The sequence below is a fragment of the Dyella sp. SG562 genome (assembly GCF_011759495.1).
Taxonomy (GTDB): domain Bacteria; phylum Pseudomonadota; class Gammaproteobacteria; order Xanthomonadales; family Rhodanobacteraceae; genus Dyella_D; species Dyella_D marensis.
Genome location: NZ_JAAOYS010000016.1, coordinates 1 through 81,665 on the forward strand (window position 1 = coordinate 1; position 81,665 = coordinate 81,665).

Consider the following 81,665-nt stretch of genomic DNA (forward strand, 5'->3'; position numbering starts at 1 on the left):
GGGGCGAAACCCTCGCCAACGGCGAGACACCCAACCGTCAACGCAACAACCGAGCGACAAAGTCCCTGGATTCCAGCTTTCGCTGGAATGACGAGATATCGATACATATACACATATCGAAATAGTGAATATTGTTATTTTTGCAATATCGCTACGCCCATTACGATCCTGCCCGTCAAGCCATCCGGCCCGCGCCGCCGCGCGCCGCCGCCCGCTCAACCGCCAAGGATTCCCACGCCACCCATGGGCTCTCCCAAGAAACCGCTCAGGCGCAGCCAGGAATGGTTCGGGCGCGAAGGCAAGCAGGGTTTCTATTACCGCAGCTGGCTCAAGGGGCTGGGCCTGCCCAACGACATGTTCGACGGGCGGCCGGTTATCGGCATCTGCAATACCTGGTCGGAACTGACGCCTTGCAACAGCTCGTTCCGCGAACTGGCCGAGCACGTCAAGCGCGGCGTCTACGAGGCCGGCGGCTTTCCGCTGGAATTCCCGGTGATGTCGCTGGGCGAAACCCAGATGCGCCCCACCGCGATGCTGTTCCGCAACCTGGCCAGCATGGATGTGGAAGAGTCGATCCGCGCCAATCCCATCGACGGCGTGGTACTGCTGATGGGCTGCGACAAGACCACGCCCGCGCTGATGATGGGCGCGGCCAGCGTGAACCTGCCGACCATCGGCGTATCGGGCGGCCCCTCGCTGTCGGGCCACTGGCGCGGCCAGCCGATCGGCTCGGGCACCGGCGTGATCCGCATGTCGGAAATGGTGCGCGCCGGCGAGCTGGCGCAGGAAGAATTCGTCGAGGCCGAAGCCTGCATGCAGCGCTCCAAGGGCAGCTGCATGACCATGGGCACCGCCTCGACCATGGCCAGCATGGTCGAAGCCTTAGGGTTATCGCTGCCGGAAAACGCGGCCATTCCCGCCGTGGATTCGCGCCGCTACCGCCTGGCGCATCTGTCGGGCCGGCGCATCGTGGAGATGGTGCACGAGGATCTGCGCATGTCGAAGATCCTCACCCGCACCGCTTTCGAAAACGCCATCCGCGCCAATGCCGCGATCGGCGGCTCGACCAATGCGGTGATTCATTTGCTGGCCCTGGCCGGCCGCCTCGGCGTCGAGCTGAGCCTGGACGACTGGGACCGGCTCGGCTCCCACCTGCCCTGCCTGGTCAACCTCAAGCCGTCGGGCGAATACCTGATGGAAGATTTCTATTACGCCGGCGGCCTGCCCGCGGTGCTGCGCGAGATCGCCCCGCATCTGGATCTGAGCGCGCCGACCGCGAACGGCCGCACGCTGGGCGAGAACATCGCCAGCGCACCGTGCTGGAACCGCGACGTGATCCGCCCGATCGAGGAGCCGCTCAAGCCCGAGGCCGGCATCGCCGTGCTGCGCGGCAACCTGGCGCCGCACGGTGCGGTGATCAAGCCCTCCGCGGCCTCGCCACAGCTGTTGCGGCATCGCGGCCGCGCGGTGGTGTTCGAGGACATCGACGACTTCAAGGCGCGCATCGACGACGAGGCGCTGGACATCGACGAGACCTGCGTGATGGTGCTGAAGAACTGCGGCCCGCGCGGCTATCCCGGCATGGCCGAGGTGGGCAACATGCCCTTGCCGCCCAAGCTGCTGCGCCGCGGCGTCACCGACATCGTGCGCATTTCCGATGCGCGCATGAGCGGCACCGCCTATGGCACCGTGGTGCTGCACGTGTCGCCCGAGGCCGCCGCGGGCGGCAACCTGGCGCTGGTGCGCGATGGCGACTTCATCGAACTGGACGTGCCCGGCCGGCGCCTGCATCTGGATCTGAGCGACGACGAACTGGCGCAGCGGCGTGCCGCGTGGAAAGCGCCGCCGGCGCCTGAGCGCGGCTGGGCGAAGCTCTACGTCGACCATGTGCAGCAGGCTCATCTCGGCGCCGACCTGGACATCCTGGTCGGCGGCAGCGGCTCGGATGTGGCCGGCGATTCACATTGAATGCACATGCAAGGCATGCACGCGCAAGCGCTACGCGCTGATGGCCGCGGGCATGCGGCAACTGCAAACGAATAAACATCAAGCACCGCCGCCGATTTCGTAATTGCGCGCCGCGGACGGCCTTCTCAGCATGCATGCCGGCAGGCACGGCCATCGCCGTGCGCCGGACGGAACCGTTCCGTTCCCCACTACTAAGAGGGTTTCCCAATATGCACAGACGCAATTGGTTCGTTGCCCGCAATCGAGTCCTTCCAGCTGTCCGCCGCCTGCCGGCCGCAAGCCGGCCCAGGCCACGGATGCTGCCCGCGCTGCTGCTGGCCGCCGGATTATCGCTGCTCCCGCTCAGCGGACAGGCACAGCTGGCCAATCCCACCTATGGCTGGAACCTCGGCAACACGCTGGAGGCCACCTGGTCGGGCGCGGTGATGCCCACGCAGACGCTGATCAACAACGTCGCGGCTGCCGGTTTCAACACGATCCGCATCCCATGCGCGTGGGATCACAATGCCGATCCGAATACGCACGTGATCAATGCCTCCTACATGGCCACGGTGACGCAAGTGGTGCAATGGGCGCAGGCGGCCAATCTCACCGTGATCATCAACGATCATTGGGACGGCGGCTGGTTCGAGAATTCGAACTTCAACAGCTTCGACTCCAACATCAATGCGAAGCTGGTTTCCTACTGGACGCAGATCGCCAACAACTTCCGGGGCTACAACTCGAAGCTGCTGTTCGCCGTGGCCAACGAGCCGCAGGTGTCCTCGCAGGCGCAGACCGCCGTGCTGATGCAGTACTACCAGAACTTCGTCAACGCGGTGCGTTCCACCGGAGGCAACAACAGCACGCGCTGGCTGGTGCTGCAGGGGCCGGGCGGCGGGAACATCGACAACACCCATGACTGGGTCACCACGCTGCCCTCCGACCCGGCCAAGCACCTGGTGTTCGAAGTGCATTACTACGCGCCTTATCAATATGCGCTGATGACCGCCGACGCCACCTGGGGATCGATGTGGTACTTCTGGGGCAGCAACTATCATTCCTCGACGCTGACGACGCGCAACTCGACCTCCGCCAACGAGGAGTCCTACGTGAACGCGGAGCTGCAGAAGATGAACTCGCAATTCACCAGCAAGGGCATCCCGGTGCTGCTGGGCGAGTTCGGCGCCATCCGCCGCACCGGCACGGCGGGCTTGTCGGGCAGCAACCTCAATCTGCATCTCGCATCGCGCACGTATTTCGACAAGTACGTGGTCAGCCAGGCCAACAGCCTGGGCATCCGTCCGGTGTATTGGGACGATAGCGATAATGGCTCCGGCAATAATGCGTTCGGGATTTTCAATCGCTCCACCGGGACGCTGACCCGGCCCGATGATGCCCGTGCCTTGACCGGTGGCGCGGCGCTGCCGCCTCCGGGAGGCTGATGCCGCGAACGCGCTGGAATCAGCCGGCTACGTCGATTCAAATCTCCTGACCGCCATCGACATCGCCCGTCATCGGGCGATGTCGATTCGCGCGGCCTTCGTTCGTCGCATACACGGGAGCGCGTACCCTTGCCCCGCATCGACCCGGACCAGGAGATTTCCAATGAACAGCAAGAACACCATTTGCCTCTGGTATGACGGCACCGCCCTTGAGGCCGCCAGCTTCTACGCGAAAACCTTCCCGGACAGCGCCGTGGGCGCAGTCCACCATGCGCCGGGCGATTATCCCGACGGCAAGCAGGGCCATGTGCTGACGGTGGAATTCACGGTCATGGGCATCCCCTGCCTGGGCTTGAATGGCGGCCCGATGTTCAAGCACAACGAGGCGTTCTCGTTCCAGGTCGCTACCGACGACCAGGCCGAAACCGACCGCCTGTGGAACGCGATCATCGATAACGGCGGCAGCCCCAGCGCCTGCGGCTGGTGCAAGGACAAGTGGGGCCTTTCCTGGCAGATCACCCCGCGCGCGCTGATCGCCGCCATTACCGACCCCGATGCCGCGGCAGCCAAGCGGGCGTTCGACGCGATGATGGAAATGGGCAAGATCGATATCGCCGCCATCGAGGCCGCGCGGCGCGGCTGAGGCCGGCCGCTGCAGAACCGATCCCTGTATCCAAGGAAATACGCATGCCCTGCCCGCGCCGCCTGGCCCCAGCCCTGTTGTCCATCGCCGGGACTTTTTTCGCCGCATCGATATCCGCCGCTGAAACACCTCCTTTCGATACGGCGGAACTGGACCGCTCGGCCGCGCCCTGCGTGGATTTCGATCGCTTCGTCAATGCGCGCTGGCTGGCGGCCCACCCGATTCCGCCGGACCAGGTGCGCTGGGGCGTGTTCGACCAGCTCACGCAGGAGAGCCTGCGCGTGCAGCGCGACATCGCCGAGCACGCGGCCGGCGCGCCGGCATCGGCGGGTGGCGACGTGGCCGCGCATCAGATCGGCCTGCTCTACCGCTCCGGCATGGATGCAGCGGCGATCGAGCGCGCCGGCCTGGCGCCGCTGCAGTCCTCGCTCGACGCCATCGCCAGGTTGAAAACACCTGAGGACACGGCGGCCTTCCTGGCGCGTGCGGCGGCGGACGGCCAGCCGTTCGTGTTCGCCTTCGATGTGCAGGGCGATTTTCGCGATGCGCGGCGGCAGATCGGCGCCGCCGCGCCCGCGGCACTGGGCCTGCCCAGCCGCGACTATTACGCCGACGCACGCTATGCGCGGGAGCGTCGGGCCTATCGCGACTACATGATCCGCCTGTTCCAGCTGGCGGGCGATGACGCGCCCGACCGGGCCGCCGACGATGCACTTGCACTGGAAACTTCGCTCGCCGAAGTGACGCTCTCGCCGGAAGCAGCCCGCCAGCCGGCGAATCAGTTCCACGCCGTGCGTGCGGCCGAAGCGGATCGCCTCACCCCGCATTTCCGCTGGGCGCCGTTCCTCACCGCGCAAGGCCTGCCGGCGACGGCCGAGTTCTCGCTCGCGCCGCCAGCGTTCTTTACCGGCTTCGACCGCCTGCTGGCCACCGCGCCGCCGGCGCAATGGCGGGCCTATCTGCGTTTCCATCTGCTGGACGATGCGGCGCCCTATCTCGCGCAGGCATTCCAGGATGCGTCTTTCGACTTCCACGGCCGCGCGCTTGCCGGCCAGCAGCGGGACAAGCCGCGCTGGCAACGCGTGCTCGGCACCGTCAATGCGCAGATGGGCGAGGCGATGGGCCAGCTCTATGTCGCGCGCACGTTTTCTCCCGAAGCCAGGCAGCGTGCGCAGGTACTGGTGACGCGCCTGCTGGCGGCGCTCAAGGCCCGCATCGAGGCGCTGGACTGGATGAGCGGCGCCACCAAGGCGCGCGCGCTGGCCAAATGGCAAGCCTTCGTGCCCAAGGTCGGCTATCCCGACCACTGGCGCGACTGGTCCGGCCTTGAGCTGTCCGCGGGCGGCTACTACGCCAATGTGCGTGCGCTGGCGCGCTTCAACCATCGCGATGCGATGGCGCGGGTCGGCCAGCCGACCGACCGCACCCGCTGGAGCGTCCTGCCGCAGACGGTGGATGCGTTCTACCGCGCGGAGGACAACAGCATCACCTTCCCGGCGGCGATTCTGCAGCCGCCGTTCTTTTATGCGAATGGCGATGACGCCATCAACTACGGCGGCATCGGCGCCGCCATCGGCCACGAAGCCACGCATGGCTTCGACGACGCCGGCCGCCAGTTCGACGGACAAGGCAACCAGGCCGACTGGTGGACCGCCGAGGACAACGCGCGTTTCAACAGCCGGGCCGACGCGCTGGTGCGCCAGTTCAACGCCTATGCGCCCTTGCCGGACCATCCCGACGTGCACGTCAATGGACGCCTCACCCTGGGCGAGAACATCGCGGACCTCGGCGGCGTACATATCGCTTACGACGCACTGCAGGCTGCGCTCAAGGCGGCCCCCGCGGAGGCGAACCGCCGCATCGACGGCTATACCCAGGACCAGCGCTTTTTCCTGGCTTTCGCGCGGATATGGCGCGCCCGCATGCGCGAACAGCAGACCCTGGTCTACCTGGCGAGCAATCCGCATGCGCCGCCGCACGAACGCATCGTCGGCACGCTGGGCAATGTGCCGGCGTTTGCGCAAGCGTTTCAGTGCAGGACGGGCGATGCCATGCTGCGGCCGGTGAAGGACCAGGTGCGGATCTGGTAACGAAGAAGGCCGCGCTGCGATGGCGCGGCCTTCATGGGGAATGGCGCAGGCATCCCGGCCGCGCGGCGCCTACCGCGCGACGGGCGCCACCAGCCGCTTCAATGCGCCAGCCACGATGTCGCTGAAGACTTTCGCATCGCCATAGGCTCGCGCCGCCAGCATGGCGCCATACACCATGGCCATGAACGCCTCCGCCTCCTGGCGCGCCGATCCCTGCAGCTGGAAGCGGCCCAGTTGCGCGCCGCGGGTCATCACCCGTTCCAGCCAGCCGGACAGGTCGTGGAAGTGAGCCCGCACTTCCTGCGCGAGGTCCGCCGGCAGCGTCGGCAATTCGCTGGCCAGCATGCCGGCCACGCAGAACGGCGCGGATGCATCGGCGATGCACTTCTCCCAATAGCCGGTGTACATGCGCAGCTGCGCATCGGGATCGAAGGCGCCGTCATCCAGGAGCCGTGTCTGCTCCACGATGACGGCGCGGGATTGCTCCACCACGGCTTTCGCCAGGTCGGATTTGGCGGGGAAATGGTGATGGATGCTGGCCTTGCGCATCTGCACCTCGTCGGCGACGTCGGCATAGCTGAAGCCGTTGTAGCCCCGGGTCTGGATCAGGTGGCGGGCCGAATCGATCAATTTCTGCTGGGTATTCATGGATGCCATCCTATCACTAGGTAGGCATTTATGCATCACTTGACGTTTTTAAATACTTATTGACATCGATATCTACCTACTAGTAGGTTAAGCACTCCATCCACCCGCAGACACCCCTCTCATGAACTCCTTGCGCAACTTCTATCTCCTCCGCGCCATCGCCGCCTTCGCCTGGGTGGCGCTGGCTTTCCTTTCGGCCGCGGCTCCGGCACTCGTCGTCGGCGCCCTGCTGGTGATCTATCCCGCCTGGGACGCGCTCGCCAATGTGATCGACGCCCGGCGCAGCGGAGGACTCCAGGTCAATCCCGGGCAGAAATTCAATGCGGTTACCAGCATCGTCACCGCCGCGTGCATGGCCGTGGCCTTCGCCCTGCATGGCAATGCGGGCGGCGTGCTGGTGTTCGGCATCTGGGCGCTGCTCGCCGGCCTGTTCCAGCTGGCGGTCGGTATCCGGCGGCGCAAGCTGGGCGGCCAGGTCTTCATGATGATCAGCGGAACGCAGTCCGCACTGGCGGGCGTGATCTTTACCGTCAAGTCATTCGGAACGGCGCCTACGATTGCGGAGCTGGCTCCCTATGCCGCGTTCGGCGGCCTGTATTTCCTGCTGTCGGCGCTCTGGCTGACGTTCAAGCGCCAGCGCACGGAAGTCGCCATGGATCTATCCGGCCGCTGACGTCCGCATCGTGACGAACTACACGCGCGGCCTGCCGGCCGCGCGGATAGCATGGCCGGCTTGCGTGCGGCCGGTAATCCGGCGTGCGGATGACTGCCGGCCACTGTTTACCTATGAATTTTCAGAACAAGAATCAGGCCCTGGAAGGGCTGCGCGGTATCGCCGCGTTGGTCGTGGTGTTCTCGCATTGCGCATGGGCGTTCTTTCCCTATCTGCAATCCGGATTGCCCGCCCACCTGCTTGCCGGCTGGGAGCCGTTTGTCCAGAACAGTCCGTTGACGGTGCTCTATAACGGCACGGCCTCGGTCGCCATTTTCTTCGTCATGAGCGGGTATGTGCTGACGCGCCGGTATTTCGAACAGCCGGAGTCGGCCCGCCTGGACGAAGCGGCCATCAAGCGGTTTCCGCGCCTTGGCGTGCCGGTATTCGCTTCGGTGCTGCTCGGTTATGCGGTGATCAAGCTCGGGCTGATTTCGGACGTCGTGCCCAATGGCCGCCATTTTCTTGGCGATTGGTATCACATCCATGCGCGCATTTTCCTGGCCGTCAAAGACGCGCTGTTCGGCTCGCTGCTGCTCGGCCATAACGGCTACAACTACGTGCTGTGGACGATCAATGTCGAATTGATCGGTTCGATCGGCCTGTTCGCCTTCATGGCGCTGTTCGGCCGATCGCGTTGCGCCGGCATCTGCGCGCCGCTGTGCGCGGGCGCCCTGGTCTGGGAAGGCGAGCCGCCTTATCTGCTCGGCGCGCTGTTCTTCGGCGGTGCCTATCTGCATGCCTGGCCCAAGCCGCCCTCCTCCGCGGTTATCCGCTACCTGCTGCTGGCGCTTGCGCTGGTGCTTGGCGGCTTCCATGCCCAGAGCACGTTCTACGCGCCGCTGCAGGCGCTGGCGGCGTGGCTGGCCGCGCACCATATCCGGGCGGATCCCGCGTTTCTGTTTCCGTCACTGGGCGGCCTGCTGCTGGTCTGGCTGGTGCTCCATTCGAAGACGATGTCCGCCGCGCTTTCCAGCAAGCCGCTGGCCTGGCTGGGCGGTATTTCTTTTTCGCTTTACCTGATTCACAGCATCCTGCTGTCCAGCATCGGACTGGCTTCGTTCGGCGTGCTGCTGGCGCCGCTGGGTTATCAGGCGGCTGCCTTGCTTGCCTCGCTTATCACCGTGGCTGCGTCGCTGCTGTTGTCAGTGCCGTTCAGAAGCCTGGTCGATCTGCCGGCGATCCGGCTGGCCAGCCGCTTTGGCAAGTGGTCCTTTGCCCGCGAGGCGACGGTCACGCCGCTGCCCACGCGCGAACAAGCCACGCGGCCCGCGGACGTCGATCCGGCGAGGCTGGCGAAGAAAGCCTGATCGCAGCAGCGGCGATTATCCATTCGCCGCAATGGTGATTAATGCGTTGCTGAAATTATCTTCCGCATTAATGGAATGATTTTCTCCATGGCGCAAGTTGTAGCGGAAATATTTTTCTCGCGCATAAAAGTCCGCTATTTGCATGGACGATAAAAGGTGATCGCCATCGCAGGATTAAAATGCGAGCGCGCCATTAGCGCATAAATGCCGCGCGCCATAACAGAATAACCACGCGCCGGGCGATAGAACGCCAGCGCCCCACCAGCAACAAAGCATGCTTTCCGCGCAACCGCCCGCCTCGACCGGGCGGATGGGGAGCTTCTGTCCGCGCCCTTCCCTCATCAACACACGTGCAAATCACCATGGGAGAAATGGTCATGAATAAGCGCGTATTTCAGAGAGGCGTTCGCATCATCGACCTGCTTGGAAAAATCCTTGCCTGCGCCATGCTGGTCATGCTCTTGTCGGCCGCCTGCGTGCAACCGCCATGGTTCGCGACCTGGTATGCGGCGCCGCAGGATTACAACATCCTGTTTCCAGGCACCACCGTCCCGCCCCTGACGATTTCGAACCAGTCCATTCGCCAGATCGTCCACACTTCGCACGGCGGAAACCTGATCCGCATCAAGCTGACCAATTACTTCGGAACCACGCCCGTCACCTTCGGCGAAGCGCGGGTTGCCCGCAGCACCGGCAATGGCGGCATCGACCTTGCCACCGACCAGGCGCTCCGCTTCGACGGCAGGCGCAGCCTGACCCTCGCACCGGGCGAAGAACGCTGGAGCGATCCGGTGAGCCTGCCGTTTCCCACGCACGCGGATCTCGCGATCAGCCTGTTCGTGCCGCTGAACACGCCCGTCGTCACCACCCACACCATCGGCATGCAGACCAACTACCTTGCCCCCGGCGATCAGGCGTCCGCCGCGGCCATGGGCAGTGCCACGGCCACGGGCAAGTACTACTGGCTCAGCGAAGTGGACGCATCGACGGCCGGCAACTCCGGCGCCACCGACCTGGCGGCGCATCCGTACAAGGTGGTCGTGGCCTTTGGTGATTCGATCACCGACGGCTACGGCTCCACCGCCGACACCAACCGCCGCTGGCCCAACGATCTCGACAATCGCGTGCAGGCCGCGGCGCATAGCCTGGGCCGCGCGAGCGTGGTCAATGCCGCCATCGCGGGCAACCGCTGGATCTACGACGGCGTCGGCCCCGCGGCGGTGACCCGCTTCGCCCACGACGTGGCCGGCGTTTCCGGCGCTACGCACGTAATGATCCTGCTGGGCATCAACGACATCGGCATCGGCGAACTCTATCCGCCGCAGAACGTATCCGCCGGCCAGATCATCGCCGCCATGCAGGCCACCATCGCCCAGGCGAAGGCCAGCCACATCAAGATCTACCTGGCGACGATTACGCCGTACAACGGCGCCTCGTACTACGACGCCGCGGGAGAAATGAAACGCGAAGCCGTCAACGCCTTCGTGCGCTCCGCGAACGGCGCCGACGGCGTGCTCGATTTCGACAGCATCGTGCGCGATCCGGCCAACCCCACGACGCTGCTGCCCGCTTTCGACAGCGGCGACCATCTGCATCCCAATGACGTGGGCTACCAGGCCATGGCGGACTCCATCGATCTTGGCCTACTGGAAGACTGAGTTGCGAATTTCATAACCGCAACTGCGGTTTTGCGTAATGCAGCGCGAGCCCGTGTGGCGTTTCATGGGGAGATGCCGAATGGACGGCGGGAGCACCCCTCATGCATCACACCATGCGAGCCGCGCTGCTGATTTTCTCGCTTGCGCTATCGGGCACCCTGGCGGCACAGGAGGTCAGCCCCGCCCCGCCCATGGGCTGGAACAGCTGGGACTCTTACGGCCTGACCATCGACGAAGCGGATTTCAAAGCCAATGCGAGCGTGCTCGCCGGGCTGCGCGCCTACGGCTGGACCTATGCGGTGATCGACCAGGGCTGGTACATGCGCCGCCCCTTCGGCAACACCCTGCAGAACCGCGACTACGCGCTGGATGCCCATGGCCTGCTGGTTCCCGCGCTCAATCGTTTCCCTTCCGCCGCCGATGGACAGGGCTTCAAGCCGCTGGCGGACTGGGTGCATGCGCAAGGCCTGAAGTTCGGCATCCACATCGTGCGCGGCATGCCGAAACAGGCGGTGGCGGACCAGCTGCCCATCGCCGGCTCCGCTTTCCACGCCGGCGACGCCGCCGACACCGCGGATACCTGCCCCTGGGACGACAGCAATTACGGCGTGCGGGACAACGCCGCCGGACAGGCCTACTACGATTCCATGCTGGCCTTGTATGCGGACTGGGGCGTGGATTTCCTCAAGGTCGACTGCATTGCCGACCACCCGTACAAGATCAGCGAGATCCGCCAGATCGCATCGGCCATCCGCAAAGCCGGCCGGCCGATCGTACTCAGCCTGTCGCCCGGCCCCACCCAGCTGTCGCACGCGGCGGAAATCCGCCAGTACGGACAGATGTGGCGCATTTCCAACGACGTCTGGGATGGCTGGTCGTTCACCCACAAGCGCCCGCAGGACGATTTTCCCATGGGCGTGCGCGACGTCTTCGAGCGCCTGCCGGCCTGGGCCGGCCACGCCGGCGACGGCCGCTGGCCCGATGCCGACATGCTGCCGTTCGGCATGCTCGCCCCGCATCCGGGCTGGGGCGAGGCGCGCCGCTCGCGCCTGAGCCTGGACGAACAGCGCACGCTGCTGGGCCTGCTCGCCATGGCGCGTTCGCCGCTCATCCTGGGCGCCAACCTCACCAGGCTGGACGAGGCGACGCGGGCGTTGCTCACCAACAAGGACGTGATTGCGATCGATCAGGACAGCCACGGCAATCGTCCGGTCGAACCTCTGCCCGCGCGCCTGCAATCGCTGCGCGCATGGGTGGCCGAAGGCCGCGATGGCGAGCGCTATCTGGCCGTGTTCAACCTGGGCGAGCGGCCTTTTGCGCTGCATGCGGACTGGCACGAACTGGGGCTGGAGTCGGGGCGGTATGAGGGGCGCGAGCTATGGAGCGGCCGGCGCGCCGACGCCGCGGGCAAGCTGGATATCGAACTGCCCGCGCATGGCAGCGCCTTGTTTGCCCTGCGCAAGCTCGACGGCAACTGAAGCGGACCTGCGAGACTGAATTGTCATGCATTCCTGCACATCGGGGCCTTGATGGAAAGCAAACCGGTGCTACGGGCTGAGCTGGCCTTGACCGCCATGGCAGCCCTGCTGTTCGCATGGTCCGCGGCGGTTGCATTTCCTGCTCCGCCTGCAGCCATTCGCAAGATCGAATTCGCCGGGGCCGGCCAGGCGACGCCGCAAAGCCATGCGGCGACCATCGTGGAGACACCCGCCGGACTGATCGCCGCATGGTTCGGCGGCAAGCAGGAGCGCGACCCGGGCGTAGGCATCTGGATGGCGCGGCAGCGAGCCGGGCGATGGTCGGCACCGGCTGAAGTCGCCGATGGCGTGCAAGCGGATGGAACGCGCCTTCCAAGCTGGAATCCGGTGCTGTTCCGCAGCAGCACCGGCACGCTGATGCTGTTCTACAAGGTGGGTCCCGACCCGCAGCACTGGTGGGGCATGCTCAAGACTTCCCGTGACGACGGCATGCACTGGTCGGCGCCACGCCGGCTTCCCGAAGGCATGCTGGGGCCGATCAAGAACAAGCCGGTGCAACTGGCCGACGGCACCATCGTCAGCCCGTCCAGTACGGAGGGCGATCATTGGACTGTGCATTTCGAGCGCTCCACCGACGACGGCGCCACCTGGCGCATCGTCACGCCCCCGATGGGCACGCAACCCATCGAAGCGATCCAGCCGGCGCTGCTGGTGCATCGCGGCGGCGAGCTGCAGGCCATCGGGCGCAGCAAGCAGGACAGGATCTTCAGCACCCGGTCCCGCGACGGCGGCCGCAGCTGGTCGCCGATGCGCCTGCTGGACTTGCCCAATCCCAACTCGGGCATCGACGCGGTGGTTCTCGCCGACGGGCGCTCGCTGATTGTCTACAACCCTACCTTGCACGGCGCGCAGTGGTGGGATGGCCGCGGCCAGCTGTCGGTGGCGGTTTCCGATGACGGCGAGCATTGGCGCAAGCTGCTCGACCTGGAAAACACGCCGGGCGCCGAGTTCTCCTATCCGGCGGTCATTCAAACCGCCGATGGGCTGGTTCATATCGTCTACACCTGGAAGCGGCAACGGATCAGGCATGTCGTGATCGATCCGCGGAAACTCGATTGAGGCGGATTCATTCCGGCCCCGCCGGATAATCGAAGATGCGCCAGGCACGCGCGGCGAGGACCTGCGCCATAGCGCCTGCCCTCGCCCATGGTCATGCGGTCCGCGATCAGCGATCAGCGCGGGCACATGCGGCTCACCGCGGCATCCGATAAACCGGCGCCGATCAGCGGAGCCACCACGATGCGGTCGAGATCCGGACCGTAGCCGGTGGGATTGCCCAGCTGGATGGTGTTGGTTCCGGCCTTCAACGCCACCCGAAGCAGCGTCGGCCGCGGGTCGTCGAACGTGCTTCCATCCACGGTCAATGAAACCGGCGCGGCGTTATTGACCGTAACCGTCAGCCCGCGCGGCCCGTTGGTCGCATAATCGATTTCCAGCTGGTAATTCCCTGCCGCGGGAACGGTGACATTCGAGAACGTCACCGTATTGGCCGGCCCATGGCCGACATTGCCGGCCTTGGACAAGCCCGACGCATAATTGCTGAAACCCGCGGTGACCGTTCCGCCCAGGCTGGCCTGCTCGGCTTCGTACGTGCTTGCCTGCGGCAGCACGGCGTCGCCGGATCCGCTGATGACGATACGGTCCAGGTCGGGCGCATAGCTGGTGGGGTTGCCGAACTGGATGCTGTTGTATCCCGCCTTCAGGCAAACCGGCAGCGTGGTGCTGGAGGGAATGGAAAAACTGCCGCCGCCAGAGTTGAGCGTCTGATAGGCGCCGCCATTGACCGTATACAGATAGGAACGCAGGGCGAAGGTCATCGAATCGACCTGCATCAGGTAAACGCCTGCCTTGCGCGCATAGACATTCTGGAACGTCACCGTGTTGTTCGTGCCCAGGCCCAGGCCACCGACTTTTTTGCCGCCGGAACAGCCGGAGCAGTCGGCAATGGATGCACTGCCCGCCAGCGTGGCGGCCGTGGCTGCATAACTGGTGGAGGGCGTGGGCGGCGCATGGCCGACCCGCGCCGAGACTTTCAGCAGCCGCACACCGTGCCCGTCCAGCACGGTGGAAAATGCGCCCGCGGGTGCGCCAAGCTCGGCCCTGGCCCACAGGTCGCGCACCTGCCGCACGCCATCGAGCCCGATTTGCCGCCACGGCAAGGTGACCACCGCCGGCGTCGCATTCATATTGAACAAGGCGACGTAATAGTTGCCATCGCCGAGATCGGAAATCCATACGGGCAGGTCGCCGCCGAGCACCTGCGTGGCCGGCTTGCCGGACTGGTCGACGGCGAGCACTTCATCCGCCGTGGCCAGCTGCTTGCCGAACGCATCGATCCGGGTCAGGTCGCCGCCGAGATAGATCGGCGCATTGGCCATGGCCCACAAGGTCATGGCAGAGCGCTTTTCGGCATGCGACAGGCCATCGAGTTCGCCATCGCCGATATCGAGCGAGTCCAGGTCGTTCCAGCCCAGCGCGGGGCCGCCCGCATGCTGCCAGCCGGGCAGATCGCGGAAGCGCTTGTAGATGCGCGACCAGTCCGTCAGCGTGGCGCAGCGGCTTTCGCACTCCACGTCGTCGTCGATGCGGCGTGCGTTGGAAAACTGCTGCCATACGCCGAGGTAATCCTGGTCGATTTCCCAGGAAACCGTCAGCCACATGGGGCGGCCGCTGTTCGCAATCGCCTTGGACCAGGCGGCGACATCGGCGCGGTTGTCGATATGCAGATCGTCGCTGTACGAGCCTGGCGTCACCGCATCGAGCTTGATGAAATCGACGCCCCACGAAGCGAACAGCGCAACCACGGAATCGATATAGGCCTGCGCGCCGGGCTTGGTGAAATCGATCTTGTAATGGTAAGGCGAGGTGCCGGGGCCGCCGAAGGCATTGCCGGCGGTGTATGGCACCGTGAGGATGTCCTGGATGTGATAAGGCGTGCCGAGAATGGGAGCGTTGGCCGTGACCGCGGGCTCCTCGACACCGGGGATCCAGTAAATGCCGGCTTTCTGCCCGTTCTGGTGGATATGGTCGATCAGCGCCTTGATGTCGGGAAACAAGACGGGATCGGGAGTGGGCCTGCCGTTCGCATCGAAGCCGCCATGCCAGCCCGAATCCATATTGATGTAGTTGTAGCCGTGCGCCTGCAGCCCTGAGCTGAGCAATGCGTCGGATTGGATGACGACATTGGCCTGGGTAAGAAAATTGGGGTCGAGCGTCTGCTGGCTGAAACTGCTCCAGCCGAGATAGGGGCGCTGCGCCACGCCGTTGACTTGCGCGCCGACGCCGGCCGCCATGGCAAACATGCCCAATGCAATCGCACTGCGCGACCACAGCGACAGCAGGCCGCGTCCCTGCTGGCGATCTGCCGTTGTTGCCTGGCCGGATCGCGAATGCTTCGTGCCGTTGGAGACAAAGGTATTCATGAACTGGCGACGCTCCCTTCATGGGTTAGAGGACAGCCGCGCCTGACGGGCAGGCGCAAGCCATGCCCGGGCGGACAGTTAGATGTACTCATGGATAGAAGGCGCGCCGGCAGCTCGCCTTCCAGGCATGCCCTGCACTCTCTGGAGCCGATCAACAGCCAAGCACCACCGATGAGGGCTGACGGATGGCGGCGCCGTCATCGGTGCAAACGCTGAAACAAGCCGCAAAGCCCTGGATCCGGGCAATTGTCATATAATATAACCTATGCCCGCTTCGCCGCTGGCGTCAAGGGCGGATGAGTGAAATACGGGCCGTCATCGCAAACCCGATGACGCGGGGACGGATGACCAGAGACATGGGACGCGATCACTCATGACCATCGAGCTCGACATCGATCCGCAGCATCCGGCCCCAGAGCAGGCGGCTCGCCGGCGTTTCCTGAAGATGACCGGCACGATGGCCACGCTGCTGTCCCTGTTGAGCGCGCCGGGCATGGCCACCGCGGTGAGTTCGGCGGGCAAGCCACGGCGCATGCGCACGCCTTCGCTTCATGGCCCCACGCTGTGGTACGGCGCTCCCGCGTCCGAACAGAACGTCATTCAGGAGGGAACTCCGATCGGCAATGGACGCATGGGCGCGCTCGTCGGCGGCGCCCCGGCACGGGACTTCCTGTACCTCACCGACAGCTCCATGTGGCTGGGCGGATCGAACGGCACGCTCGATGCGGAGGGGCAATTCCCCTACGAGGCGGAGAATTTCGGCAGCTTCACCATGCTGTCCAAGCTCGTTATCGAAGTGCGCGATCACGGACTGTCAGGCATCGGCGACTACCGGCGCGAACTGGATCTCGCCAATGGCTATCTGCGGATTTCGTACCGCAAGGACGGCATCCGCTATCTGCGCGAGATATTTGCCAGCCATCCGGACGACGTCATCGCCGTGCGCCTCTCGCAAAGCGGTGGCGGCACCTGGTCGGGCGCCATCCATCTGCAGGGCACGCATGGTGAAGCCACGCAGTTGTCGCCGGAGACGGCAAGCAGCCATTTCAGCGGCACGCTCCGCAACGGCCTGGCTTATGCCGCCAGCGTCAAAGCTATCGCCTCGTCCGGTTCGGTATCGGCTGAAAACGGCGCCCTGCATTTTGCCGGCTGCGATGCGTTGACCATCCTGTATTGCGGAGGCACCAATTACACGCCGGATGCCGCGAAAGGCTATCTCGACAGCTCGATCGACTGCCTGGCGTGGGTGAGGCAGAACATCGAGGCGGCAGGTTCGCAGACGGCGGATGCTCTTCTGCACAGGCACATTGCCGACTATGCCGCCCTGTACGGCACCATGCAGGTCGACCTCGGCGCATCGACGCCAGCTCAACGCGCATCGGACACCTGGACGCGGCTGCAGGCACGCGCGAAACCTGGCGCCGCTCCGGACCCCGAACTGGAAGCGGCGTACCTGCAATTCGGCCGCTATCTGACCATCGCAGGCTCGCGCGACCGCTTGCCCACCAGCCTGCAGGGGCTATGGCTGAGCGACAACGCGCCCGAATGGATGAGCGACTATCACAACGACATCAATATCCAGATGAACTACTGGCTGCCCGATCGCGCCGGCCTGCCCGGCTGCTTCGATGCGCTGGCGAACTATTGCCTGTCGCAGTACGAATCGTGGAGTGCGATAACCCGGCAGCACTTCAACGATCCGCGCAACGGCTTCCGCAATAGCTCCGGCAAGCTGGCCGGATGGACGGTGGCCATATCCACCAATATTTTCGGCGGCAACGGCTGGTGGTGGCATCCGGCCGGCAGCGCCTGGCTGTGCAACAGCCTGTGGCAGCACTATCAATACACGCTGCAGCGGGATTATCTGGTCCGCATCTATCCCTTGCTCAAAGGCGCATGTGAGTTCTGGGAGGCACGCCTGCTCACCGTGCGCATCCCCGATCCCGCCACCGGGAAAGAGCGCGAGGTATTGATCGACGACTGCGACTGGTCGCCGGAGCATGGGCCAAAGGATGCGAAAGGCATCAGCTATGCCCAGGAACTGGTCTGGGATCTGTTCGCCAGCTATCGGGAAGCCGCAGCCATTCTCGACAGGGATGCGCGGTACAGCGCAGCGATCGGCGGCTTGCAGGCAAAGCTCTATCTGCCCGAGGTCAGCAGCGAGAATGGCTGGCTGGAAGAATGGATGTCGCCGCATAGTCTCGGCGAACCCGGGCATCGCCACCTTTCGCCGCTGGTCGGTTTCTTTCCTGGCGATCGCATCACCGTGGACGAGAGTCCGCCTGCCTTGATCGAGGGAGTGACCCGCCTGCTCGATGCGCGCGGCATGACCAGCTACGGCTGGGCCTGCGCCTGGCGCGCCATCTGCTGGGCGCGCCTGAAAGATGCCGAACGCGCTTATCAGCTGGCGATCGACAATCTGGCGCCGTGGCAGATCCGCGGGAACGGCACGGCGATGAACCTGTTCGACATCTACCAGCTGGCGCCGCACAAGAACATTTTTCAGATCGACGCGAATTTCGGCACGCCAACGGCGATGCTCGAAATGCTGCTGTATTCCCGCCCCGGCAAGATCGAGTTGCTGCCTGCCCTGCCCCGTGCATGGTCGGCAGCGGGCGAAGTCACCGGCATCGGTGCACGCCATGGATTCGTCGTGGACATGCGCTGGAAAGATGGCGCCGTCACTCACGCCACGGTGCGCAGCGTCGGGGGCACACGGACGCAGCTGAAAATCGGCACGCGCGTCCGCGAGATTTCGCTGCACGCCGGCGAGTCGATCAGCGTGACGCCGGATTCGCCCTGAACTCATCGCGCAAGCAATGCTGCATCGCAGCTTGATCTCGCGGCGCGTCTGCCGGAGAGTCGCCATAAATCTTATTGTAAGATAATAAGATTCTGGGGCCGGATTTTTACGCACGAAACCGATCGATCGATAACCGGTGTGCACGTCGCTGCCCCCGTTTTGAGCAATGCCGCGGTCATGGCGGCGCGCCCTGCATCACGCGCAATCAGGCTCGGCAAACCACTCGCTCCAGCAACTCATCTACTTATTGGGGATAGGGAATGCAGCGACACATCCTGACCAGCTCGATCCATCAAGCCTTGTTCGCCCTTTCCGGCATCGCCTGCCTGGCCACCGCATTCGCGGTTCATGCGCAAGACGCCGCACCTCCTGCCGGCACCGCTGCGCCCGCACCGGCGCAGGCCCAGCAGGGCACGGATACCGCCCCCGCGGACGGCAAGAAGAGCGTCACCCAGCTCGGCACGGTCAGCGTCACCGGCCAGCTCGCCGCGATCCGCCGCGCCCAGGCTATCAAGCAGGATGCGGTCAATGTCGTCGACTCCATCTCGGCGGAGGAAACCGGCAAGTTCCCCGATCCCAACGTGGCCGACGCGCTGCAGCGCGTGCCCGGCGTATCGGTCAATCGCAGCGGCGGCGAATCCAGCCAGATCGCCGTGCGCGGCTTCGGCCCCGAGTTCGTGGCCGTGACGATCAACAACCGCCCGATGGCCACCGCCTCCGGTTCGCGCGCCTTCAATTTCGACGTGCTGCCTTCGGAAATCATCAGCGTCGCCCAGGTCAACAAGACCTCGTCGGCGGATATTCCGGAGCTGGACATCGGCGGCGTGGTCAATATCCAGACCGCACGCCCGCTGGATTTCCACGGTTTCCATGGCGCCTGGAGCGCCGCTGGCGTCAACAGCAACCTGACCGGCGACTGGGAGGGCAAGACCACGCCCAAGGCGTCGGGCGTGTTCGGCTGGACCAATGCCGACCACACCTTCGGCTGGGTCGCCTCGGCCACGTACTACAAGCGCAAGGACACCCAGCTCAATACCCAGGCCAGCTCCTGGTACGTCAATCAGGACATCTCCACGTCGACCGGGGCCAACGACACCCACGTCGCGGTGCCGGAAACGCTGGCCAGCAACGTCATCGACGAAACGCGCACACGCAAGGGCCTCAGCGGCGCCATCGACTGGAAGCCGATCGACCAGCTGACGGTGCAGTTCGACACGCTGTATTCCAGCTACAAGGTCGACCCGCTGGAGCACGAGTTCGGCGAATACGGCAATACCGGCGACATCAAGTCGATCACCACCGACGGCAACGGCACCGCGCTCAATTTCGTGCGCAACAGCTCCGGCCCGAACGTCATGGCGAACGACTACGTCATGTCGTACAACCCGAGCTACGAAAAGAGCACGCAGAACGGCCTGAATCTCGGTTTCGATTTTGACGAGTCGACCAAGCTCAGTCTCGATATCTCCAATTCCAAGGCCTGGAACAAGCAAAGCCCGAATGGCTACTTCCTGGTGATCGGCACCAAGAATTTCGGCACCAATCCGACCTGGACCAACAACGGCGACAGCCAGCCGCCGACGTATTCGAACATTCTTTCCACCACCAACATGGGCACCTTGAGCGCCCACTGCTGCAATGCGGGCGCGGGAAACAACGTCACCAACCAGGTCAATAACTACGAGCTCAAGCTGAGCAAGAGCTTCAAGGACGGCGTGCTCTCCCAGCTGGAGTTCGGCGGCCAGGTCACCAACAATTCGGTGAAGTCGATCAGCTGGGGCACGCCGAACGGCATCCTGTGCAACGCCTATTGCGGTTATGTCGTCAACGTTCCGGCCGATGCGGTGGGCGCTTATATCTATACGGCGCCCGACAAGATCCATGGCGTTTCCTCGCCGGGCATGCCGGCGCAGTGGATCCAGTACGACCCGCGCGCCTATCTGGCCTGGCTCGCCACGCCGGCGGCCTACAACCAGATCACCGACCCCGCCAAGCGCGCCGCGCTGCTGGCCGGCCTGGCCGCCAATGGCGGCACCTTCAATGCCGCTCCCAATCCGGGCAGCTACAACAAGGTGACCGAGAACGCGAAGTCGTTCTTCGCCAAGGCGGTGTTCGAGGGCTCGATGTGGGAGAAGCCGTGGGCGCTGGATGTCGGCGTGCGCTACCTCGACATCAATTCCACTTCGACGGCAGTCAACCAGCCGCCGATCAGCTATTACGTGGACCCGAACGACACCAGCAACGGCCAGGTCACCTACGGGCCGCTGGCGCCGCAGTCGGCCAAGGGCGGCTATCACAAGTGGCTGCCGTCGCTGAACTTCAAGCTCAGCCTGCTCGACAACCTGGTCTACCGCTTCTCCGCCTCCAAGACGCTGACCCCGCCCGAGCTCAGCAATCTTTACTACAACAAGAGCTTCGGCACGCGGCCGAACTCGCTGACCATCTCGCAAGGTAACCCGCAGCTCCAGCCCTACACCTCGCGCAACTTCGACATGGGCCTGGAGTGGTATATCGATGACGCCAGCTATATCGCGCTGGAAGGCTTCTACAAGAAGGTCAGCAACTTCAGCACGCTGGTGAGCACGCCGGTGCCGTACCTGACCAACCAGAATACGGGACAGCCCTTTATCTGGTCGCTCACCCAGCCGATCAACCTGAATTCGTCGAACATCTACGGCGAAGAGCTCACCGTCAATTACCAGTTCACCCACGTATTGCCGGATCCGTTCGACGGCCTGGGCGTGGCTTTCAACTACACCCACGTTTCCAGCAGCACATCGCTGAGTCCGGGTGTGATCGCGACCTCGGGCAGGTTCGCCGTGCCCGGCATCGGCAATTCGGCCAACTTCAGTACGTATTATGAAAAGGGCCCCGTGCAGGTGCGCCTGGCCTACAACTGGCGCGGCTCGTATCTGGAGAGCATCTCCTATGGTTCGGGCGCGCAGCCGGCGACCCGCACCTCGTATGGCCAGCTGGACCTGAGCGCGAGCTATGAACTCAACAAGCATCTGTCGGTGTTCCTGTCGGGCACCAACTTGACTCATCAGCACCTTTACGACTACTCGGTCTATTCGAACCGGTTCCTCTATGCCGAAGCGGATGGCACGGTGTACACGGTGGGTGTGCGCGGCACGTTCTGACCTGCCGCTCCGAGTATCCGCACGACGAAAACGCCAGCGCGATGCTGGCGTTTTCTTTTATGGGTCTTGCCAGTGACTTATCGAGCGCGCTTCGCAGCGGCGCCAGGGTGCTTGCCGCGCGCCTTCTTCTGCGCGTCGACCTCGTGCGCAATCAGCGAGCCGGCCTCCGCGATGATGGCTTTCATCGCCGCGCTGGCGCGCGCTTCGTCGCGGTCCTTGATGGCGTCGAATACACGCCGGTGCGCCGGAATACTGGCCGTGTGCCCCTTGATGCGATTGGTGACGCGGATGGATATTTTCAGCGCCGTGGTAATCAACTCGTCCAGCTGCGCATAGAACGGATTGTCCGTCGCGTACAGCACGGCCACATGGAAGGCGACGTCGGCCTCCAGGTGGTCGTCCTTGCCCTGCCCCGCATCCACCATGCGCTGCAATCCCTGCTCGATGGCTTTCAAGGCAGCCGGCGTGGCATGCCTGGCCGCCAGCGCGGCAGCCTCCGGCTCCAGGCCCAGGCGCATCTCGGTGAAATGGCGCAGCAGATCGTGCGAAAACTTTTTCTCGAGCATCCAGCGCAGGACGTCCGGATCGAGCAGGCTCCAGCGCTCCGGCGGCTGCGCGGTAATGCCGCTGCGCGGCCTGGCCTGCAGCATGCCCTTGGCGGTGAGCATTTTCACCGCTTCGCGCGTAACGCTGCGGCTGGTCTGGAACAGCTGCGAGATCTCGGCTTCCGTGGGGAAGCTGCCGGCGTCGAATTTCCCGGCCACGATCGCCTGCCCCAATTGCTCCAGCACCTGCTCCGTCAGGGTAAGGCGGCGGCCGCGGCGCGAGCGAGCGAACTTCGTGCTGATCTCCATGCCGGCGAGGCTAGCAACGCGAATAGCGCTTTACAATGAGGGCGATATGAAAACCCGGCCGCCGGGATCATCGGCCGCGCGGCTTCTGCATCAGCCGCGGGCCGAACTGGCCTTCTGCATATTGGTGCGCGATTCCTCGACCATGGCCAGCATCGCGCGGCGGGCCGCATCGGGCTCGCTGCGGCGGATCGCATCCAGCACTTCGCCGTGCAGCGGCAGTGCGTCCTTGAAGTTCCTGGCGGTGCGCGCGGACAGCGCGAAGAACGTGGCGAGCGCGCTCTCGATCACCGAGAACAGCGACACCATCAGCTCGTTATTGGTGGCGCTCAGCACCGCCTCATGGAAGGCCAGGTCGGCATCCGTCCACTCGTCCAGGTCGACGGCCGCTTCCATCGCCGCATAGGCTTGCTCGATGGACTGCAACTGCTCGTACGTGCGGTATTTCGCGGCGGCGGCAGCGGCCGACGGTTCGATCACCTCGCGCATATCGGCTAGCTTGCGCACGAAGTCCTCGGTCGGCATCAATTCGCAGCGCCAGGCCAGGATGTCGGCATCGAGCTGATGCCAGGCGCGTGCATCGCGCACGCGGGTGCCGACCTTGGGCCGCGATTCCACCAGCCCTTTCGCGGACAGAACTTTCATTCCCTCGCGCAGCGCGGTGCGGCTTACCCGCAGCTCTTCCGCCAGCAGTTCCTCGCGCGGCAGCAGCTCACCCGGTTTGATGCCGCCTTCGATAATGCGCCGGCCGAGTTCGTGGACTACATGGCCATACAGGCTGCGCGAGGAAGTAATGGAGGCCGAGGGGCGGCGCAGCGGGATCCGCGGGGACGGAGCGGAACGTTTGGTCATGGGGCGTGCGCCTCTGCGCGGCTGTCGAGCTAATTGTCACACAAGAAACTTTATCGCAAAGCCTCCAATGCGTGGAACTTGATTTAATAATCATACAAAATAACCAACGCACTGGCGACTCACACGCCAGCCGCCGCATAGAGACACGACATGATCGAATTGAACGGCACGGCGCTGGCGGCAGGTATCTGCCCATCGTTCGGCGGCGGCATGGCTTATCTGGACGCATGCATGGCCGGCAGCAGGATTCCGCTGCTGCGCCCGCTGCGGCCGCCCACCATGCCGGCGACGCCGTTCGAGCCGAACCGCCTGGCCTGCTATCCACTGGTGCCGTGGAGCAACCGCATCGATCACGGCGGTTTCGAGATGGAAGGCGTGCGCATCGCGCTGCCGCGTAACCGCGATGACGACGCCTGGCCGATCCATGGCACCGGCTGGCAGCGCGCGTGGCGGATCGAACGGCAGACGCCGGAAGACATGCTGCTTGCACTGGAAGACGCGACACCAGGCGCCTATGCCTACGAAGCGCAGCAGCGCTATACGCTGCGCGGCGACACTCTCCGCGTGGCGCTGGCCGTGCGCAACACCGGCGGGGCGGCATTGCCGTTCGGACTGGGTCTGCATCCGTTCTTCCTGCATCACGGCGACGCGCGCCTGCGCGCCGCGGCGACTCAGGTCTGGCTCAACGATGGCCATTCGCCCATCCCGACCGAACGCGCGGCGGTGCCGCCCGCCTGGGATTTCCGCGACAGCCGCGAGTTGCCGCCGGCGGAACTCAACCACTGCTTCGTCGGCTGGGATGGCGATGGGACGATCGAATGGCCAGGGCTGAGCCTGGCGCTGGACATCGCTGCCGACGTGGATGCCTTCATTCTCTACACGCCGGCAGCTGCCGGCTTCTTTTGTTTCGAGCCGGTAGACCATGCCATCGACGCCGTGCATCGCCCGGGTGGCGCATTCGCCAACGGCATGACACGGTTGGCGCCAGGCGAACGGCTGGCTCGGCATTTCGCCTTCCGCGTGCGCCCACTGGCCGCCGCTGCCACGCCGTTCCCCCTGATGCCATGAGGCCGCCATCCATGAACGCCACCGCCCATGATTTCACCGCGACCGGCGTGCCGCGCCTGCACGGCAAGCGTGCCCTGATCACCGGCGCGGGCAGCGGCATCGGCAGCGCCATTGCCGAGCTGTTCGCGCGCGAAGGCGCGGATCTCGCCCTGCTGGACCTCACCGCCGCCCCCGCCCGGGCGGTTGGCGAGCAGTTGGCGCAGGCCACCGGGCGCCACGTGATCGCGGTGGGCGCGGACGTCGCTTCATCAGAACAAGTGGACGCCGCGTTCGCCCGGGCGCTCGACGCCTTGGGCGGACTGGACATCCTGATCAACTGCGCCGGCGTGAATGTCTTCGGCGATCCTTTGCACACCACCGAACAGGACTGGCGCCGCTGCCTCGATACCAACCTCGCGGGTGCGTGGCACTGCATTCGCGCGGCACTGCCGTCGATGCTCGCAGCAGGCTATGGACATATCGTCAATATCGCTTCCGTTCACGGACACAAGATCATCCCTGGCGCCTTCCCCTACCCCGTCGCCAAGCACGGCTTGATCGGGCTGACCCGTTCACTGGGCATCGAGTACGCCGCGCGCGGCATCCGCGTGAACTCGATTTCGCCGGGCCTGATCGTGACGCCCGCGGCCGAGCGCTATTTCCAGTCCTGCGCCGATCCGGAAGCGGAGCGCCGCCGCCAGGCCGAGCTGCTGCCGTGCAAGCGCATCGGCCGGCCGGAGGAGGTCGCGTACGCGGCGCTGTTCCTTGCCGGCGACGAAGCCCGCTTCATCAACGCCACCGACCTGCTGATCGATGGCGGACGCAGCCAGATCTATCACGACTGAGCGTCCACCCGCTCAGTCGCCGCGCCCCGTCAATCGCGCCTCCATCGCCTCCAGCGCCACGCCGGAGGTTTCCGGCACGCGCCGCAGAATAAATACGAAGCCGGCCGCGCAGATCAGCCCATAGGTCCAGAAACTGCCCGCGGCCCCAAGGCGCGCATTGAGCCAGGGAAAGGTGTAGGTCAGCACGAAACAGGCCGTCCACAGCGAGAACACGCCCAGCGAGACGGCTTGTGCGCGAATGCGGTCCGGGAAGATCTCAGCCAGCAGGACCCAGGTCACCGGCGCCAGCGTGGTCGCATACACCGCGATCGCCGCGAGCACGAGCAGCAGCACCGGCAAGCCCATCACATGCGCGGCGTAGGTGCCGCCGATCAGCGCGTAGATCACCGCCAGCGCGCCCGCGCCAACCAGCATCAGCCGGCGGCGTCCCCAACTGTCGACCAGCTGCAAGGCAAGCACGGTGAACACCAGGTTCACCGCGCCGGTAGCGACGATGGATTTCAGCGCATCGTTCACGTCGAAGCCGGCCGACGCGAAAATATCCTGCGCATAGTTGAAGATCACATTGATGCCGCACCATTGCTGGAACACCGCCAGCACCACGCCGATCACCAGGATCGGCCGCAGTTCCGGCGCCCACAGCGAGGCACGGCCGCCACCCACCTTGCGATGATCGTGTGCCGCGCGAATCGCAGCCAGCACGTCGCGTGCGTAATCCGCACCACCGATGCGCTCCAGCACCGATGCGGCCTGCGCGTCGCGGCCGCGGCGGCTCAGCCAGCGCGGCGATTCGGGGATGGTCAGCGCGAGCAGCAGGAACAGCACCGCGGGCACGCCGCCGGACAGGAACATCCAGCGCCAGCCGTGCTGCACGTTCCACGACTGCAGCAGCGCCGCGGCATCCATCTGCGGCGGTACCGGGCGCGCGATCCACAGATTCACCATCTGCGCGAGCAGCACGCCGATCACGATGGTCAGCTGATTGACCGCCACCAGGCGGCCGCGGCTCGCCGCCGGACTCACTTCGGCGATGTACATCGGCGACAGCCCCGAGGCCAGGCCGATGCCCATGCCGCCGACGATGCGGAACGCTGCGAACGCGAATGCACTGTTCGCCATGGCGGCGCCGATCGCGCTGGCCACGAACAGGATCGAGGCCACGATCAAGGCAGGACGCCGGCCATGGCGGTCGGCCAGCATGCCCGCGCACATCGCGCCGGCAATGCAGCCGACCAGGGCCGAACTCATCAGCCATCCCGACATCGCCGGATCGTGCACGCCGAAGTAAGCCTCGTAGAACGGCTTGGCGCCACCGATCACCACCCAGTCGTAGCCGAACAGCAGGCCGCCGAGCGCCGCCACCAGGCAGATCAGCCACAGATAGCGGGTGGGTGCGGCGATGGCGTGCTCGGGCAGTGCTCCCGGCGTCGAGAAATCACTATGCATGAGGCATCGGTTCCGCGGATGAGGCGCGCGGTAAATTGTCATACAAGTAGACAGGATGCAAATGTACTCCAGGGCTTGCGTGCTGCGGAGTGTCTTGAGAATTATCATACAATATGCTTGCATCCGGCTTCGACTCGAATCGGGGAACGGCGAGTGATGCGACATTCCATGGGCAAGGTGTACAGCGTGGCGCTGGTGCTGGGTTTGCTGTTGGGCGCAGCCGCACCCGCTGCGGCAAAGGCGGCAAGCACCGCGCCGACGATCCGTTACGACGCCGCACATAAGCTGTTCCGCATTGACGCGGCACAAGTCACCTACGCCTTCGGCGTCGACCCCGACGGCATGCTGCAGACGGTCTACTGGGGCTCGCGGCTCGCGGCCAACGATCCACTGGGTCCGGCCCGCGTTTCTCCTGGCCATGCTTCGTTCGATTCACCCGGCAGCACCTCGCCGCAGGAATACGCCGGCTGGGGCGGACGCATCACCATCCAGCCGGATCTCAAGGCGCATTTCGCCGATGGCAACCGCGACCTGGTGCTGCACTACGCCGGCCATCGCATCGATGGCGACGCACTGGAAGTAGAGTTGCGCGATATCCGCCTCGACGTGTCGGTGACGCTGCGCTACACCGCCGATCCAGCCACGGGCATCATCGGCCGCTCCGCACGCATCGAGAACCATACCGCGCAAGCCATGACCGTCGACGAGGCATCGGCAGCGAGCTGGAACCTGCCCGCCGGCGACAACTATTCGCTGCGCTACCTCACCGGCGCCTGGGCGCGCGAGTGGCGCCTGCAGACCCGCGCGATCGTGCCGGGCGCCATCGAGATCGGCAGCCGCCGCGGCAGCACCGGCGACCAGAACAACCCGTGGTTCGCCATCGAGCGCGGCGGGCAGTGGAACGAAGAGCATGGCGAGGTATGGTTCGGCGCCCTCGGCTGGAGCGGCTCCTGGCGCATGCGCATCGACCAGGACGTGCTGCACCAGGTGCGTATCACCGGCGGCTTCAATCCGTTCGACTTCGCTTATCGGCTGGCGCCCGGGCAATCACTGCAGACGCCGGTGTTCTACGCCGGCTATACGGCTGACGGTATCGGCGAAGCGTCGCGGCTCATGCACCGCTTCGAGATCGATTCGGTACTGCCCGCACGCGCCGACACCAAGCTGCGGCCGGTGCTTTACAACTCCTGGGAAGCCACCGAGTTCAAGGTCGACGAAGCCGGCCAGGAAAAACTGGCCGAGGCTGCGGCCAAACTCGGCGTGGAACGCTTCGTGATCGACGACGGCTGGTTCGGCGCGCGCAACAGCGACCATGCCGGCCTGGGCGACTGGACCGTCAACCGCGACAAGTTTCCGCATGGCCTCACGCCGCTGATCGGCAAGGTGCACGGCCTGGGCATGAGCTTCGGCCTGTGGGTGGAGCCGGAGATGGTCAACCCCGACAGCGATCTGTATCGCGCGCATCCGGACTGGGCCCTGCATTTCGACGGCCGCCCGCGCAGCGAAGGCCGCAACCAGCTCGTGCTCAACCTGGCGCGCAAGGATGTGGCCGACTACGTCTACGGCGTGCTCGATCGCCTGCTGTCGGAAAACGATATCCAGTTCCTCAAATGGGATTACAACCGCAACTGGACCGAGCCGGGCTGGCCGGAAGTGGCGCCCGAGGAACAGCAGAAGGTCTATGTCGCCTTCGTCGACAACCTGTACGACATCATCCGCCGCCTGCGCGCGCGGCACCCCGGCGTGGAAATCGAATCCTGCTCCGGCGGCGGTGCGCGTGTGGACCTGGGCATCATGGGCCTGACCGACGAGGTGTGGCCGTCGGACAACACCGATCCATCCGACCGCCTGTCGATCCAGGACGGGTTTACCTACGCCTACGCACCCGGCGTGATGATGGCCTGGGTCACCGGCTCGCCGAATTGGGTGAACCAGCGCAGCAGCTCGCTGGACTTCCGCTTCCTGTCATCGATGCAGGGCGGATTGGGCATCGGCGCGAATATCCTCGAATGGACGCCGGAAGAAAACGCCACCGCGCAGCGCTACGTGGCCGAATACAAGCGTATCCGCGCCACCGTGCAGCGCGGCCTGCTGTACCGCCTGCTGTCGCCGCGCGATGACTCGCCGCGCTCGGCCACGGCGTCGGTGGCGGCCGACGGCCGCCAAGCCGTGCTGTTCGCATTCCAACGGCAAGGCCATGAAGCGGAGACCTACCCTGCCCTGCGCCTGCGCGGGCTGGATCCGAAGGCGCGCTATCGCTATCGCCTGATCCACGGCGAAGCCGTGGAAGGCACGCCGGCCGAAGCCAGCGGCGCGTATTGGATGAACCAGGGTATCGAGCTGAAAATCCGCGGCGATCTGCAGGCGGCGGGGGTGGTGTTCGAACGCGTGGGAGCTTGATGGCCGGAAGCAGGCTGGCTCTGCACTCAGCGCGCCGGCCCGCATCGCACGGGCCGGCGCTTATTCAGCGGATCAATGCTCGATCAGGCTGAGGCTGGTGCGGTAGTACGAGTCGCTGGTGTAAGGCGACTTGCGCCCGATCCCCAGCGACACCGACACATTCTGTCCCGCCGTCAGATTGCTTAGCGGGAAATAATGCGTGGCGATAATCCCGCCCGGGCACCAGTTGCGCGGATTGCTGCTGGTGTTGTTCTGGAAGATGCCCGGATTGCCATCGGGGCTGTACTGCGCCAGATCCGAGCAGTTCACCGCGGTATTGAGGCTGCCGACCTGGGTGCCGTTGACGGAAACGGTGACCGTGGTATTCGAGTATTCCTCGCCGCCGTTGGACGAACCATAAGCACCGATCACCAGGGCCACGTCGCCGCTCTTGTGCGCGACGCTCTGCGTGGTGGTGCTGGCATTGACCTGGTTCGTGGTCTGGTTGGAGCCGGACAGCATGGTGTCGATATGGCGGTCCAGCACTGTCTGCACTTGCGACGACACCAGGTCCAGCGAATAGGTGAAACCCACCGCCTTGAAATCCGTGCTCAGCCCGCTATGCGAATCGCAGGGGTCGCCGCCATACGGATTGGAGCCGCTGCCGATGCCCACCCAGATATCGCGGTTCGGATCCGACATGGCATCGGCATACGAAGACAGGTCGCCATCGTTATAGACATAGGTGGCCTTGGTGCCGCGCCAGTAATCGCTGAAGGGCGTGATGAAATCCTGCAGGGTGATCCGCGGCGTGGTGGCGACCGGCGCCTGGCCCTTGGGCATGCTGATATAGAACACGGTGCCGATGCGGTCGTAGTTGTCGCACTGCGCGTGATAGGTCACCCGCGCGCGCAGGTCGTCGCCGATCAGTGCCTTCTCCGTATCGCTCAGCTTGCGCGCGAATTCGGTGCCGCGGTTCCACATCAATACGCCGGATGGCGGCGTATAGCCGGCCGGGTCGGTGCTGGTGTAGATGCCGTACATCGGAATGCGATCGAACACCGCGATCGATCCGCCCGGTTGCGTGCCATTGCCGTTGACCTGGAATTCGTAGATGCGCGCGGCCGTATCGGTGGTCTGCGTCGGCGTGGTGATATTGAGCCTGGCGTAGCGCGCGGTGGACGGCGTGATCGTATGCGTGCTGGTATTGGCGGTGTTGTTGCTCACCGTGACCACCGTGAACCAGTTCTGGCCATCCTGCGACAGCTGGATATTGAAGGCCTTGGTGTTGTAAGTACTCGATTCGCCGCCGGCACCCGCATGGGCGATGGTGAAGCTGTCGACGGTAACCAGCGCGCCCAGGTCCACCTGCAGCCAGCGGCTGGAGGCCTGCGTGCAGAACTTGTCGTAGTTGCCGAGGTTGGTGCTGCCGTTCACCGCGCGCTGCGGACCTTCGGTACTGCCGCACGGAGTCGAGCCCGTGGCCAGATGATTGAGCGCGAGATTGACGTCGGCGGCTGAGGCCGAGGATGCGGACGATACCCAGAGCATGGCGGCGGCTACCGCCAGCAGGCTATAGCGATATGGCGGGCGCCGGTGCGTGGCGCTTTGCTTGGAGCGACGGACTTCAGGCATGCGATTGACGACCATCTCGATTTCCCTCGATGCGGGTGCCGACAGCGCGGCACGATCATTCCCCTGAGCTGCGCCCGCTCCGCGGGCGACCTGACGACATGCAATCAAGAGCTGCGCCGATCACGCCCGCGTGGGCGTGACCGGTCATGCGTACCGCTACTTTTCCCTGCCGGGCCGCGATGGGCGAAGCCGCCGGCGCCGTGGATGTTCACTCGCGAACGGATAGTTCATATTTACTTGGATCGAGGCAAGTTGCGGTGCGATAGGAGAATTTCCTATTTGTCGGACGATGTGAGGCACGTGCCGCCGCGGCCACAAAATTTGTTTGGCCATCCGCGAAAAAGATTCGACTTACCCGCGCGCCGTGGCGAATGCAGACTGCCCCGCCTTGCCACGGAGCCTCTTTATGCAGTCCCTTGTCTCGCTTTTTATCTGGGCGGCCGTCGCCAGCTCTTCCGCCGCTGCGGTTTCGAATCCATCCGCTGATGAAGCCGCGATCCGCGGCGCCGTCGACGATTATTTCCGCGCCAATGACCAGAGACGTCCGGATCTGCTTTATCAGGCGTTCCAACCCAGCCTGGTGATGTACAGCGTGAAGCCGGACGGCTCGTTGACCGGGCTGGATCTGGCGCGATGGGCGGCGAGGCTTGCCGAGGCTTCATCGGTGAAGCCCGCGCAGAAGCGCAGCATCGAATGGCTTGAAGTACACGGCGACGCCGCGAGCGCGGAGACGCTGAGCGTTTTTGAAGACCATCAGTTCCGCGACTTTCTATCCCTGCTCAAAGTGCAGGGCCGCTGGCGCATCGTGGGAAAGGTTTATGCGAGCGAGCCCGCCGGCACCGCCGCGACGGAAAATCCACCTGACGTCCAGGCCGTGCGTGCGCTGATCGAAGCCCAGTTCCAGGCCATGGATCGCCAGGACGGCCAGCGCCTCGCGCCGCTGTACGACCCTCGCGCACTGAGCTACTCCGTCACCCGCGGCGAGCTGGTCGCGGTAGCCATCGGCGAATGGGTGGGCCGCTTCGACGAAGCGGCGGCGCGCAAGGAGTTTCCGCAAGGCGCAGTGCGGACCATCGACCGTGTGGTCGTGCGCGGCCATGTGGCGTGGGCGCGATTCAGCCATCGCATGGGCAAGCGCGTGGTGGTGGACAACGCGCTCTTCGCCAAGGTGCATGGAAAATGGCAGGCGGTGAACCTGACCTACGTCGTAACCACGCAGTAATCCGGCGCTGAAGGCGCGCCATGCACAGGCATGGCGCGCCAACCATCAGGCTTACTTCTGATCGGCCCCGAACTTCGCGCTCACGCCGCCGTTGAACGGCGTCGGATCGCTGGTGACCAGGCAGTTGTAATCCTTGCCCTGATTGAGCACCAGGATCGAGGACTTCGCGCCCTTGAAGTCCGTGCCCATGGAGTACAGCACATAGGTATCGGGCAGCGCCGTAGGACGGAACGCGCCGAACGCGTACTGCCCTTCGATGCCCAGCGGCGCCAGCTTGATGGTGAGCATCACCGGCTTGGTGGCCACCGGCGACGGCAGCATCGACGAGGCGCTCATGATCAGCGACTGCGGGTCGACCGAGTAGCGCGTGGTGACGGTAATGCCCAGATAGCGGGAGTTGGGCGACGAGACCTGCTTGCGGCAGGCGGCGATATCTTCCGGCTTCGTATCGGTCTGTCCGTTCTGCAGGGTCGCGAAGACGTGCGTCAGCTTGACCTTGGCCGTGCCGGTGACCGGCGCCGCGAAAGCAGCACCCGCGGCGGCCAGCGACAGCGCGCCGCAAGCCAGAAGATAAGCGAGGCGATTATGTTTAATGCGCATATGGGCTATTTCCTTGTTGTTGAAATGCTGTTGTCGGCTCTATTTCGATGATATTCGAGCGAACGCAGGCCCAGTGCACCGACCGTCTCATTTGCCCGCCTGCCGGGTTTTGCGGAAAGCAGGCAGTCGCAGCCGATCGGACTTTCTCCGATCGCCGCAAAAGCACGATGAAAACACGCCAGCGTAGAGCCAGAGTCAGGCCAGCCAATGGAAATACCAGATGGGCGCCGGACGATCCGGCGGCCATGATGCAATGCAGAAAATGGCCGATCCTGGCCGATGAAAATAAGTTCCTGGATTCCCCGAAAAGCGGCGGCGACGCTATCACGCAAGTATGTGCAAATAGCGTGAATAATCGAGCGGGAGATAAAACCCCATCCCGAAATAATCGAATCGCGAAAAGCCTCTTATATGGTCGACCCGATAACCAGGGTGGCGTGCCGGTCAAAATCGCAAAACTTCTCGATACACCGGCGTGGCGAATCGCGCCCGGCTAGCTCCGGCGATACCGCCCCATCTTGAATTCCGTGCCGCAGGTTTCCATCGCGCACCAGCGCCTGCGCTGGTTCTTGCTGGTATCGAAGAACAGCCAGCCGCAGGTGGCCGTGTTATCGCAACGACGCAGCTGTGCCACCGACGGCCCGTTGAGCAGATCCAAGGCATCCAGCGCGATCCGCTGCAGCGGCAGCAGCACGTCGCGGGCATCGCTGCGCCAATGCATCCTGCCGTCGGTGCCGAGCACCTGATTGGCCCAGGCGCGATGCAGCCACCGGTCGACGCCCTGCACCGCCTCGTCCGCCGGCACCACGCCATCGATCCGCGCCGCCAGCAGCGCATGCAGGTGATCGCGCAGCGGCCGCAGCTTGCGCATCAAGGCAGCGCGCGGCCCGGCGCCCGCAGGCGCGGCGATGTTCTCTCCGGGGCGAATGGCGCCGGCACGCCGGCACCATTCGATAAAGCGCTCGGGATCGGCGATGTAATCCTCGGCCGGTACGGCGTAGCGGTCGTGGATGGTATTGACGAAGTCCAGGCACAGACGCCCTCCGTCCAGCCGGACGGTGGCGACCGGACGTGGTTGCGGAATGCTGTTTTCGATCGGCATGGAGCGCTGCTGTCTCTGGCGGCAAGAACTTGACGTTACCGTCAAAGTTAGTTTAGACAGTAGCCCGCCGTGGAATCAATCCGGAGAGTGCAGATGGGCAGCGCAACCGCGTCCAACGAGTCCGCCACCGCTCGTGGAGCGTCCGGTACGCTGCGCCGCAAGCTGGCGATCTGGATCGTCATGGCCAGCCTGCTCGCACTGATCGGCACCACGGCGGTCATCGCCATCGGCGGCCGGGCCGACCCTGCCGAGGTGCGCGCCGCCTCGCCATTGCTCGGCGGCCCATGGCGATTCCATCTGGGCGACGATCCCCGCTGGGCCGGTGCCGGCGTCGACGACAGCGCCTGGGAAACCATGGATCTCAGCGCGCCGGCAAGCAGCATCGATGGCGACGTCGGCCTGCCCAACTATGTGCGCGGCTGGATGGCGCACGGCCACCCCGGCTATCAAGGCTATGCCTGGTATCGGCGCACGGTGGCGGTGCCGGCGGGCGATCGCGCCTGGGATATCGTCGGCCCCACTCTCGTCGAGGATGGCTACGAGCTGTACTGGAACGGCAAGCTGCTGGGCGGATCGGGACGAATCGGCGCATCGCCCAGGGTGGTCGGCACACGGCCGCTGATCTTCGCGCTACCCGCCGACGCCGCCGGCACCCGGGGCGTGCTCGCCATCCGCACCTTCATGCAACCGGGCAACGACGCCAGCGCCGAAAGCGGCGGCATCCACGTCGCGCCGACGCTGGCGCCGCGTCCCGAGAGCTACGCGCTGTACCGTGCGGAATGGTGGCGCAGCATTGCCGGCTACATCGTCGAAGCAGTCGAACCGCTGGCGATGTTCGCGCTGATCGGCCTGGCGCTGGCGATCCGCAAGCGCAGCAGCCATCCGGCTTTCATCGTATTCGCCTGCATCGCGCTCGCGCTTTCCGGAGTGAAGCGCCTCGACAACGCGATCGTCTCGTGGACCGACCTGATGAGCCTGCCCACTTACGCATGGCTGTCCAAGGTGCTGTGGATGCCACTCAGCCTCGCCGCCTGGGCGCTGGCCTGGAACCGCTGGAACGCGCGCGCGTCGCGCGCCATCGATGGCGCGATCCTGCTGCTCACCCTCCTGGGCATCGCGGGCGCACTGATGAAACTCGCTCCGATGACGCAGATCTTCCGGCTCGGCGTACTCGCTCTTTTCGCGGTGATCGCCGTGCGCATGATCCGCCATGGTCCCATGCGCAGCCTGGCCATCGCCACGCTCGCCGCCATCCTCGTCTCGCAATACGCCGGCGAACTGGGCTCGCTCGGCGTGCCCGCCATCTGGTTCCCGTTCGGCATCGGTGTGACGCTGACGCAATACGTCTATGCCATCGCCATACCGCTGCTGGCCGTACTGATCGTGTGGACCACGCCATCGACCAAGGCACGATGAGCCAGGCCATGCGGCTACGCCATCGCCACCATTTCTTGCGAATGGCGCTTCCCATCGCTTGAAGGCGCTTCACCCGCCGATCACGCCCCAACGCACGTCCGCACGCTTTGCCGCGTACTGAAAAGGTTTACTTCGCGCGCTGTCACGCCGCTGTTGCTGGAAAGTCACCGGGTGCCGCCAACCTGCGCTGCTTTTCATCCAACAACCAGGAGTAGATCCATGCGTGGACGACGTGTTCTGGCGAAATTACCTGCGGCGACGGCGCTATTCGCACTGGCGGCCAACCCCGCGTTCGCCGCCACCAGCGGCAACCTGATCGTGGGCGGTGACGGCGAGGCGGGCACCTGCACCACCGATTGGTCGGCGGTCACCACGGTGCCGGGTTGGACGGTGACCCAGGGCAATCCGTCCGTGGCCTGCTACAGCATCGGCAGCTTCAGCACGCCGGCTGGCGCAACGCCGGGGCGTGCCTTTATCGCGGATGGCCCGTATGGCGATTCGGCGTTGCGCCAGGTGGTGGACGTGTCGTCGGCGGCTGCGGCGATCGATGGCGGCGGCGTGAGTTTCAATCTGTCGGGTTGGCTTGGCGGCTACGGCGCCTATAACGGCCAGGCCGTGCTGACGGCCAGTTTTCTCGATGCCGCGGGCAAGCCGCTGGGCAATCCGGCGCAGTTGTCCGGCGTGAACGCCTCGGCACGCGGCAGCCAGAGCGGATTTCTTGCGCGAGCCGCCACCGGCGCCGTGCCGGCCGGCACGCGTTCGATCGCGGTGCTGCTGCAGTTCACCGACACCTCGGCCTCCTACAACATCGGCTATGCGGACAATCTCTCGCTGACCTTGTCCACACCGGTCAATGCACCTTCGCTGCGACCGCCTTCGTCCAACGTGCCGGCCTTCGACCATGTCTTCGTGATCATGATGGAGAACACCGACTACGCGCAGGTGATCGGCGACACCACGAACGCGCCCTACATCAACAGCCTCGCCAACCAGGGCGTACTGCTGGTCAACCACAGCGGCGTCTATCACCCCAGCGACGAGAACTACCTGGCCATCGCCGGCGGCGATACCTTCGTCAAGGGCGCCATCTACTACCCGAACATCCACGTGACGGCGCCCAGCATCGCCGACGAAATCGAGGCCAAGGGCAAGACCTGGAAAGCCTACGAGCAAGGCATGGGCACGCCCTGCAACACCAGCAACAACAACGACAGCTACTACGAGCCGGACGACGCGCCGTTCATCAACTTCAGCAATATCGCCTCCGATCCCACGCGCTGCGCCGCCCATCTGGTGGACACGAACCAGCTGAGCGCCGACCTGCAGTCCGCCGCCACCACGCCCAACTTTGCCTGGATCGCCGCGGACGATTACTACGACGGTGAAGCGTCGGGCAACGGTTCCGCCACCAGCCTGAAGACACAGGACGGCTGGCTGAAGCAGACCCTGCAGCCGATCTTCAACTCGCCGGCGTGGACGACGCAGCGTTCGCTGGTGGTGCTGACCTGGGACGAGTCGGCATCGAGCAGCGGCAACCATATCGCCACCGTGCTGCTCGGTTCGCAGGGTCTGGTACGCGCGGGCAAGACCAGCAATGCCAGCTATAACCACTACAGCATCGGGCGCACGATCGAAGCGGCCTTGGGCCTCGGTGCGCTGACGGCCAACGACCAGTATGGGCAGCCGATCAACGACGCTTTCGTCGCGACTTCCGGCACGGGCGCTGCGTCGTTGTCGACGACCATGCCATCGATAAGCAAGGGCCAGTTCATCGCCTTCGCCTTCGACACGCCGTTCGCCCAGGTCAGCGCGAAGAACTGGATCGGCATCTATCCGCAGGGCGTCAGTCCGGGGCATGGTTCGTCCACCAGTTGGCAGTACACGCCGGCAGCGAGCGGCACGGCTACGTTCGATACCTCGGGACTGGCGCCGGCCAATTACACGGCGTGGTATTGCAATAACGATGGCTATACGGTGATCGCTGGGCCGGTGTCCTTTACCGTGCACTGAGTGAACGGAAAGCTTTTCCGTTTCACCCGTAGAAACCGGGAAGAACTTTGCGAAGTGGAAGCGCAACTTCGCAGGGTTCTTCCCGCTTGTTTTCGCCGCAGCTTTCTTTACCCCGACGCGTATTGCATCGAGCCCGCGAATCCGCCTATAACGCGCTTCGCGCAGTGTGGTGTGGCACAAGTGCTGCAACGTTCCGGACGACGCTGAGCCCCTCTCCCAATGGGAGAGGGGTTGGGGTGAGGGTACGGGCGGAGCGCAAGAGTGATGTGTATCGCTCCGCCCGAACCCTCATCCGGCTGCCGCCACCTTCTCCCGGTGGGAGAAGGGCTGAGCCTTGGATGTTGTCTGCATGCACGCACATTCGATAGCGATCCATCTTTCAACACTGCCGCGCGCCACCAGGGAGACAGGGTATGGAACGATCGATTCAAGCTGGCAGCGGCGCTTTTGCCTCCGACGTATCCAGCACAATGCCCATGCGTCCGGCACACATAGCGTTCGCCATCGTGATGGCGGCACTCGGCATCCTCGGCCTGGTCTACGGCGACGTCGCCCTGGTATGGCAACGCATCCCCATCGAGAACATGCCCGGACAGCATCTGCTTGCCTACGCGTTTGCACTGATCGAACTGCTCGCCGGCATCGGCCTGCTGATCCGCCCTTTCGCCAAGCCCGCAGCCGCCGTGTTGTTCGTCTACATGGCGCTTTGGGCCGTACTGCTGAAACTGCCTGCCGTCATCGCGGTGCCGCAGATGGAGGCGACGTGGCTGGGCTTCGGCGAGATTGCCGTGATTCTTGCCGGGGCCTGGGTGATCTACGCCCGGCTGGCGAACAACAAGGCCTTCCTTGCCGGCCCCAAGGGCCTCCGCGACGCGCGCCTGCTGTTCGCCCTCTCGCTCCCGATGATCGGCCTCTCCCACTTCTTCTATAGCCAGCAGACCGTGGAATTCGTCCCCGCCTGGCTGCCTTCGCCGCTGAGCTGGGCATACATCACCGGCGCTGGAAGTATCGCGGCCTGCCTCGGCGTCTTGTTCGGCATCTTTCCGCGGCTGGCGGCCACGCTCGAAGCGGCCATGCTTGCCGTGATCACGCTGCTGGTGTGGGGGCCGAAGCTGTTCGCGATGCCGCTTGATCGCACAGCGCTCACTGCCTTCGTGATTTCCGCAGCCATCGCCTGCGGCGCGTGGCTCATCGCCGAGTCGTACAAAGGCCAGCCGTGGCTGGCCCCCGGCGCTCCCGCATGGAAGACACCGTCCGCCGCATCGGCCTGACGGTGTCTCGATGGACTAAGTCCCTTTCTTCTTGGCCGTCGCCGCCTTCTTCGCCGCCGGCGCGGCGACCGCCATCGGCTTGAGATCGACGGCCTTGGTGTCCCGCCGATCCGACTTGTCCATGATCAGCGAACACAGCGAATCGAAGCGGCAGCAGCATTCGTTGTAAGCGCCCTGCACGCCAAGGCAGCCCAGCACCGCCTGGTGATGCATGCCGCTGGAACGGACCAGCGCGGCCGTGCCATCCGGCGCCTGCGGCCAGTCCAAGGTGCCGTTGCCGGCGACGCGGGCGGGGATCACCCAGTAATCGCCGTTGGCATAGAGGCCGCCGGCCTGGAAGCTGATCTGCACGCCGTCTTCCAGCTCGATGGTCTGGCCTTCCAGCAGCGGCACGCAGCCTTGGCCGTCGAGGTCCCCGCTCTGGTCCCAACGTCGTAGCAAGGGATGCCTTGCCGGGTCGTTGCTGACGGCATACGGCGTGACGTTCTTGGGCACGGTCAGCGTCACGATGCCCTGGGCCACGTCGATCGCCATGACCTGCAGCAGCGGCGCGGCCATCTGCGCCAGCGTGTACTCGTCGTCGACCAGTTCCACCCAGTCGTTCACCGCCAGTCCCAGCCGCTGGTCGCGGCCCAGCGTGGCCAGCGACACCGCCAGCTGCGCGCTGCCATCGTTCTGCGGCGTGCTGATGGCGCCGATGATCGGGAAGATCACCGAACCGTTCTCGCGCGACCATTTGAAATTGGTGCCCGAAGGCGAACCCGCCGTACCCGCGGCGCCGCCCTGGTGGATCTCCACGCGGTACAGCTGGTTCTCGCAGCCGCGGTAGCGCGCGTCGGCGGCGATCACGCAGGGATCGCTGTCGGAAGGGATCGGGCCGAGCTGGGCGCGCAGCTGCGGCCACGCATAGGCGGCGCGCGCCCCGAGCAGCTGGCGCAGCGAGGGGCATGGGTCGCCGTTATTGGTGGCGCCGCCGCCGGCCGCGATGCTGTTGCGCAGCTGGGCGACGTCGTTGATCTGCTGCTTGATCGCCGCCTGGTCGCTGCTGCTGACCGCCGCTTCCAGGCGCACTTTCAATGCCGCCGTCACCGCATCCAGCCGGGCGGTAAGTGTCGTCGGGTCGAGGTTGAGCAGGCGCACCTGCCATACCGTCTGCGCACGCGAGGCAGTGTCCACGCCATGGAGCGCCAGGTCGGCGATTTCCGGCGCCTCGATCGCGCTCAGGTGCCGTTCCCACACGTCCAGCCACAGCGCGAAATTATTCGGCGGCTTGTTCCAGTCGTCGCCGGCATCGGCCGGCGCGGGCGCATAGGGCTGGCTGTCCAGCGTGCACATCGCCTCGTTCTGGCACAGGATGCCGTCCACGTAGAAGTGGCCCGGCGCCAGTTGCCAATCCGCCAGATGCTGCTGGGTGGTGATCGCAAAGCCGCTGCCCGGCGCCCAGCAGGGGCCGACCAGGTCCGCGATCATCGTGCGCAGCAGGAACAGCTGGATGCCGGCCTGCTCGTTCCAGTCCGCCTCCAGCGTCACCCGGCCCTGCTGCTGCATGACCTGGCTGTAGTGTCGTGCCGGGTCGAACGTGACCCGCGCAAAGTCGCCTTTCATGGTCGATCTCCTAACTTGCGAAAAGAATTCCGGCATCGGTATCGGCGGGTGTGTATTCCTGCAGCCGCCAGGCCAGGTTGGCCTCGCGCTGCGGCTCGTACAGGTCGTGGTACACGCCCATCGCCGACTGGTCGGATGCGCCCGCGCGGATTTCCCCGCAGGTGCCGTCGTCCAGCCGCGCGTAGTCGGGCGTGCCGTAGCGCAGGCTGCGGAACTGCGGCACCACGCGCAGCGTTTCCTGCGGCTGCTGCGCCTTCGGCACGGCGTCCAGCGCCAGGTCCGGCTGGCAATGGAAGCGCTGCGGCGTGCGCGAACCCGGCGGCACGTAGCAGAAGCGCACGCAGCCGGACTGGCGGCGCAGCACGCGCACGTTGCTGGCGAAGATGCAGTCCTCGGCCAGCGGCATGGTGTGCGCCTGCACCTCGCCGATCACCGTGCAGCGCTGGAAGCTCGCCTGCACGTAGGCCACCGCCTCGTCCGGCGCACCCAGCGCAACGCGCTCGATGCCGGTGGCATCCACCACGCTGTCGCAGATCTGCAGCGCCGGCGGCTCGCCACGGCGCACCGGACTGACCACCGAGATCGCACCGACGATGCTCTGCTCGATGCGCAGCGAAGCACGCGTACCGTCCAGGGTGACGCTGGGCTCACCCGGGCGCTTCGGATCGCAATCGCATTGCAGCGCCCAGCCGGGCACCAGGGTGCAATGGCGGATCACCAGCTCGCACAGGTCCGGCTGCGGCTCGCTGCTTTCGGTGTCCTCCGGCCCGTGCACTTCCACGCCGCGGCCGACGATCAGCAAGCCGTCCAGCAGCACGCGGCTGCCGTTGGCGCCGCCGATATTCAGCGCATCCGGCTGGCTGGCCCGCACGTCGAGCAGGCGCAGGATCGGCCGCGTGCGTTCGGCCGCACGCAGCTGGATCGCCTCGCCGGCTTCGAGCTGCAGATCGATCGCGCCTTCGTAGATGCCGCTTTCGGCCAGCTCGATGATCAAGGCGCGCAGCGACGGATCCGCCGCCTTGGCCTGCGTCCATGCGTCCAGCGCATCGGCAATGCTGTTGAAATGCCCAGGCGGCAGCGGCGCCGGGCCGGCCACCGGCAGCACGGCGTGCACGATGTAGCGCGTGGCGTTCTCCAGCTCCGGCACCGGCCGCGCATACTCGCCGCCGCCAAGATCCGCGGCGAAGCCGTAGCTGTAGGAAACCCACACGCCACGCTTCGGCCGCTGGTTCGCCGGGAACAGCAGGCGCCCGGTTTCCGGATCGACCGCCACGCGTCCGCGCGGCACCTGGTAGCGCCAGGCGGAGAGGTCGGCCGGGATCAGCGCCTCGATCGGCACCGGCATGCCCTGCCCCTTCGCCGGCCAGTCGGGCGCGTAGACCAGCACACTCTTGCCGGGGCCGTACAAGGCCGGCGACACATTGGCGTAATCCGCCAGCGGGCCGCGCCGCGCAAAACGGTAGCGGCGCAAAGGCACCGGCAGGTTGTGCTCGCGGGCGATATGCGTGGCTTGCGTTTCGGCCTCGGGCCGCTGGAACAGCGGCGTGTCGTTGCCGAGCACGCTGAAGCTGAAGCACTGCGGCCCGCGCTCTTCCAGGCAATACGCCGGCGTGGTGGTGACCGCATAGCTGCGCAGGCGGAACACGAACAGGCCGACGTCGGGAATGGCGTAGCGGCCGCGCTGGTGGGCGCTGCCGAAGCGGCGCACGTCCACGCTGTGCGCGAGCGGATCGAAAGCGCCGCCCGCCCAGCTGATGCGCTGCATCACGCCAGGGTCGCGCAGATCGGCCGTGCCGCCGCGGTGCGGATGCTGGTGATCCAGATGCTGCGTCCAGCCCAGCAGGCGGTAGAACTCCACTGCGCGCGCCGGCCAGCCGGCGGCGTCGCGCGCCAGGTCTTCCAGCAGCGACAGCGTGCCCTTGCGGCGGCGCGCATCGATGGTGTTGGCCACGTCGGCGCGCGGCGCGAGCACGCGTCCCAGCCGGGCGCCGTGCACGCTGCCGTCGGCCAGCGTCGCCGCCTCCGGCAGCAGCGAGTAGCCCAGCAGGTCGCCGATATACGGCACCACCCAGTCGTCGCAGGTCTCGATAAACCAGTTGTCGTACAGCCGCGCGATGTCCCGCTCCAGCACATTGGCCTGGGTCGACAGCACGCGCAGCAGGTCGCGCAGCGGATAGCCCTGGTCCGCATCGCGCATGCGGTACACCACCGGCATCAGTTCGTACAGGCGGTCGGGATTGGCGCTCATGGCGTGGCCTCCTGCAGCAGCAGCGTGTCGGGCACGGTGGGCAGGAAACAGGCGATCTGCGCCGGCAGCGGCAGCCCGTCATCGTCGTAGCGCGCCGGCAGCGCCTGCACGCGCTGGTTGACCAGGGACTGGCCGCAGGAGCCATGGGCCGAACCGCTGGTATGGAGGAACGACAGCTTGCCGATGCCTTCGCCCTTGTCGCCGTTCTTGTCGCCGCCGACGCCGAAGCCGGCCAGCACCGCCGCCTCGTCTAGATACCCGAAGGCATCCGCATCCACCCAGGCCACGCCGCGTACCGCCTGGATGCAGGCGACGATCTCGCTGAGATAAACGTTCTGCGCCAGGCCGCGCCGCTCGAAGCCGAAGCGCTCCAGCAAGGCCACGCGCACCTGCGGCTCCACCGCTTCCCAGTGGTAGTCGGGCGCCAGGCCGATCTTCGCGCTCAGCGTCAGCGCCAGCAGCTCGCGCACGTCCAGGCTCACCGGCAAGGACGGATCGCCGTACTGCCGCAGCGCCTGCAGCAGGTTGCGGTACAGGTCGGAGGTGACATCCACGGCGACATCCGCGGCACCGGCAATGGTCACCCGCACCTGGGTGCCCAGCTTCGCCGCCGCGGCCTTGCCGACGCCGCCGAAGGTGCGGGCGAAGTCGGCGTAGTCGGTGACCGACACCAGCCGGTCCAGCGCAAGCACCGCCAGCGGCACGTTGGCGCGGGCCTGGTCGCGCGTTTCCGGATCGGCGCCGCCGGACGCGCGCAGCGGGTTGATCACGTTCTTCACGCCCAGCGGCTTGGTGGTGAGCAGGCTGATCTGCCCGGCCTGCACATTGCCGGCGGCGCCGATGCCGTTGCGGTACACCGCGGTGATGTTCTCCACCCCGGTGGGCAGGCGCGCGCCATGCGCACCGTCGCCGAAGCTCACGCTGGTCTTGCCGCTGTCGTCGGTGGCGGTGACGAAACGGCGCGCATTGCCGTCGACAAAGGCCAGGTTGCGCACCTCGTGCCATTCCACCTGGTTGACCCGCACGGAGAGCGTGCTCAGCACGCCGTCCACCGTCGCGGCCGACACATACGTGAGCGGCGGCTGCTTGAGCGCGAACACCTGCATCGGCACGCTGCCGTCGCCGCTGCCCAGCACCTCGTTGCGCGTCTCGCCGTTGGTGGCGCGCACCACGTTGGCGAAGATCGACACGGTGCCGCGCTTGTAGGTATAGGCCAGGCCCTGATTGGCGAACACCAGGGTGCTGTGCACGGTGTCGCCCGGCAGGTCCGGCGGCACGTCCTGCTCCACCGCCAGCAACATCACCAGTTCGGAGGCGATGACCGCATCGGTGCCGGGCACGTCGGTGCGCTGGCCCTGCACGATCACCCAGCGGCCGGGCTTCAGCCCATCCACCGGCGCTTCCAGCGTGACCCGCGTGGGGCCGTCGTTCGGAATGCCGGCGCTGGTGGCGGCGACGTTGCCCATGTCGTCGGCTATCGAAAGCACGGCCAGCGGCAGCAGCTCGCTCTGCGCATGTACCAGGCTGCCGCGCAGCGTCGCTTCATTGGGTGCCGGCCAGGTCGCGCCGGTGGCGTTGGAGGAGCCGGCCAGCACGATCTGCGTGCTCTTGCCGCTCATGCCGTAGTCGCTGTGCGGCAGCGTGTGCGCCGCCTGGACCCGGCCGATCACGGGCAGATCCTTGCCTGTGGTGTGGATCATCACGTAGCCGCCGGCGCTGACGCCGTCGTAGGCATTGTCCAGCCACAGCACGTTGTCCTTCTCGTCCATGGTCAGCGCGCCGGGCTGCGGTGTGGAAGTCCATTGGGTGTGGGCGCTGTCGTAGGTCTGCACGATGCTCACCGGCGCCGGCGCGTTGTAGCCGAACAGCGGCGCCGCCACCCGCATGGCGTACACGCCCTTGAGCGCGGGCGAAGGCTCGCCGTGCTGCACCTGGGTCCAGGCGTTGTAGAAGCTGTCCATCAGCGGCCTGGCGAAGTTCAGCAGCAGCTGCGGCCGCGCATCGCTGGTCAGGCCCAGCGCGGTGGCCAGGTTGCGCTGCAGGCGCAGGCTGTTGGCCGGCTGCACGGTCACCGGCTGGATCAGCGCCTCGAACAGCGCACCGAAATCCGCATAGTCCGAACCGCCGTTGCCGCTGTTGCCGAAGGCCTGCTGCACGGTCTGCATGAAATCGATCACCGGCTGCGGCGCGGTCTGGTAGCCCTCCAGTTCGCTGAAATCGTGCGCGAAACTGGTGAAGCTTCCGGTGTTGCCCACTTCGAGCAGCAGCTTCTGGCGCACCGATTCGATGCTGTCCAGCCAGCCGGTGTTGGTATAGGCCAGCAGGCCGATCGCCTTGTTCGCCGCCGTCAGTATCTGCACGGTCACCGCATCCACCGGCTGCAGCACCACGCGGCTGCGCTGCTGCTCCGGCGGCAGCACGGCGCCGGTGGCCGGGTCGCGCTGCTGCACCTCCACCGACTGCACCCGCCGTATGGCGCTGACGCCGGTGCCCAGCTCGCCGAACAGGAACAGCAGCGGGTCGTTCAATTTCAGCTGCGTGTTGGCGCTGGCCACCCACAGCTCGCCGAGGCCGCCGATGGTGGCCAGCGAGATGTTCTGCGGCTGGGTCAGGCGCGGCCGCAAGGTGTTCCACTCGCGGCGCGCATCCAGCGCCTCGGCCGTCTCGAAGGTCTGCATCTGCTCGCCCGGCGCCGGCACCGACTGCGCCTTGGCGCCCGGCGGGATGGTCACCGCGGTCGAGTTGTCGTCGATGGTGTAGGCCAGGTAGACGCTGGCCGCCACGCCGGGACGCAGGCGGTAATCCACCAGCCGGCCCAGCTGCAGCACGGAGCAGCGCTCCGTGGCGGTGCGCAGATAGCCTTCGTTGGCGATGCGCTCCTGGTAGAAGCTCAGCACGTCGGCGCCGATCGCCCAGGCATCGAGCAGGGCCATCGAGGGATCGTCCAGCTCGCGCGTGCGCAGGCCCTGCAAGGCAGGCAGCGCCGCATCGCTGAGATCCAGCTGCATGGTGGCGCGGAAGTCCGCATAGGTGCCGACGCGGTAGACCAGGCTGTCCAGCCCGGGCCGGTTGTAGAGGGATCGCGGCGTGCGCGCGCCGGCGCCGCATCCGCAGGCGCAGGCGTGCTGGCCGCAGGCGCTGCAGCAACTCATCGGCCACCTCCCATGATGAACGCGATGCTGCCGTGGTCGGGATGGTCCGGATCGTTGTCGACCTGGGCCAGTTCGGTGCCTGCCAGATGCAGCAGGCCGTCGTCCGGCGCGCCGCTGGCGGCGTCATCGTCCATGCGCAGCAAGGTGCGCACTTCGACGTGCGCCACGCCGACCACCGCCTGTGCCTCGGCCATCAGCGCGCTGACGCTGACGGCGGCGCCCAGGCGCAGCCGGTCCGGATGGAAAAAGCCCGGCGTGCCGTCGCTGCGCAGGCCGGCGCTGAAGCGCTCGATCAGCGCCGCCTCGACGTGCGCCGTGAGGAAATCCGGCAGCACGCAGACGAACAGTTCGATACGCAGCGGCACGTAGCGCGCGGGCAGCACCGCCACGTCGTGGCCGATGCGGCGGTACGGCTGCAGGTCGGCCAGCACGCGCGCGGCGAGGCTGGGCGGCAGCGTGTCGCGGCCCAGCGGATCGATCACCACGTCGGCTTCGTACCAGCTGCCGTTCCACGCCATGGCGCAGGCGGCGCCCTGCACGGCCGGCTCGCGCGCCGCGAACTGCGCGTAGTCGTCGGCGACGATCGCGCGCAGCGGATGGGCGCGAAACGCGCCCGGCGCATACAGCTTCACCTCGGCCAGCGTTTCCGGCGCCTGCCCGCCGCCGGCCGCCAGCGGATTGCGCGGCACCAGCCCGTCCGGCACCACGCCGTTGCGCAGCGCTATCCACACGATGCTTTCGCGGCCGACATTGCCAGCGGTGCCGTTGCCGATGCGCGTGCGCGCGCGGAAGAAATCGCCGGCCTGCGGCTGGCGGCCGAGCACGCCGTCGCCGAAGCGCAGATGCGCCGCGCCGTCGTCGTCCATTTCGACCACGAAGTGGCGGTCGTCCGCGCCGCTTTCCAGCAGGTCCTGGCGCGAATCCCAGCGCCACTGCGCATCCGGCGCGCCGGCCACCAGAATGTCGCCGAGCGCACCGCCGTAGACGTCGAGCTGCGGCAGCGCCGCGCGCGGATCGCGCGCCAACAGCTGGCAGACCGGCGCATTCGGCGTGGCCGGCAAAGGCTCGGCCCAGGTCAGCGGCGTACCCGGCACGACATGGCCGGTCTCCGCAGGCGGGCGCCGCACGTCCAGCACCGCGCCATCGCAGCGGCAGCAGCCATACCCGGTGCTGCCGGGCACCAGCCAGCAATCCTCGGCCAAGGCATCGCAGCGCTGGCAGGCATCGGGCATGGCGGCGCGCGCGGTGGCCAGCCCCGGATAGTCGTCGTCGCCCTGCCCGGGCGGCGTGCACAGCGCCGAGCAATCGCACTTGCCGGGCACGTGGTCGCCATGATCGACCAGCAGCACATTGCCGCGCGCCAGGCTGACATCGTGCAGCCACGCGCAATCGGGCGATGGCTTGCGCACCGACAGGCACAGGTCGAACGGCAGCGCATCGCAGGGATCCCAACCCACCTGCAGCAGCAAGGTGCCGTCGAGCGGATCGGCGATGGGCTGCACGGACGTGAGCCGCACGGCGTGGCGATGCTCCGGGTTGGCATCCGCCGGATTGCCGGTGACCGGGCCGAGCACTTCCTCGAAGATCAGCAGATCGCCGACCTGCAGCGTCAAGGCACGCTGCGGCGCGGCCACCGCAGCGCGTGCCACCTCCACCGCCGGCGTATTGCCGCCATCGCCGGTTCCTGGCGTGGTCGCCGGACCCGGCGGCGCCGCCGGCGGATCCACCAGCACCGCCTGCGTGCTTCCGCGCGGCAGGCAGCACAGCTCGTCGCCCCAGGTGTAGAAGCGGATCGCGCAATGGGCGGCGCTCACCGTGATCGTGGTGGCGCCGTCCAGCGCCATCGGCTCGAACACCAGCGCCCCTTGCGCCCGCGCCTTCTCCAGCTGGTCGGCATTCAAGCCGCCCGGCGTGGCATCGGCTTGCGCCGGCGGCGGCACCAGCAGCAGCAGATTGTCGAGATCGAGCGTCGCCTCGCCCGCCGGCAGCTGCAAGGCCACCAGCGCGCGCGCATTGCAGCCTTCGTGCATGCGGTAGTCGACCAGCCGCGCATGCCGCCGCACCGAAATGCGCCGGCGCGCGGTGGCCAGATACGCCTCGGTCGCGACGGCGTCCTGGTAATAGCTCAGGTAATCGGCGGTATAGGCCAGCGTCTCGACCAGGGCGATGCCGATATCCGGCACGTGGCGTTCCTGCCACGCCGGCGCATCCAGCGCCATGCGGTCGAGGAACAGCTGGCGGAAGCTCGCATAGTCCTTCGCCAGATAGTTGATCTCCGGCGGCGGCTCGGGCGTTTCCACGCAAGGCGCGACGGCGGCGCAGTCCAGCTCCTTGGCGCAGCCCAGGCGGAAGCGCAGGCCCACGCAGGCATAGCGCGGATCGAAGCCGGGGTAAGCCATCCACCCGGCAGGATCGTTGCCGGACGCGGCGTCGACCAGGCACAGGCAATACGGCGAGTGGTCGCCTTCGCGGTCCAGCACCACGCGCAGGCAGGCGTCGTCGTGCATCTCCGGCTCGTTCTCCTCGCTTACCGCGAGCACGCGCAGGCCGGTGATGCGGTCGCCACCGCTGATCCGCACGTTGGCTACGCCAATGCCTTCCGGTATCGGCCCGAACAGATGCACGCACAGCGTGACGCCGTCATCGCCGACTTCCACGAAGTCGATGCCATTGAGCTGCCCGCCCAGGCGCAGGCGCTCGCGCCGCGCCTCCAGCGAACAGGACGGCGGCAGGCCGCAGCCGATGGGAACGGGAAGCAGCGTCGCGTCGGTGCTCATGTCGCGCTCCCGCGGATGCTGGCGGTGCGCACGTCGCCGGTGGCCAGCACGGTGTAGCTGAGATCCACCTGCAAGGTGGCGTCGTCGCTGGTCACCTCCAGCGAGCCCACATTGATCACGTCGCCCAGATAGCGCTGCAGCGCCGCCTGCAAGGTGAACTGCAGGGCTGCGGCGATCTCCGGGCTGTTCGGCGCGAACACCATCTGCAGCAGGCCGCTGCCGAAGTCCGGCCGGTTCACCCGTTCGCCCGGACGGGTGAACAGCAACTGCTCGATCATGTCGCGCACGTGGTCGTCGTCATCGGTGAGCGCGGTGCGGCCGCGGCGGTCGAAGGCGAATGGAAAGTCGATGTTGATGGCAGGATCCATGACGTCCTCACATGGCGGTGACGCGCATCTGGCTGGCGACGATCAGCAGCGGCGTCGCCGTCGGCGCGCACAGCGCCTGGCTGTCGAAGCACAGCAGCGGCTGTCCGTTGGAAGTGACCCGGGTCGCGCTGGTCATGAACTGCGCGCTGACGCAGGGGCCGTTGGCCGCGGGCGGCGGCGGGAAGGTGCAGCCGGCCACCACCCACGGCCCGGGCATGGCGACCGTGGGCTGGCCGCTCACCGTCACGCGCGGATTCGGCACCGTGGCCTGCGCCTGTCCGCCGTGCGAACAGAGCACGCTGGCGCCGACATGGATAAGGAAGCCCGGCATCGTCATCCTCCTCAGGTCACGACCAGCGCGCCGTTGTTGATGGTGACGGTGGGCCCCGCCAGCACGATGGTGGCGCCCTGCCCGTTGGAGATGGTGATGCCGATCTCGTTGACCATGATCATGGCGCCCGTCACGGCCTTGAGCAGGATGCCGCCGGTGGGACCCGGCAGGTCGCTGATCGAGATCGTGTTCTGCAGGCCCGACTGCAGCACCACGCTGGGGCTGGCGGGATTGCCCGCCAGTGCCAGGGCCGGCACCTCTGCGGCGATGCCCCAGAAACCGCCGGTCCAGATGGGGTAATCCGGATCGCCCTGCTCGAATTCGATCCACACGCCCGCGCCGATCTGCGGCACCACGTACACGCCGTTCTGCTTGCCGGCGAACGGCACGCACGGCATGGCCCAGCTCGAGGGCAGCAGGCCGGACACGTCCGGCACCGTCGCCTGGATGCGCCCGAGCTGTTCGGGGTCGATGTTCTGCAGCACGGTGCCGCGGTATTTGCCGTAGTACTTGGTCATGACGGCACCCGCGGCACGGTGGAGATCAGGCCCTTGCGCGACAGGCTGAAGCTCTGCTTGTACTCGCCGCGCTTGATGGTGTGGCGCACCTCGCTCACGTAATGCAGGCCGTCGAAGGCCGGCCCCACGCCGCGCACGCCGACCAGCTGGCGCGCCTTCAGCACGCGGCCGTAGCGCGACACGTCCAGGTTGCCGCGGCCGGTGACGGTGTCGGCGGACTTGGCCGCCTCCGCCATGCCCAGCAGCAGCGCGCGCACCGGCGAATACTTGGCCGTTTCGGTCAACGGGTTGAAGCGCTGCGGCGGCGGGTCGAGCAGGCCCAGCGGCGGATTCAGCGGACCGACGTCGGGGATCGGAATCGGGATCGGAATCTTGGTCTGCGGATTCTGGATATAGACGATCGGCAGGCTGCGCGCATTGCCGTTGTAGCTGAAGCTGAGGCTTTCCACGTTGCTGGCCGCATCCATGTCGGCATTCAGCGCCGGCTGCGGCACGCCTACTTTAATCTTCGGCCCCCAGTACGCGGTGCTCATGCCCGGCGCGGGGCCCGGTTCGATATAGAACACGTAGCCCACGCGGCTGGCCAGCATGCGGATGTATTCCAGGTCCGTGCCCTGCTGGGTGGGAATGCGGTCGGTGGGAATCGGCACGTCGATGGCGATGCTGGGAATCACCAGCGGCACCACGCCTAAAAATGCGTACTTGGCCAGCAGCAGCGCCACGATGCCTTCGGCCGGCATGGCCGGATACGGCAGCCCCGGCAGGCCGGAGAACTCCAGCTTCTGCATCACCGTGGTGAGATCGTCGCCGCTCACCTGCAAGCTGGTGTGGCGCTGGTCGGCGCCGGGCATCACTTCGGTCTTGGTCACCACGCCGTCGATCAGCACCTCCGGCGTGCCGTTCACCGTGACGATCACGATCACCCGCAGCAGCGGCACCACGTCGCCGCCGCTCAGCAGGAACAGGGTATGCAGCGGCGACTGCACGCTCAGGGTGAACTGCAAGGTGAAAGCGCCGGCCTGCTCGTCGGGCTGCACCACCTCGATCTGGGTCAGCGCATCCAGCACCACCTGCGGCACCGGCACCGGCACCACGGGCCCGACCAGCAATGTCAGGTGCACGCCCTTAAGCACGCGGCACCCCCGGAATACCCTCGGGCAAGGTGATGGCGAGCTTGCGGCCGATGGTTTCGGTCAGCTCGTCCGGGCGCAGCGCGCGATTGGCATCGCACAGCCGCCAGAACTGCTCGGGATCGCCCAGGTAGTGCGCGGCGATATTGTCCAGCCGCTCGCCCTGCACCACGCGATGCCACTGCAGCAGTGCGAACTTCTCCGGCGCCGGTACGAAGCGGCGCTTGAGATAGGCGATCGGCGTGCCGTCGGCGCGCACGAAGGTGCCGGTGGGGGTCAGCGCATAGCGGCTGGTCGGAGGAAAGGCGATGGCCATCAGGGCACTCCCGTTATGCCGAGCGCGGACAAGGGCATGGCCGGCGCCATGCCGGACAGCCGTTCCTTGTTTTGCAGATAGCTCATGAACAGGCTGGCCGCCTTGTGTCCCGGCGGCACGTCGTTCACCGACAGCACGCGCAGGCCCAGGCTGACCTTGGCGCGGATCGGATTGAGCGCGGTGTCGAAGGCCTCCTCGGTGATGCTCAGCTCCGTGACGCGCACCGGCAGGATGCGCGTCTGGCTCCACACGAACAGGGCCAGCGGCGTTTCCATCGGAATGATTTCCAGCGTGCCGGCCTGGGACATCGCATCGTTGGCGTTCAACTGCGCGCTGGTCGGATAGATCATGGTTTCCAGCGCGGCCAGCTGGGCGAACACGCCGGTCTGCGTGGCGACGCGGTTGCGGTCGGGAAATTCCAGCTGGTCGGTGGCGTCGATCTCCGCCTCCAGCTTGATGGTTTCCACCGGCGGCCCTTTCAGGCGCAGCACCTCGGAGCGGTCGCCGCCGTCGGCGCTGATCGCCTGCACCTGCAGCGAGCGGGTGATCGAGTCGGGGTTGTACTGCAGGGCGATCACGCGCAGCACGGCGGAGGTGTCCGGGTCGATCAGCACCAGGCCACCCTTGAGGATGCGCGGCGAGCCGGGAAATCCGCTCATGGCACGTGTCCGTAGCCGAGCAGCTTGTCCATGCGGCTGAGCACATAGGAGAAGCCCTGCACGTTGGGGCTGCGGTTGCCCTCGATGGTGTAGAGCATGCCGTCCTGCACCGAGTGCACCAGGCCGGTGTGGCCCAGCCAGCCGGCCAGGCTCACCCGCCACCACACCACGATGTCGCCCGGCTGCGGCATGTAGCCATCGCCCGGCGTCGAGGCCCAGCCCTTGTCCTTGAATTCCGCCAGCAGGCTGCGTGCGCTGGCCACGTATGGGAACGGCATCTTCGCCCGGTCGCCGCCCGCGCCCTGCAGGAAGCAATAGCTCACGAAGGAAGCGCACCACGGATTGCCTTCCGGCAATCCTGCCGGCGCCAGGTACTTGCGCACGAACGGACCGCGGTTGTCGCCGCCCTGTTCGCCGGCGCCGGCCTTCAGCTCCGCGATGGCCGAGGCTAGCGCCGCCCTGCCCCGCGCGCTGCCGCCGGTGGCGGGCAGCACGGTGTAATCCACCGCGCTCGGCGTAACGATGGCCGGCTTGGGATTCTGCAGGCTCCACCAGGTCAGCGGCCCGGCCACGCCATCCACCACCAGCGGCTGGCCGTGCTGGTCGAGGTTCTGGATCTGGAACGCGCGCAGGGCCTGCCAGGTGCGCGTATCGAACACGCCCGTGCCCGGCGCCGCATAGCCGCGCCGGGTCAGCAGCTGCTGCAGCTGGCTGACCTGTGGCCCCTGGTCGCCTTTACGCAAGGTGTCCATGCTCAATGCTCCATCCCGATGGCGCGTGCGAGCGCGCACGATTGATCGTGTTTCAAGCGGTATCTCCGTTGACCGGATCCCAATGCGTCGCCGCCGGCGCGCTCAGGTCCATCGCCCCGCCCGGCAGCGCCGCATTGCGGCAGGCGGTATCGCAGTCGTCGCCATTGCTGCCGAAGCCGCGGCCCAGCCGCTGGTTGTTGATGTCCTGCGCGTAGCTGTCGTGCGGGCGGCTGTCGATGTACTCGCGGTAGAACTCGCGCGAACTGCCGGCCAGCCTGGCGGTGAAGGCGCCGCAGCGCTTGGTCGAGGCGCAGGCGATCCAGCAGTGGCCGAAGGCGTCCCACACATTGCTCGAAATCGGCGCGTGGGTCTGGTTGTAGTACCAGAGCCGGAAGCCGCCGGTGCGGTTCACCGGATCGCCGAAAGTGGCGTCGTACATCGGACGCTCCAGCGGCGTCAGGCAGTGATAGGCCCATGCCGCGTAGAGCGCGGCGCCGACGCCGACCACGCCGGCCGCCACCAGCGGCCAGCCGCGGCGCAAGGTGGCGGACGGATCGGTGCCGACCATCGGCGCCACCGACGAGACCGGCCGCGTCAGCACGTCCATCGCCGTGCGGTCGGCCTCGTGCTCGAAGGCATCGTTGCGGTTGCCGATCGCCTGCGGGCGGACGTCCTGCTGGCGCTGCTGCATTACGTGCGAGAGTTCGTGCGCGAGCAGGAAGCTGCCCATCAGCGATTCCGGCGCGTACTTGCCGTCGGCGAACACGATATGCCGCCCGGCGGTATAGGCCTGCGCATCCACGTCCCTGGCCGAGCGCGCGGCGCTGCCGTCGGTATGGATGCGCACGCCGCCGAGGTTCCGGCCGAAGCGCGGCTCGAAGAAGCGGCGGGCGCGATCGTCCAGCGGACGGCCGCCGCTGGCCAGCGCATCGTGGACGGAAGCCGGCACCGGTTCGGCGGCCGCGTGTTCCGCATGCGGCCCAGCCTCGCGCTCGCTGCAGGCGCGGCATTGGCCGCCGCCCGGGGTATGCGTGCCGCAGGCGCATTTGCGCTGCAGCAGGTGGCCCGCCGCCGCACCGTTCGCCGCCGTGCTCTTCACGGCCTGCGCGGCCTGGCTCTTGGCGGCGCGCTCGCTCATGGCCGGCCCTCCTCGTGCAGCAGCTGGTCGAGCAGCCGCACGGTGGCGGCGTCGGCCTGGCCGGACTGCTTCCACTGGAGCAGCAGCGCCTGGTCGCGCGGCTTCGGCACATAGGCATACGCATACAGCGCGTACAGGCTCAGCGGCAGCTTGCCGAGGCGGATGAAATGCTCCAGCGATGCGCGCACTTCGGCGGCGATGGGACGCTGCAGCAGCAACAGCGGAAACGGCTGGCCGGTGCTGGTCATGCCCACCAGCTCCCGCGCCAGCGCGGCCTGATCCACCGGCAGCAGCCACAGGCCGGCGTCGCAGGCTTCGGTCAGTTCCTTGTCCGCGCGTTCCAGCACGGCCAGAAGGCGCCGGTACAACGCGTCGGTGAGGCAGCGCGAAAGCAGGATCACCGCGACGCGCGCGAGCGCGGGCTCGGGCTGGTGCTCCAGGTAATCGAGCAGTTGCTCGCCGGCCGTGCCGTCGGCGAGCAGCTCGCGCACGCGGGGCAGCGCGAAGAAGGCATCCAGGCCCGTGCGCAGGGCGAACGGATCCGGCAGGTCCTGTCGCAGGACTTCCAGGCGGGCTTGCATGGACGACGGTGCGTTCATGGCTGCGCCTCAGGGCCGCTCGCGCGCGTCGCCGCCGTAGTCGTCGGGGCGGCGCGGCAGGGCCGGCGAGTGCTCGGCGGCGATGTCGCGTTCGACGTCGACGGCGTGCTGTTCCGACGGCGGCGTGCCGCCCGGCGGCGTCGGGCCGCGCGCCGCATGCGTGCCCTGCATCTTCGGCAGTGCGTGCCCGCAGACTTCGTGGGCGAAGATCAGATGGAACGGAATATCCACCCAGCGTCCGTTGATCTTGTACTGGCCCTGGAAGCGCGGATCGACATTGACGGTCGGACTGGTGCGGCGCCCCGCCTCACCCTGCACGCGCCCTTGCTGATCGACCGTGCGGCTGGTGCCCGGCGGCCCGGCCTGAAAGGCAATCGTGGTGGTTTCGGTGTTGTTGATGACGTCGCACAGACAACGGCAACCCACCGGCGTGCTGGAATTGGCCGGCGATTTCGCCGGAGCGGCCGGCGCAGGCGTGGCGCAGAAATTGGCCGCGCCCGCGCTGGCCACGCCGGTCGCCGGATCCACCACGAACTGGCCGTCGGGGCAGACTTCGTGCATCAGGTTCTGCACCGCATTGGTCAAGGGTTGCTCCGGCCCCGCCGCGCCCGCCGGCATCGGAATCGAATCGCCGGGATTGACCACCAGCCGCCGGCGCAGGATCGGCGCACGCGCCAGGCTCAGCGGCGCCGCGGCAAACCCGGCGCCCGCATTGGCACCGCTCATCACCCGGTGCGCCGCCGCATCCGCCTCGCCTTCCAGCGGATCGTCCGCGCTGCCGATGCGCAGGCCGTTGCCGCCAGCCATCGACGGCGTGTCGCCCACCTGCCCGCCGGAGCGCTGCAGGCTCTGCGCACCGCCCTGCTGCACCACGTGCGCCAGTTCATGCGCAAGCAGCTGGCGGCCCGTATGCGTCGACGGCGCATAGCCGCCCTGACCGAACACGATATGCGGCCCCACGGTGTACGCGGAGGCGCCGACGTCGGCCGCCGTTTCCGCGGCCTGCGGCGAGGCATGCACGCGCACGTGGCTGAAGTCGTGGCCGAAGCGCGGCTCCATGAAGCTACGCGTGGCGCGATCCAGCGGCTGTCCGCCGCGGGCCAGTTCCGCATGCACGCTGGCCGGGGCGACGCCGCCGGCCACGTCGCGCTGCGCGCGCCGCTGCAGGCTGGCCTTCTTCTGCGCGCACTCGCTGCACTGGCCGCCGCCCGGCGTGGATTTGCCGCAGCCGCATTTGCGGTGCAGACCGACCGGCGCGCGGGTGAGCGCAGGCGTAAAGCTCTGCCTGGCGATCGCTGATTTGTCGGCGCTTGGCATCGTGGCGGCCCTCTCAAGGCTTGGTGGTTTCGACCACGGTGGACGGCGCGATGCCGAAGGCCTTGCGCGCCGCATTGATCACTTTCTCGTCGCACGCGACCGGGTCGCGCGTGACTTCCTCGGGTTTTGCCGGCTTGAACTCCTGGGTCACCTTGCTGCCGACCAGGGTGATGTCGGCGCGCCGCATGAAATCGAAGGCCTGGTCGCGCTGCGCCTTGAACGGCTGCGCCTTGAACGCATCGCGCTCGGGGCCGGCCTTGGGCGCCGTCGGATCGGCCGTGCTGCCGGGCTTCTCGCCCAGGTACTCCTTCACCGCGTCTTCTTCCATCGGGCGGCCCACCGGCTCGGGCTTCTGCTTGCCCTGCAGCGGCGGCAGCTCGCTCTGGCCGTCCGCCTTGACGCCCGAGGTATCGCAATGCGGGCATACCTTCGGATCCTGCAGCCAGCGGAGCGCCGCTTCCGCGCGCTTCACCGACAGGCGGTCGTTGCCGATAAAGGACGGCTCGTGCTCGCGCCCGCGCGGGCCTTCCGGCGAGGTGAAGCCCTGCACCGCGGTGACGCGGTAGCCCTTGGCGGCCAGCGTCTCGATGTCGTCGGGCAGGTGGAAATCCTGGCGGATGGTGTCCTTGGCATAGTCGAAGTACACGCGCCGCACTTGAGTATCCGGACCCTTGAGCTCGGGCTGTCCGGGGTCGGCCGGCTTGCGCGTGACCTTGGCGCAGGCCAGGGTCACGTAGTGGCGCACGGTGTGGCAGTCGACGTTCTTCGGCTTGTCGCCAGGCGTGTAGCTGAAGCTGATGCCGCCCTGCTTCTGCTCCGCGTCGTACTGGCCCTGCGCGCCGAAGCCGCCGTACGGCGTCTTGACCTGCACGCCGCCGCCATAGGTCGGCTTGCCGGATACGCCGGCGGTGATGGTGGGGCCGATGGTGACGGTGACCTTGTCGCTGACCGCGACCTCGATGCCGAGCCCCGCGGTGAGCCGGCCGCTCTTGACCGGATCCTTGCCCGACAGCACGTTGCCGATCGCCTGCGCCACGGTAGCGGGCAGGCTGGCGGAGGGCGAGATGGTGACGCTGGTCTTGCCGCGGCAGTAAGTGATGTCGACGAAGACGTTCTGCGAGTCGTAGCCGGGCACCGCGGAAATCGTGGTCTTGGGCTCGGGCTTGTCGGTGGAATCGACCATGGTCACTTCGGTTTCCGACATGTCCGGGCAGCGCACCACTTTCTGCATGTCGTCCTTGCCGGCGCTGGCATAGCACTCGGCGATCTGCCGGCGGATCACGCCGCCGGCTGCCGGCGCCACGTAGGCGCGCCGGCCCTGCGCCACCGCATCCGCGGCGCGGTCGGCGGCGCGCTCGCTGGCGTCGTCGGCCGCACCCAGCTGCAGCTTCGGATGCAGCCCGCCGCCGCCCGCATCCTGGATGGTGTGGGCCAGCTCGTGCGCAAGCAGATGCCGGCCGTCCGGCGTATGCGGCGCGTACTGCCGGTGGTCGAACACCAGGTGCTGGCCCACGGCATACGCCCGTGCGCCGACCGAACGCGCGGACGCCGCCGCCTGCCCATCCGTATGCACGCGCACGCCGCTGAAATCGTGGCCGAAGCGCGGCTCCATCCAGGCGCGCGCCGCGGCATCCAGCGGCCGCCCGGGCGTGCCCAGCACGTCGTGCACGATCCCCGGCACCGCCGCCTGCTGCGCGGATGCCCCGGCGCGCTCCTTGCGATGCACACGCTGCTTGCAGCTCTCGCATTCGCCGCCGGCCGCATGGCTGCCGCAGGCGCATTTGCGCCGCAGCACGGGGCTGGCGACAGCGGCGGATGGAGCCGGCGCGAGCTTTGCGTTGGCAAGAGGCCGGTTCATGTCCGCTCCACCGCCGGCAAGGCGGCGGCGAGGCTTTGCCCCACTGCCGCGGCGAGGCGGGAACCAAGCCGCTCCTGACCTCGAACCGGCACGGGCAGCGCCGCGGAAGGCAGCGCGCTGACGGCGCCGACATGGCGCAGCGCATCCATCGCTCCCGGCTGCGCGAGTTGCCGCGCCAGTTCCCGTTCAAGCAGCAGCCGCACGTCGGCGGCGCGTTCGCCGCCCAGCACGGCCTCGTCGATCACCAGCCGCTCGATATGCAGGGCGATGCTCACGGCTGTCCTCCCGCACTGCCCAGCCAGCGGAAGTCCGCTTCGTTGACCGGCTTCTCCAGCTTGCGGAACTCGTTGCGCGCGGCGTCCAGCAGCAGCGGCATGGTCACCTGCACGCCGTGCCTGGCGGCCAGGAACGCTGCGTTCAAGGCGATGCCCTGGATGCTGCCGCCGGTCAGCGCCAGCTTGGCCAGGCGCTCGATGTCCAGCGCGGCGGTGGCCACCTTGGCGGGAAAGGCCGAGGCCCACATCGCCTTGCGCTCGGCCACGCCGGGGAACGGGAAGTTCACCACGAAACGGATGCGGCGCAGAAAAGCCGTGTCCAGCGCGCTCTTCATGTTGGTGGCCAGGATGGCCAGGCCGCGGAAGCTCTCCAGCCGCTGCAGCAGGTAGTTCACTTCGATATTGGCGTAGCGGTCGTGGCTGTCCTTCACTTCGCTGCGGCGTCCGAACAGCGCGTCGGCCTCGTCGAAGAACAGGATCGCGCCGCCCTCTTCCGCCGCGTCGAACAGCTTGCGCAGGTTCTTCTCGGTGTCGCCGATGTACTTGCTGACCACGGCCGAGAGATCGATGCGGTACAGCGGCAGGCCCAGTTCGTTGGCGATCACTTCGGCCGCCATGGTCTTGCCGGTGCCGCTCTCGCCGGCGAACAGCGCGCTGATGGAAAGCCCGCGGTTCATGCGTTCGCGGAAGCCCCAGTCGTCGTAGACCACGCTGCGCTGCGCGACCTGGTCGGCGATTTCGCGCAGCAGGTTCTTCTCGCTGTCCGGCAGCTTGAGGTCGTCCCAGCCCGCCTTGGGCTCGATGCGCTGCGCCAGCTGGTCCAGCGCCGGCCGCGTGCGCGCCAGCGCGCCCTGCCACAGCGCTTCGCCCAGGCCTTCGGCCTTCTGTCCGGTCGCGGCCAGCGCGGTATGCGCGATCTGCCCGATCTTGCCGAGATTGAAATCGAAATGGCTGGCCAGCTGGCGCGAATGCTGCTCCGCGCCTTCGCCCAGCAGGTGCTGCCACACGCTGCGCTGTTCCAGCGAGGTGGGTCGGGTCACGTCGGCACTCAATGCATGTGTGCCGTTGTCGTTCCACGGCTCGCGCGTATCGATGAACAGCAGGCCGCCGGCGCGCGCCAGGAAACGGCGGATCGGGCCGGAAGCCGCATCCGCGCCGTCGATGGCGGAAGCGTCGATATACAGCGCCACCGGCATCAGCAGGCTCTCGCGCCGCCACAGGCGCACCAGGGCCTCCTGTTCGGCGATGCCCTGCGGCAGCAGCTGCGCCGACAGACGAAACGCCTGCGCACCGAAGCCGGCCGCCACCGTCTGTGCGATCGCCTGCTTGCTGGTGCTGTCCACGCCGACCAGCTGCACCGTGGGCAAGGGTTCGCCGAACGGCACGTGGCGCAGGTTGTCGAGCAGGCGGTCGGCCACGGCTTGCTGCGAAGGCGGCAGGCTGTCCGTGTTCAACGGCGTCAGCAGCGGCATCAGGCGGTCGTCGACGTAGTTCAGGCCCTTGGCGAAATTGACGATGCGCTCGTCCGCGCTCAGCGCGGCGCCGATCAGCGGCTGCGGCCCCGGCTGGTGGATCTCCAGCAGGCGCCAGTAGCGCAGCGGGCGTTCGGGCGAGAGCGCGTCCCAGCTCGGCTGGTCCAGCACGGCGAAGGCGAGCGCGAAGGTCGGCCAGGGCTTGGCGGGATCGTGCTGGGCCTGCGCGCACAGCGCGGGCATGCGCGTGTCCAGTTCCATGCCGATGCACAGCAGCAGCAGGTCGCGCTCGAAGTCGGACAGGCCCAGGCGCTGGGCCAGCAGTTGCAGCGCGGGGGCGAAGGCCGGCGCCTGCGCCGGATCGGCCGCGGTGTCGACGGCGATCGCCGGGGGCGGCGGTTCGGCCGCCTGCAGCTCCGGTGGCGCCGTGTCCGTCGTTGCCAATGGCGCAGCCTGCGCAGCCGGGTGCTCGCCGAACACGCGGGACAACCATGACGTATGCCGAGCTGCAGTGGCTTCGGGCGCCGGCGCCACCGTCGCGGGAATCGCCGGCACGTTGCGCGCGCCATTCGACGGCGCTGCCTCCTGCCCCGCGGCGCGCTGCAGCCGCGCGCGCAGGTCGGCCAGCGCATCGGCCAGGTATTTATCGTTCTCGGCGAGCCATTGCGCGTAATCGCTCATGACACCACCACTTGCTGAAGGCTGTCGAAGGCCGGCAACGGGCCGCTGAAATCGACCGGAATGCTGTCGGCGCCGTCGACGCGCAGGCGCACCGTATAGGTGCCGGCAGCCACGCCTGGCACGTCGAAAACCAGCGCGGTGGGCTGGGCCGGATCGGCCGGGTTGGTGATGCTGGTCGGCGTCACCAGCTGGTCGCCGAACAGCAGGAACACGCGCTGCCCGTCGCGGATGCGCGGCAGGCAGGTCAGATTCAGATGCTGCGTGCCGGGCGAACCGGTGCGCGGCGTCAGCGTGATCGCGGGCGCCAGCGCCAGCGGCAGTTCGTTGCTGAGCAGCGCGGGCAGGCCCGGCGACTGCACCAGCAGCGACAGCGTGTAGATGCCCGGCGCCCAGCGCGACGGCGCCTGCGCATCCTCGGCGCTGTCGGCCAGATGCACCTGCAAGGTGCCCGCTGTTGCGCCCGCGGCCGGCACCACGTCCACCGGCGCATCGAGCCGCAGGCTGTTGAAGCGCGCCACCGCGTTGGCGGTGCTGAGCTGGCTGCCGCTGAGCACCAGATCGTCGCCGAGCCTGGCCGCCGCCTGCGCATTCGGCAGCGCCACGCTGCTGAGTGCCGGCGCCGTGGATGCCGTGCTGGTCACGCCGCGATCCTGCGGCCCGCGGCGCAGCACCGGCAGGCTGGCGCGCGATGGCGCCTGGCTGTCGATCAGCAGCACGGTAGCCTCGTAGGCGGCGGAGACGCGGTAGTTGGTCTGGAACGCGGTCCACAGCTTGGAGAGCTCTTCCACACTCTGCGGCAGCGGCGTCAGGCGCACGCGTTCGATCTGGTCGGCCAGGTCGTTGCCGAGCAAGGCGTTGCGGATGTCGTCGGCGTCGAGCAGCGGGCGGTCGTGCAGCGTGCTCATCGCCGCCGCCAGCACGCGGTGGCTGACCGCGTCGTTGTCGCTGTCGCCGCGGCCCCAGGCGGTGATCAGGTAATGCAGATTCAGCGCCAGCGCCGGCTGCGCCGTTTCGCCGGGGCGCACGCGGCCGGGCATGTCCATATTGCGCCAGCCGGCGTTGTAGATGACCTGGTACAGGAACAGATTGAGCTGGGCCTTGGTGATGCCTTTGCGCGCGACGTCCAGCGGCTGCAGGGTCACTTCCAGGTCGCCCAGGTCGGTATCCAGCAGCGGCATGCGGGCCAGCAGCACATTGCGCAAGGTGCGGGTGGCGGCGGCGATGGCGAGGACATTGCTCATGGCGTGCTTCCGCCGCGCTGGCGCAGGTAGTCGTCGAGCGCGCTGGGACGTGACGGCGCCGCAGCGCGCGGCGCCGTGGCGTTCGTGGGTGCGGCGCGCACTTCCAGCCGGCCGATGCTGACGTGCACGGCCGGTTCGCTGGACGGCGGCGCCGTGCTGGCCGGTGCTTTCGCCGGTGCGGGCGACGATGCGTTCGTGCGCCGCGCGTCGGCTTCGGGCCAGGTGGCGAAGACGGGCTGGCCCGGCGGCAACAGTTCGCCGGGCGCTTCCTCGTGCGAGGTCTCGATGGTGGTGCGTTCGCGCAGGATGCGGGTTTCTTTCAGCGGCTGAAGCTCGCCGGTGGAGGCAGGCTCCTGGCGCGACACCGTCCGCGGCGATGCCGGCTCGATGGCCGCTTCGCGCATGGACGGCTTGCTCGCAGAAAACAAGCGCACTTCTTCCGTGACGATGCTGTGCTCGTGCCTGTCGGCCTGCGCCGTAGAAGCGTGCGCAGATGAGCGCGCCGGCGCCAGTTCCGGTGCCTCCGCGAGCACTTTGCTCTCGATCCGGCGCACGTTCGGCACGGCCTGCTCCTGCGTTCGCTCGACCGCCGGCGCCGCCTGGATCTGCACCGGCTCCTCCGTCACCGCCGCTCCACCCCGACCCGCCGGCTCGAACAGCGACGGCAGCCGCGGCGACAGCATCGATTCGCTGCCGAGCGCACGCGTAGCGACACGGTCGAGGAAATCGCTCACGGCGCGCATTGCTCCAGGTAGGCCTGGCGGCGGCGCGGCGTCATCGCGAGGATGTCCGCTTCGCTCCAGTGGTAGTGGCGTGCCAGCGTGTCCACGTCGCGCAGCAGGCGCAGCGCCCAGGCGTGCAGTTCCTGCCACAGGAAGCGGGCGATATCGAAGGCCGGTTCCCAGTCGTGCGCGCATTCGGGGCAATGGAAGGCCAGCTGCAGGTCGGCCTGCGGATCGGCGGCGGCCATGGCCTGGGCCAGTTCCGCCTGCAGCGATTCCGGCAGGCTCGCCGGGGCAGCGCTCGACAGCTTCGTCGTTTCGATCACGCAGCGTTGCAGCAGCAGGCCGCGGGCATCGATCACGTCGGCGCAATCCTGCAGTGCCAGCAGGTCGGCGCAGTTCACCGGGCGAAAACGCACGCGCAGGTCGTGCGCCGCCGATTGCAGTTCGAATACACCGGCGGAGGTGTCGTCGCCGGCATCCGGCCCGGTCAGCAGCGCATGCGCATCGAAGCTGACCTCGACCACCGCCTTGCACGCCGGGCAGCGCGCCACGCCATCCAGCCGCCGCCCGAACAGCCTCGCGTGCAGGCGCAGCAGCAAGGCATCGCGCCGCCCCAATGGCAACTGCAGCAGCGCGTCCTCGTCCGTGGCCTGGTCGCCCGCGCCGAGCAGATAGAGGCTGCGCGCCGCGGCGGAGGCATCCCCGCCGCGTTCCCAGGCGCGCAACCAGTCGGCGGCGGTCGGCATGCGCACGGCCTCAGCCCGCCGGCACCGTGAAGCTGGGTTCGGTCGGTTCCTGCACGCTGACGTCGCGGTCCCAGCCTTCGTTTTCCAGTTTCAGATGCTGGATGGCCACGGCATTGGCATTGGCGTCCAGGTCCGGCAGCGCCTGGTATTCCGACACCCAGCAGCGATACAGGTGATAGGACAGCACCAGCTGGCCGGCCTCGTTGTAGACCTCCAGGATCAGGTCCTTGCGGAAGTCCTTGAGCGACACTTCGGCGCCCAGGCCGGCGCCGAAGTGCCAGACCTTGTTCGCCCACTTCTCGAATTCGAGATCGTGGGTGACGCCGCGTTCGATGGTGATCGCCTCGTACTCGGTACGCCCCGGCGACTTGCGGCTGCTGCTGGGGTCGCCGCCTTCGCGGTGCTTCACCACTTCGGTGGTGCGCTTCAGGCCCGAGACCTTGCTGATGCCGGCCACGTAGCGGCCGTCCCACTTCAGCCTGAACTTGAAGTTCTTGTACGGATCGAAGCGCTGGGCATTGACGCTGAACTGAGCCATGGTGTTGTCCTCAGGTCTGGATCTGGCCGGCCATCTGCTGCAGCTGGATGACCACGAACTCGGCGGGCTTGAGCGGCGCGAAGCCGACCACGATGTTGACGATGCCCAGGTTGATGTCGTTCTGCGTGGTGGTTTCGCCATCGCATTTGACGAAGTACGCGTCGGTCGGCGACTTGCCCTGGAACGCGCCCTGGCGGAACAGGTTCTGCATGAAGGCGCCGACGTTGAGGCGGATCTGCGCCCACAGCGGTTCGTCGTTGGGTTCGAACACCACCCACTGCGTGCCGCGGAACAGGCTTTCCTCGATGTACAGCGCCAGGCGCCGCACCGGGATGTACTTGTAGTCGTCGGCCAGCAGGTCGGCGCCGCGCAAGGTGCGCGAACCCCACACCACCGGCCCCGCGTTCGGGAAGTTGCGCAGGCAGTTGACGCCCAGCGGATTGAGCATGCCGTTCTCGGCATCGGTCATCACCGTGGACAGGCCCTGCACGCCGTTCAAGGATGCATCCAGGCCCGCCGGCGCCTTCCACACGCCGCGCTGCGTGTCGGTGCGCGCCATGATGCCGGCCACGATGCCGCAGGGCACGAAGGTGTCGAGCTGGCCCTGCCGCGCCGGGTCGGACTGGATCACCCGCGGGAAGAACAGCGCCGCGTTGCGCGCGGCGGTGCCGGTCAGGCCCAGGCCGGACACGGTGCCGGCATTGATCGAGCTGGGCGTGGTCCATGCACCGGGCGCATCCACGATCAGCAGCGCGCGGCGGTCGACGCACAAGGCCATTGCCGCCTGGTACACACCATTGCTGGTATCGCCGCCGCGCACGTCGGCGGGGATGCACAGCAGGTTGAACAGATCCACCTTCTTCAGCGCATAGATGCCGGTCTTGGCGTCCTGGTTGCCGAGGTAATCGGCATCGGCGGAGAGCTTCTCGCTGTCCTGCGCCACGGTGGTCACGGCTACCGAGGTGGCGGCGGCGGGCGTGCTGCCGTTGTCGTCCCAGATGGTCTTGCCGGCGTCGGTGGTGTCCGACATCGCCGACGGCGGCTTCGCGCCCAGGGTGGCGCCGGCCTGCAGGCGGATCAGCGCGGAGCTGGCCTTCAGCACGCGGTCGACGCGGCGCGGGCTCTCCACCACGGTGACGTTGAGGAAGCTTTCCTGCGCGCCGCTGGCCGTGTCGCGCACGGTGAGGTTGAACAGGTCGGCCGGGGTGAGGCCGTACAAGGCGGCCACGTCGGCCGACACGTGGTTGTCCACCCGCACGCGCAGCTTGTTGGCCCAGGCGCCCGGCGAGGCAGCTTCCAGCAGCAGCGCGACGGCGGGCGGGGTCAGGCCGGGCGCGGTGATCTGCGCCTTGGCGCCGGCCGCGCCGGCCTTGTACAGGCGCACGATCACCGCCTGCGCACCGCCGTTGAGGAAGAAGTCGCGCACCGCATAGCCCATGGGATACGCCGGATCGAGCGCGCCGAAGATGCGCTCATAGTCGCCGTAGCTGTTGATGGTGACCGGGCCGTCGGCGTCGGCATCGACCGGCCCTTTCGCGGCGCGGCCGACGAAGGCGGCGATCGAGGTGGCCACGCCGGTGATGGTGCGGACACCGCTGGGAATCTCCTCGATATAGACGCCTGGATAACTCAGGGTGGCAGGCATGGCTGTTTCCTCAAGGGTTGGCGGGATGCGTCGGTCAATGCAGCGGCGCCGGGTCCGCGCGGTTCAGCGCGTACAGCACGGCGCCGCCGGGAAGGCGGTCGCGCCGCAGCTGGCCGCGCTCGACCAGGTGGCTCAGCGCTTGCTCGATGCGTCGGCGTTCGGTGACGTAGCGCTGCTGCGGCAGCCACCAGCTCACGATGCCGTCGAGCGTGTCGGCGGCATCGGGATGCTGCGTGAGATAAGCCAGCACCGCGCCTTCCACTTCGCGCCAGCCGTTCTCCGGGTTCTGCCGAGGATTCATGCGTCACCTCCACGTCGAGGAGGACTGAGGCAAGCGCCGTGCCAGCGTTCACCCTGCTCGAAAATGGCTTGAAACAAGGGGTTTGCGCGTGGACCCGGATGCCAGCCGGGTGAGCTTTGCCCCGGTCCGCGGGCGCGGGTGGGTCAAAGCGCACCCGAGTTCCGCGGCATGCCGCGGGCTAGCGGAAGCCGCCGGTCTCGATGCCGTGCTTCTTCAGCAGCTTGCCGAGCTGCCTGCGCTCCGTGCCGGAAAGACGCGCCGCGGCGCTGATATTGCCGGCGGTGCGCTTCATCAGCCCGAGCAGATAACTGCGCTCGAACGCGCACATGGCGTTCTTCTTCGCGGACAGGTAATGCAGGTCGCCGTCTTCGAGGAAGATGTCCGCCGACTCCTCGGATGAAACATAGGCCGCGGGCGCGATCAGCCCGTCGAGAATGGAGGCGCCGATCATCGCGCCCTCGGTACCGAGATAAGCGCGCAGCACCACGTTCTCCAGCTCGCGCACATTGCCCGGCCAGCCGTGCGCGTCGAGCACGCGCAGGGCTTCGTCCGTCCAGCGCTTGGCCGGACGATCCAGCCGCTGCGCCAGCTGGGCGAGGAAATGCTGCGCCAGCATCGGAATGTCGCCGGCGCGCTCGCGCAGCGGCGGCAGGCATACATGCAGCGCATTGAGCCGGTATTGCAGATCGCGCCGGAACAGGCCGGCCGCGACGCGCGCGTCGAGGCAGGCATTGGTGGCCGCCACCACGCGCGCGCTCGACACGCGCGCCGCGCCGCCGCCGACGGGACGGTATTCGTTGTTTTCCAGAAAGCGCAGCAGCGTCACCTGCGCCTTGCTCGACAGCGAGTCCACTTCGTCCAGGAACAGGGTGCCGCCGCGCGCATGGTCGATCAGCCCGGGCTGCGCGCTCTTGGCGTCGGTATAGGCGCCGCGCTCGTGCCCGAACAGTTCGTTCTCGATCAGATTGTCCGGCAGCGCGCCGCAGTTGACCGGCACGAACGGCCGCTCGCTGCGCGCGCTGGCGTAATGGATTTCCCGCGCGGCGAGCTCCTTCCCGGTACCCGTCTCGCCTTCGATCAGCACCTGCACATCGCAGCCGGCGTAGCGATGCAGCTGCGCACGCATCAGCTCGAACGCCTTGGATTGCCCCAGCATGGCCGGCATCGTCCCTTCTCCCTAGGATCCCATCGCCGTCGACACGTCGCGCCGCCCGATGAGTTTTACTCCCCGGAGATCAAGGGCTTGGGCGGCCACCTCGGCGAGTATGCATGGCAGCGCGCAGCGTTTCCCATCGGTAGAAAGTTATAGGAGTGTGCGCTGGTGTGCATTTACTCCCTGGCCTTGTTTGCTAGTGCTTTGTGGCGATGTAACGCGGTTCCGTGCACGCCGGGTCAAGACGGCAGTGCAGCGATATGGCGTTTGCGCGGCGGGAGCGATACCGGCGCTTTCGCGCCGCTTACTTGGGCGCACCCTTGGGCGCCGGCACCAGCACGTCGTCGTCCTTGCTCCACGCCGGCGTGGTGATGGCGTAGAACTTCAGCACTTCGCCCTTGCTGGCGCGGATGGAACGCACGACGGCGGGTGGGATCAGGATGTAGTCGCCGGGGCCTACCGCGTGCGCCACGCTGCCGGTCCACACTTCGCCATGTCCTTCGAGGATGAAGAACGATTCCTCGCCGGCCTTGTTGTGGCTCCATGCGCTGGCATGGCCCGGATCGAGTTCGAACAGCGCGACGCTGCCCAGCGTGGAGCGTGCACCGGCCGGGGCGGCGCGTCCGGTGAGTTCCTTCAGCCGGACGCCTGCGGAGACCTTGATGAAAGGCAGCTCGGAGGGCGCGATGACTTTCGCGCTGTCGTCCGCCTTGGCGGCGACGGGAGCAAGCGTAGCCAGGGAAGCGGAAAGTGCCAGCAGCAGTGCGGCCTTGGGCTGCATAGGTGGGGACCTTTGAGTTCTTGGCGGCGAAGAGTAGCGCACAAATCGCCTTGCGCACGTTGCATGAAGCCCAAGGCCGCCATCGGCGGCCGTCATCCCGGCGCAGGCCGGGATGACGGCCAAGCCCCAGGCTTCAGGGACTGGCGCCCGCACGTATCGTTTCTTCGTTGATCGCGCGCACCTTGGCCTCGTCCACCTTCTCGACCTTGCGGTCGTAGGTGTACAGCCCGTTGTGCTCGCCCTCCACGTCGGTGATCTGCGTATACACGCTGCCGGACATGCCCTTGGGCACACCCTTGTCGCGCAGCACCGCGGTGTTGGCGACGTAGCCGGCGTTCAGCGCAGCGCGGTCCTTTACCGCGCCGTACGGATTGATGGCGGTATTGGGCCACACGTGACCGGGCACGCCCAGGGTGAGGCCGCCATGCTCGCCGTCGATGGCGGCGCGTTCCGCATCGGGGCTGGGCAGGCCGGGGCCTTGGTAGTCGTGCACGTCGTAGACGTCGCCCGCATGCGGGTCGCCCTTCATGTCGCAGCAGTTGGCGCCGCTGCGCGCGTCGACCAGGCGCGAGGGATCGAGCTGCTTGATCTGCGCGGACAGCTCGGCGGCGGCGGGGATGCTCCACTGGCCCCAGCCTTCGTTGAACGGAATCCAGCCGATGATGGAGGTGACGCCGCGCAGCTGTTCGACGATGGCGGAAACGTCGGCGCGGAAGCTGGCCTTGTCGGCTTCGCTGAGCTTGTCGTTGCGGTCGGTGGGCAGCGCCGGCATGTCCTGCCACACCATCAGGCCGATGCGGTCGGTCCAGTAGTACCAGCGCGCCGGCTCGACCTTGATGTGCTTGCGGATGGTGTTGAAGCCGAGGTCCTTGGTCTTCTGGATATCGAACTTCAGCGCCGCGTCGGTGGGCGCGGTGTGGATGCCGTCGGGCCAATAGCCCTGGTCCAGCGTGGCCAGCAGGAAGGTCGGCTTGCCGTTCAGCACGATGCGGTTGCGGCCACCGACCTTTTCGACCGCGACGGTGCGCAGGCCGGCGTAGCTGGTGACTTCGTCATGCTGGTCGCCCAGGGTGAGCGTGGCCTTGAAGGTGTAGAGGAAGGGATCCTGCGGGCTCCACAGGTGCGGATGCGCGATGGCCAGCTTCAGCGGCTGGCCGGCCGCGCCGCTCGCCTCGCCCACGGTCTTGCCGTCCGCGTAGGCGGTGACGCGCAGCGTGGCGTCTTTCGCGTCGCCTTGCAGCTTCGCGCTGACGGTGAACGCATCGAGGCTGCGCGCGGGCGTGAATTCGAGCTGCGCCAGGCTGGTGGCAGGCACCGGCTCCAGCCATACCGATTGCCAGATGCCCGAGGCCGCGGTGTAGAAGATGCCTTCGGGCCTCAGCCGCTGCTTGCCGACCATGATGTTGGCGGCATCCACCGGCGCATGCACGGCGACCACGATCTCCTGCGGCCCTTTCGCGCGCAGCGCCGAGGTGATGTCCGCGCCGAAGGACGTATAGCCGCCCGTATGCTTGGCCACCTGCGTGCCGTTGACGTAAACGGTCGCCTCGTGGCTCACCGCGCCGAAGTTCAGCCGCACGTGCTGGCCGTTGGCCGTATAGGCGGCCGGAATATCCACCGTGCGGCGATAGAACATGTAGTCGGCATGCTGCTGCACGCCCGAGAGCACCGACTCGACCGGATACGGCACCAGCACCTGCGCCTTCAACGCCTGGCCGAACGGCGGCTTGCCCTGCCCGTCATCCGCCGCGTATTGCCACAGGCCGTTCAGGCTCATCCATTGCGGATGCTCCAGCGATGGGCGGGCGAGCTGCGGACGCGGGTATTCGGGCAGCGCGTTCTTCGGCGAAACCGCGGCCGTCCACGGCGTGGCCAGCGGCGCCGGCTTGCCGTTCCACACTTTCGTCGGCTGCTCCGCTGCCATCGCCGCGGAAGCGAGGCTCATGGCCGCGATCGTGCCGACCCAGGCGCCCGCGCGCCGTACCAGGAGGTTGTTCGTCATCCGCCCTTCCCTCATCGGTTGCGTTGGAGAACGGGAGAATGACTAATTGTCGGACAAATGTCCAAGCGCGCCGCCGCACGGTGTGAAACCGCCCGCCGTTTGATCGAGCGCCACCATATGGCTGAGCACACCGGCGAGGCTGCGCAGGTCTTGTGCGTTGTGCTTCAGCACGCGATAGAGATCGGTGGGATCGCCCGCGCGCAGGAAGCGCAGCCACGCGGCCGGCGCCTGCGATCCCGGCAGGTCGTCTTCGCGGACGACGCCGAGCAGCTGGCGCTCGGTGGTGGCGAGCTTGCAGTTCGGCCAGTGCGCGCGCCAGCGCCGGCGCACGGGATGCAGCAGGTCGATATGCCGCAGCCCTTGCAGCGGGCTGCTCATGCGTTCGAGGCGAAAGCGCGTATTCAACAAGGGAGCGTCGTAGCTCTTGCCGTTATAGGTGCCGAGCACCGTTGCCGGCGTGATCCATGCGCGTAGCTGCTCCAGCATCGCGGCCTCGCCGGCCAGCGCGGTGATGGTGAGCTGGCTCAGCACGAACCGCGCGCCGTGCCAGCGCGCCACGCCGATCATGAAGGCGCGGGTGCCGGTGCCGCCGGCCAGTCCGGTGGTTTCCGTGTCGAGGAACAGCATGTCCGCGGGGTCGATCCGCTCGGGGATCTTGGCGAACGAGGCATCGAACGGCAGCGGCACGGAAGGCCAGTCCGTCGTTGCTTCGGCGAGCCATAGCCCTGGCGCCAACTCACTGCCCAAACCAGTCGGCATATTCGTGACAGACCGCTGCCGTGCCGGCGTGGAACGGCGAACAGCCAGCAGGCGCGACAGGTCGGCGGGCAATCGCGGGGCCGGAGCAGCGGCGCCGCCGGCCATACCCGCCTGCCCGCGCAGCCGCCGCAAACGTGCGGCGAGATCCGTCACAGGTCGGCCAGCAGGGCGAGCACCATCGCGCCGAGATCCTTCATGGAACGCGCGGCGGTTTCGTCCGAAGCCAGCACCGGCCCGACGCAGGCGGGACAGCCGAGCCGGCAATCGCACAGCTCGATCAGCTGGCGCGCTTTTTCCACCAGCTCGGCGCGGCGCTCGAACAAGGGCGCGCTGAGTCCCACGCCACCGGGAAAAGCGTCATACAGATAGAGAGTCGGGATAAACGGCGCGTGCGGGTCCTGCACTTCCTCGCCCCACCCCGTATGCACGCGTGCATGCCCAGAGCTGTCCGGCACCGCGAACCACGCGCCGTCGCCGCTGCCCACCGCCTTCTGCAGATCGCGCCCCTCGGCCATCACCGCCACGGTGGCGACGGTATGCAGCGCGGTGGAGGCGGCGAGAAAACCATCGAGCGCGTCCTGGCGCCGCTCGAACGCATCGTCCAGCGTGCGCTGCGCCAAGGCCCACCACACCGAAGTCGTGTGCAGTTCGCTGTCCGGCAGGTTGACGTTGCCGTAGCCGATGTTCTCGTGCGTGTAGTAGCGGATCTTCTTGTAGCCGGCGACGCGCCGCACCACGTGCACTTCGCCGTGATGGCATTCGCCGCGTCCGGAAGAAGACGAGTCGAACCGGTCCAGCACCTTCAGCCTGGTGTAGTCGATCGCATCCGTGTAGTAGTCGGCTTCGGTGCGCGTGACATAGGCCTTGCGCCCGGTCCAGTCCAGGCGCTCCACCTGGTACGGCACCGACTGCACCATATGGATGGCGCCTTCGTACAGCGTGAGCGGCGCCGCGCTGTAGTCGACCTCGGCGATGATGGTCTGGCGTCCGCCCGTGCGGTTGACCACCACGAAGTTGCCTTCCGCCACCGAGCGCAGCGACACCGCATTGGCCGGATAGCTGTCGGCGATCCACTCGAAGCGTTGGCCTTCGCGATGCAGCACGCCTTCTTCGGCCAGCACTTCCAGCCAGGGTTCCACCATCTGGCCGCCGAAGGCGTCGCCGGCGCGGAACGGCAGCTCGAACGCCGCGCAGCGGATATGGTCGAGCAGGATCAGCGGCTGGTCCTGGGCAATCCGCGCGTGCTCTGGCGAGGCATCGCGGAAATATTCCGGATGGCGCACCAGGTACTGGTCCAGCGGCTCGCTCGATGCCACCAGGATGCCCAGCGAAGGCTGCTGGCGGCGGCCGGCGCGGCCGAAGCGCTGCCACGTCGCCGCCACCGAACCCGGATAGCCGTTGAGCACGGTGACGTCCAGCGCACCGATGTCGACGCCCAGCTCCAGCGCCGAGGTGCTGACGATGCCGTCCACTTCGCCCGCGCGCATGTCGCGCTCGGCCTGGCGGCGCTCGGTAGGCAGATAGCCGCCGCGGTAGGCGCGGATGCGCGGCCGCTTGCGCGGGTCGTGGTCGAACACGTCCTTCAGGTACTTGGTCAGCACCTCGACCATCAGCCGGCTCTGTGCGAACACCAGGGTCTTCAGGCCCGCGCGGATCGCCGTGCGCGCGATGCGGTTGGTCTGGCTGCGCGCCGAGGCGCGCAGGCCGAGATCCGCATTGAGCACCGGCGGATTCCACAGCAGCACGTGCTTGGGGCCGGTGGGCGCGCCGCTTTCCAGGATCGGCGTCACCGGCTGCTCGATCAGCGCCGCCGCATGCTCGGCCGGATTGCCGATCGTCGCCGAGCACAGAATGAATTGCGGCGACACGCCGTAGAACGCACAGACCCGGCGCAGCCGCCGCAGCACATTGGCCACGTGCGAGCCGAATACGCCGCGATAGGTGTGCACCTCGTCGATCACCACATAGCGCAGGTTCTCGAAGAACTGCGCCCACTTGGTGTGATGCGGCAGGATGGCCTGGTGCAGCATGTCCGGATTGCTCACCACCACGTCGCCATGCAGGCGGATGGCCTGGCGCGCATCGCCCGGCGTGTCGCCGTCGAAGGTGAAGGCGCGCACGCCCAGCTCGCCGGCCGCATTGAGTTCCAGCAGCTCGGCCACCTGGTCCTGGGCCAGCGCCTTGGTCGGGAACAGGTACAGCGCCTTCTTGCCCGCCGTCATCACCGAAGTCACCACCGGCAGGGTGAAGCACAGCGATTTGCCGGAGGCAGTGGGCGTGGCCACCACGATGTTTTCGCCGCGCGCGGTGGCCGCCCAGGCCCGGCCCTGGTGCTCGTACAGCCGGGCCACGCCGCGGGCGCGCAGCGCGGCGGCCAGCGGCGCGGGCAGGTCCTCGGGCAGCGGCACATAGCGGCCCTCCTTGCCCTCGACCACGAACTGGCCGGTGACGCGGTCGCCGTAGCGCTGGACCAGCCGCCCGGCCAGCTCCGCGCCGCTCAGCCGCAGCAGGCGCTGGTCGTCCTCGTCCACGATGGGGGCCGGCAAGGGGGCGCGCATGGATAGTCTCCGGGGAAAGCCGCCGCATTCGAATGCCTTCGCGTCTCACGGATTGAGACCGGCGCCGGAGACCAGGCCGACCGGGACTTGAAGGCGGCGAAGCGCCTGCGGCAGCATCGCCGGTTCCAGTCCCCGCTGGACCGCGCCAACCCAGGCGCCCCGTATGCCAACCGCCCCGAGGAATTCGCGATGAAGCTGCGCACCCACGTTGTCGCTTCGACCATCCTGCTGCTGGCCACCCTGCCCGCCCTGGCGCAGCAGGATGGCCGCAAGCACATCGTCATCGGCCGCACGCCGGCGGAAGTGGCCAAGTCGCCGTGGAGCGATGCGGTGCTGGTCGGCAACACCTTGTATCTGTCCGGCTATATCGGCGTGGATGCGCACAACCAGGTGCCCAAGTCGGCGGAAGAGGAAACCCGGCTGGCCATGGAAGAACTCAAGCACACGGTGGAAGCCGCCGGCATGAGCATGGAAGACATCGTGAAGATCGACGTGCTGTGCACCGACCTGAGCCTGTTCCCGCCATTCAATTCGGTCTATCGCACCTACTTCAAGAACGGTTTCCCGGCGCGTACTTTCACCGGCAGTTCCCAGCTGCTGCTGGGCGCGCATTTCGAAATCACCGGCGTGGCGATCAAGGCCGGGAAATAAGCCGCCGCGGCGGGCCGTCGACTTGACGCCCGCCGCACCCTTGGGCCACTTTCCGGCCATTGCATCGAAGCCAAGCCACTGCCGCCATGCGCCGCGAGATCGCCATCGTCGTTTTTCCGGGATTCCAGCTGCTGGACGCGGCCGGCCCGGTGGCCGTGTTCGAGATGGCGGAACGCTTCCGGCCGGACAGCTATGCGATCAGCGTGCTTTCTCCCGGCGGCGGCGTGGTGCGCAGTTCGTCCGGCGTGAGCCTGGCGGCCACGCCGATCGAGCCCCGGCATTTCGACACGGTGATCGTCTCCGGCGGCAACCTGGCGCAGGTGGAGGAAAGCCACGCGGACATCGTCGCCTGCCTGGGCGCCGAAGCCTGGCGGCGCGTGGCGGGCGTCTGTTCCGGCGCGTTCTTCCTGGCCCAGGCCGGCCTGCTCGATGGCCGGCGCGCCACCACGCATTGGGCCGCCGCCGAGCGCTTCCGCCGGCTGTATCCGCAGGTGAAGCTGGATGCGGACCGCATGTTCGTCCGCGACGGCGAAGTGTGGACCTCGGCGGGCATCGCCGCCGGCATCGACCTGGCGCTGGCCCTGGTGGAAGACGACCTCGGCCCCGGCATCGCGCGGCGCGCCGCCCAGCAGCTGGTGGTGCATCAACGGCGCCATGCAGGGCAATCGCAGTACTCGGTACTGGTCGAACAAGGCGGCAAGACCGGCCGCTTCGGCGACCTGATCGGCTGGATGCGCAAGCGCCTGGCCGAGCCGATGACCGTGGAACGCCTGGCCGCGCGGGCCGCGATGAGCCCGCGCAACTTCGCCCGCGCCTTTACCGCGGAGATCGGCGCCACGCCCGCCAAGGTGGTGGAAGGCCTGCGCCTGGAAGCCGCGCGCGTCGCGGTCGAGACCAGCCATATGCAGCTGGACCATATCGCCGCTTCCACCGGCTTCGGCGATTCCAGCCGCATGCGCCGCGCCTTCGTGCGCAGCTTCGGCATGTCGCCGCAGTCGCTGCGCCGCAGCGCGGGCGCCTGAAAGCCGCTGGCGGTTTTTGTCCGGAAATTGTCCTTGCCGGTGCCGGCCGGACCGACCATAAAGAGCGCCACCGGGCGGCCCCGATAAGGCGGCGCGCCCGCAGCATCGCTCCATTCTTCGCCATGAGGTTCCGCATGCGCCCGACCCTGATCGCCTCGGCCTGCCTGCTGTCGGCAGGCCTTGCCCACGCCGCACCCGCACCGGCTCCGACCCGGCTCGACCATATCCTGCTGTGGGGGCACGGCATCGACCAGATCACCTCGGTGATGGCGGTGAAGCTGGGTTTCCAGGTCCGCCCCGGACGCGATCCCGACGGCGTCGCCAACCGCTATATCCGCCTGGCGGACAGCAGCTTTATCGAAATCCTCGGCATCACCAGGCCGAACCCCAAGTTCGATCCGGGCATGAAGGAAGACCAGGAAGCGCTGAAGGGCGGCCCCGGTTCGCGCGCCTTCGGTTTCCGCAGCTCCCGGCTCGACGCCATCCGCAGCACGCTGCAGGCCAAGCAATATGCGGTGACGCCGTTCTTCTCCGGCCCCGACAGCGCCAAGCCCGGCTGGCGGCTGTTCGCCTTCGACAAGGCGCCGCTGTCGAGCAATACCTTCTTTATCGATTACAAGGCCGATTACGCGCCGGACCAGTTCGACCCCGCCAATACCGCGGATTATCGGGTAACGCGCGAACACCCCAACGGCGCGCGCGAGCTTTCCTCGATCTGGCTGGTGTCGGCGGATGCGGATGCCGATCGCAAGCAACTGGAGAACATGGGCTTCGGCCATGCGGTGCCGGTGAAGCTGCCGGAGCTGGGTGCGAAGGGGTTCTGCGTGCCGGTGGGGCCGACGGCATTGCTGGCGTTGCAGCCGGATGGCGCCGGACTGGCGGCACAGGCGATGGCTGCGGGGCCGCGCATTCTCGGCGTCAGCTATGGGGTGACCGATCTTGGGCGTGCGCAGCGGTGGGTGGAGCGGGGGTATCAGCAGAAGCTGACGACGTATCGCGGCTTGTCTGGCGAGTCGGTGCTGGCGCCGACCGTGGACGATCTGGGCTTGTCGGTGGAATTCCATGCGCTGAAGCCGGGCGGTTCGCCCTGCCCGGCTGCGTAAGTCGTCCGGTGATCGGCGCCCCTGCGGGCGCCGGTCGATCACTCGCCCCTGGCCAGCAGCGCGGCCTTCGCCACCTTCGCGGTGTGGTGGTCGCCGTCGTGGCTCCAGCCCGGCGGCATGATCAGGTACAGCAGCTTGTTGTGCAGCCCTGGCGCGCGCCACACGTCGCGGCCCAGCAGCCAGAATTCGCCGAGATAGGCATCGAGCACGCTGTAGCGCTTCACTGGCCGCGTGATGCCGTATTCGATCCGGATATCGTCGCGCGCATCCATGTAGGTGCCGAACACGCGGTCCCAGATCGGCAGCAGATTGCAGAAATTCGTATCCATGTAGAGCACGTTGCGCGCGTGGTGGACGCGGTGATGCGAAGGCGTCAGCAGCACGCGATGCAGCGGGCCCAGCTTGCCCTTGGGCAGCACGTTCTCGCCCAGGTGGATCAGCTGGCCCCAGAAGCTGTCGATGATCATGATCAGGATCAGCAGCGGCGGGCTCACCCCCAGCAGCATGCAGATGCTGGTGCGTACGAAATCGGCGTACGGGCCTTCCAGAAAGATATGCGCGTAATTCACCGACAGGTTCATGGCCACCGGCGCGTGGTGCGTGGAATGCAGGCACCACAGCAGCCGCACCTTGTGCGCCAGGAAGTGATAGACGAAATGCGCCAGCTCCCACACCACATAGCCATAAATCAGTCCGTACCAGGTCAAGCCCGCCTGGAAGGGCGCGAACCGGTTGAACAGGCCGATGCAGAAACCGACCATGGCGATGGTGAGAAAGCTGCCGATAAAACGGTTCAGCACCATCACCAGCAGCGGCACCTGGTAATCCTCGCGCCGGGTGCGGCGCAGGATCACGCCGCGCACCAGCTCGAACACCAGCAGCAGCGGGATGATCGGACCCAGCAGCTTGCCGAAGCCATCGACGGTGAGCAGGCTCCGGTAGTTGCCGGACGCAATCACGTCCAGCCAGGCGCCCAGGCCGAAGAAATCGGCCAGCTGATGGCGGATCCAGTCCAGGACAAGCATGCAGCCCCTCGGCGGTGACGGCGCAGGCGTCGATCGCACGCTAACTTGTCACGATCCAATCCTGCATACAAGCAAGCTGAGCCCTCCACGCGCCGCCGCTGCGCGCGGTGCGCGGCGTTGCGGACCGCGCGGCGGCAGCGCTATCGTGCCGCCCTTTGCAGCGGGGCCCGCATGCGCGCGGCGCCTTCCTGCCCATCCGCATGGGAGCAAGCCATGAAGCGAGTCACCGGCATCGGCGGCATCTTCTTCAAAGCCAAGGATCCGAAGGCGCTCGGCGCCTGGTACAAGACCCATCTGGGCATCGACGTGCAGGCCTGGGGCGGCGCCGCCTTTCGCTGGAAGGGACCGGACAATCCCGATGGCGGCGGCACCACGGCGTGGAGCCTGTTCGCCGCGGACACCGATCACTTCGCCCCGGGCCAGTCCTCTTTCATGATCAATTACCGCGTCGACGACCTGCATGCGCTGCTCGCCGCGCTGCGTGCCGAAGGCGTGCAGGTCGAGGACAAGGTGGACGAGTCGGACTACGGCAAGTTCGGCTGGATCGTCGATCCGGAGGGCAACAAGGTGGAGTTGTGGGAACCGCCGGCCGGCATGTAGTTCCGGGATTTTTTAATCTTTAAAGTCAATAAATTACAATAATAATTGAATGTAGTTTAGCCTGGTCGTGCAACCGCTCGTGCGCAAGGATGCGCACCGCCCGTTCGTGGCGGTACTCAAGTCCGCCGCGCATCGGCCGATGCAGACTGCGTAGCCTGAGCAGGAACCCGAGTGAACGTCAGTTTCAGTTTGTCCGGCGCGATCGCGCCCTTCCCCGTCAAACCCGGCGGCGCCGCCACGGCGCAGGCCGCCAGCTCGCCGAAGAGCCATTCCGTCACCGCCACGCTCAGCGCCGCGACCTCCGGCACGCGCCCGTCGGCCAGCAAGAGCAGCAGCGATTCGGACAGCGGCAGCATCACGGTGCAGACGCTGCGCAAGCAGCTCGAACGCCTGCAGAAGCAGCTCGCGCAGCAGGAACGCCAGCTGCGCTCGGCGGTGGCGCGCGACAAGGACAACGATCCGGCCAATGCGCCGCGCATCGCCGCGCTGCAGTCCGCCGTGGCCACCACCATGGGGCAGATCGCCGAGACGGTGGCCAGGCTGGCCGCGGCGATCATGGCCGAGAGCGGCAGCAGCAGCGGCGGGCTGGTCAGTTCGGCGGCCTGAGCGCCCCGCGCGCTCGCCCCGGCGGAAAAAACATAAGGCGGCATGGCCGATATCTGATAAGCCTTGGGCTTCGTCAGATGCCGGCGATGCGCGATGATCGGGCGCCTCGCCTTTCCCACTGAGGGGTTCGAACATGCCCGATACTTACTCGTTGCCGCGCCGCCTTGGCCTTGTGCTCGCACTCACCCTGGCCTGCTCCCCGTTGCTTGCCGCGGATGCACCGCCGGTGGCGACCGTCGCCACCGGCCGCCTTGCCGGCATCCACGACGCGAAAACCGGCCTGAACGAGTTCAAGGGCATTCCCTACGCCGCGCCGCCCGTCGGCCCGCTGCGCTGGAAACCGCCGCAACCGGCGCTGGCATGGAAGGACGCACGCAAGGCCGACCGCTTCGGCCCGCGCTGCATGCAGCGCCCGATCTTCAGCGACATGGTGTTCCGCTCCGACGGCATGAGCGAGGACTGCCTGTACCTCAATGTGTGGGCGCCCGCGAACGGTGCCGGCAAGAAGCTGCCGGTGCTGGTGTATTTCTACGGCGGCGGCTTCGTCGGCGGCGACGGCTCGGAGCCGCGCTACGACGGTGCGGCGCTGGCCCAGCGCGGCATCGTGACCGTCACGGTCAACTACCGCCTGGACGTGTTCGGCTTTCTTGCCACGCCGGAGCTGGCCGCCGAATCGCCGCAGCACGCCGCCGGCAACTATGGCCTGCTCGACCAGGCCGCGGCGCTGGCCTGGGTGAAGCAGAACATCGCCGCGTTCGGCGGCGATCCGGACCAGGTCACCATCGGCGGCGAGTCGGCCGGCTCCATGTCGGTGTCGGCGCTGATGGCGTCACCGTTGTCGAAAGGCCTGATGCGCGGGGCGATCGGCGAAAGCGGCTCCGTGCTCGGCAATCTCGAGCCACGCCCGCTGGCGCAGACGCTGCAGGAAGGCAGCGCATTCGCGCGGCGCGTCAACGCAAGCTCGCTGCAGCAGTTGCGCAAGGCCAGCGCACAGTCGCTGCTCGATGCCGCCGGCCAGAAGGACGTGCCGGAATTCGGCCCCACCGTCGACGGCTATTTCTTGCCCCGCTCGCCCACGGCCATCTATGCGGCCGGCGAGCAGGCGCATATCCCGCTGCTGCTCGGCGCCAACTCGCAGGAAGGCAGCTACGTCAACCTGCTCGACAAGGCCGCGCCGGATCCGGCCCATTACCGCGCCGCGGTACAGAAGCAGTTCGGCGAACACGCCGATGCCGCGCTCAAGCTCTATCCCGGCACGAACGAGGCGCAGATCAAGGCCAATGGCACGGCGCTCGCGGGCGACAAGTTCATCGCCTACTCGACCTGGGCGTGGATGCGCGCCCATCGCCAGACCGGACAGGCGCCGGTGTTCTATTACTTCTTCAACCAGGCACGCCCGGCCAAGCGCGACGGCAGCGCCGGCCCGAATGCCGGCGCGGTGCACAGCGGCGAAATCGAGTACGCGCTGGGCAATCTGCCGGGCAATGCCGTGTATGCGTGGACGCAGACCGATCGCCAGGTCTCCGAAACCATGCAGGGCTATTGGGCGCAGTTCATCAAGACCGGCACGCCGAACGGCCCCGGCCTGCCGCACTGGCCGGCCGCGGCGGACAAGGATGGCGGCCTGCTGCGCCAGACCATCGGCGCGGACACGCGTACGCAGGTCGATCGCGATGCGGCGCGCTACGAGTTCCTGCAGCGCGCGCTGGCCGGCGAGCATCTCTAGGGTTGGGGTGAGCGCAGCGAACCCCAACGTTGCGGCAAGCTGCGGTGTTTGTTGGGGTTCGCCTTTGGCTCACCCCAACCTGCGGGCGGCGGAGGGAGTCTCAGTCCGCGTAGTCTTCCGCGTGGCTCACATCGTCGGTCGGCCACCAATAGCGGCCGTTGTCAGCCGGCGACAGGTTGGTATTGCCGTCGCCGGGCCGCGCCTGGTAGACGTTGTTGCGCCACACCGATCCCTGCGCCATGCCGCCCCACAGGCCGCCGTACACCGGACCCCACAGTTCCTTCAGCTCCGCCGAGAACACATTGCCGGTCACCGTGAGGTTGGTGGCGTTGTTCTTCACGCCGAAGCTCAGCGCATAGCCATAGCCGGACACATAGTTGTTGGTGAAGCTGATGCGGTCGTAGACGCCGTCGCCCTGCAGCGCCAGCGCATTGGTATTGCCCAGCGAGGCGATGGTGTTGTGGTCGATGATCATCGGCCCGCCGTCGCCCTCGCTCTGCGGCCCGATGCCGTCGTGGTGGTAGACGTTGTGCGAGGTGTCGGCCGCGTCGTGGATGTAGTTGTTGGTCCACGTCGACGGGCGGTCCGGAAAGCCCGTGGTCATCTCCAGGCCCGCATTGCCCCAGATATCGTTGTGATCCATCGTCGCCACCGCTTCGTTCATGGTGGTGACCAGCTGCCAGGACTGCTTGAACGGCGTGCCGGGCGTGGTGTGCGAGGAGGACACCGTGCCGTCGTTGCCCGGCGGCAGCGCATAGGCGCTGGGCTTGAAGGTGGAATAGCGGAAGGTGACGCTGCTGGCCGCATACAGCTGCACCAGATTGTCGTTCGGGCTCTTGCCCTCGAACAGGCAGCCGACGAAGGTGAGGTCGTCGCCGTAGATCACCACTTTCGAGGCCAGGAAGCGGGTGAAGGCGATCACGCTGTGATCCGGATAAGTGACGATGATCGGCTTGCTCGCGCTCATGCTCGCGGCGTAGTCGGTGAGGTGTCCCGGATACGCGCCCAGCCCCAGGCCGCCGGTATTCGCGGGCGTATTGGCATAGCCGGTATTGGAGAAGTCGGGCCAGTAGCCGGAGCCGTCGTTGGGCCGCGCCGTGAGCGCGGTGGCGGCAGTCGCGTAGCGGCTCAGCGGATCGGAGCCGGGCGGCGCCGCATGCGCCGCGAAGGGTATCTGCGTCAGCAGAACGGCGGTGAACAGCTGGGAACAGGCAACGGTACGCGCTGAGTGCATGGCTGATTCCTTGTGGACTTCAAGGTGGGAACACGGCGCGGCGAACCGCCGGCCTTGGATGAAGACTTCCAACCACGGATGTACGGCGCTTCGCGGCAAGCGGCTGCCGCGAAACTGATGACTGGACGAGACAGCGGCCTTGCCTGTGACAGGCAAGGCGACATGAGCGGTATGGATGGCCCCCGCGGGCTTGGTGAAGCCCGAGTCAAAATGACTATACACAGTGTATATGTGGGGCCGGGCGGCCTGGCTGTCGACGCGCTCACACATTCCGCGAAGCGCATTTTTCCGTCGATTACATCCGGGTGGTGGCAAGCGCCAGCTTCAATCCGAGGACGGCGAAACCCAGGGCAAACACGCGTCGCAACCACGTCGTCACTCGCGGGCGCTCGAGCACGTGCGCCCGCATGAAGGACGCGAACGCGCCATAGATCGCGAACACGATCAGGGTCATCAGCATGAAGATGCCACCGAGTTGCAGCAGGCTGGCGACCGGCGATGCATCGTCCCTGGCCATGAACTGCGGCAGGAAGGCCAGGAAGAAGATCGGCAGCTTCGGGTTGAGCAGGTTCAGCAGGATCGCCGAGGCCACGATGCGCAATGGCGAGCGCGCGGCGGTGGCGTTATCAGGATCGAGCGCACTGCGATCCCGCCACGTGCGCCACGCCATGTACAGCAGATAAGCCGCGCCGGCGTACTTGAGCAGCTCGAACGTCACGGCGCTGGCCTTGAACACCGCCGCCAGGCCACATACCGCGGCCGCCATATGCGGCACGATGCCCAGCGTGCAGCCGAGCGCGGCCAGCAGGCTGGCCCGCGTACCGCGCGACAGTCCGGTCGACACCGTGTAGAGCACGCCGGTGCCGGGCGATGCCACCACCAGCAATGAAGTGAGCAGGAATGCAACGCTCATGCAGCCTCTCCTTGAACGAGGGAGGCGCGACCATCGCAAAGGAAGCGCGGACGGTCTTGAAGAAAATTGCGCGCTCAGCGCAGCGCGTCGCGGTAGCGCCCCGGCGTGATGCCGAACTGGCGCAGGAAGGCGCGGGTCAGATGGCTTTGATCGGCAAAGCCGGCGAGCTGCGCGGCTTCGGCCAAGGCATGGCCCTGGCGCAGGTAGCGGCGCGCCAGGCGCACGCGCCACTGGATGCGGTAAGCATGCGGCGTGGTGCCGACGTCGCGCAGAAAACCGCGGATCAGCTGGAAGCGGCTCACGTCGCACGCGGCCGCCAGCTCCGACAGCGAGGTCTCGGCAGCGGGCTCGGCGTCGATCCATTCCAAGGCACGCGCCACCGAGGGCGAAGCGCAGGCCAGTCGTGGCCCGCTGAGGCGATGCTGCTTCACCACCCGCACCAGGCAGGCCAGCAGGAGTTCGTCGGCGTGGCCGCCCGGCGATGGCAGCGCTTCCAGCAGCTGCGTCACTTGCTGCGCCAGGCCGCGGTCGTGCGCCACCGGCTGGAGCACGACGTCGCTGCCGCCGAATTCCGCTGCCAGTTCCCGCGCCACCAGCGCGGGCTCCAGATAGGCGATCCGCCAGCCGCGCGGCCCATCGATCGGCGCCCCGTCATGCACCTCGCCGGGATTGACCATGATCACGTCGCCCGCCACCGACTGCACCGCGCCGACCACGCTCCAGGACTTCTGTGCGCCCGCGGTGATCACGCCGAGGCCGAATTGATCGTGGGCATGACGGGGGAAGCTGTGCTCGCTGAGCAGGGACAGAGCTTCCACGCCGGGAAGGACGGAGCGGAGTTGCACTACCTGGTGGATTTTCTTCGGCACGAGGCGATCGGGCGCTGCGGCGATAGAACCTAAGCATAGGCTTTCTCGGCCCTCAGCTCACGGCTCCGCCCGGCCCCTCACCCCAACCCTCTCCCCGGCGGGGAGAGGGGGATGGAGGGCGCGGCGACAATCGAGCGAAGAGCACGCGGCGCAGCCGCGGCGTTCCGCTGTTGCTCTTGATCTACCGGGTCCCCTTGGCGCCGGCGGTGAGGGCTGGACGAAAAGGCCCCCGCAGGGGG

The 81,665-nt window shown here is 66.9% G+C and carries 65 protein-coding genes; 25 read left to right on the forward strand and 40 right to left on the reverse strand.

Annotated elements, in window-relative coordinates:
• Nucleotides 1–243 precede the first annotated feature (243 nt).
• From FHW84_RS21280 to FHW84_RS21295, 4 genes are all read left to right on the forward strand, one after another.
• Complete coding sequence (locus FHW84_RS21280) at nucleotides 244–1,968, forward strand: IlvD/Edd family dehydratase (protein ID WP_167258166.1); 1,725 nt, start codon at nucleotides 244–246, stop codon at nucleotides 1,966–1,968.
• A 296-nt stretch (nucleotides 1,969–2,264) separates the two neighbouring features.
• Complete coding sequence (locus tag FHW84_RS21285; RefSeq protein ID WP_167258168.1) at nucleotides 2,265–3,392, forward strand: glycoside hydrolase family 5 protein; 1,128 nt, start codon at nucleotides 2,265–2,267, stop codon at nucleotides 3,390–3,392.
• A 163-nt stretch (nucleotides 3,393–3,555) separates the two neighbouring features.
• Nucleotides 3,556–4,035, forward strand: a complete 480-nt coding sequence (locus FHW84_RS21290) for a VOC family protein (RefSeq protein WP_167258170.1) — start codon at nucleotides 3,556–3,558, stop codon at nucleotides 4,033–4,035.
• Nucleotides 4,036–4,079: 44 nt separating this feature from the next.
• Entirely contained in the window at nucleotides 4,080–6,125 is a 2,046-nt protein-coding gene (locus FHW84_RS21295) for a M13 family metallopeptidase (RefSeq protein WP_167258172.1), read from the forward strand.
• Nucleotides 6,126–6,194: 69 nt separating this feature from the next.
• Here the strand turns inward: FHW84_RS21295 and FHW84_RS21300 are convergent, their stop codons facing one another.
• A complete protein-coding gene (locus tag FHW84_RS21300) occupies nucleotides 6,195–6,773 on the reverse strand; it encodes a TetR/AcrR family transcriptional regulator (RefSeq protein WP_243868232.1) in 579 nt (192 codons plus the stop codon).
• A 121-nt stretch (nucleotides 6,774–6,894) separates the two neighbouring features.
• Between FHW84_RS21300 and FHW84_RS21305 the strand changes: the two genes are divergently transcribed.
• From FHW84_RS21305 to FHW84_RS21325, 5 genes are all read left to right on the forward strand, one after another.
• The gene (locus FHW84_RS21305) at nucleotides 6,895–7,446 is read left to right on the forward strand and encodes a DUF308 domain-containing protein (RefSeq protein ID WP_167258176.1); all 552 of its coding nucleotides are present in this window, start codon (nucleotides 6,895–6,897) and stop codon (nucleotides 7,444–7,446) included.
• A 113-nt stretch (nucleotides 7,447–7,559) separates the two neighbouring features.
• Nucleotides 7,560–8,795 carry an acyltransferase gene (locus FHW84_RS21310; RefSeq protein ID WP_167258178.1) on the forward strand — a complete coding sequence of 412 codons (1,236 nt, stop codon included), beginning with the start codon at nucleotides 7,560–7,562 and terminating at the stop codon, nucleotides 8,793–8,795.
• A gap of 377 nt (nucleotides 8,796–9,172) precedes the next feature.
• Nucleotides 9,173–10,453 carry an SGNH/GDSL hydrolase family protein gene (locus FHW84_RS21315; protein WP_167258180.1) on the forward strand — a complete coding sequence of 427 codons (1,281 nt, stop codon included), beginning with the start codon at nucleotides 9,173–9,175 and terminating at the stop codon, nucleotides 10,451–10,453.
• Nucleotides 10,454–10,554: 101 nt separating this feature from the next.
• Complete coding sequence (locus FHW84_RS21320; protein WP_243868233.1) at nucleotides 10,555–11,931, forward strand: glycoside hydrolase family 27 protein; 1,377 nt, start codon at nucleotides 10,555–10,557, stop codon at nucleotides 11,929–11,931.
• Between the two features lie 96 nt (nucleotides 11,932–12,027).
• Nucleotides 12,028–13,050 carry a sialidase family protein gene (locus tag FHW84_RS21325; RefSeq protein ID WP_243868234.1) on the forward strand — a complete coding sequence of 341 codons (1,023 nt, stop codon included), beginning with the start codon at nucleotides 12,028–12,030 and terminating at the stop codon, nucleotides 13,048–13,050.
• 113 nt (nucleotides 13,051–13,163) lie between these two features.
• Here the strand turns inward: FHW84_RS21325 and FHW84_RS21330 are convergent, their stop codons facing one another.
• Nucleotides 13,164–15,413 (reverse strand): CBM35 domain-containing protein, encoded by a 2,250-nt coding sequence (locus FHW84_RS21330; protein ID WP_167258184.1) that lies wholly within the window; start codon nucleotides 15,411–15,413, stop codon nucleotides 13,164–13,166.
• Nucleotides 15,414–15,786: 373 nt separating this feature from the next.
• Between FHW84_RS21330 and FHW84_RS21335 the strand changes: the two genes are divergently transcribed.
• Complete coding sequence (locus tag FHW84_RS21335) at nucleotides 15,787–18,216, forward strand: glycoside hydrolase N-terminal domain-containing protein (RefSeq protein WP_243868235.1); 2,430 nt, start codon at nucleotides 15,787–15,789, stop codon at nucleotides 18,214–18,216.
• 260 nt (nucleotides 18,217–18,476) lie between these two features.
• Complete coding sequence (locus tag FHW84_RS21340; protein ID WP_167258186.1) at nucleotides 18,477–21,356, forward strand: TonB-dependent receptor; 2,880 nt, start codon at nucleotides 18,477–18,479, stop codon at nucleotides 21,354–21,356.
• Nucleotides 21,357–21,433: 77 nt separating this feature from the next.
• On the opposite strand, the gene FHW84_RS21345 is transcribed toward FHW84_RS21340, so the two are convergent.
• Together FHW84_RS21345 and FHW84_RS21350 are read right to left on the reverse strand one after the other, a co-directional pair.
• Complete coding sequence (locus FHW84_RS21345; protein WP_167258188.1) at nucleotides 21,434–22,210, reverse strand: FadR/GntR family transcriptional regulator; 777 nt, start codon at nucleotides 22,208–22,210, stop codon at nucleotides 21,434–21,436.
• Nucleotides 22,211–22,300: 90 nt separating this feature from the next.
• Complete coding sequence (locus FHW84_RS21350) at nucleotides 22,301–23,059, reverse strand: FadR/GntR family transcriptional regulator (protein WP_167258190.1); 759 nt, start codon at nucleotides 23,057–23,059, stop codon at nucleotides 22,301–22,303.
• A 150-nt stretch (nucleotides 23,060–23,209) separates the two neighbouring features.
• Here FHW84_RS21350 and FHW84_RS21355 point away from each other — a divergent pair, with 150 nt between their 5' ends.
• Entirely contained in the window at nucleotides 23,210–24,127 is a 918-nt protein-coding gene (locus FHW84_RS21355; protein WP_167258192.1) for an aldose 1-epimerase, read from the forward strand.
• 11 nt (nucleotides 24,128–24,138) lie between these two features.
• Nucleotides 24,139–24,951, forward strand: coding sequence for an SDR family oxidoreductase (locus FHW84_RS21360; protein ID WP_167258194.1), 813 nt, complete (start codon nucleotides 24,139–24,141; stop codon nucleotides 24,949–24,951).
• A gap of 12 nt (nucleotides 24,952–24,963) precedes the next feature.
• On the opposite strand, the gene FHW84_RS21365 is transcribed toward FHW84_RS21360, so the two are convergent.
• Nucleotides 24,964–26,397, reverse strand: a complete 1,434-nt coding sequence (locus tag FHW84_RS21365; protein ID WP_167258196.1) for a sugar porter family MFS transporter — start codon at nucleotides 26,395–26,397, stop codon at nucleotides 24,964–24,966.
• A gap of 156 nt (nucleotides 26,398–26,553) precedes the next feature.
• On the opposite strand from FHW84_RS21365, the gene FHW84_RS21370 reads away from it, so the two are divergent.
• Complete coding sequence (locus FHW84_RS21370; protein WP_243868236.1) at nucleotides 26,554–28,797, forward strand: alpha-galactosidase; 2,244 nt, start codon at nucleotides 26,554–26,556, stop codon at nucleotides 28,795–28,797.
• A gap of 72 nt (nucleotides 28,798–28,869) precedes the next feature.
• On the opposite strand, the gene FHW84_RS21375 is transcribed toward FHW84_RS21370, so the two are convergent.
• Nucleotides 28,870–30,411, reverse strand: coding sequence for a discoidin domain-containing protein (locus FHW84_RS21375; protein ID WP_208399909.1), 1,542 nt, complete (start codon nucleotides 30,409–30,411; stop codon nucleotides 28,870–28,872).
• A gap of 406 nt (nucleotides 30,412–30,817) precedes the next feature.
• On the opposite strand from FHW84_RS21375, the gene FHW84_RS21380 reads away from it, so the two are divergent.
• A complete protein-coding gene (locus FHW84_RS21380) occupies nucleotides 30,818–31,633 on the forward strand; it encodes a nuclear transport factor 2 family protein (RefSeq protein ID WP_167258200.1) in 816 nt (271 codons plus the stop codon).
• Nucleotides 31,634–31,684: 51 nt separating this feature from the next.
• Here the strand turns inward: FHW84_RS21380 and FHW84_RS21385 are convergent, their stop codons facing one another.
• A complete protein-coding gene (locus FHW84_RS21385) occupies nucleotides 31,685–32,233 on the reverse strand; it encodes a hypothetical protein (protein ID WP_243868237.1) in 549 nt (182 codons plus the stop codon).
• Nucleotides 32,234–32,400: 167 nt separating this feature from the next.
• Between FHW84_RS21385 and FHW84_RS21390 the strand changes: the two genes are divergently transcribed.
• Complete coding sequence (locus tag FHW84_RS21390; RefSeq protein WP_167258201.1) at nucleotides 32,401–32,730, forward strand: hypothetical protein; 330 nt, start codon at nucleotides 32,401–32,403, stop codon at nucleotides 32,728–32,730.
• Here the strand turns inward: FHW84_RS21390 and FHW84_RS21395 are convergent.
• On the reverse strand, nucleotides 32,727–33,335 hold the full coding sequence (locus FHW84_RS21395; RefSeq protein ID WP_167258203.1) for an ABATE domain-containing protein: 609 nt from the start codon (nucleotides 33,333–33,335) through the stop codon (nucleotides 32,727–32,729). The two genes, FHW84_RS21390 and FHW84_RS21395, sit on opposite strands and share 4 nt — an antisense overlap.
• A 93-nt stretch (nucleotides 33,336–33,428) precedes the next feature.
• On the opposite strand from FHW84_RS21395, the gene FHW84_RS21400 reads away from it, so the two are divergent.
• The 3 genes from FHW84_RS21400 to FHW84_RS21410 all read left to right on the forward strand — a co-directional run bounded on the left by FHW84_RS21400 (nucleotide 33,429) and on the right by FHW84_RS21410 (nucleotide 38,032).
• Complete coding sequence (locus FHW84_RS21400; RefSeq protein WP_243868238.1) at nucleotides 33,429–34,751, forward strand: glycoside hydrolase family 2; 1,323 nt, start codon at nucleotides 33,429–33,431, stop codon at nucleotides 34,749–34,751.
• Between the two features lie 219 nt (nucleotides 34,752–34,970).
• Entirely contained in the window at nucleotides 34,971–36,761 is a 1,791-nt protein-coding gene (locus FHW84_RS21405; RefSeq protein WP_167258205.1) for an alkaline phosphatase family protein, read from the forward strand.
• A gap of 413 nt (nucleotides 36,762–37,174) precedes the next feature.
• Entirely contained in the window at nucleotides 37,175–38,032 is an 858-nt protein-coding gene (locus tag FHW84_RS21410; RefSeq protein ID WP_208399910.1) for a DoxX family membrane protein, read from the forward strand.
• A 15-nt stretch (nucleotides 38,033–38,047) separates the two neighbouring features.
• Here FHW84_RS21410 and FHW84_RS21415 read toward each other — a convergent pair whose 3' ends face one another.
• The 28 genes from FHW84_RS21415 to FHW84_RS21550 all read right to left on the reverse strand — a co-directional run bounded on the left by FHW84_RS21415 (nucleotide 38,048) and on the right by FHW84_RS21550 (nucleotide 71,677).
• Nucleotides 38,048–39,637: a DUF6519 domain-containing protein gene (locus tag FHW84_RS21415; protein ID WP_167258207.1), complete on the reverse strand. Its 1,590-nt coding sequence runs from the start codon at nucleotides 39,635–39,637 to the stop codon at nucleotides 38,048–38,050.
• A gap of 10 nt (nucleotides 39,638–39,647) precedes the next feature.
• Complete coding sequence (locus FHW84_RS21420; RefSeq protein ID WP_167258209.1) at nucleotides 39,648–41,885, reverse strand: hypothetical protein; 2,238 nt, start codon at nucleotides 41,883–41,885, stop codon at nucleotides 39,648–39,650.
• Nucleotides 41,882–45,037, reverse strand: a complete 3,156-nt coding sequence (locus tag FHW84_RS21425) for a putative baseplate assembly protein (RefSeq protein ID WP_167258211.1) — start codon at nucleotides 45,035–45,037, stop codon at nucleotides 41,882–41,884. The genes FHW84_RS21420 and FHW84_RS21425 overlap by 4 nt, the downstream gene beginning before the upstream one ends.
• Nucleotides 45,034–47,814 carry a putative baseplate assembly protein gene (locus FHW84_RS21430; protein WP_167258213.1) on the reverse strand — a complete coding sequence of 927 codons (2,781 nt, stop codon included), beginning with the start codon at nucleotides 47,812–47,814 and terminating at the stop codon, nucleotides 45,034–45,036. The genes FHW84_RS21425 and FHW84_RS21430 overlap by 4 nt, the downstream gene beginning before the upstream one ends.
• Nucleotides 47,811–48,182: a GPW/gp25 family protein gene (locus tag FHW84_RS21435; protein ID WP_208399911.1), complete on the reverse strand. Its 372-nt coding sequence runs from the start codon at nucleotides 48,180–48,182 to the stop codon at nucleotides 47,811–47,813. Before FHW84_RS21435 ends, FHW84_RS21430 begins: the two co-directional genes overlap by 4 nt.
• 7 nt (nucleotides 48,183–48,189) lie before the next feature.
• Entirely contained in the window at nucleotides 48,190–48,513 is a 324-nt protein-coding gene (locus tag FHW84_RS21440; protein ID WP_167258215.1) for a hypothetical protein, read from the reverse strand.
• Between the two features lie 11 nt (nucleotides 48,514–48,524).
• On the reverse strand, nucleotides 48,525–49,031 hold the full coding sequence (locus FHW84_RS21445) for a phage baseplate assembly protein V (protein ID WP_167258217.1): 507 nt from the start codon (nucleotides 49,029–49,031) through the stop codon (nucleotides 48,525–48,527).
• The gene (locus FHW84_RS21450; RefSeq protein ID WP_343203634.1) at nucleotides 49,028–50,152 is read right to left on the reverse strand and encodes a hypothetical protein; all 1,125 of its coding nucleotides are present in this window, start codon (nucleotides 50,150–50,152) and stop codon (nucleotides 49,028–49,030) included. The genes FHW84_RS21445 and FHW84_RS21450 overlap by 4 nt, the downstream gene beginning before the upstream one ends.
• A 4-nt stretch (nucleotides 50,153–50,156) precedes the next feature.
• Entirely contained in the window at nucleotides 50,157–50,477 is a 321-nt protein-coding gene (locus tag FHW84_RS21455; RefSeq protein WP_167258221.1) for a LysM domain-containing protein, read from the reverse strand.
• Nucleotides 50,477–51,136: a hypothetical protein gene (locus FHW84_RS21460; protein ID WP_167258223.1), complete on the reverse strand. Its 660-nt coding sequence runs from the start codon at nucleotides 51,134–51,136 to the stop codon at nucleotides 50,477–50,479. The genes FHW84_RS21455 and FHW84_RS21460 overlap by 1 nt, the downstream gene beginning before the upstream one ends.
• Nucleotides 51,133–51,888 (reverse strand): CHAP domain-containing protein, encoded by a 756-nt coding sequence (locus tag FHW84_RS21465; protein WP_167258225.1) that lies wholly within the window; start codon nucleotides 51,886–51,888, stop codon nucleotides 51,133–51,135. Before FHW84_RS21465 ends, FHW84_RS21460 begins: the two co-directional genes overlap by 4 nt.
• Nucleotides 51,889–51,940: 52 nt before the next feature.
• The gene (locus FHW84_RS21470) at nucleotides 51,941–53,026 is read right to left on the reverse strand and encodes a DUF4157 domain-containing protein (RefSeq protein WP_167258227.1); all 1,086 of its coding nucleotides are present in this window, start codon (nucleotides 53,024–53,026) and stop codon (nucleotides 51,941–51,943) included.
• Nucleotides 53,023–53,625: a hypothetical protein gene (locus FHW84_RS21475; RefSeq protein WP_167258229.1), complete on the reverse strand. Its 603-nt coding sequence runs from the start codon at nucleotides 53,623–53,625 to the stop codon at nucleotides 53,023–53,025. The genes FHW84_RS21470 and FHW84_RS21475 overlap by 4 nt, the downstream gene beginning before the upstream one ends.
• Nucleotides 53,626–53,634: 9 nt before the next feature.
• Nucleotides 53,635–54,942, reverse strand: coding sequence for a DUF4157 domain-containing protein (locus FHW84_RS21480; protein WP_208399912.1), 1,308 nt, complete (start codon nucleotides 54,940–54,942; stop codon nucleotides 53,635–53,637).
• Between the two features lie 13 nt (nucleotides 54,943–54,955).
• Entirely contained in the window at nucleotides 54,956–56,800 is a 1,845-nt protein-coding gene (locus FHW84_RS21485) for a DUF4157 domain-containing protein (protein ID WP_167258233.1), read from the reverse strand.
• The gene (locus FHW84_RS21490; protein WP_167258235.1) at nucleotides 56,797–57,075 is read right to left on the reverse strand and encodes a hypothetical protein; all 279 of its coding nucleotides are present in this window, start codon (nucleotides 57,073–57,075) and stop codon (nucleotides 56,797–56,799) included. Before FHW84_RS21490 ends, FHW84_RS21485 begins: the two co-directional genes overlap by 4 nt.
• A complete protein-coding gene (locus FHW84_RS21495; protein ID WP_167258237.1) occupies nucleotides 57,072–59,228 on the reverse strand; it encodes an AAA family ATPase in 2,157 nt (718 codons plus the stop codon). The genes FHW84_RS21490 and FHW84_RS21495 overlap by 4 nt, the downstream gene beginning before the upstream one ends.
• Nucleotides 59,225–60,469 (reverse strand): DUF4255 domain-containing protein, encoded by a 1,245-nt coding sequence (locus FHW84_RS21500; protein WP_167258239.1) that lies wholly within the window; start codon nucleotides 60,467–60,469, stop codon nucleotides 59,225–59,227. The genes FHW84_RS21495 and FHW84_RS21500 overlap by 4 nt, the downstream gene beginning before the upstream one ends.
• Nucleotides 60,466–61,203, reverse strand: a complete 738-nt coding sequence (locus FHW84_RS21505; protein ID WP_167258241.1) for a hypothetical protein — start codon at nucleotides 61,201–61,203, stop codon at nucleotides 60,466–60,468. Before FHW84_RS21505 ends, FHW84_RS21500 begins: the two co-directional genes overlap by 4 nt.
• The gene (locus FHW84_RS21510) at nucleotides 61,200–61,940 is read right to left on the reverse strand and encodes a hypothetical protein (RefSeq protein WP_208399913.1); all 741 of its coding nucleotides are present in this window, start codon (nucleotides 61,938–61,940) and stop codon (nucleotides 61,200–61,202) included. The genes FHW84_RS21505 and FHW84_RS21510 overlap by 4 nt, the downstream gene beginning before the upstream one ends.
• A gap of 10 nt (nucleotides 61,941–61,950) precedes the next feature.
• Complete coding sequence (locus FHW84_RS21515; protein ID WP_167258246.1) at nucleotides 61,951–62,478, reverse strand: phage tail protein; 528 nt, start codon at nucleotides 62,476–62,478, stop codon at nucleotides 61,951–61,953.
• A gap of 10 nt (nucleotides 62,479–62,488) precedes the next feature.
• Nucleotides 62,489–64,123, reverse strand: coding sequence for a phage tail sheath subtilisin-like domain-containing protein (locus FHW84_RS21520; RefSeq protein ID WP_167258248.1), 1,635 nt, complete (start codon nucleotides 64,121–64,123; stop codon nucleotides 62,489–62,491).
• A gap of 34 nt (nucleotides 64,124–64,157) precedes the next feature.
• Entirely contained in the window at nucleotides 64,158–64,424 is a 267-nt protein-coding gene (locus FHW84_RS21525) for a hypothetical protein (protein WP_167258250.1), read from the reverse strand.
• 178 nt (nucleotides 64,425–64,602) lie between these two features.
• Nucleotides 64,603–65,589, reverse strand: a complete 987-nt coding sequence (locus tag FHW84_RS21530; protein WP_243868239.1) for a sigma-54 dependent transcriptional regulator — start codon at nucleotides 65,587–65,589, stop codon at nucleotides 64,603–64,605.
• 292 nt (nucleotides 65,590–65,881) lie between these two features.
• On the reverse strand, nucleotides 65,882–66,358 hold the full coding sequence (locus FHW84_RS21535; protein ID WP_167258252.1) for a cupin domain-containing protein: 477 nt from the start codon (nucleotides 66,356–66,358) through the stop codon (nucleotides 65,882–65,884).
• A 133-nt stretch (nucleotides 66,359–66,491) separates the two neighbouring features.
• Nucleotides 66,492–68,360, reverse strand: coding sequence for a sugar-binding domain-containing protein (locus tag FHW84_RS21540; protein ID WP_167258254.1), 1,869 nt, complete (start codon nucleotides 68,358–68,360; stop codon nucleotides 66,492–66,494).
• 42 nt (nucleotides 68,361–68,402) lie between these two features.
• Nucleotides 68,403–69,272 (reverse strand): ribonuclease H-like domain-containing protein, encoded by an 870-nt coding sequence (locus tag FHW84_RS21545; RefSeq protein ID WP_343203635.1) that lies wholly within the window; start codon nucleotides 69,270–69,272, stop codon nucleotides 68,403–68,405.
• Nucleotides 69,269–71,677 (reverse strand): DEAD/DEAH box helicase, encoded by a 2,409-nt coding sequence (locus FHW84_RS21550; protein ID WP_167258256.1) that lies wholly within the window; start codon nucleotides 71,675–71,677, stop codon nucleotides 69,269–69,271. The genes FHW84_RS21545 and FHW84_RS21550 overlap by 4 nt, the downstream gene beginning before the upstream one ends.
• A gap of 189 nt (nucleotides 71,678–71,866) precedes the next feature.
• On the opposite strand from FHW84_RS21550, the gene FHW84_RS21555 reads away from it, so the two are divergent.
• From FHW84_RS21555 to FHW84_RS21565, 3 genes are all read left to right on the forward strand, one after another.
• A complete protein-coding gene (locus FHW84_RS21555) occupies nucleotides 71,867–72,328 on the forward strand; it encodes a RidA family protein (protein ID WP_167258258.1) in 462 nt (153 codons plus the stop codon).
• 86 nt (nucleotides 72,329–72,414) lie between these two features.
• Nucleotides 72,415–73,350 carry a GlxA family transcriptional regulator gene (locus FHW84_RS21560; protein ID WP_167258260.1) on the forward strand — a complete coding sequence of 312 codons (936 nt, stop codon included), beginning with the start codon at nucleotides 72,415–72,417 and terminating at the stop codon, nucleotides 73,348–73,350.
• A gap of 134 nt (nucleotides 73,351–73,484) precedes the next feature.
• Complete coding sequence (locus tag FHW84_RS21565; protein ID WP_167258262.1) at nucleotides 73,485–74,453, forward strand: VOC family protein; 969 nt, start codon at nucleotides 73,485–73,487, stop codon at nucleotides 74,451–74,453.
• Between the two features lie 38 nt (nucleotides 74,454–74,491).
• Here FHW84_RS21565 and FHW84_RS21570 read toward each other — a convergent pair whose 3' ends face one another.
• Nucleotides 74,492–75,478: a sterol desaturase family protein gene (locus FHW84_RS21570; RefSeq protein ID WP_167258264.1), complete on the reverse strand. Its 987-nt coding sequence runs from the start codon at nucleotides 75,476–75,478 to the stop codon at nucleotides 74,492–74,494.
• 213 nt (nucleotides 75,479–75,691) lie between these two features.
• Between FHW84_RS21570 and FHW84_RS21575 the strand changes: the two genes are divergently transcribed.
• From FHW84_RS21575 to FHW84_RS21585, 3 genes are all read left to right on the forward strand, one after another.
• Nucleotides 75,692–76,078, forward strand: a complete 387-nt coding sequence (locus tag FHW84_RS21575; protein ID WP_167258266.1) for a VOC family protein — start codon at nucleotides 75,692–75,694, stop codon at nucleotides 76,076–76,078.
• A 171-nt stretch (nucleotides 76,079–76,249) separates the two neighbouring features.
• Nucleotides 76,250–76,684 carry a hypothetical protein gene (locus tag FHW84_RS21580; protein WP_167258269.1) on the forward strand — a complete coding sequence of 145 codons (435 nt, stop codon included), beginning with the start codon at nucleotides 76,250–76,252 and terminating at the stop codon, nucleotides 76,682–76,684.
• Between the two features lie 133 nt (nucleotides 76,685–76,817).
• The gene (locus tag FHW84_RS21585) at nucleotides 76,818–78,410 is read left to right on the forward strand and encodes a carboxylesterase family protein (protein ID WP_167258271.1); all 1,593 of its coding nucleotides are present in this window, start codon (nucleotides 76,818–76,820) and stop codon (nucleotides 78,408–78,410) included.
• 100 nt (nucleotides 78,411–78,510) lie between these two features.
• Here the strand turns inward: FHW84_RS21585 and FHW84_RS21590 are convergent, their stop codons facing one another.
• From FHW84_RS21590 to FHW84_RS21600, 3 genes are all read right to left on the reverse strand, one after another.
• Nucleotides 78,511–79,644 carry a hypothetical protein gene (locus FHW84_RS21590; RefSeq protein ID WP_167258273.1) on the reverse strand — a complete coding sequence of 378 codons (1,134 nt, stop codon included), beginning with the start codon at nucleotides 79,642–79,644 and terminating at the stop codon, nucleotides 78,511–78,513.
• A gap of 295 nt (nucleotides 79,645–79,939) precedes the next feature.
• A complete protein-coding gene (locus FHW84_RS21595; RefSeq protein WP_167258275.1) occupies nucleotides 79,940–80,557 on the reverse strand; it encodes a LysE family translocator in 618 nt (205 codons plus the stop codon).
• Between the two features lie 74 nt (nucleotides 80,558–80,631).
• Entirely contained in the window at nucleotides 80,632–81,375 is a 744-nt protein-coding gene (locus FHW84_RS21600; RefSeq protein WP_208399914.1) for an AraC family transcriptional regulator, read from the reverse strand.
• Nucleotides 81,376–81,665: the final 290 nt, after the last annotated feature.

What these genes read in the sequence shown, in the direction of transcription:
- FHW84_RS21280 (WP_167258166.1), top strand. Translation starts at nt 244, where the DNA reads ATGGGCTCTCCCAAGAAACCGCTCAGGCGCAGCCAGGAATGGTTCGGG.
- FHW84_RS21285 (WP_167258168.1), top strand. Translation starts at nt 2,265, where the DNA reads ATGCTGCCCGCGCTGCTGCTGGCCGCCGGATTATCGCTGCTCCCGCTC.
- FHW84_RS21290 (WP_167258170.1), top strand. Translation starts at nt 3,556, where the DNA reads ATGAACAGCAAGAACACCATTTGCCTCTGGTATGACGGCACCGCCCTT.
- FHW84_RS21295 (WP_167258172.1), top strand. Translation starts at nt 4,080, where the DNA reads ATGCCCTGCCCGCGCCGCCTGGCCCCAGCCCTGTTGTCCATCGCCGGG.
- FHW84_RS21300 (WP_243868232.1), bottom strand. Translation starts at nt 6,773, where the DNA reads ATGAATACCCAGCAGAAATTGATCGATTCGGCCCGCCACCTGATCCAG.
- FHW84_RS21305 (WP_167258176.1), top strand. Translation starts at nt 6,895, where the DNA reads ATGAACTCCTTGCGCAACTTCTATCTCCTCCGCGCCATCGCCGCCTTC.
- FHW84_RS21310 (WP_167258178.1), top strand. Translation starts at nt 7,560, where the DNA reads ATGAATTTTCAGAACAAGAATCAGGCCCTGGAAGGGCTGCGCGGTATC.
- FHW84_RS21315 (WP_167258180.1), top strand. Translation starts at nt 9,173, where the DNA reads ATGAATAAGCGCGTATTTCAGAGAGGCGTTCGCATCATCGACCTGCTT.
- FHW84_RS21320 (WP_243868233.1), top strand. Translation starts at nt 10,555, where the DNA reads ATGCATCACACCATGCGAGCCGCGCTGCTGATTTTCTCGCTTGCGCTA.
- FHW84_RS21325 (WP_243868234.1), top strand. Translation starts at nt 12,028, where the DNA reads ATGGCAGCCCTGCTGTTCGCATGGTCCGCGGCGGTTGCATTTCCTGCT.
- FHW84_RS21330 (WP_167258184.1), bottom strand. Translation starts at nt 15,413, where the DNA reads ATGAATACCTTTGTCTCCAACGGCACGAAGCATTCGCGATCCGGCCAG.
- FHW84_RS21335 (WP_243868235.1), top strand. Translation starts at nt 15,787, where the DNA reads ATGACCATCGAGCTCGACATCGATCCGCAGCATCCGGCCCCAGAGCAG.
- FHW84_RS21340 (WP_167258186.1), top strand. Translation starts at nt 18,477, where the DNA reads ATGCAGCGACACATCCTGACCAGCTCGATCCATCAAGCCTTGTTCGCC.
- FHW84_RS21345 (WP_167258188.1), bottom strand. Translation starts at nt 22,210, where the DNA reads ATGGAGATCAGCACGAAGTTCGCTCGCTCGCGCCGCGGCCGCCGCCTT.
- FHW84_RS21350 (WP_167258190.1), bottom strand. Translation starts at nt 23,059, where the DNA reads ATGACCAAACGTTCCGCTCCGTCCCCGCGGATCCCGCTGCGCCGCCCC.
- FHW84_RS21355 (WP_167258192.1), top strand. Translation starts at nt 23,210, where the DNA reads ATGATCGAATTGAACGGCACGGCGCTGGCGGCAGGTATCTGCCCATCG.
- FHW84_RS21360 (WP_167258194.1), top strand. Translation starts at nt 24,139, where the DNA reads ATGAACGCCACCGCCCATGATTTCACCGCGACCGGCGTGCCGCGCCTG.
- FHW84_RS21365 (WP_167258196.1), bottom strand. Translation starts at nt 26,397, where the DNA reads ATGCATAGTGATTTCTCGACGCCGGGAGCACTGCCCGAGCACGCCATC.
- FHW84_RS21370 (WP_243868236.1), top strand. Translation starts at nt 26,554, where the DNA reads ATGCGACATTCCATGGGCAAGGTGTACAGCGTGGCGCTGGTGCTGGGT.
- FHW84_RS21375 (WP_208399909.1), bottom strand. Translation starts at nt 30,411, where the DNA reads ATGCCTGAAGTCCGTCGCTCCAAGCAAAGCGCCACGCACCGGCGCCCG.
- FHW84_RS21380 (WP_167258200.1), top strand. Translation starts at nt 30,818, where the DNA reads ATGCAGTCCCTTGTCTCGCTTTTTATCTGGGCGGCCGTCGCCAGCTCT.
- FHW84_RS21385 (WP_243868237.1), bottom strand. Translation starts at nt 32,233, where the DNA reads ATGCGCATTAAACATAATCGCCTCGCTTATCTTCTGGCTTGCGGCGCG.
- FHW84_RS21390 (WP_167258201.1), top strand. Translation starts at nt 32,401, where the DNA reads ATGAAAACACGCCAGCGTAGAGCCAGAGTCAGGCCAGCCAATGGAAAT.
- FHW84_RS21395 (WP_167258203.1), bottom strand. Translation starts at nt 33,335, where the DNA reads ATGCCGATCGAAAACAGCATTCCGCAACCACGTCCGGTCGCCACCGTC.
- FHW84_RS21400 (WP_243868238.1), top strand. Translation starts at nt 33,429, where the DNA reads ATGGGCAGCGCAACCGCGTCCAACGAGTCCGCCACCGCTCGTGGAGCG.
- FHW84_RS21405 (WP_167258205.1), top strand. Translation starts at nt 34,971, where the DNA reads ATGCGTGGACGACGTGTTCTGGCGAAATTACCTGCGGCGACGGCGCTA.
- FHW84_RS21410 (WP_208399910.1), top strand. Translation starts at nt 37,175, where the DNA reads ATGGAACGATCGATTCAAGCTGGCAGCGGCGCTTTTGCCTCCGACGTA.
- FHW84_RS21415 (WP_167258207.1), bottom strand. Translation starts at nt 39,637, where the DNA reads ATGAAAGGCGACTTTGCGCGGGTCACGTTCGACCCGGCACGACACTAC.
- FHW84_RS21420 (WP_167258209.1), bottom strand. Translation starts at nt 41,885, where the DNA reads ATGAGCGCCAATCCCGACCGCCTGTACGAACTGATGCCGGTGGTGTAC.
- FHW84_RS21425 (WP_167258211.1), bottom strand. Translation starts at nt 45,037, where the DNA reads ATGAGTTGCTGCAGCGCCTGCGGCCAGCACGCCTGCGCCTGCGGATGC.
- FHW84_RS21430 (WP_167258213.1), bottom strand. Translation starts at nt 47,814, where the DNA reads ATGAGCACCGACGCGACGCTGCTTCCCGTTCCCATCGGCTGCGGCCTG.
- FHW84_RS21435 (WP_208399911.1), bottom strand. Translation starts at nt 48,182, where the DNA reads ATGGATCCTGCCATCAACATCGACTTTCCATTCGCCTTCGACCGCCGC.
- FHW84_RS21440 (WP_167258215.1), bottom strand. Translation starts at nt 48,513, where the DNA reads ATGCCGGGCTTCCTTATCCATGTCGGCGCCAGCGTGCTCTGTTCGCAC.
- FHW84_RS21445 (WP_167258217.1), bottom strand. Translation starts at nt 49,031, where the DNA reads ATGACCAAGTACTACGGCAAATACCGCGGCACCGTGCTGCAGAACATC.
- FHW84_RS21455 (WP_167258221.1), bottom strand. Translation starts at nt 50,477, where the DNA reads ATGGCCATCGCCTTTCCTCCGACCAGCCGCTATGCGCTGACCCCCACC.
- FHW84_RS21460 (WP_167258223.1), bottom strand. Translation starts at nt 51,136, where the DNA reads ATGAGCGGATTTCCCGGCTCGCCGCGCATCCTCAAGGGTGGCCTGGTG.
- FHW84_RS21465 (WP_167258225.1), bottom strand. Translation starts at nt 51,888, where the DNA reads ATGGACACCTTGCGTAAAGGCGACCAGGGGCCACAGGTCAGCCAGCTG.
- FHW84_RS21470 (WP_167258227.1), bottom strand. Translation starts at nt 53,026, where the DNA reads ATGAGCGAGCGCGCCGCCAAGAGCCAGGCCGCGCAGGCCGTGAAGAGC.
- FHW84_RS21475 (WP_167258229.1), bottom strand. Translation starts at nt 53,625, where the DNA reads ATGAACGCACCGTCGTCCATGCAAGCCCGCCTGGAAGTCCTGCGACAG.
- FHW84_RS21480 (WP_208399912.1), bottom strand. Translation starts at nt 54,942, where the DNA reads ATGCCAAGCGCCGACAAATCAGCGATCGCCAGGCAGAGCTTTACGCCT.
- FHW84_RS21485 (WP_167258233.1), bottom strand. Translation starts at nt 56,800, where the DNA reads ATGAACCGGCCTCTTGCCAACGCAAAGCTCGCGCCGGCTCCATCCGCC.
- FHW84_RS21495 (WP_167258237.1), bottom strand. Translation starts at nt 59,228, where the DNA reads ATGAGCGATTACGCGCAATGGCTCGCCGAGAACGATAAATACCTGGCC.
- FHW84_RS21500 (WP_167258239.1), bottom strand. Translation starts at nt 60,469, where the DNA reads ATGAGCAATGTCCTCGCCATCGCCGCCGCCACCCGCACCTTGCGCAAT.
- FHW84_RS21510 (WP_208399913.1), bottom strand. Translation starts at nt 61,940, where the DNA reads ATGCCGACCGCCGCCGACTGGTTGCGCGCCTGGGAACGCGGCGGGGAT.
- FHW84_RS21515 (WP_167258246.1), bottom strand. Translation starts at nt 62,478, where the DNA reads ATGGCTCAGTTCAGCGTCAATGCCCAGCGCTTCGATCCGTACAAGAAC.
- FHW84_RS21520 (WP_167258248.1), bottom strand. Translation starts at nt 64,123, where the DNA reads ATGCCTGCCACCCTGAGTTATCCAGGCGTCTATATCGAGGAGATTCCC.
- FHW84_RS21525 (WP_167258250.1), bottom strand. Translation starts at nt 64,424, where the DNA reads ATGAATCCTCGGCAGAACCCGGAGAACGGCTGGCGCGAAGTGGAAGGC.
- FHW84_RS21530 (WP_243868239.1), bottom strand. Translation starts at nt 65,589, where the DNA reads ATGCCGGCCATGCTGGGGCAATCCAAGGCGTTCGAGCTGATGCGTGCG.
- FHW84_RS21535 (WP_167258252.1), bottom strand. Translation starts at nt 66,358, where the DNA reads ATGCAGCCCAAGGCCGCACTGCTGCTGGCACTTTCCGCTTCCCTGGCT.
- FHW84_RS21540 (WP_167258254.1), bottom strand. Translation starts at nt 68,360, where the DNA reads ATGACGAACAACCTCCTGGTACGGCGCGCGGGCGCCTGGGTCGGCACG.
- FHW84_RS21550 (WP_167258256.1), bottom strand. Translation starts at nt 71,677, where the DNA reads ATGCGCGCCCCCTTGCCGGCCCCCATCGTGGACGAGGACGACCAGCGC.
- FHW84_RS21555 (WP_167258258.1), top strand. Translation starts at nt 71,867, where the DNA reads ATGAAGCTGCGCACCCACGTTGTCGCTTCGACCATCCTGCTGCTGGCC.
- FHW84_RS21560 (WP_167258260.1), top strand. Translation starts at nt 72,415, where the DNA reads ATGCGCCGCGAGATCGCCATCGTCGTTTTTCCGGGATTCCAGCTGCTG.
- FHW84_RS21565 (WP_167258262.1), top strand. Translation starts at nt 73,485, where the DNA reads ATGCGCCCGACCCTGATCGCCTCGGCCTGCCTGCTGTCGGCAGGCCTT.
- FHW84_RS21570 (WP_167258264.1), bottom strand. Translation starts at nt 75,478, where the DNA reads ATGCTTGTCCTGGACTGGATCCGCCATCAGCTGGCCGATTTCTTCGGC.
- FHW84_RS21575 (WP_167258266.1), top strand. Translation starts at nt 75,692, where the DNA reads ATGAAGCGAGTCACCGGCATCGGCGGCATCTTCTTCAAAGCCAAGGAT.
- FHW84_RS21585 (WP_167258271.1), top strand. Translation starts at nt 76,818, where the DNA reads ATGCCCGATACTTACTCGTTGCCGCGCCGCCTTGGCCTTGTGCTCGCA.
- FHW84_RS21590 (WP_167258273.1), bottom strand. Translation starts at nt 79,644, where the DNA reads ATGCACTCAGCGCGTACCGTTGCCTGTTCCCAGCTGTTCACCGCCGTT.
- FHW84_RS21595 (WP_167258275.1), bottom strand. Translation starts at nt 80,557, where the DNA reads ATGAGCGTTGCATTCCTGCTCACTTCATTGCTGGTGGTGGCATCGCCC.